Annotated in this window: 67 protein-coding genes (1 of these 67 running past the window's edge); 45 read left to right on the top strand and 22 right to left on the bottom strand. The window is 56.2% G+C overall.

Annotated elements, in window-relative coordinates:
• The first annotated feature begins 118 nt into the window (after positions 1-118).
• The 7 genes from FDY93_RS06610 (at position 119) to FDY93_RS06580 (ending at position 4,361) form a co-directional block, all read left to right on the top strand.
• Complete coding sequence (locus tag FDY93_RS06610; RefSeq protein WP_138234946.1) at positions 119-412, top strand: hypothetical protein; 294 nt, start codon at positions 119-121, stop codon at positions 410-412.
• Between the two features lie 157 nt (positions 413-569).
• Entirely contained in the window at positions 570-938 is a 369-nt protein-coding gene (locus FDY93_RS06605) for a nuclear transport factor 2-like protein (RefSeq protein ID WP_138234945.1), read from the top strand.
• Between the two features lie 116 nt (positions 939-1,054).
• Positions 1,055-1,477 carry a GFA family protein gene (locus tag FDY93_RS06600; protein WP_138234944.1) on the top strand — a complete coding sequence of 141 codons (423 nt, stop codon included), beginning with the start codon at positions 1,055-1,057 and terminating at the stop codon, positions 1,475-1,477.
• Positions 1,478-1,674: 197 nt separating this feature from the next.
• On the top strand, positions 1,675-1,947 hold the full coding sequence (locus tag FDY93_RS06595) for an antibiotic biosynthesis monooxygenase family protein (protein WP_138234943.1): 273 nt from the start codon (positions 1,675-1,677) through the stop codon (positions 1,945-1,947).
• Positions 1,948-2,747: 800 nt separating this feature from the next.
• Positions 2,748-3,071 carry a TfoX/Sxy family protein gene (locus FDY93_RS06590; RefSeq protein WP_138234942.1) on the top strand — a complete coding sequence of 108 codons (324 nt, stop codon included), beginning with the start codon at positions 2,748-2,750 and terminating at the stop codon, positions 3,069-3,071.
• Between the two features lie 190 nt (positions 3,072-3,261).
• Positions 3,262-3,900: a class I SAM-dependent methyltransferase gene (locus FDY93_RS06585; RefSeq protein ID WP_138234941.1), complete on the top strand. Its 639-nt coding sequence runs from the start codon at positions 3,262-3,264 to the stop codon at positions 3,898-3,900.
• Between the two features lie 110 nt (positions 3,901-4,010).
• Positions 4,011-4,361 (top strand): VOC family protein, encoded by a 351-nt coding sequence (locus FDY93_RS06580; protein ID WP_138234940.1) that lies wholly within the window; start codon positions 4,011-4,013, stop codon positions 4,359-4,361.
• 172 nt (positions 4,362-4,533) lie between these two features.
• Here the strand turns inward: FDY93_RS06580 and FDY93_RS06575 are convergent, their stop codons facing one another.
• Positions 4,534-6,135, bottom strand: coding sequence for a PQQ-dependent sugar dehydrogenase (locus FDY93_RS06575; protein ID WP_138234939.1), 1,602 nt, complete (start codon positions 6,133-6,135; stop codon positions 4,534-4,536).
• Positions 6,136-6,260: 125 nt separating this feature from the next.
• Between FDY93_RS06575 and FDY93_RS06570 the strand changes: the two genes are divergently transcribed.
• Entirely contained in the window at positions 6,261-7,400 is a 1,140-nt protein-coding gene (locus FDY93_RS06570) for a sterol desaturase family protein (protein WP_138234938.1), read from the top strand.
• Positions 7,401-7,403: 3 nt separating this feature from the next.
• On the opposite strand, the gene FDY93_RS06565 is transcribed toward FDY93_RS06570, so the two are convergent.
• Positions 7,404-8,396 (bottom strand): HAD family hydrolase, encoded by a 993-nt coding sequence (locus FDY93_RS06565; protein WP_138234937.1) that lies wholly within the window; start codon positions 8,394-8,396, stop codon positions 7,404-7,406.
• A 437-nt stretch (positions 8,397-8,833) separates the two neighbouring features.
• Here FDY93_RS06565 and FDY93_RS06560 point away from each other — a divergent pair, with 437 nt between their 5' ends.
• From FDY93_RS06560 to FDY93_RS06550, 3 genes are all read left to right on the top strand, one after another.
• Positions 8,834-10,600, top strand: a complete 1,767-nt coding sequence (locus FDY93_RS06560; protein ID WP_220446116.1) for an arylsulfatase — start codon at positions 8,834-8,836, stop codon at positions 10,598-10,600.
• Positions 10,601-10,773: 173 nt separating this feature from the next.
• The gene (locus FDY93_RS06555) at positions 10,774-13,152 is read left to right on the top strand and encodes a multiheme c-type cytochrome (protein WP_138234936.1); all 2,379 of its coding nucleotides are present in this window, start codon (positions 10,774-10,776) and stop codon (positions 13,150-13,152) included.
• Between the two features lie 51 nt (positions 13,153-13,203).
• Positions 13,204-14,661, top strand: coding sequence for a phospholipase D family protein (locus FDY93_RS06550; protein WP_246068486.1), 1,458 nt, complete (start codon positions 13,204-13,206; stop codon positions 14,659-14,661).
• Between the two features lie 69 nt (positions 14,662-14,730).
• Here FDY93_RS06550 and FDY93_RS06545 read toward each other — a convergent pair whose 3' ends face one another.
• The 8 genes from FDY93_RS06545 to FDY93_RS06510 form a co-directional block, all read right to left on the bottom strand.
• On the bottom strand, positions 14,731-16,719 hold the full coding sequence (locus FDY93_RS06545) for an alkyl/aryl-sulfatase (protein ID WP_138234935.1): 1,989 nt from the start codon (positions 16,717-16,719) through the stop codon (positions 14,731-14,733).
• Positions 16,720-16,773: 54 nt separating this feature from the next.
• On the bottom strand, positions 16,774-18,072 hold the full coding sequence (locus FDY93_RS06540; protein ID WP_138234934.1) for an OmpP1/FadL family transporter: 1,299 nt from the start codon (positions 18,070-18,072) through the stop codon (positions 16,774-16,776).
• A gap of 60 nt (positions 18,073-18,132) precedes the next feature.
• Positions 18,133-18,936, bottom strand: a complete 804-nt coding sequence (locus tag FDY93_RS06535) for a transporter (RefSeq protein WP_138234933.1) — start codon at positions 18,934-18,936, stop codon at positions 18,133-18,135.
• A 166-nt stretch (positions 18,937-19,102) separates the two neighbouring features.
• A complete protein-coding gene (locus FDY93_RS06530; RefSeq protein ID WP_138234932.1) occupies positions 19,103-19,993 on the bottom strand; it encodes a DegV family protein in 891 nt (296 codons plus the stop codon).
• Positions 19,994-20,172: 179 nt separating this feature from the next.
• Entirely contained in the window at positions 20,173-21,093 is a 921-nt protein-coding gene (locus FDY93_RS06525; RefSeq protein ID WP_138234931.1) for a DUF4380 domain-containing protein, read from the bottom strand.
• 3 nt (positions 21,094-21,096) lie between these two features.
• Positions 21,097-23,757 carry a glycoside hydrolase family 3 protein gene (locus FDY93_RS06520; protein ID WP_246068485.1) on the bottom strand — a complete coding sequence of 887 codons (2,661 nt, stop codon included), beginning with the start codon at positions 23,755-23,757 and terminating at the stop codon, positions 21,097-21,099.
• Positions 23,758-24,104: 347 nt separating this feature from the next.
• Positions 24,105-25,559 carry a sugar porter family MFS transporter gene (locus FDY93_RS06515; RefSeq protein ID WP_138234930.1) on the bottom strand — a complete coding sequence of 485 codons (1,455 nt, stop codon included), beginning with the start codon at positions 25,557-25,559 and terminating at the stop codon, positions 24,105-24,107.
• 313 nt (positions 25,560-25,872) lie between these two features.
• Complete coding sequence (locus tag FDY93_RS06510; protein ID WP_171018910.1) at positions 25,873-27,426, bottom strand: endo-1,4-beta-xylanase; 1,554 nt, start codon at positions 27,424-27,426, stop codon at positions 25,873-25,875.
• Positions 27,427-27,724: 298 nt separating this feature from the next.
• On the opposite strand from FDY93_RS06510, the gene tilS reads away from it, so the two are divergent.
• The 12 genes from tilS to rpoS all read left to right on the top strand — a co-directional run bounded on the left by tilS (position 27,725) and on the right by rpoS (position 40,020).
• A complete protein-coding gene (gene tilS / locus FDY93_RS06505; RefSeq protein ID WP_138234929.1) occupies positions 27,725-29,032 on the top strand; it encodes a tRNA lysidine(34) synthetase TilS in 1,308 nt (435 codons plus the stop codon).
• Between the two features lie 125 nt (positions 29,033-29,157).
• The gene (locus tag FDY93_RS06500; RefSeq protein ID WP_138234928.1) at positions 29,158-30,789 is read left to right on the top strand and encodes a CTP synthase; all 1,632 of its coding nucleotides are present in this window, start codon (positions 29,158-29,160) and stop codon (positions 30,787-30,789) included.
• A gap of 88 nt (positions 30,790-30,877) precedes the next feature.
• Positions 30,878-31,723, top strand: a complete 846-nt coding sequence (gene kdsA / locus FDY93_RS06495; protein ID WP_138234927.1) for a 3-deoxy-8-phosphooctulonate synthase — start codon at positions 30,878-30,880, stop codon at positions 31,721-31,723.
• Positions 31,724-31,841: 118 nt separating this feature from the next.
• Positions 31,842-33,128, top strand: a complete 1,287-nt coding sequence (eno, locus tag FDY93_RS06490) for a phosphopyruvate hydratase (RefSeq protein ID WP_138234926.1) — start codon at positions 31,842-31,844, stop codon at positions 33,126-33,128.
• Positions 33,129-33,353: 225 nt separating this feature from the next.
• On the top strand, positions 33,354-33,665 hold the full coding sequence (locus FDY93_RS06485; protein ID WP_138234925.1) for a septum formation initiator family protein: 312 nt from the start codon (positions 33,354-33,356) through the stop codon (positions 33,663-33,665).
• Positions 33,662-34,405, top strand: coding sequence for a 2-C-methyl-D-erythritol 4-phosphate cytidylyltransferase (ispD, locus tag FDY93_RS06480; protein WP_138234924.1), 744 nt, complete (start codon positions 33,662-33,664; stop codon positions 34,403-34,405). Before FDY93_RS06485 ends, ispD begins: the two co-directional genes overlap by 4 nt.
• Complete coding sequence (gene ispF / locus FDY93_RS06475; RefSeq protein ID WP_138234923.1) at positions 34,402-34,896, top strand: 2-C-methyl-D-erythritol 2,4-cyclodiphosphate synthase; 495 nt, start codon at positions 34,402-34,404, stop codon at positions 34,894-34,896. Before ispD ends, ispF begins: the two co-directional genes overlap by 4 nt.
• Positions 34,893-35,882 carry a tRNA pseudouridine(13) synthase TruD gene (truD, locus tag FDY93_RS06470; RefSeq protein ID WP_138234922.1) on the top strand — a complete coding sequence of 330 codons (990 nt, stop codon included), beginning with the start codon at positions 34,893-34,895 and terminating at the stop codon, positions 35,880-35,882. Before ispF ends, truD begins: the two co-directional genes overlap by 4 nt.
• Positions 35,883-36,005: 123 nt before the next feature.
• Entirely contained in the window at positions 36,006-36,677 is a 672-nt protein-coding gene (locus tag FDY93_RS06465; RefSeq protein WP_171018909.1) for a protein-L-isoaspartate(D-aspartate) O-methyltransferase, read from the top strand.
• Positions 36,677-37,636 carry a DUF368 domain-containing protein gene (locus FDY93_RS06460; protein WP_138234921.1) on the top strand — a complete coding sequence of 320 codons (960 nt, stop codon included), beginning with the start codon at positions 36,677-36,679 and terminating at the stop codon, positions 37,634-37,636. Before FDY93_RS06465 ends, FDY93_RS06460 begins: the two co-directional genes overlap by 1 nt.
• Before the next feature lie 750 nt (positions 37,637-38,386).
• Positions 38,387-38,689 (top strand): peptidoglycan DD-metalloendopeptidase family protein, encoded by a 303-nt coding sequence (locus FDY93_RS19715; protein ID WP_240914347.1) that lies wholly within the window; start codon positions 38,387-38,389, stop codon positions 38,687-38,689.
• A 230-nt stretch (positions 38,690-38,919) separates the two neighbouring features.
• Complete coding sequence (rpoS, locus tag FDY93_RS06450) at positions 38,920-40,020, top strand: RNA polymerase sigma factor RpoS (RefSeq protein WP_246068484.1); 1,101 nt, start codon at positions 38,920-38,922, stop codon at positions 40,018-40,020.
• A 95-nt stretch (positions 40,021-40,115) separates the two neighbouring features.
• Here the strand turns inward: rpoS and FDY93_RS06445 are convergent, their stop codons facing one another.
• From FDY93_RS06445 to FDY93_RS06435, 3 genes are all read right to left on the bottom strand, one after another.
• The gene (locus FDY93_RS06445) at positions 40,116-40,460 is read right to left on the bottom strand and encodes a YdbL family probable chaperone protein (protein WP_240914282.1); all 345 of its coding nucleotides are present in this window, start codon (positions 40,458-40,460) and stop codon (positions 40,116-40,118) included.
• Between the two features lie 52 nt (positions 40,461-40,512).
• Positions 40,513-40,725, bottom strand: a complete 213-nt coding sequence (locus FDY93_RS06440) for a YnbE family lipoprotein (RefSeq protein ID WP_240914281.1) — start codon at positions 40,723-40,725, stop codon at positions 40,513-40,515.
• Between the two features lie 182 nt (positions 40,726-40,907).
• On the bottom strand, positions 40,908-44,054 hold the full coding sequence (locus FDY93_RS06435) for an intermembrane phospholipid transport protein YdbH family protein (protein ID WP_138234919.1): 3,147 nt from the start codon (positions 44,052-44,054) through the stop codon (positions 40,908-40,910).
• Between the two features lie 132 nt (positions 44,055-44,186).
• Between FDY93_RS06435 and ggt the strand changes: the two genes are divergently transcribed.
• Positions 44,187-45,884 (top strand): gamma-glutamyltransferase, encoded by a 1,698-nt coding sequence (gene ggt / locus FDY93_RS06430; protein ID WP_138234918.1) that lies wholly within the window; start codon positions 44,187-44,189, stop codon positions 45,882-45,884.
• A 114-nt stretch (positions 45,885-45,998) separates the two neighbouring features.
• A complete protein-coding gene (pepN, locus tag FDY93_RS06425) occupies positions 45,999-48,644 on the top strand; it encodes an aminopeptidase N (RefSeq protein ID WP_138234917.1) in 2,646 nt (881 codons plus the stop codon).
• A gap of 86 nt (positions 48,645-48,730) precedes the next feature.
• Here pepN and FDY93_RS06420 read toward each other — a convergent pair whose 3' ends face one another.
• Both FDY93_RS06420 and FDY93_RS06415 read right to left on the bottom strand, forming a co-directional pair.
• Positions 48,731-49,321 carry a histidine phosphatase family protein gene (locus FDY93_RS06420; protein ID WP_166216567.1) on the bottom strand — a complete coding sequence of 197 codons (591 nt, stop codon included), beginning with the start codon at positions 49,319-49,321 and terminating at the stop codon, positions 48,731-48,733.
• A 100-nt stretch (positions 49,322-49,421) separates the two neighbouring features.
• Positions 49,422-51,032, bottom strand: coding sequence for a carboxylesterase/lipase family protein (locus FDY93_RS06415; RefSeq protein WP_138234915.1), 1,611 nt, complete (start codon positions 51,030-51,032; stop codon positions 49,422-49,424).
• Here FDY93_RS06415 and FDY93_RS19570 point away from each other — a divergent pair.
• From FDY93_RS19570 to FDY93_RS06375, 9 genes are all read left to right on the top strand, one after another.
• The gene (locus tag FDY93_RS19570; RefSeq protein ID WP_220446123.1) at positions 50,958-51,152 is read left to right on the top strand and encodes a hypothetical protein; all 195 of its coding nucleotides are present in this window, start codon (positions 50,958-50,960) and stop codon (positions 51,150-51,152) included. The genes FDY93_RS06415 and FDY93_RS19570 overlap by 75 nt on opposite strands.
• Positions 51,149-51,550 carry a hypothetical protein gene (locus FDY93_RS06410; RefSeq protein ID WP_138234914.1) on the top strand — a complete coding sequence of 134 codons (402 nt, stop codon included), beginning with the start codon at positions 51,149-51,151 and terminating at the stop codon, positions 51,548-51,550. Before FDY93_RS19570 ends, FDY93_RS06410 begins: the two co-directional genes overlap by 4 nt.
• Positions 51,551-51,659: 109 nt before the next feature.
• Entirely contained in the window at positions 51,660-52,922 is a 1,263-nt protein-coding gene (locus FDY93_RS06405) for an MDR family MFS transporter (RefSeq protein WP_138234913.1), read from the top strand.
• Positions 52,923-53,229: 307 nt separating this feature from the next.
• A complete protein-coding gene (locus FDY93_RS19850) occupies positions 53,230-55,185 on the top strand; it encodes a BapA/Bap/LapF family prefix-like domain-containing protein (RefSeq protein ID WP_138234912.1) in 1,956 nt (651 codons plus the stop codon).
• A 265-nt stretch (positions 55,186-55,450) separates the two neighbouring features.
• Complete coding sequence (locus FDY93_RS06395; protein WP_138234911.1) at positions 55,451-56,743, top strand: BapA/Bap/LapF family prefix-like domain-containing protein; 1,293 nt, start codon at positions 55,451-55,453, stop codon at positions 56,741-56,743.
• Between the two features lie 428 nt (positions 56,744-57,171).
• Complete coding sequence (locus tag FDY93_RS06390; RefSeq protein WP_246068483.1) at positions 57,172-58,398, top strand: TolC family outer membrane protein; 1,227 nt, start codon at positions 57,172-57,174, stop codon at positions 58,396-58,398.
• A gap of 32 nt (positions 58,399-58,430) precedes the next feature.
• On the top strand, positions 58,431-60,617 hold the full coding sequence (locus FDY93_RS06385) for a type I secretion system permease/ATPase (RefSeq protein WP_138234910.1): 2,187 nt from the start codon (positions 58,431-58,433) through the stop codon (positions 60,615-60,617).
• Positions 60,614-61,894: an HlyD family type I secretion periplasmic adaptor subunit gene (locus FDY93_RS06380; protein WP_138234909.1), complete on the top strand. Its 1,281-nt coding sequence runs from the start codon at positions 60,614-60,616 to the stop codon at positions 61,892-61,894. Before FDY93_RS06385 ends, FDY93_RS06380 begins: the two co-directional genes overlap by 4 nt.
• A 142-nt stretch (positions 61,895-62,036) precedes the next feature.
• Positions 62,037-64,025 carry an acylphosphatase gene (locus FDY93_RS06375; RefSeq protein ID WP_138234908.1) on the top strand — a complete coding sequence of 663 codons (1,989 nt, stop codon included), beginning with the start codon at positions 62,037-62,039 and terminating at the stop codon, positions 64,023-64,025.
• 180 nt (positions 64,026-64,205) lie between these two features.
• On the opposite strand, the gene FDY93_RS06370 is transcribed toward FDY93_RS06375, so the two are convergent.
• From FDY93_RS06370 to FDY93_RS06360, 3 genes are all read right to left on the bottom strand, one after another.
• Entirely contained in the window at positions 64,206-69,107 is a 4,902-nt protein-coding gene (locus tag FDY93_RS06370) for a CapA family protein (protein WP_138234907.1), read from the bottom strand.
• Positions 69,108-69,324: 217 nt separating this feature from the next.
• The gene (locus FDY93_RS06365) at positions 69,325-71,373 is read right to left on the bottom strand and encodes an NADPH-dependent 2,4-dienoyl-CoA reductase (RefSeq protein ID WP_281282508.1); all 2,049 of its coding nucleotides are present in this window, start codon (positions 71,371-71,373) and stop codon (positions 69,325-69,327) included.
• Between the two features lie 179 nt (positions 71,374-71,552).
• Entirely contained in the window at positions 71,553-72,443 is an 891-nt protein-coding gene (locus tag FDY93_RS06360) for a LysR family transcriptional regulator (protein ID WP_138234906.1), read from the bottom strand.
• 202 nt (positions 72,444-72,645) lie between these two features.
• On the opposite strand from FDY93_RS06360, the gene FDY93_RS06355 reads away from it, so the two are divergent.
• Genes FDY93_RS06355 through FDY93_RS06315 form a run of 9 tightly spaced genes read left to right on the top strand, consistent with a single transcriptional unit; the run spans position 72,646 to position 80,926 of the window.
• Positions 72,646-73,317, top strand: a complete 672-nt coding sequence (locus tag FDY93_RS06355) for a histidine phosphatase family protein (RefSeq protein WP_138234905.1) — start codon at positions 72,646-72,648, stop codon at positions 73,315-73,317.
• A 15-nt stretch (positions 73,318-73,332) separates the two neighbouring features.
• Positions 73,333-74,547 carry an acyl-CoA dehydrogenase family protein gene (locus FDY93_RS06350; protein WP_138234904.1) on the top strand — a complete coding sequence of 405 codons (1,215 nt, stop codon included), beginning with the start codon at positions 73,333-73,335 and terminating at the stop codon, positions 74,545-74,547.
• Positions 74,548-75,600 (top strand): phosphotransferase, encoded by a 1,053-nt coding sequence (locus FDY93_RS06345; protein WP_138234903.1) that lies wholly within the window; start codon positions 74,548-74,550, stop codon positions 75,598-75,600. It begins immediately after the preceding gene.
• Between the two features lie 33 nt (positions 75,601-75,633).
• Complete coding sequence (locus FDY93_RS06340; RefSeq protein WP_138234902.1) at positions 75,634-76,410, top strand: SDR family oxidoreductase; 777 nt, start codon at positions 75,634-75,636, stop codon at positions 76,408-76,410.
• Between the two features lie 2 nt (positions 76,411-76,412).
• Positions 76,413-77,222 carry an SDR family NAD(P)-dependent oxidoreductase gene (locus FDY93_RS06335; RefSeq protein WP_138234901.1) on the top strand — a complete coding sequence of 270 codons (810 nt, stop codon included), beginning with the start codon at positions 76,413-76,415 and terminating at the stop codon, positions 77,220-77,222.
• A gap of 50 nt (positions 77,223-77,272) precedes the next feature.
• Positions 77,273-77,731: a MaoC family dehydratase gene (locus FDY93_RS06330; RefSeq protein WP_138234900.1), complete on the top strand. Its 459-nt coding sequence runs from the start codon at positions 77,273-77,275 to the stop codon at positions 77,729-77,731.
• A gap of 41 nt (positions 77,732-77,772) precedes the next feature.
• Positions 77,773-78,699 carry an SDR family NAD(P)-dependent oxidoreductase gene (locus FDY93_RS06325; protein ID WP_138234899.1) on the top strand — a complete coding sequence of 309 codons (927 nt, stop codon included), beginning with the start codon at positions 77,773-77,775 and terminating at the stop codon, positions 78,697-78,699.
• 27 nt (positions 78,700-78,726) lie between these two features.
• Entirely contained in the window at positions 78,727-79,908 is a 1,182-nt protein-coding gene (locus FDY93_RS06320) for an acetyl-CoA C-acyltransferase (RefSeq protein WP_138234898.1), read from the top strand.
• A 28-nt stretch (positions 79,909-79,936) separates the two neighbouring features.
• Positions 79,937-80,926, top strand: coding sequence for an NADPH:quinone oxidoreductase family protein (locus FDY93_RS06315; RefSeq protein WP_138234897.1), 990 nt, complete (start codon positions 79,937-79,939; stop codon positions 80,924-80,926).
• A 41-nt stretch (positions 80,927-80,967) separates the two neighbouring features.
• Here the strand turns inward: FDY93_RS06315 and FDY93_RS06310 are convergent, their stop codons facing one another.
• The 4 genes from FDY93_RS06310 to dinB form a co-directional block, all read right to left on the bottom strand.
• Positions 80,968-81,435 carry a hypothetical protein gene (locus FDY93_RS06310; protein ID WP_220446115.1) on the bottom strand — a complete coding sequence of 156 codons (468 nt, stop codon included), beginning with the start codon at positions 81,433-81,435 and terminating at the stop codon, positions 80,968-80,970.
• On the bottom strand, positions 81,432-82,166 hold the full coding sequence (locus FDY93_RS06305; RefSeq protein ID WP_138234895.1) for an RNA polymerase sigma factor: 735 nt from the start codon (positions 82,164-82,166) through the stop codon (positions 81,432-81,434). Before FDY93_RS06305 ends, FDY93_RS06310 begins: the two co-directional genes overlap by 4 nt.
• A gap of 124 nt (positions 82,167-82,290) precedes the next feature.
• Positions 82,291-82,602 (bottom strand): DUF6116 family protein, encoded by a 312-nt coding sequence (locus FDY93_RS19565; RefSeq protein ID WP_246068482.1) that lies wholly within the window; start codon positions 82,600-82,602, stop codon positions 82,291-82,293.
• 230 nt (positions 82,603-82,832) lie between these two features.
• Positions 82,833-83,915, bottom strand: coding sequence for a DNA polymerase IV (gene dinB, locus FDY93_RS06295; RefSeq protein ID WP_138234894.1), 1,083 nt, complete (start codon positions 83,913-83,915; stop codon positions 82,833-82,835).
• Between the two features lie 94 nt (positions 83,916-84,009).
• Between dinB and FDY93_RS06290 the strand changes: the two genes are divergently transcribed.
• Together FDY93_RS06290 and FDY93_RS06285 are read left to right on the top strand one after the other, a co-directional pair.
• On the top strand, positions 84,010-84,555 hold the full coding sequence (locus FDY93_RS06290) for a carboxymuconolactone decarboxylase family protein (protein ID WP_138234893.1): 546 nt from the start codon (positions 84,010-84,012) through the stop codon (positions 84,553-84,555).
• 123 nt (positions 84,556-84,678) lie between these two features.
• A protein-coding gene (locus tag FDY93_RS06285; RefSeq protein WP_138234892.1) for a protein-disulfide reductase DsbD family protein crosses the window boundary here: on the top strand, positions 84,679-84,763 show its 5' portion. The gene runs 2,033 nt beyond the window's last position; the window shows 85 of its 2,118 coding nt (coding positions 1-85); the start codon lies at positions 84,679-84,681; its stop codon lies off the right edge, out of view.

The following is an 84,763-nucleotide window of genomic DNA, read 5'->3' as shown; positions in this document are numbered from 1 at the left end:
AGAGCCTTTGAGGGGCTTGAGCCGTATGCGAGGAAACCCGCACGTACGGTTCTTAGAGGGCCGGGAGTCGGTGACGGCTCCTGGCTACTCGGCGAGTTAAGAGGAGTTGGTAGCTTTCGTGGAGTTAATTGCAGAGGCAGTCATGGCATTGATTATGACTGTTGTTGAAGTGCTAGCGGCACTTATTACACCAGCGGCGGAAGTAGCGGCACCCTTCTTGATCCTATTAGTGGAAGCACTTGTATGGTTGGTTCTACTTCTTGTACAGCTAGTTTTAGCATTAATTTACTGGCGTAAACTAAACATACCAGGTAAGCCTCAATTCAATGGCTTGCGTGGTAAGCTAAAGTCATTTTCTATCCAATGGCGAAAAAGACGTGAAAATAAAAAGGCGCGGAAGCAAAGCTCATAACAAGACCGGGAAATTTACTCCGGACCTTTGGCCATCCGTGGGAAAGCTTAATTTGCTCACCTTTTGCGCGGTCGCTGCGTTCCCATTTTTCGTGCAAAAAGCACACAAGGTAAACTGCGTCTGATTGCGGCGCTAGTTGCAACCAGGAATCTAGAGCATGGTCGAAATTATAGGAAGTAAAGATTGCGGTAATTCTCCAAAAAATCAGTTTGTTGAGAAAATAACCGTTGCATTGGAAACTGGTGATTTGGAGTTTCTTGGTGAAGTTCTATCTGACGGCGCTGTCTGGGAACTCGCGGATAGAAGTGTAATGGAAGGAGATAGCCTTCGATCTCATATTCAACGGTGTGGAAAGGACGTTACTCTAGTAAAAATTGACCACGTAATTTCACATGGAAAATCCGGGGCAGCAAATGGGCATGTCCAAGATAAGAAAGGCAAGATACTTCACTTTTGCCACTTCATAGAATTTACAAGTGCAAAATGTGTAGTAATCAAGAGAGTGAGCAGCTACGGAAAATCCTAGCCGCGAAGCACTTAGTATCAAGTTTTAGCACTGTATACGCGGTCGCTGCGGTGCGCATAAAACGCCAACAATTGTCCGCGGCTGAACGCAGCGTTATACATCTTGAGGAGAAAGGTATGGGGTCTGAATCAGCGCTTAGGGGAAGCTGCCTTTGCGGTGTAGTCCGCATCTCAGCCAAGACAAAAAACAATAGTGTTGGTGCTTGTCACTGCTCGATGTGTCGAAAATGGGGCGGTGGTCCTCTTTTTGCAGCTGAGTGTGAAAGTGATGTGCATTTTGAGGGCGCTGAATACATATCTATCTTCAGTTCTTCGGAATGGGCCGAACGCGGATTTTGTCAAAAATGTGGCACCCATTTGTTTTACCGGCTAAAGCAGGAGAGACACTACGCTATTCCTGTTGGACTGTTTGACGGTGGTGATCAGTGGACATTCGCGGAGCAGATATTTATTGATCAGAAGCCTTCGTTTTATTCGTTTGCGGAAAAGACCAAGAATCTAACCGGGGCTGAGGTCTTTGCACAGTACTCCGCAGATTAGGGTGAAGTAACGGCGCCGCATAACAAATTGTTGGAGGAGGACGTTTGTTCTGCAGGTTGCCCCTGCCGGCGGTGTTTAGGCCGAATGACCAAGGATATACCGCTGACAGAATAGCAGCATCACCTCACCATCTTGGATTGTCTCGACTTATGCTCGCACCAGGACCTTTCACCAATGCCTCACCATAGAGAAGCGCAGTGATTGTCACCATCTCCAACGTTACAGACTTCGATCAATTCATGCGGACTTTTTCAAACGAGGGGGTCAAGAAGAGAAGGGAACACGGGTGCAAGGGTGCTTATGTCGTCCGGGACCCTGATGACGACCATCGGGTATGGGTGTTTTTCGACTGGGCACAAGAAGACTACGAGGGTTTTCTCGCGGATCCGGAGATTCCCGCAATAGCACGGAAGCTCGCTCTTCGAGAGCCACCAATAAAGGTTGAACCGGTCGCGCAGTACGATTCCTGACATCTTAGGAAGCTGTTTTTCGATGCCATTGGCTGGGTGGATTAATGTTTACTTCGGTATATCCCATCGGCCAAATCAGATCGTTGAACAAAGTCCTGCTTTTGGGAGAATTTATTGCTGTGCTATAAATTTTCCACTGAGCGTGAGGTTATATGTGGTAGGTTCAGAGCTGATATTCTGAGAATAGTTTTTCATAGTTTTAATTCTATTTTTTGTGGCCGGCTACATCTATTACTTAAACGATCAGCACAATAGAGCATGCCTCAAAGCACAGTTATTTTTGTAACGCTGCGCTACCAGAAAACAATCAACTACAAAGCTGCAATTAGTAGCGACTTTTTATACTGGTCTTACCCACGATAAGTTGACACCTGTATAGGTACGCTTGGATTTAGAGGCTGGTTGTATTTTGAGCAAGAGAATAGCTCCGCTAGTACGAAGGAGTTTCCATAACCGCTTCTAGCTGGTGGCGCGCAAATGTTCTTGAGGTGGTTTTTGTGGTGTCTTGTTTCAGTTAGGCGGGCAAATCTTGTATTCCTTGCTACACTTTAATCAATAACGGCAATAAATTTTTACGTATGGCAGCCATTTTACAATCACTGGCTGAGTACATCAGCCCACAGATCCCGCCGTGCAGTGCGCCTGCCGAGGCGCTGTTTCCCCTCTTTTACTTAGAATCGGTTCAGAAGAACTGGATTAACCCTCAGCCGTTTGGAGCGCGTTTTATTCCGCGCCTCGTGCTGTTATGAATAGTTTGCGACTAATTGAAAATCCAGGGATGAATTAAAAAGGAGAGCACCATGAGTTACAGCGAAGAGTTGGTGGAAAAGGTTCGCGACTTGCTACAGGAAAAAGAAGGCCTGACTGAAAAGCAGATGTTCGGCGGTCTAGCATTCATGCTGAATGGCAATATGGCCTGTGGCGTCGTCGGTGAAGAGTTGATGGTGCGTGTGGGTCCGGAAAACTACGACAATGCCCTGAGTGAGCGGTATACCCGTCCCATGGATTACACGGGCAGGCCGTTAAAGGGCATGGTGTATGTTGAAGAGGATGCTATCGCCGAAAACCTGGATGGCTGGGTAACCAAAGGCGCAGAGTTTGCCAATTCCCTGCCACCCAAATAAACGCCGCGGCGTCACCGAGTTCTGCGTTGAAAGAAGCTGGATGATAAAATCGCGGAAATCAGGATATGAGTGGCGCTATCATTCTTGGGGTCGCCAGGTTCAATCGCGCATTCAAGCTGCTCAGTAAAAACCGATTTTTAGAGTTGACGTGAATCGTAGCCCTCAAGAGTAATTTTGGAATGTATGAATCATGAAGGATTCAAAACAGTTTTGGGAAGAATCTGCTGAAAAATATATTAAAAGCCCCATTAAAAATGAAGCTACATATCAGCGGAAACTGGCCATTACTCAAGAGTTCCTGAGGTCGGATTGGAATGTGTTGGAGTTTGGCTGCGGCAGTGGCGCCACCGCGATTTTTCATGCTCCTCATGTGAAACATGTCCTTGCTACAGATATATCTGAAAACATGATAGACGCGGCACATAGAAAAGCGGTCGAAGCCGGAGTAAAGAACATTGTTTTTCAGCAGGGAACGCTCGACAGCTTGGCGTTAAGGAATGGAAGTTTTGACGCTGTTCTCGGGTTAAATGTGCTACATCTTCTGGAAGATGTAGACGGGGCGATTGATAAAATTCATGGGCTGCTAAAACATGATGGAGTATTTATATCAAGCACTTCGCTATTAGCGGAGATAAGTATTTTTTATCAATGGTTGGTCTCTGGCATGCAGCTTCTCCGTTTAGCACCTTATGTCAGTCGCTTATCAAAAAGTCAGCTTATTTCCAAGTTGCTGAATTCAGGTTTTACTATTGAGCGAGAATGGCAGGCTAGCCATGAATCGGTATTTATAGTCGCTAGAAAGGGCTGTCAAGAGGTTGGGTCAACCTAACTAGCAACGGCTATCTTCGCTGCGCAGGGAGCGCGGCTTTTCCGCGCCTCGCGGTACAACTTCGCCCTGTAGTTGGGCGTTAGAACACAAAGAATATCCTTGGGGGTACAGTGAAAGTTCGTCGGATTGTCACCAATATAGATAGCAAAGATCTGGAAAAGGCCGAAGCGTTTTATGGGAAGTTTCTCGGTCTTGATATCCTGATGGATCATGGCTGGATCAAAACCTTCGGCTCCAGTGAAAAAATGACGTTGCAAGTCAGCGTAGCGTCGGAAGGTGGCTCGGGCACGGCGGTTCCCGACTTATCCATCGAGGTCGATGATCTATCTGCTGCGCTCCGAAAGGCCAAGGAGCTTGGGATATCCGTAGAATATGGGCCGGAAAGCGAACCCTGGGGCGTGCGCCGCTTTTATGTTCGCGACCCATTTGGCAAACTCATCAATGTTCTTCAACACCATTAGTCATACTGGTGGTTTTGTGTTCTGACAGACCGCTCAAGTTCATTCGATATTCAATCCGCTTTGCGCACACCTCCAAGTCGGTTTGGTGGAGATGTGTGCAAAAGCCGATATAAAGTGGGTTGCGCCTGAGTGTGATGTTGGGCCTCTCCTGAGTTCAGCTGCGCTGGTGAATTCAGTCTGATTGGCTGAGCGCGCTCAGTATTGTGGTGATATCGCGCTTATCCAATCTGCCGGTCGGTGGCATGAATCCGCTTTCGCTGGTGAGCTTGTGTTCCAGCAGGGTTACACCGTCGGCCATTTGCAGCCAGCGGCCCTCCGGACTTAACAATGTACCGGGTGTATGCTGCAGTTCCTGGTGGCAGCCGGCGCAGTGTGTCAGCAGCACCCGCCGCGGCTCCTCTGCGAGCTGGACGTCATTCACACGGGGGATGGCATGTGCCGCAGCGGCCTGAATATTCTCCATTGCCATGTAGGGTTCACCGCGGGACAGTCGCAACACGGCCCTGTTTTTGTCGTCGACAATCAGTAAGGCGCCATCCTGCAGTTGCAATAACCCGACCGGAGCGCCTTCAGGACGCAGGTTTTCGACCTGATTCCACTGCCCAATGACTTCGGTATGCTGCGCATCGGCATGGGAGCCACCACGTGGCGCCATAGCATGGGATGTGAATTTCTGCGCGGGCGGGATGGGGTCGCGGTTGAAGGTGACGCTGGGCTGCAGCAGCGGCAGGCCTTCTGGAGAGGTGGGATAGCTGACGACCCGGTTACCCACTACACGGTAGCCGTGCCAGCTGACGAGCAGGTGACCTTTGAGTTTGGGCAACAGGTCGGCGCTGTAATAGATCATATCCAGGGGGGCCACATGGGGCGGCATCAGACTGTATGGTTGGATGTAATCCGGGCGGGTGCAGCCCGCCGCAACTTCTTTTGCGCTCAGTGTCCTGTTAAAGCAGAAAGGCCAGCCATAAAAACCGCCGGCCTGAATAACGTTGATTTCCTCGTATGGTTCCTCGGGATCATGAAAATCCGCACTGTTTTCCCCTTGCAGTATCGTGCCGCTGGGATGCACGACTAGCGCCATGGAATTGCGCAGGCCGGTGGCGTACATAGAGAACGCGCTTTCCCAGCGATTGCCTTCAGGGATATAGCGATAGTGACGGAGGCCGACGGAAGTGGCTTCTTCGCAGGCCTGCTTGTCTGCGCTGAGCTTACAATCGTCCGTTTTCGAGCCCGCGTTGACTAACAGATCCCCGTTTGGGAGGAAGACAAAACTGGTCAGGGGGTGCAGATGGTCCCCGGCCGAGTAGGGGAGCGATTCGACAGCCGTTTCCTGATCGGCTATTTCATCATCTCGCACACGGAATCGAGTGATGCGATGTGCCTCCCCCAGATAAATCAAGCCGTCTGGCCCGAGTTTGATGTCGTGTGGAAGATTGAGCCCGGTGGCGAGTTTGCGCGCGGTCAGTAACTGGCTGTAGCGGTCGTCGGCAAATTCCAGCAACCACAGGATTCCCCTGTGTGGGTTCCAGCCCCCCATGTCGGTGACCAGTATCTGCCGGTGCTGTGGAATCTCCAGAGCTTTTCGAGGTTTGACAAATGCCGCGCCAATACTGGCGTCCGCCACAAGGCCAAGGCAGGTTCCTGGCATGGTTCCCACCGGCAGCTTTGGTGGGCCGTCACAGGTGGTGGGCACTGGCTGATAACCGGTAGCAGTGGAGGAAGCGGTAAAAAGGCCGAGCAGCAGCCCGATTATCCATTTGCGGGTCAAATTCATGGCGCGGAAACTCACTCATTGCGAAAGCGAGGTGGACTATAGCCATTGGCGCTGGAAACACCAAGCCGGTTTTCGGTAGTATTGCGCGCTAAATTCAAGGGGCGTGGCACAAGGAGAGTCTGTCAGTGGAAACAGGGTACCAGTACCGCAAGCGCAGGGTGGCGCTGGATCGGAGCCGGGAATTTCGGCTCGGCGAGGGAAAAATCAGTGCCTATGCCAGCGTGGCATTGGGGCTCTTATGTTTGCTGGCTGTGCTCGCTTACCGTTATCCCGCCTATCTGACCACTATCGAATTGCGTCAGGCGTATGATGCTGAGTTTTTGCAACAGATCCTCAAATACGGCATGTACTTCTCACTGTTCCTTGGTGCGCTTACGTTTGTGCTTAATCGCCACAAGCGGCTTGGAGCCTGTGGTATCGGTCTTACTCTGACCGGCTTTGCCCTGGGAGGCTACGACATTCCCGTAGGACCGGTGGAGCCTGTGCGGATGTCACTTGGCGTGGACTGGCTGATTCTTGCGTTTCTCGGCTCGGTCGGTGTGTTCATGACATTGGAGAAGCTGTTCCCCAAATATCGCAATCAGGTGATATTGCGCAGCGAGTGGGGCCTGGATCTGTTTTACTTCTGCTTCAACCACCTGATGATATCGGCGATCCTGATTTACGCCAACTTTCATGCGAGTCATTTCCACTGGGCCCTCAGCGAATCGGTGCAGACGACAGTGCAGTCGATGCCTGTATGGTTGCAGGTGGTGCTGATTGTATTGTGCGCGGATTTTGTGCTGTATTGGGAGCACCGCCTGTATCACGAGGTACGCGGGTTGTGGCCGGTACATGCGGTGCATCACTCGGTGGAGCAGATGGACTGGTTGGCGGGCTCCCGCGGTCACTTTGTGCAGGTGTTTTCCGAACGCGCAATGGTGATGATCCCACTGTATTTGTTGGGGGCAGACAAAGCGGCACTGGATATTTACGTCACTTTTGCTGCGCTGCAGGCGGTACTCATCCACTCTAATGTGAACCTGCGCTTCGGGCCGCTGAAGTATCTCCTGGTTACACCTCAATTTCACCACTGGCACCACAGTTCCGAAAAGCCGGCAATTGACACCAACTATTCCGCGCACACGGTAATTTTTGATCGGCTTTTCAATACCTATCATATGCCGGATAAGCACTGGCCTGCGGAGTACGGTACAACGGTGCGTTTGCCGCGTGGTTTTGTCGGCCAGCTGTTCTATCCGCTCCGGAAGTGGCTACAGCCTTAGTACCTATCGCGGGGATGGGAAGACTACTTTCCAGTCGTTCTTCATGTCGACCACGGTCCAGCCTTTTTTAGCGGCGTCATCCAGGCCTTTGCTCAGTTGGCCGATGTGAGAATCGCGATCGTAGGCCCACTCCCGTTTGGCGTCGGTGTGGTGCAGTAACAGACCGAGGCGGGCGCCGGTTCCCGCTGTGGTCCATTCGAGCATCTGGTAATCCCCATCGGAATTGCCGAAGGCAAAACTGGGACGCTGTCCAATGTATTGATGAATGCCCACAGGCTTGCCCTCCTTGTCGTCGATCAGGTTGATCTCGGGCAGTTTGATGATCGCCGGTGTGCCATCGCGGACTTCGTATTTGGCTTTGATACTTGATCCAACCACCTGATCAGGTGGAATGCCATAGGTCTGCTCTGCGAAGACCCGCATAAAATCCACGCCACCACCGGAGACGATGAATGTCTTGAAACCATTGGCGCGCAGATAATCCAGTAGCTCTAGCATGGGCTGGTAGATCATCTCGTTGTAGGGCCGATTGGTTTTCGGGTGACGGGCGGTTTTAAGCCAGTCGCTGACGTTTGCGTGAAATTCTTCCGCGGTCATATTCGCGTGGGTGGCAGCGAGGATCTTCATTAATCCTTCCTTGCCACTCGCCATGACTTTTTGGGTGTCGCCCCTGAGTACGGAAGCGAATGGCTCCTGAGTTTTCCATTCCGGATGCTTCGGTGCCATCTTCTTAACCTGATCCAGGGCATAGATCAGCTGGAAATAGACCGGTTGTTCCGCCCACAGTGTGCCGTCGTTGTCAAAAGTCGCGATGCGCTGACTTTCTGGAATAAAGTCGGGTGAATCTTTGCGAGTGACTTTTTCCACAAAACGGATGATGGCCTTTTTGCTGTCACTGTCATTCCAGGAACTCAGTGGATCGGCGACGCTGAAAGCGGAGGTAAGTAGCAAGAGCCCGGCTGCGAGCAACAGGCGCAGCTTGTACCGAATATACATAAGATTCCCCTGAGTACTTTGGTGAGGTGCTTATCTGAATTTGACGCTACCTAAACTCTAGTTCGCAATGTTCATTTCAGTGAATTGTGGGTGTTAGTTTTCCAGAGGCTATGGGTAGCGGAATCTGAATCCCAGGTTTTGATCTTTACCGCATCTGGTGACGTGTCACTCCTTGCTGACTTCTCCAGAATATTGCCGCCGGCTAGCAGGGCGGCGCAAGACGCCTGTTTAACTCTCCGCGGCCCTGGATCCTACGGTGCGTACCGGCCGGTACCTTGAATGATCGTATCCAGAATGGCATGTATCTGCACTCATGCCTCCAAATTTTTACCTATGGTTGGCAAGCGGAGTTCTCCATATTTCCCGGTGTTGTTATTTTTTCCGCCTGTAAATGGGTGAATGGATCCGCAGTGATAAAACGCTGAAATGGGGTGTCTATGCGTATCTATGTAACTGTATTGACGTTATTACTGGTACTGGCAGGTTGCAGTGAGAAAGATGAGGAAGCCCAAGTACGGCTGCCAGGCGTCGAGCAGGCCGTTGCCAACACGCAACAGGATGGGGACATCAATCGCCCGCCAGTGACACCAACCATTCCCCCTCAGGCCACACTTTCGAAGCCGGCAGTGAACCCCGCCGGCACCAAACCCAATATCCTGCTGATCGTTTCCGACGACACCGGCTTTGGTGACCTCGGTCCCTACGGCGGTGGTGTCGGGCGCGGTATGCCCACACCGAATATTGACCGGATGGCGGCAGATGGCATGACCTTTTTCTCGTTCTACGCGCAACCCAGTTGTACTCCCGGCCGCGCGGCCATGCAGACCGGACGCATTCCCAATCGCAGCGGCATGACCACGGTGGCATTTCAGGGGCAAGGCGGTGGCCTGCCGAAGGAGGAATGGACTCTGGGGTCAGTGCTAAAAAAGGCGGGTTATAAAACCTATTTCACCGGCAAGTGGCACCTGGGCGAATCCGACTATGCACTGCCGAATGCCCAGGGTTACGATGTAATGGAACACGCGTTCCTGTATCACGCCAATGCGTACACCTATGGCGATCCCGAGTGGTTTCCGGATATGGATCCGAAGCTGCGCAAGATGTTCAACGATGTGACCAAAGGTTCCATGTCTGGGCTGGCCGGTGAAAAGCCGCGTGAAGATTGGAAGGTCAACGGTGAGTATGTCAACACCCCGGACAAAGGTGTTGTGGGTTTGCCTTTTTTGGACAGCTATATTGAGCGCTCTGGGATCAGATTTCTTGAGGAGGCGGCGAGAAACCCCGAGCAGCCTTTCTTTATCAATATCAACTTCATGAAGGTGCACCAGCCAAATCTGCCTGCACCGGAGTTTAAACATAAGTCGATGTCGAAAACCAAATACGCCGATTCGCTGGTGGAGCTGGACGCGCATATCGGCAATGTAATGAACAAGTTGCGCGAACTGGGCCTGGATAAAAACACTTTGGTATTTTATACCACCGACAACGGCGCTTGGCAGGATGTATACCCGGATGCTGGTTATACACCACTGCGTGGCACCAAAGGTACAGTACGTGAGGGGGGCAACCGCGTGCCGGCTATCGCCGTTTGGCCCGGTTACATTGCCCCAGGCATTCGCAATCACGATATTCTCGGTGGCCTGGACCTGATGGCTACCTTTGCGGCGTTGGCAGGTTTGGAATTGCCCAAAGAAGACCGCGGTGGCGCTCCGATCTATTTCGACAGTATCGACATGTCACCGGTGTTGTTCGGAAACGGAAAGAGTACACGCGACTCCTGGTTTTACTTCACCGAAGATGAGCTGACTCCCGGCGCCGCGCGGGTCGGCAATTACAAGGCCGTGTTTAATTTGCGAGGGGACGACGGTGCGCACACCGGCGGGCTGGCGGTTGATAGCAACCTCGGCTGGAAGGGGCCGCAAAAGTATGTGGCCACCGTGCCGCAGATCTTCGACTTGTGGCAGGACCCGCAGGAACGCTACGACGTATTCATGAATAACTATACCGAGCACACCTGGACCATGGTTGTATTCAACGATGCGATCAGTGCTCTGATGAAAACTTACGTGAAGTATCCGCCGCGAAAACTGCAGAGTGAGAGTTACAGTGGTCCGATCACCCTCACGCAGTATCAGCGCTTAAAATATGTCCGCGAAAACCTGGAAAAAAATGGTGTAAACCTTCCCTTGCCCTCTGGAAACTGATTGCCGATAGCCAGACACACTGAACCCCGCCGCGCGGTTATGGCGGCGGGCTTTTTCTCATTGCGCACGGCGCGTTACTGGGCTTTACTTTATGCACCTGGGCAACAACCAGGAATAATCTATAACTGCAGGCCGGTCCCTCATGCGGTTGGCGCCTGAGCGTTGGTGAGTCCATGCACCCGAGTTTACGTATCCTGCTGCTCTGCGTTTTAGTTGGCGTCTGCGACCGAAATGCTTCGCCAACAACTGGTGTTCCGGTTAGTTCCCCCTCTGCGATTAATACCGCGACATCTCCGGAACCCAATCGAGCTCAGGGCCAAGAAGAGCGTACGCACCGTCAGACAAGTAAGAGCGAATCACCGTCGGCGCACGTGGATGATGCCAATACCGGTTATGTAGGCGCGGAAACCTGTGCCAACTGTCATCAGCGTGCCTTTAAAAGTTGGCAGAAATCTCACCATGATCTGGCCATGAAAACGCCGGATTCGCAAAGCGTGGTGGGCAACTTCGAGAATGCAACGTTCAACTACTTCGGCACCGAGTCTACTTTTTACCGGCGCGACGGAAAATACTTCGTGCGCACCGATGGAGCCAACGGTGAGCTACAGGAGTTTCCCATTGCCTACACCTTTGGTATCTACCCCTTGCAGCAGTATCTTATTGCGTTTCCCGGTGGCCGCCTGCAGGCACTGAGCATCTCTTGGGATTCCCGCCCGAAAGAAGCGGGTGGGCAACGATGGTTCCATCTCTATCCAGATGAGGAAATCAAACCCGGAGATCCGCTGCACTGGACGGGTATCAATCAGAACTGGAACTTCCAGTGTGCCGACTGCCACTCCACGAATTTGCAAAAGAATTACGACATGGCTTCGGGGACCTTCGCTACCCGCTGGTCGGAGCTCAATGTGGGTTGTGAATCCTGTCACGGTCCTGGTTCGCAACATGTGAAGTGGGCCGGCTTGAGTGAGGAGAGGCGCAAGGCGGAACCCGACCGCGGCCTGGAGATTTCCAACGCTGAACGCCAGCAGACAGGCTGGCAAATGAATGCGGAAAATGGCATCGCATATCTCAAGGTCGGTTCCGCGAAGCAGACCCAGAAAGAAATTTCCATTTGTGCCCAGTGCCACTCCCGTCGCGGCACCCAGCATCCCGGCGTCAGGCCAAAAGACGACTTTCTCGATTTCTTTCACCCGGCGCTGCTGAGTGAAGATCTCTATTACGCGGATGGCCAGATTAAAGACGAAGTCTACGTGTGGGGCTCGTTTGCGCAGAGTAAAATGCACGACGCCGGCGTCACCTGCAGCAACTGCCACGACCCCCACAGCCTAAAACTACGTGCGGAGGGCAATGCTATCTGCGCCCAGTGCCACCTACCATCGAAATTCGATGCGACTGAGCATCATCTGCATTCTGCGGGTAGCGAGGGCGCCCAGTGCGTCAATTGCCATATGCCCGAGAAAGTTTATATGCAGGTGGATGCGCGCCGCGACCACAGTTTCCGCGTGCCTCGCCCAGATTTATCGGAGAAGATTGGCTCGCCCAATGCCTGCAATGGATGCCATACGGATCGCCCGAGTATCTGGGCGGCGGACATCCTTGAGAGAAAATTTGGCGCACCGGAGCCCCACTATGGTGAGGTAATCCACGCCGGACGCGCAGGTGTTCCCGGTGCCGATCAACCGCTACAGGCATTGATCATGGACGAGTCCCAGCCCGACATCGTGCGAGCCACCGCCATCTCGCTGCTGCCCCGTTATCTCTCCCGCCAGTCCGCACAGCTGCTGCAGATCATCGCGCAGGGAGACAATGCACTGCTGCATCTGGGGTTGGCGCAAGCTCTCGACCAGATTCCGCAACAGGTGCGTCCGGCGCTGGCCATTCCACTGCTGTATGAAGATGAGCGGGTCATTGCATCGCTCGCCGCGAATGCGATTGCCGGTGCACCGATGGATGCCTACCCGGAGTCGGTGGGGCAGCGCTTCGACAGGGCATTGGCGGATTATGTTGCCGCTGCCGAATTCAACGGTGACCGTCCGGAGAGCCTGTTGAATCTGGCAGGGCTGCGCGGGCGCGAAGGGAATATATCTGCCGCGGAGTCACTGCTCCACCTGGCAGTGCAACGCGCACCGTATTACACGCCTGCACTGGTCAACCTCGCCGACCTTTACCGCAGTAGCGGTCGTGAACAGCGGGGTGAAGAGCTATTGCGCAGTGCGCTGGAGGGGGCAATCGACAAGGCGCCGTTGCAGCACGCCCTGGGCCTTTCTCTGGTGCGCCAGCAACGAATGGCGGATGCACTGGAGTTTTTACGTCAGTCCGCGGACAGCCAGAGTACTTCGTCGCGCTATGCGTATGTGTATGGTGTTGCCCTCAATTCCGTCGGTCGGCCGGATGCGGCGATTGTGTATCAGCAGGCCGCCCTGAAGCGCTTTCCCGGCGATCCTGACATTCTGCAGTTGCTGATCTCTCTCAACCGTGAGCAGGGGAATATGCAAGAGGCCCAGTATTACGAGGCGCAACTGCGTGGCGGACAAAGGGCACATTTACGGTAAAAGATTCGCGTGCAATATCCATCCAGCTCCTCGAAATTTCCGGCGTCATATGTGCGGCCTTCACCGAAAAACAGTCCTCTTGCCCGCGCTGTGCAGCGCGAGCTGGAGAATCATCCGGCAGAAACCAGCGGTTTTTATTTGATGCAGGATGGTCTGTCGGCCTTTGTTGCCAGGACCGTGTTGATTGAAGCCGCCACTGTATCCCTGGATCTCCAGTATTACATTTACGAAGATGACAGTGCCGGGCGCATTCTCATGAGCCTCCTACTGAAGGCAGCAGATCGCGGTGTGCGGGTGCGCCTGCTGGTGGACGACCTGGGCACCCGCGTAGTCAATCCGCTGGTGCTGACTCTGGATGAGCATCCTCTGATCGAGATTCGTATATTCAATCCGGTAGAGGGGCGCTCCGGACTCCGCCGTGCCCTGGAACAGGCGGCAAACCTCGGCCGGATCAATCATCGCATGCACAACAAACTGCTTGTCGCCGATGGCTTGGTGATGATTACCGGTGGGCGGAATATCGCCGACGGTTACTTTTCCCGTTCGGATGTGGAATTTCTTGATGTGGATGTGATGGCCCTAGGTGGGGTACTACCGGATGCGGAACAGATTTTTGATGATTATTGGAACAATCCGGTGTCGGTGCCGGTCACCGAACTGTCGCTCGATAACCTGGAAGATCAGAGCCTGGATGACCTCCGCCGCAAGGTGAAGGCCTTCCTTGAGGATGAGGCGAAGTCTGAATTCACTGATGCTCTGAGGCAGTCGCAAATGGCTGGCGAAATCCTTGCGGGAGCGATTCCCTTTCAGTGGGGGCGAGGCACGCTGTTTGCCGATCCTCCGGAGAAAGCTCTCCACCGAGATCGCATCCCGGTCGAGAAATTTCCCGGGTATCAACTGGAGAAGGTCATCCGCAACAGCAGTGCTAATCTGAGGATCAGCGCTGCTTACTTCATTCCCGGTAATATAGGTACGACACTGTTCACTGGGTTGCAGCAGCGCGGAGTGAATGTGGACATTCTCACCAATTCACTGTCCAGCAATGATGTGGCGATCGTGCACGGCGCTTATGCGCGCTACCGAAAAAAGTTGTTGCGCAAGGGCGTGGATCTCTGGGAGCTGCGTAAGGCGTCGGGCGAAAAGCGGCGCAAACGCTGGTTTCAGGGTGAGTCCCGCGCGACGCTGCATGCGAAAACCTTTGTAGTAGACGATAGTCTTGGCTTCGTCGGTTCCATCAATCTCGATAGTCGATCGCTCTTGCAGAACACGGAAATCGGCCTGCTGATGGAAAATGAGTCCATCAATCAGGAGTTGAGTGCGTTTTTTGAAGACTGGGTAGCGGGTGATTCTGCCTGGCATCTTTCACTCAATGCACAGGGAAAGATACGCTGGCGCGCACGGGATGGCGACGGCAAAGCACTGGTTGAAACCAAAGATCCGGAAACGACCGTGTGGCAGCGTTGGCTTTCCTGGATTCTGTCCTGGTTACCGGTGGAGTCCCAGATATGATGGCAATTACTGAGAAAAAGGCCGGTGGGCTGTGCACACCGGCCGGATTAATCCATACGAAACTGAATATCACTCGGAAGGGGGTGGGTTCGGCGTGGAAACATTCCACCAGAAATCAAACGTATCGAGCATGCCAAGAAACTCTTTGAACTTGGCGCCGTCGCCACCAAGTTTTGCGGAGCCATCTTTTACCTTGTCGTCGATGCCTGCGGTGCCCATGATCACATCATCCAGTGATGTACGGTTGATGGTGACGGTGGCATCGGGCTTGTCCACCGGTGGACCGTAGTTCAATACGCCATTTTCCACTACCAGAGAGTAGTTGCCCTTGATATCCGGCAGTGAAACGTTGAACGCCATTTTTTTCCCAGCAGCCTTGGGACCATTGAGGCGGATACCCAGGTAGTCAAAGAACATTTCAATCGGCATATTGGCAATAGTGTCGGGGCTCGCGGTAACGGGCATCGCCAGTTTTTTTACCCCCTCACGCAGTTCTTTGGCTCCGCTCAGGAAGAAGTTTCGCCATGGGCCATTTTCTTGTTGGTAACCCATCTGTTCCAGAGCATCGGCCAGCAGGTTTTTCGCTTTCTGATTGTTTGGCTGCGCTGATACGAGGTTGTCCAGCACCTGTGCCACCCAGCGATAGTTTCCAGCATCATAATCTTTCTGGGCCTTCTGCAATACGCTGTCTGCTCCGCCCATGTATTCCACAAATTTCTTGCCGGCTTCTGTGGGAGGCAGCGGGTAGAGTCGCGCGGGGTTTCCATCGAAGAATCCGAGGTAGTAGTTCCACACGGCGCGGGTATCGTGATTGACACTGCCGTAGTAGCCGCGGTTGGCCCAGTATTGCGCCAACTCCGCAGGCAGTTCCATCATCTCCGCAGCTTCCACCATGTTGTAACCGTGATTGGCCATACGCAGGGTCTGGTCATTCAGGTACTTGTACAGATCGCGCTGCTTCTTCAGGTGGTCCACCACTTTTTCATTGCCCCAGGTGGGCCAGTGGTGCGGGGCATAGAGCACTTCCGCTTTATCGCCCCAGCGTTGCAGGGTTTCGTTCAGGTAATTCGCCCACGCTTTGGCATTGCGTACCTTGGCGCCGCGCAAGGTGTACAGATTATGCAGTGTATGGGTGGCATTTTCCGCTGCGGTTACGGCTTTCAGTTCGGGGATATAGAAGTGCATTTCCGCGGGAGCTTCGGTGCCCGGTGCCAATAGAAATTCAAAAGTGAGCCCGTCTACTTTAAGTTGCTGTCCGGTTTTGGTTATGGTGTCGGTCGGTGGAATGATGGTGATAGTTCCCGGGGAGGTGCCGAGACCGAGACCGGTGCCCAGCGTCCCCTTGGGATCTTTCGGCAGGAGGTTACCGTACATATAGGAGGCGCGACGCCCCATGGTATTGCCGGCAAACACGTTTTCGCTCACCGCTTCCTCAAGAAAACCTTCCGGGGCAATGATTTTCACCTTGCCGGATTGCACATCCTTTTCATCCACCACGCCGCGCACACCGCCGTAGTGGTCCACATGACTGTGGGTGTAAATCACAGCCACCACGGGTTTGTTGCCGCGGTGTTTGCGGTACAAATCCAGTGAGGCTTTGGCAGTTTCGGCAGAAATCAGCGGGTCCATAACGATGACGCCGCTATCTCCTTCGATAAACGTGATATTGGAAAGGTCTGCGCTGCGCACCTGGTAAATACGCGGTGTCACTTCATACAGGCCGCCTTCGGAAAGCAACTGCAGTTGCCGCCAAAGGCTCGGGTTTACCGTATCCGGCGCTTCTTTGCCCTGGGCGAAGCTATAGGCACCCAGATCCCACACTGTTTGGCCTTTTGCATTTTTAATGATGCCGTTGTCAGGCAGTGGAGCGATAAACCCTTTTTTAACGTCCTCAAAGTCTTGCGTATTACTAAACGGAAGTTCGGACTTGACTGCGGCATTATTGTTTTTGGTTGTGTTCGTTGCCGCATTCTGCGCGAGGGCCAGAGCAGATGAAAATGCAATAATGCCAACGGCGACCAGTGGCCGCATAACCACTTGAGAGAATCGTCGAATCATAATTTCCGTCCTTGAATACGTCTTCCTGAGTCCACGGCTACGGTTTTGTTTCGTTCAGAATTCGAACTGCACCGAGCCACCAATAAAATGCATTGCTGTGTCTTTGTAGGTGCCTTGCAGCCTCGGGTTGAATGGTGGGCGTCCCTGCTGATCGATATCGAGATTGCCAGACCAGAGGAAGGTGTAGCCTACATCCACTGTCACGCCGGGACATAAGGCTTTGCCGGCACCGAGGCCAAATCGATACGCCTTGCCGGTGGCCATGTTGGCGGTGAGGTCGGATTCATTTTGCATTGAACTGTCAAATGCGAAGCCTGTGGACAGGTTCCAGTCCTGCAGAGCGCCTTGCGAAAATCTGTGGCGGATGCCGAGGGCGAAATGGCCGGTATCCTGGTAACCTTGATCCACGAATATCGAAGTTTGATTTGGGTTATCTAGCGCCAGGGTCAGGCCGGCAAATTCCGACCAGTCTTGCCAGGCGAGATTTGCGTAGAGCGTGGTATAGGGGGTCAACTGCTGTTGCAGGCTGGCCGTCACTGTGGCCGGGACCGTCATGTCGATTTGGGTGCGGGTTCCGTTCAGGCGTGCGACGGCCGGCTCAAACAGAGGGCCGAAGTCGCTCAGCCGTAGATTGTCGCTGAAGGTCAAATCCACTTTTGAGGTGTAGGTAATGCCGAACGTGGTGCTGTCGACCGGGCGATAGATAATGCCCGCGTTGCCGCCGTAACCCACGTCAATATCCTCGTATTTAAGATGGGCATCTGCGGGAATCAGTCCCGCTCTGGGCGCGGAGACATACTCAAAAAAGGCACCCATCACATTCAGTCCAGCGCCGATGGAAAGGCAGTCGTTGATTTTCCAGCTCAGGGAGGGGATCAGGCTCATACCGATGAGATCTGCCTCCTGAACAAAGCGCCGCCCCGCCCAGTCGTCGTTGTAATCCAGTCCGAGACCGAAGTTGCCCGTCATCGCCACTCCCCAGCCAAATCTCTCGGAAAAAACACCCGCAGCGTGGGCGCCGCCACCGGGAAACCACCCAACCGGGTTGCCGCCGTCATTGCCGGGCACATTCGACTCGCCGCCGTTGGTGAAGCCCACGTCGCCATAGAGCATTTGCCCCGCGGCGCGCACCTGGGTATCACTGCGCCACACGGTTCCTGCGGGATTGGTAAAGGCCGTTGACGCGTCTTCCGGCATCGCCGCCCAACCGGCACTTGCGGTGCCGAGTGTGGGCGTGCCTATTTCCCACAGCATCACTCCACCAGCGTGGGCCATTGGTGCGATTAATCCAATGATGAATATGGCGAGAACATTTCTGACGGTCGGGTGAGGTCTGCCGAGTAGGCTCGTCATAAGCGGTTCCCTCTGGGGATGACGATAGTGGATCAGTTCGGTTGAATAGCATTCAAGGGGTTATTTGCTGGCACTGGGAAACAACATTACCCAGTTGAGCCGGAAGCCCCAGTCCTGGCTACCGTTTTCGGGACTTTCTGCGTAATAGCGCGGACCAGCTTGAATCTGATAGGTCTGCTTACCCACCTTGAACACCTTTGCTATCAGAAAATGTACGGGCACATTCCACTGCTCGGCTTCCCAGTCATAGGTAGATTCGGTTTGCAGTGTGAAGGTCCAGGCATTGGGTGTGTTGTAGGCCAGGAAAGGCTGCAGGAATGTGCTGTTCACATCGGCGCGATTGTCGCTGCCGGCGAAAGACCAGATGTGGTTGGCGAGCGCGCCGATGGTCCAGGGTCCGGTCTGTTTTAGCACGACGCCGGTAGGGCCTGTGCCCCATTTTTCCGTGCCGAGAAGTGGCTCTGTGCCAGTCGGGACGAGAAGTATTGGGCCGGCACCCCAGATTATCCCGCCTGCGGTTGGCTTCTTGGGGGAAAAGAACAGGCTTTGGGTGGTATCGCCAAGCCCGGTCTGATCGCCACTGCCGGGAAAAATGTCTTCCTGGTTCATTACCGGAAGAATAGTGCGACTGATGAGATTCCAGTTGTCGTTGATTGAAACCGGAATTACCGGCTGGATATTCAATGTGTATTTACGCCCCGCCTCCAGCGGACCGACGCGATTGTCCCAATTGCTTTGGAAGGGAACGCTGATGAGGTCTGAGACGGGATTGCTGAGTTGTTTGGCGAGGTCGGAATCTGCGCGCGCGCTGACACTGGACAGTGCGAAAATCAGCGCAAAAAAAACGGCGAAATTGCGGTACATCTTTTTCACCAGGCAGGAAAGGGCGTAAAGCGGTTTTTCTCAGTCTAGCGGTACCGGGAAGTGATTGTTCCTCTGCGTCGCGGTGCTCAACGCAGAATTGGTGTTTTCAGGTCGCACGGAGTAATCAGGCGACACCGGTGGGTGCGCCTGATCGGCAAGGAAGGAATTAACGGGCAGCGATTGCGAGGGCTACAGTACCGGGGCCGAGGTTGATACCACCGGACAGGCTCATTACCGAACGATAGATTTTTACCTTGTGCGCGGCGGCAATCTTTTCAAACGCTTTGAATCCGGGCACCTGATCCAAATCCTGAAGGGCGCCGGCAATGCTCACCACCACGGCCGGCATCAGCAATGCTTTGTCGGCGATTTTCTCTTCTGCCAGCTGAAACAGGCGCTCGCTACACGCGCTGTAGGTTTTTACCGTATCGGCTACCGCGGAACCTTGCCAGGTCATGGAGAGAATAGGGTGAAGGTCCAGCGACTTAGCCATAAAGGCCTTCAACCAGCTCACACTTTTTTCATTTTTCTGTCGTCCGCGTTCGCGCAGGTAGTACACATCTTTGATCGCGGCGTAGCCGACAATCTTACGCCCGAACTCTTCCGCGCGGGATTTGATCTGTGCGCCCGTGAGTCCTTTCTGCATCAGCGACAGGGTGAACAGTGCCAGCAGTCCCTGACCGGAGAACAGTGTGTGGGAGTCCACGGTGTGAATCCTGACAGAATCGCTGCTCAGCCTGCCGGCGACACTTTGCGCATTGGCATAGGTGGGGCTGTTAGCGGCATTGATGGTCTGGACGACAATGTCTTGCTGACCCTGTTGCACCAGCCTAGCCAGAATCTGCTCGATCTCGGGTTCACCGGCAGGGCCGGAGTTCACCTGACGGGAGCGATCTACCAGCGACAGAGAATAAAAGTGGTTCATCTGCGCAGGGTTGCGCTGATCGCCGAAGACCTCATTGCCCACACTCACGCGGTGAGGCAGGACGGGAATCTTGAATTTACGCAGGAACTCATCGGGAAGGTCACAGCCGGAGTCGACGACTAACTGAACCATGGGAGTACCTCTTATTGTTCGGTTCAATGTCGGAAGTAATTGCCGGCAAATTTAGCATTTCGTCACAATTTGGAACAGTTTCTATTGATGTTTTCCTGTCTGTGTGGTGACCGGTCGTTCACGGCTGTGTCAGAAAATAAAGAAGCCGCAGCCGGTGGCTGCGGCGCAAGTGCATGTTTTTAGGGAGTTCGGGTAGGCGATGCCAGTTTGATCTGTTCGCGCACGAAGGCTAGCAAGTCCGGCGACCCGCTGTGGATTTTGAGATCTTCGGGCAGAGGAAGCAGCAGCCATTCCACCGACCAATCCAACCCCTGGCCGCGCTGCAGACGACGGGCGGCGCTCTGTACTTCCAGCTCCAGAAACGGTAGTTCGCCGGAAAGGTACAGTTCAATATCCCCTTCACCGCTGGCCATTTCGCGCATGGCGACCTTTGGGTAGAGCTTGAGGTACAGCAGTCCATCTACCGCGTAGGCCAGCCAGCCCTCGGTGCCGTTGGCGACGACCTTTCCCTCCACCAGCGGTGCGTCCGCTTCCATCGGCAGCCACAGTGCGTCATTTTCCAGTTCATAGGCCATCCGGCCGCGCACGGTTTTAACACTGTCGGTTGTCACCGGGGCGAAGGCCAGGCCGCGGCTGGGTACCCGGGTGATTTCCCAGGCGGCGATTTCCGGGAAATCTTTGTCCGCGTCGATGCGGTAGTGCACGGTGGCGCTCTGCCCATTATTGACTGTAACCGTCTTGCTGATGCGAGCGCCGCCGCCATAGGCGCTGGTGACAGTGGCCGAATGCTTGTCTTTTGCAGTCACTGCGTAGGGCGCTGTGTCGTGCTCAGGGATCGGTGGCCAGTTCCACAGGGTCTGGGGGCTCAGCCAGAAGGTGGAGCCAAAGCTGTTTTCCCCGGGCTCCGGCACTGCCAACAGGTCGCGGTCGCCGTACCACAGCTCGGTGATACGGCCGCCATAATTGGGGTCCAGCGCGAGCTTCAGGGAATCTTTACTGAGGCGGATGGTGTCGTCTTCTGCGCTGCTGGCGGATGCCGCCAGCAGCGCAGAGAGCCCGAGAGCAATGGCCGATTTTTTCAGTGGACGTTCAAATAGCATGCCTTAGCTCCCGCAGCGAATTTGTGCCTGATCGCCAGCGCCGGGTACAAACTTGATATTTGCCACCGCCATCGCGAGTTTGCCTTCGCTGTGCAGCGACAGGCCCTGGGACACTCTGGTGAAATCCGTACCCGCGTCGGCAAAGCACTGGAGGTCGATGGACACCTGCGACCAGTCGCCCTTGGGTAGGGCGTTCAATGCATTCTGCAGGGGCAATTTGCCGTTGCACTCGGGACCCTCACAGGTGATCTGTGCGAACACGGCTGCCTCTGGTGCCTGATCCACGCGGATGTCCATAGTGAGGGCGGCACCCTCGTCCAGATAGCGGCTGAGATCCTGGGGTTTGCGGGTCTCTAGCACCACACTGCCGGCGCGAAGTCCTTTCCAGGTCAGCGCGCGGGCATCTTCCTGGGAAAGCATATCGATGGATGCGACGGTGATATTGTTGTCGTCGCTGCGTGCGAGATTGCCGCTGACCCAGAGAGGTTCCTGATCGCCGTCGGCGATAAACAGTTTCCAGGGAGCCTGCGGACGCGAAACCATCAGCCAGGCGTCTTCGAGATTGCCGTCGACATAGGACTCGCCATCTTCGTTCAGGTTGTTGGCCAGCTGGGCGTCGCTGCTGTAATCGAGCCCGTAGCCGTAGGCAAACAGCGGCTGGTAGTTGGCGTCATCGCGGTTGATCACCGTCTGGTGCACCAGCTCGGGCCAGCTGAACGACAGGCGCCCGGTGAAGTCGTAGCGCTTGTTGCCTTCGCTATCGGTCAACAGCACATCGGCAACTCCCGCGCCCTCGGAGCCCGGCAACCATGCGGCCACGAAGGCATCGGACAGGTTCAACTCTTTGTTCACCCACAGCGGGCGGCCGGAAAGAAACACGCTGACTACCGGAATATCCTGTGCCTGCAGTTTCTGCAGCAGTTCCTGATCTTCCTTGCTGCCCAGCTGGTATTCGATACTGGCGAGGTCTCCATGCCATTCTGCATAGGGGTCCTCGCCGTAGACCACAATGGCGACGTCCGGCTTTCCACCTTTGCCGAAGGCGTCTTGCGGTACTTCGCCGTTTTCGCTCAACACCACCGTGCCGCCGGCGGCGTCCACTGCCTGTTTGATGCCGGTATAGATAGATGTAGCGCCGGGGAAATCTTCCGCGGTGTTACCGGTGCCCTGCCAGGATATGGTCCAGCCGCCACTCTGCTTGGCGATACTGTCGGCGCCGTTACCTGTTACGAGAATATTTTTGCGCGCGTCTACTGGAAGCAGCTGATCATTGTTTTTCAGCAGTACCAGGGATTTGCGCACGGCCTCGCGGGCGATAGCACGGTGCTCTTCGCTGCCCATAATACCGGTCTTGCCCGCCAGTGGGCGGTCGCGCTCGAATAGACCCGCGCGAATTTTTACCCGCAGGATTCGGCTCACCGCGTCGTCGATGCGGCTCTCTGGAATTTCGCCGTTGCGTACCTGGGCAATGGTGTTTTTGAGCAGTGCTTTCCATTCGGAAGTGATCATAAACATGTCGAGGCCGGCATTGACCGCAGCCGCACAGCTGTCGACAGTACAACCTTCCACGAAGCGGTGGCCGTTCCAGTCACCCACCACGAAGCCATCGAAGCCCAGGCGGTTCTTCAGTACATCGGTAAGCAGGTATTTGTGCCCGTGCAGGCGCTTGCCATTCCAGCTGTTGAACGATGCCATTACTGACTGTACGCCGGATTCCAGGGCGGTGAAGTACCCGGCGGCGTGAATCTCGGCCAGCTCTTTTTCGCTTACCTCTGTGTCGCCGCGGTCGATGCCGCGCGTGGTGCCGCCGTCGCCGACGAAGTGCTTGGCGGCGGAAACCAGGTGGCGGCCATCGAGGAATTCTTCACTGTTCTTGTCGCCCTGGATGCCTTTGATCATTTCCCGGGCGTAGGCGGCGACAATATCCGGGTCTTCGGAGTAGCTTTCAAAGGTGCGACCCCAGCGGTCGTCACGCACCACGGCGATGGTGGGTGCGAAGGTCCAGTCGACGCCGGTCACCGCCACTTCGCGGGCGGTGGCCTCGCCGATGCGGCGGATCAGTTCCGGGTCCCGTGCGGCGCCCAGGCCGATATTGTGCGGGAACAGGGTTGCGCCGATGACATTGTTGTGGCCATGTACGGCATCACTGCCCCAGATAATGGGTATGGCTACGCCGCCATCGCTGGTGTCCATGGATGCGGCGAAGTAAGCGTCCGCCAACTTGCGCCAGTCGTCCGGGGTGGCGAATTTGTCGTTGTTGGGGAAGGTGCCGCCGCCGTTGAGGATGGAGCCAATGTGGTACTGCTTCACCTCTTCGGGGGTTATTGATTTGATCTCCGCCTGCATCATCTGCCCGACCTTTTCCTCCAGCGTCATACGCGAGAGCAGATCGGCAATACGGGCCTCCAGTTTTTCATCACGGGGTAATGCGGGCTTCAGCGCCGGCCAGTTTTCCAGTGAAAGGCCTTCCGCACTCTCGGCAACGGCTGCCGCCTGAACCGGTGCTGCAGTTTCTGACTTGGCGGCGGCTGTGTGATCGTTTCCGGATTTGCCACAGGCCGCCAGACCCATAGCGAGCGCGATACCGACAGCGAGGCGCTTGGCGTACAGCCCGGTAAGGGGCCTGGCATGTATTCCGGTCAGGTTACCGGTTGATTGAGTCATGGTCACTCCGGGTTGGAATTCTTGTTGGTCCAAAAAAAAGTGGGCGCTCCCGAGAAAGGGTGAGAACGAAAGCGCCCACAAGTTCAGGCCTTCCGGCCTTCAGGAAATGGTGAGTGAAGCGATAGCTGGCGCAATCTGGCTAGCGCATCACGTCCCCGCTGTTAAGACGTGCGAGGCGCCGGATCGGGCCCCGGAATGTCAGTCAATTCAGAAAAAAGTGCGTCCCTGCAAAGCGTTCGCCAATCCGCTGGCCGACAAGGTGTACCTGCGTCCGGGGTACCGGAGGGAATGGGGCGAGGGAGGAATGACTCCTCCCCCGGAGAGACAATTCAACGATCGGACGCGGATCAGCCGCGCATTTGCTCCAGCTCCAGCCCTTTGGTTTCGTGCACCATATAGATCACGAAGGCGATAGAGAGCAAGGCAAACAGAGTGTAGATGCCATAGGCACCCGCCAGGCCGATGCCGGTCAGCATGATCGGGAAGGTCATGGTGATGCCGAAATTGGCCACCCACTGCGCGAGGCCGGATACCGCCAGGCCGGAACCGCGGATCTGGTTGGGGAACATTTCCCCGAGCATGGTCCACATCGCCGGTCCCCAGGAGCCGTTGAAGAAGAACACGTAGGCATTGGCGGCGATCAGCGCAAGCAGGCCCATGCTCTGGGACAGCTGCAGCTTGCCATCTACCAGCGACGAATTGGCGAAGGCGAAGGCCACCAGGCCAAGGGTAACGGCCATGCCAATGGAGCCCACCAGCAGCAGCGGCTTGCGACCGATCCTGTCGATCAGCGCCATGGTGATCAGACAGGCGGCAATACTGACGGCACCGGAGATGATGTTGATCATCAGTGCATCTGCTTCGGAGAAGCCCACCGCCTGCCACAGCACTGCGCCGTAATAGAACACTACGTTGATGCCCACCAGTTGCTGGAACACGGCGAGGCCGATGCCCACCCATACGATTTTGCGTACCTTGCCCAGACGCTGGCCGGTGCCTTCCAGCAGATCCGACATGCGCGGGCGGTGATCGCCGGCCACGGATTCGCGGATGCTTTCCAGTTTTTGTGCGACCGCCGCCTCGCCGTACAGCTTGCGCAGAACTGCGGTGGCTCTGGATGTCTGTTTGGACAGCACCAGATAGCGCGGGCTTTCGGGGATCAGCAGCAGGGCGAGGAAGAAGAGGGTCGCCGGCGCAATCTCGATCCAGAACATCCAGCGCCAGGCGTTGTAGCCCATCCACCACTCGTTGACGGCGGAACCGGCTACATTGGCTAGCCAGTAGTTGCTGACAAATGCGGCAAACAGGCCGGAAATGATCGCGATCTGGTTAATTGTGATCAGGCGTCCGCGGATCGCTGCCGGGGCGATCTCACTGATATAGGCGGGTGACATCACGCTGGCCGCGCCCACCGCAAGACCGCCGAGGATGCGATAGAACACAAACTCCGGCGAACTGGTGGCGATACCCGAGCCCCAGGCGCTGATTACGAAAAGTACCGCGGAGATCAGCAGCAGGGTTTTGCGGCCCCACAGGTCCGCCAGCCGCCCGGCGAAAAAGGCGCCCACTGCGCAACCCAGCAGCATGGAGGCCACATTGAAACCGGTGCCGGCGGTATTGGAGTTGAACGCCTGCTGCAGGCCGGTAACGGTACCGTTGATCACGCCGCTGTCGAACCCGAACAGGAATCCGCCGATGGTGGCGACACCGCAAATCAGGACAATGAACGGGAGTGGTGGAGCGTCTTGACGGCTCTGGGCTGCGCCCTGGACACCGTCGATGGAGTTCTCAATCGCTTGCATGAGTGACTACCTGCTTTTTTATTGTGGGGAGGGCATGGACGCCCAGTCTTTCAGTTATTTGTTCTGCTTGTGCGTACAGATTCTGCACACGGACACCCGAATACATGGGTATCTCTATGGTGACGTTCGGAATGGGGAAAAGCGTCCTACTTTGGACAAAATGCTGAAGGTGGGCGCAGTTTCCGCAAGTGGGCAGTCCCAGTTTGGCTGGGATGATGGAAATATGTGGGACGGGTAAGGGGATATGGGGCGGCAAACGGGGGATGCCCGACTCGCGGGGAATCGGGCATCCGATTACACAGGGCCTGCTGAATTACTGTCCAAGCAGTGCTTCCGCGACCCCATCAAACGCGGCTTTTTCCTCATAGGGTCCATTGGCCGGACCGCCAAACAGCAGCGGCCAGTCGTCGACACCCTGGCGGTTGTCGAAATCCAGCAGCCAGCTGTCGCCATCCCACAGTCCCCACACGGTGATGCCGCCGCGCAGGTTTGGTGGCACCACGTCGAGGTACGCCTGCACGATGGATTTGTAGCGGGCCTTCTGCAGTGCTGCCACTTGCGGGGTATAACTGGTGTACTGCGGGAAGGGCGTGGAGGCGTAGGGGTTGTTCACCGGCACGTCCAGCTCGGTGATCTTCACCTTCAGGCCCCGGTCGACGATGGCCTGGAAGGCGCTGCGGATCTGCGACGTTGACGGCCAGTCGATCTGCACGTGCATCTGGAAGCCTACGCCGTCAATGGGCACATTGTTCGCCTGCAGGCCGTCCACGATCTGCAGCAGGCAATTCAGCTTGTTGCTGTTGCCGCCCTCGGTGTCGTAGTCGTTGTAGTAAAGGTCTGCAGCGGGATCGGCGGCATCGGCGGCGTTAAATGCGTTGGCAATGTAGCTGCTGCCGAGACGCTGATAGAACAACGAATTGCGATAACAGCTGGACTGATTCTCATCGATGGCCTCATTCACCACATCCCAGCTCTCGACCCGGCCGGCAAAGTGATCGGCGATGGTGCTGACGTGGTTGTTCAGCATTGTTTCGAAATCGCCGCTGTAGCTGTTCATCCACGATGGCACCTGGTAGTCGGAGTGCCAGATAAACGTGTGGCCGTGCACACCGATGCCGTTGGTTTGTGCCCAGTTCACCATCTGGTCGGCGTTGGCGAAATCGTAGGTGTTCTCTGCCGGGTGCAGATAGCTCATCTTCATGATGTTGCCGGCGGTAAGCTGGCTGAAGTGCTGCGTGATGCTCGCCTGCTTCTCGGGAATGCTGAGGAAGCTGCGGTTCTCATTGCCGGCAGACACCGCCACGCCAATGGGGAAGGGCGCCAGGCTGTAAAGATGATCGGTGGAGCCTCCGGACGATGAGGAGCTGCTGGACGAGCCTCCGGATGAGCTCGATGAGCTGCTGGAGCTGGAGGATGAGCTGCTCGAACCCGATGAACTGCTGGAGCTGGAGCCGCCTGATGATGAACTGCCACTGGCACACAGGGCGCCGGCCACTTGCGGGATCTCAGCGCCGGCCGCCGCGGTTCCCTGGAAACCGAATTCCGCGGTCTGCCCGGGTTGCAGGCTGCCGTTCCACGCCGCGTTGCTGGCCACATAGGGATTGTTGCCGCTGATGTCCGAGCTCCAATGGTTCACGATACGATTGTCGCCGCTGTACTGCCACTGCACCTGCCAGTTGCTCACCGGGCTGGCCGTGTTATTGGTGATGCGGACGCTGGCAACGAAGCCTGAACCCCAGTCGTTGTTCACGCTGTATTCGCAACTGGCAACGGCGGTGTGGGCGCCGCCGCCGAGCAGCATTGCAGTGAGGATGCCGGTCAGGCGCCGTCGCATAGCGGGTCGTGGGCCTTTTTCAATCTGTTTCATATTAACTTCCTGTTTCTCTCTTTATCTCGCTTATCGGGTGGCAGCGACCGGGCAGAAAAACAAGGTTGCCGTATCGCGGCCGTTAATAGTCTTAATGACTATTAATTGTATGGTATCTGAGCCGCAAGCCGCGGCAACAGACTGTGGGGTCAAAATGAATAAACTGTGAGCGAACTCCACCTCCTGTTGTGATGCTTCTTTTTATGTTGTCGCACATGTCTACGGAGCCGGCGGCGCTCGGATGGATTGCGGGGCGGGTATAATGGCCGTCTCGAAGCCTGCTAAGTCCCTAAGCCTGATGCCTGAAAGAAACGCTACATCCCAGCTCCCGCAGCGGTTGGCGAACTGCCTGCAGCGCCATCCCGCGCAGGGGTGTTTGTGGCTGGGTTATTCCGGAGGGCTGGATTCCACGGTGCTGTTGCATCTATTGGTGTGCGCGAAAGTGCCGTTTACTGCCCTTCACGTACACCATGGCCTGAGCGCGCACGCGGATGAGTGGCTGGCCCACTGCAAAGCAGTAGCGGGTGCGCTGGGGGTGCCATTGACCGTATGCCGGGTGCGGGTGGATCGCAGGGACGGCGGGCTGGAGCAGGCGGCGCGCAACGCGAGATATCGGGCGTTCGAGCAGCACATGGCGCCCGGCGATCAGATTCTGCTCGCCCATCATGCCGACGATCAGGTGGAAACGTTTTTACTGCGACTGGTTCGCGGCGCCGGAGTGCGTGGGCTTGCGGCCATGGCGGAGCGTCGGTCTCTGGGGGATCCGAGCGGTATGCGATCCCTGTTGCGCCCCTTGTTAGCGGCGAGCCGCGCGGAGCTGGAGCGGTATGCCCTTGAGCAAGGGCTCAGCTGGGTGGAAGACGACAGCAATGCGGACCTGGCATTGACACGCAACTATCTCCGCCGTCAGGTGATCCCCGCCCTGTCGGCGCGTTGGCCGATTGGCGAACGCGTGGCCCGGGCAGCGGACAATCTTGGCGAGGCCGCCGGGTTGCTTGGCGAACTGGCGGTGGAGGATCTGTCGCGCTGTGACTGCCGGCGGGAAACCTTTGGGGAAAGCATCGAGCTTGCGGCTTTCCTCTCGCTCTCAGAAGCGCGGCGCAGAAACCTGCTGCGGGGCTGGCTGGCGCGATTGGGGGCAAAAATGCCGGAAGCGGCACACCTGCAGCAGGCGCTGTGGCAGGCGCAGGCCACTGAGGATGCCGTACCGGAGGCCCCCCTGGGCGACCGCGTACTGCGCCGCTATCGCGATCGCCTTTATCTCACACCAGAATTGCATCCTCTGAACCGGGACAGTGAAGGTGAATGGCGGTGGAATGGGGTAAGCGAACTGCGTCTGCTCGGCGGCTGGACTCTGAGGCCTGGAAAGGACTGGCCCGTTGGCGACTACGTGGTTCGCTTTCGCGCCGGTGGAGAGCGGGCGAAACCGAGAGAGCGCCATCACTCCCAGACCCTGAAAAGGCTGCTGCAGGAGTACAGACTGGTGCCGTGGTTGCGGGATCGCGTACCGCTCATTTTCCAGGGCGGGGTTCTGGTGGCGGTTGGCGATCTTTTCGTCACCGCGGAGGGACCTGCCGGCCCCCCTCAATGGCGGTTTTCCGATTGAGCAGAAAACCGCTTTCTGGTAGTCTGGCGTCCCATCTCAATGGCACCAGGTTGCGCGAGGCTGCGCCCCCTGAGCCAGTCCCGCACGCCCGAACCCGTCGGGCATTCAACTGACCAAGGTTTTGCATGACGCGCTACATTTTTGTCACTGGCGGCGTGGTTTCCTCGTTGGGGAAAGGTATCGCCTCCGCCTCTCTGGCCGCTATTCTGGAGGCCCGTGGTCTCAAGGTCACGATCCTGAAGCTAGACCCCTACATCAACGTAGACCCGGGCACCATGAGCCCTTTCCAGCACGGTGAGGTTTACGTAACCGAAGATGGCGCCGAGACGGATCTGGATCTGGGCCACTACGAGCGCTTCATCCGCACTCGCATGTCCAAGCGCAACAACTTCACCACCGGCCGGGTGTACGAAACCGTGCTGCGCAAAGAGCGCCGCGGTGACTATCTGGGCGGCACAGTGCAGGTGATCCCGCACATTACCGACGAGATCAAGCGCCGTGTCATCGAAGGCGGCCGCGATATGGACGTGGCTATCGTCGAGATCGGCGGTACCGTGGGCGATATCGAATCCCAGCCGTTCCTGGAAGCCGTGCGCCAGCTGCGCGTGGAAATGGGCAGTAATCGCACCCTGCTGATGCACCTGAGCTATGTGCCCTATATCGCCACTGCCGGTGAAACCAAAACCAAGCCGACCCAGCACTCCGTAAAAGAGCTGCGCTCCATCGGTCTGCAGCCGGATATCCTGTTGTGCCGTTCCGAGCGCGCCATCGACGACGATTCCCGTCGCAAGATCGCGCTGTTCACCAACGTGGAAGAGCGCGCGGTGGTGCCGCTGCCCGATGCCAAAACCATTTACGGCGTGCCGCGTATGCTGCACGAATACGGTCTCGACGACATTGTTGTCGAAAAGCTGCAGCTGGAATGTCAGGCGCCGGACCTGTCCGAGTGGGACGCGGTGGTCGACGGCAAGCTGAACCCTGATCACGAAATCAAGATCGCCATGGTCGGCAAGTACATGGAACTGCTGGACGCGTACAAATCCCTGATTGAATCCCTGGTGCACGCGGGCATCAAGAATCGCACCCGGGTGAACATCGACTTCATCAATGCCGAAGACGTGGAAGCGGAAAATGGCCTCGACCTGATCAAGGGTGCCGACGCTATTCTGGTGCCCGGCGGCTTTGGCGAGCGCGGCCTGGAAGGCAAGCTGGAATCCGTGCGCTATGCCCGCGAGAACAATATTCCGTTCCTCGGCATCTGCCTCGGCCTTCAGTCCGTGGTAATCGAGTACGCGCGCAATGTGCTGGGCCTTGAAGGCGCCAACAGCACCGAATTCAATGTCAAAACCCCGCACCCGGTGATCGGCCTGATTACCGAGTGGATCGACAGCGACGGCAAGGTTGAGACACGGGATGAGAAGTCCGATCTCGGCGGTACCATGCGCCTCGGTGGCCAGGAGTGCCGGCTGGAGAAAGACTCTAAAGCCCGCGAGATTTACGGCCAGGATGTTATTGTCGAGCGCCACCGTCACCGCTACGAAGTGAACAACAACTACGTTGACCGCCTGCAGAAAGCCGGTCTCAAAATCGGTGGCTGGTCCGCGGATGATACCCTGGTGGAAATGGTCGAACTGCCGGAGCACGACTGGTTCGTCGCATGTCAGTTCCATCCGGAATTCACCTCTACGCCTCGCGACGGCCACCCGCTGTTCGAGAGTTTCGTGGCTGCGGCACTGAAGCACAGTCAGGCGAAATAAATTTCGCCGGGATGCATTCAGTCCGTCGGCGCTGAGAAATTGAATACCTGCGCCTCTCAAGGGAGGCGCGACAAGGATATTGAAAGCGATGAAAACCATCCAGGTGGGCAACCTGCAGGTTGCGAATGACAATCCGTTTACCCTTTTTGGCGGCATGAATGTGCTGGAATCCCGCGACATGGCCATGCGGGTGGCCGAGCACTATGTCACGGTGACGGACAAGCTCGGTATACCCTATGTATTCAAGGCATCGTTCGATAAGGCCAATCGCTCCTCCATTCACAGCTATCGCGGCCCCGGCATGGAAGAGGGGCTGAAGATTTTCGCTGAAATCAAAAAAACTTTCGGTATCCCCCTGATCACTGACGTCCATGAGCCGCACCAGGCGGCGCCCGTTGCGGAAGTCGTTGACGTGATCCAGCTGCCCGCATTTCTCGCCCGCCAGACCGATCTGGTCGCCGCGATGGCGGCTACCGGGGCCGTGATCAATGTGAAAAAGCCCCAGTTCATGAGCCCGCCACAAATGAAGAATGTGGTGGAGAAATTCGCCGAGGGCGGCAACGAAAAGATCATTCTGTGTGAGCGGGGTGCCTGCTTCGGCTACGACAATCTGGTGGTCGACATGCTCGGCTTCCGAACCATGATTGATGCCACCGGCGGCGCACCGTTGATTTTTGACGTAACCCATTCACTGCAGATGCGAGATCCCGGTGGTGCCGCTTCCGGTGGCCGTCGCAGCCAGGTTACCGAGCTCGCCCGCGCAGGTCTTGCGATCGGCATCGCGGGGCTGTTCCTGGAATCGCACCCGAATCCGGACAAGGCTCTGTGCGACGGTCCCAGTGCTTTGCCTCTGGAAAAGCTGGAACCCTTCCTGGCGCAGATGAAAGCCGTGGATGATGTGGTGAAGAGTTTCGAACACCTCGACACCAAGTAAAGCGGAAACCGAATAACGACAAAATGAGTGGCCCAGAAAATGTGCCACCAAATCCAAACCTCACAGACCTGTTTTCCCGATTAACCAATTCCCGAAAAACAAGGAGCCCGTTGTAAACATGAGCAAGATTGTTGCTGTAAAAGCATTTGAAGTATTGGATAGCCGCGGTAACCCCACCGTTAACGCCGATGTGATTCTCGAGTGCGGCGCGGTAGGTTCTGCCTGCGCACCGTCTGGCGCTTCCACCGGCTCCCGCGAAGCCCTTGAACTGCGCGACGGCGACAAGAGCCGTTACCTGGGCAAAGGCGTACTGCAAGCGGTTGAAAACATCAACGGCGAAATCGCCAAGCTGCTGGTGGGCATGGACGCAACCGATCAACGCGCCCTCGACCAGGCCATGATCGACGCCGACGGTACCGACAACAAATCCAAACTGGGTGCAAACGCCATCCTGGCTGTTTCCCTGGCCGCCGCCAAAGCCGCTGCAATTTCCAAGGGCATCCCCCTGTACCAGCACATCGCCGAGATCAATGGCACTCCGGGCCAGTACACCCTGCCGGTGCCGATGATGAACATCATCAACGGTGGTGAGCACGCCGACAACAACGTCGACATCCAGGAATTCATGATCCAGCCGGTTAAGGCCAAAACCTTCGCCGAAGCCCTGCGCCAGGGTGCCGAGATCTTCCACTCCCTGAAAAAAGTCCTGTCTGCCCAGGGCCTCAATACTGCCGTCGGCGACGAAGGTGGCTTTGCCCCCAACCTGCCGTCCAACGAAGGCGCCCTGAAAGTCATCGCCGAAGCCGTTGAAGCCGCCGGCTACAAACTGGGCGACGACATCACCCTCGCCCTCGACTGCGCCTCCTCCGAATTCTACAAAGGTGGTAAGTACGTACTCGCCGGCGAAGGCAAGGAATTCGACAGCGCCGGTTTCGCCGATTACCTGGCACAACTGTCAGAAACCTACCCGATCATCTCTATCGAAGACGGTATGGACGAAAGCGACTGGGACGGCTGGAAAGTGCTCACCGACAAAATCGGTAGCAAGGTACAGCTGGTGGGCGACGACCTGTTCGTCACCAACACCAAGATCCTGAAAGAAGGTATCGAAAAGGGTATCGGCAACTCCATCCTGATTAAGTTCAACCAGATCGGCTCCCTGAGCGAGACCCTGGACGCGATCAAAATGGCCAAAGACGCCGGCTACACCGCGGTCATCTCCCACCGCTCTGGTGAAACCGAAGACACCACCATTGCCGACCTCGCTGTTGCCACCGCCGCCGGCCAGATCAAAACCGGCTCCCTGTGCCGCTCCGATCGCGTTGCCAAGTACAACCGTCTGCTGCGTATCGAAGCCGAGCTGGAAGGCAAAGCGCCTTACCGCGGCATCGCTGAGTTCAAGTAATTCGGCAGGCCGAGTAAACTGGCTGAAACTCGCTTCGTAGCTAAGTCTCCGAAGCGAAGGCGCTGATACCGATGGCCCTTCCCGGGACCTTCTGCGACAGGGATGTCGCGGAAGAGCCCCCATGGAAGGGTTCACGGCGTGTCCCGGGAAGGGCCATCGGTAGCTGCGCCGCCACGGACCTCATTCCGTGCGCAGTACAAACAAAGGCCAGAGAGAACACACAAAATGAAATGGCTGCTGGCAATCCTCACCGCAATGCTGCTGGTTACCCAATACCGACTCTGGGTTGGCGAGGGCAGTTTCGCGGACGTGACCAGACTGGAACGGCAGCTTGATGATCAGCAGAAGAAAAACTCTGCACTCGAGCGCGAGAACCGCCAACTCCTGCGGGAAGTCCGCAGCCTCAAAGAAGGCACTGACGGCGTAGAAGCCAAAGCCCGCTACGACCTCGGCCTCATCAAAGAAGGCGAAACCCTGTTTATTTTTCTCGATCAGGACAAAAAAAATCCTGAGCAGTCACCGCGGGAAAAAGAATGACCACTGCAGTAAACCCGGTTGAAACCTCCTACTGGGTCATCGTCCCCGCCGCCGGCGCCGGCAAACGTATGGGCGCAGACAAACCCAAGCAGTATCTGCCGTTGAGCGGCAAACCCCTCATTGCCCACACCCTGGAAAACATACTCCACTGGCCCGGGCTTAAGGGCATCGTCGTTGCCATTGCCGCCGACGATACAGAATTTGCAACACTCCGCTGCGCGCAGGATGCCAGAATCCAGACCGTTACCGGCGGTGCCGAACGCGCAGACTCCGTACTCGCCGCCCTCGACTACCTGAGCGAGCGCGAAGCGCCGGAAACCTCCATTCTCGTCCACGACGCCGCCAGGCCTCTGGTCAGAGTCGCCGATATACGAAAACTGCTTGCCGCTGCACCTATGGCCCTGCTCGCCCAACCCGCGAGCGACACCGTCAAACTTTCTCAAACGCGCGGCGGTAAAACGGAAGTGCGGGAAACCCTGCCGAGAGACCAGATCTGGCTCGCGCAGACGCCACAGAAAGCACCGCTCGGCAAATTGCGTGAAACGCTGCTGCAGGGGCTCGCGGAAAATTCCACGGCCATCACCGATGAGGCCAGCGCCCTTGAACGAGCAGGCTTCCATCCTGAACTGGTAGCTGCCTGCCGCAGCAACTTCAAAATCACTCATCCCGCCGACCTACTGCTGGCGGAGGCCCTGCTGCAACACCGGGCCGTCGAATCTTCTTTGGAAAACAACCTATGAACCTCAGAATCGGCCAGGGCATTGATGTGCACGCCTTCGGCCCAGGCGATTGCGTCGTGCTCGGCGGCGTCACCATCCCCCACGAACAAGGCCTTGTCGCGCACTCCGATGGTGACGTGCTGCTGCACGCACTGGCAGATGCACTGCTTGGCGCCCTCGCGCTCGGGGATATCGGCCAGCACTTTCCCGACACCGACGATGCCTATTCCGGTGCCGACAGCCGCGTGCTGTTGCGCCATGTGATGGGGTTGATTCACCAGCGTGGTTACCGCCTGGTCAACGCCGACGCCACCCTGATCGCGCAGGCTCCCAAGATGGCACCGCACATCAACGCCATGCGCGCAAACATTGCTGCAGACTGCCAGGTGAGTACCGATGCCATCAGCGTCAAGGCGACTACTAGTGAAAAACTCGGCTTCACAGGTCGCAAAGAAGGGATTGCCGCACAAGCGGTGGTGCTGCTGGACCGAGCCGCAGGAAGTGCCCCGTGAGCGAACATGAGCCGACATGGAATCTCGATTGGCCCCGCGCGCTGGGTGGCACCGCTATTCGGGCGGACTTTCGCACCGAACCTGAAGACTTTGTGGTAGATGAACTCGCCGCGCCGCAGCAGGGAGATGGCGAACACGTTTATCTGCACATCCGCAAACGCGGCGCCAATACCGGCTTTGTCGCCCAGCAGCTGGCGCAGCTGGCTGGAGTGCACAGCAATGATGTAGGGTTTTTCGGGCTCAAGGACCGGCATGCTGTTACCACTCAGTGGTTCAGTGTGTGGTTGGCGCAGAAGCCGGAACCAGACTGGAAGCAGCTTGAAAATGCAGAAGTCCAGTTGCTGCAGCACTTCCGCGGCCAGCGCAAGCTGCGCCGCGGCGAACACCTGGGCAACCGTTTTCAGATTCGTCTTCGCAACGCGGAAGGGGACCGCGCCGCGGCAGAGGCGGTGTTGGGGCGGATTGCGGAGGGCGTGCCGAACTATTTCGGCGAACAGCGCTTTGGCCACAATGGCGGCAACCTGGATCTGGTAGAGGCGATGTTGGCAGAGCAGGGGGCGGGCAAGCGCAGGCGTACACCACGCAGTCAGAAGGCATTCGCCATGTCCGCTGCCCGCAGCTGGCTGTTCAATCAGGTTCTGGCGCGTAGGGTGGAGCAGGGCAACTGGCAGGTTCAGCTTGAAGGTGAACCGGAACCCGTCGCCAGCGGACCGCTGTGGGGGCGAGGCCGCAATCTGGCCGCTGGTACTCAGCTGGATCTGGAAAGTGCCGCGATGCAGCCCTGGCGGTCCTGGTGTGATTGGTTGGAACACTGCGGTCTCAGCCAGGAGCGTCGGTCTTTGGTGCTGCAGCCGCAGGGCTTCCAGTTCCAGTGGCAGGGGGATGACCTGACGTTGGCTTTTGCCCTGCCGCCAGGTACTTTCGCTACGGCGGTCCTGCGCGAGGTGGCTGAACTGGCCAATCGGTCCGACCGCGCAATAAAATAAACGACAACAAAGTGTGACCGGTGGCGCATCTGTGACTCCGGCCAGTCGCTGGATATCCTAGGGGTTTAGGTACCTTGGAAATAGCGCTCCGGCGAATTGCTTGCAGGGAGATAATGCGTCCTTATGGATCGTTTGAGACACGAAGGCCTGGGAATGACATCCCAGCGCACCCGCAACCGCCTGATTCAGCGTTTGCGGGAGGAAGGTATTCGCAGTGAGGAGGTGCTGGATGTCATGGCATCCACCCCCCGACATCTGTTTCTTGATGAGGCGCTGGCGCTGCGCGCCTATGAAGACACCGCGCTGCCCATCGGTTACGGTCAGACCATTTCCCAGCCTTATATCGTTGCCCGCATGACGGAATTGCTGATCAGCCGCGCGCGCTCCCGGGCTCGAGTGCTGGAAGTGGGTGCGGGGTCCGGGTACCAGACCGCGATTCTCGCCCGCCTGGTCGATAAGCTGTATTCCGTCGAGCGAATCGAGCCGCTGCTCACCAAGGCGCGGCAGCGGATGCGGGAACTGGGGATTTTCAACGTGGAGATGCGTTTGAGTAATGGCGGTTTCGGCTGGCCGGAGCAGGCTCCTTTTGATGCCATTCTATGTGCCGCCGCACCAGCCAGCGTGCCCGATGAACTCCGGGAGCAATTGGCTCCAGGAGGAGTTCTGGTCATTCCTGTGGGTAGCGACAGCCAGTTTCTTACCATCGTTACCCGCAGTGAAGACGGCAGCCGCTTTGATGTGGAAAAGGCGGAGCCGGTGCGCTTCGTTCCCCTGTTAAGCGGAGTCGTGCGTTGATGTCACAGATGTTTTTTCGCAGCCGATACTGGGGCGTGGCGGCGCGCGGTATCGCCATGGGTGCCGCAGATGTCGTGCCCGGTGTATCTGGCGGCACCATCGCATTTATTACGGGAATCTATCAGGAGCTGTTGGATTCATTGAGTCGTATCGGGCCACATACGTTCGCCATCCTTGTTAAAGACGGTATTGCTGCAGCCTGGCGTCAAATCAACGGCAATTTTTTACTGGCATTGTTTGCGGGCATTCTTACCAGTATTTTCAGTCTCGCCAAGTTAATCAGTTTTCTATTACATAACTACCCCATTGTGGTCTGGGCGTTTTTCTTTGGCTTGATTCTCGCGTCGGTAGTGCCTATTGCACGGCGTGTTAGCCGATGGACTTGGCAATGCTGGGGCGCGCTGATTCTGGGGGTTGCGCTCGCGATTCTCGTGAGTGAAATGCGCCCCACGGAAATTACCGCCACGCCGACCACCCTGTTTTTTTCCGGTGCTCTGGCGATCTGCGCCATGATCCTGCCCGGCATCTCGGGCTCCTTTATCTTGCTGATGATTGGCATCTATCCGCAAGTGATTGCGGCGGTACATCAATTCCAATTGAGCGCGCTTGTGTGGTTCGCCGCCGGTGCGGGAAGTGGTCTGTTGCTATTCAGCCGTCTGCTCTCCTGGTTGATGCATCGGTTCCCGTCGGTGACATTGTCATTTTTAGTGGGCATTTTGCTTGGCAGCCTGAAAATTGTCTGGCCGTGGAAGTTGGCAACCAGTGAAATGGTCGGGCTCGATGGAGATAAACTCGCGCCGATGATGTCCAACGTTCTACCTGCAGAATTTGCCAGTGCATCCGGCCATCCGTCCTATTTCCTGGGGGCCGTGGCCGCAATGATGGCAGCAGTGATTCTGGTGCTCGCTGTTGAGTGGCTGAGTTTGCGCCATGTAGGAAATGTCGTACAGGAAAAATAAGTTGGGGATTACAGCCGGGTGGGGCGGAAGACTACCGGATGATTTCTGACGTATTACGGGTGATTTGGGGGACTTGCGACAGCGGGGGGCCACGTTGAAGGGCGGTGTTGGCCAGCTGCGAATCAGACCGGTTTTTTTTGCCTCTCGGTGATGCGAAATCCACGATATTTTTTAGACACTTTTTCCATAAATGCACACCTTTGATGTAAAAAGAGAATAATGAAACGGCGCAATTATCGACAGTTCAGCAGCGTAAATTCTGAATTCGCAGAAGGTAAATTGTGCCAATTCTACTATTCCCTGCGCAGGGTTTTTTGGGTTCTCACACTCTGTGTGTGCGCCGCGTCCTGTTCCAGTAATCTGGCTCCCACCTCGACCCTCCAACAGCCACCCAGTCATAAAATCAAGCACCATACGGTCAGCCGAGGTGAAACCCTGTATTCCATTGCCTGGAGATATGGTAGAGATTTCAAAGAGTTAGCTGCGATCAATGGCATTCCTTCGCCCTATCGGATATTCCCTGGCCAACGTCTGCAGCTCGCCGGGCGTGCGCCCGCGCAAGTGGCCACTAAGGCGGTTGCGGTCGCAGAAAGACCACAACCCCCGGCCAAAAAGGCCGCAACCAGGGCTCGTAAACCCCCTCCGGCAACCACTAAAAAATCGTCAAATTCGGCCAGACACAAATCTGACATAAATTGGCAGTGGCCGGTACGTGGCAGGGTGCTGGCCACGTACCGGCACGGAGACCCCTTGCGAAAGGGAGTTGATATCGCGGGTAAAAAGGGGGAATCTGTTCTGGCAGCAGCGGATGGCACAGTGATTTACGCCGGAAGCGCACTGAGAGGTTACGGTAAGCTTCTGATCATCAAGCACAGTGAGGAATTTCTCAGTGCTTACGCCCACAACGACAAACTCCTTGTGGGCGAGGGTGCGAGGGTGAAGGCGGGGCAAAGGATAGCGGATCTGGGTTCGAGTGGTACCGACCGCGATATGCTCCACTTCGAAATTCGCCGCAATGGTCAGCCGGTAGACCCCATGGCCTACCTGCCTTAGCCGACGCAATGATCTGCGTGTCTTTACGCTGTTGCGCAATAAAAATGGACTTTTATTTTATAACCACTTGAGGTAGTCACCGGGATCGGCATTAACTGCCCTGCAGTGACACTGCTCGCCAATGAAGGCGGGTTGCCGGGAACGGAGGCTGTCGCATCTGACAGCGACCGGTTCAGCGATCGCGAACTGTCGAGGCGGCTGAAACAGGCAAAGTACAAGGAGTTGGGGAAATGGAAGCACAACGTCGTGAACATCTGGAATACGATGCCAGAGCCGATCTCTCAATCGACTCAATGGACAATGACGATTCCTATGATGACTCTCTGGAATTGGATGAAGACGATTCCTTATCAGAAGATGAAGAAGTAGAGACCAGCCGCCCACGGAGAAAGGCGGCCAAGAAAAGCTCCGAAACCATCTCACCTAGATCTACAACAAAAAGCACATCAACGAAAACCACCATCCGCCGGATGGATGATCCCCACGCAAACAAGAATCTTGACGCTACCCAGCTGTATCTCAACGAAATCGGTTTTTCTCCTCTGCTGACCGCGGAAGAAGAAGTTTACTACGCACGCAAGGCGCTGCGCGGTGACGTCGCCGCGCGCAAGCGTATGATCGAAAGTAACCTGCGTCTCGTAGTGAAAATCGCCCGACGTTATGTAAGTCGTGGCCTGGCGTTGCTGGATCTGATTGAGGAAGGCAACCTGGGTCTGATTCGAGCGGTAGAAAAGTTTGATCCGGAGCGCGGCTTCCGTTTCTCTACCTACGCCACCTGGTGGATCCGACAAACTATCGAACGGGCCATCATGAATCAGACGCGCACCATCCGTCTGCCTATTCATGTGGTCAAAGAACTCAATGTTTACCTTCGTGCTTCCCGCGAACTGGCACAGAAGCTCGATCACGAGCCGTCTGCGGAAGAAATTGCCAATCTGCTGGAAAAACCGGTGGAAGACGTTGAGCGTATGCTCGGCCTCAATGAGCGTATCACTTCGGTGGATACCCCCATCGGCCCATCGTCTGAAAAAACCCTGGTGGATACCATTCCCGATCAGCATGAATCCGATCCTGCGGAACTGTTGCAGGATGAGGATCTGTTCGAAAGTATCAACCGCTGGTTGGGTGAACTGCCGGACAAGCAGTGTGAAGTGGTGTCCCGCCGCTTTGGTCTGCGAGGATACGAGGCCAGCACTCTGGAAGAAGTCGGTCGTGAAATCGGTCTCACCCGTGAACGTGTGCGTCAGATACAGGTAGACGCGCTCAAGCGTCTGCGCGAAGTCATGGAGAGCCAGGGGCTTGACGGTATGTCACTCTTCGCCAATCTCTGATTCGTTCGCGGGAATGGATTGAAGGTCCTTTCTTGCGACAATCCCCCACCAGAACCCGCAACCTTTGTTGCGGGTTCTGTTTTTTGGGGAGGCAGTTATTTCTGCTGCCAGCGACCGAGGTTGTCCTGGTAAAACTCGCCTTTGCCGAGGCGGGATTCCAGTTTCTCCGCTGCGCGGGCAGCCACTTGGGCTATGTCGATGTTGTTGCGCTGAGCAATGGCCGCGTATTCCTGCTTGCGCTTGTTGTTCACTTCCGCCACCAGTTTTTCGAGTTCTGGTGTACTGCCTTGCACGACGGCGATATAACCGCTGTTTGCTTCGCCAACCAGTCCCTGAGAGCGTGCCTGGTCCAGAGTGATGGCGCTGGCCGGCAGGGCGATCAGCAGGGTCACTGCGAGCAGACCATTCAACAGTTTTTTCATGGATACGAATGCGGGCATAGTCTGTTTTCCTTTTCTCATTTGGGGTGAACGGTTCTGTTGCCGGTTGGCATCAGAAAATCCCCTCCTTGTCTTCAAACAGGTCATCGAGCTCCTTGTCGACTCTGACGCGGATTTCGTGTTCGATCTTGACGTTCAGGTTGACGGTGATCGGCTCACTGGGGGCCTGTACTGCTACCGTCGGGGTGCAGGCGGCCATCAAGGCGCACCCGCACAACAGTGCGAGGCATACCGCGGTCTGTTTGACAATTCCTGGCTGTTTCACTGAATACTCCTGTGTCTCTCAGGTTTACAGGTTTGTAAGTAGCAATGCGGCGGACGCCGCGTCACCTGGGAGCTATTGATGTTTACTATAGATCTTGTCCATTAACCGCAGCTGAATAGGGGCGTAACTGAACGGCAGCGGGCCGCCGTATAAACCGAGGTTAAAACGGAACTCAGGCCAGCTTACTGTACCTGGCGCTCCAGTACATCGGTAACATCTCTACTCGCCTGCAGGGATCGCAGCATGGACGGGATATTGTTTTCCAGATTCAGGTTGATGATCAGATCCCGGTTGGCATCAATGGCGGCACTGCGTCCGGTCAACTTCAGGTTCAGCTGCAGATCTCCGCTCAACGGGTAGCTCATGGTGCCAGAAATATCCCGGTAATTGTAATCTTCCAGAGCACCGGCAAGCAGCTTCAACTGGGGGTTACTGCCGAGCATACCGGGCGAAAAGGCCCCGTAGTAGCGCAACCTGCCCCCGGGCGGACGGGACTGCACGGTGCCGTTGTCCACAGTGACGCCCTGACGGTCGGTGGTGATGGGAATACTTGCGTCGATCAGGCCACTGGCGGCGAAGTTGGTGGACTCCATTTCCTTTGCCAGGGCGCCAAGCGAGAGGCCAGTGAACTGCAGGTGGGATTGCCGCTCCTCACCGCTTAGGTTCCAGTAGAGGTTTTCGGCGGTTAGCGCGCCTTCCAGAAGCTCGGCGGAGAAGTTCCGGAGGGTGAGGTCGCCATTTTCGGCCAGTGACAGTAAAAAATTCACATTGGTGACGGCAATCCCAGTGTCTACCGATTTTACGGAGACTGGGACTGGCTTTATTGTGACCCAGTTTTCATTGTGCTGCTGCAGGGCAATCTCGGTGTTGACGCCTACGGCGAAGCTGTCGTTGTACTGAAGGGCAGTGTCAATGAATCCCAGCTGGAACTGACTCGTCCCCGATTCCGGCCAGTGAATTCTGGCGTCCGCCTGCAGCTTGCCGCCGACAATATCCACAGGTAGCCCGCTTACAGCGCGGGTCAGGGGATTCGTGGGTGTAAATTCGACTTGCGGAAGGACGAGCGTCAGCGTGCCTTGTCCCGATTTCAGGCTGTGCTGCCATTTGGTGGCCAGTGCGAGCGGCCCACCTGAAATATCGCTGCTGCCGGTGATCTCCTGATTGGCAATCTGCCATTTCCCACGTGAGGAAAACCCGGCCTTATATTGCTTCAGTATGGAGACATTCAGGTTGTCAGCATGGAAGCTGGCAGCAGCTTGAAAATCTCCAGGTTTGTCGCCGGAATGGACAATGAGCAAGTCTTCGAGAAACACAACGCCACGCAATTGATTGTCGCCACTGCGCAGTGGGTCGAGATTGATGGCAAGGTGTGGGCTGCTGCAGGAAATCGCCGTATTCTGCCACCGGCATTTGGCCTGCTGCGTAAACACCTCCGGTTTACCTATACTGACTTCTCCCGAATGTCCCTGATCGGCGCTCAGGTTCAGGTCTTTCAGGGCTATGGAAAATGAGCCATCCTGCCCTGAGGCAAGGTGGGCTTCCGCGACGGTCAGGTTTAGGTTGCTAACACTGGTCGTTGTGTCCGGCAGCCTCAACTGTGGGGTTGCCATTTTCAGTTGCAGGGTGCAGTTGACCGCAGGTAATCCGGCGCAGCGCAGGTTGCCGACTTCTCCCCGGAGTTCGGGGCTTCCCTGTTTTTCATCTTGCAGTTTTCTTAGATCTTTGGCTGCCAGCTCAAGCTGTGGGAATTCCAGATCCATTTCACCGGGAAATTTCGCGGAAGAAAGTTTTATCGCTTGGCTGCCGCTCAGCGTTAGCCGCAGTTTCTGCCAGTCCAATGCTGCCAGCGGATTATTGTGGCTTGGAGGCTCCAGCAGGAACGTCGCGTTGTCATTGAGCCGGATTTCCGCGAAAAACTGATGGATCTTCGGTGCATCAGATCCGCTGAGTATTCCATTGAGTCCGGGAAGTGAGAAGGTTCCGGTAAATGTTTGAATGCCCCGCATATCTGTCACTGGAATCTGCTCGCGCACTTGTTGCCATCTCGCTGTATTCCAAAGGCGGGATGCTTCATCAAGGTGGGTCTCGCCGCGAAACAGGACTTGGGGAATGCCGTTTTGAGTCGACAATACAATATTGCTGTCTACTAGCGGCGGCACTGCTACGGGCATTTCCGATGCCGGTTGAATGGTTGTGCGAATCTGCAGCTCTCCTTCGATGGAAGCGACGGACAGGGGTACTGCAGAATGTATTTGCAGGTGGACCGGTTTTGTCGTCGTTACTTCCGCGGCCACTGGCAGGCCGGCGTGTCCCTCGGGCAATACCGCGGAAAACGCTCGGGTTTCAATCGCCGCGCTGATATCGCGCAGATCACCTGCATTCGAAAGTCGATCCGGGATCCCGCCTTTGAAGGTAAGCGACGCCTCCCCCTGCAGGGAGTGCGCTAGGTCGAGCCAGTCTCCGCGTTCACGGCTGGATAAACCGACTTGTTGGAACAGTGGAGGCAATTGACCGGCAGCAAGATTGAGACTGCCTTCCAACCGCCAGCGGCGTGAAGGACTTTCGCTATTGACCGGCCTTTGACGATATACGCGGGTGTCCAGTTGTCCCACGGTCACGGCACCGTTGTCGAGTTTTAGGGCAGACTTTGTCAGTGCCTCCTCGATATGCACTTTCAGCTCCAGGCGGCATGCTCTACAGCGGTCGCTGCGCAGCTCTCCCTCAATGGTGTGTCCGGGGAACTGGGTGGCGGAAAAGGAAAGTTCGCCATTTAATCTCTGCGGCCACTGGATTTTTTGGATCTGCAGTTTCCGAATTGGCAGATTGCGCAGGTTATCGAGTACTTCGTCTACGGAAATTTCAGTGGCTGCCTCCGTATCTTTCGCGAATACGTCAGCTCCGTGCGGTGCGCTCGACGCTGGATTTTCCGGCGGGAACTTCGGCAGAGCGTTTTCCTGAGCGTCGACCACTGGCTCGGGAGATTTGATCGCAAGGCGTTCGACCGATATTTCTGCTTCCGGCAAGACGCGCGTGTTCGAACTCAGTAGGGCGCGAATGAGGGCGGGAATCCGGCTGACGTGGATATCACTCACATCAATGAAGTACCCGCGCGAGGTGACAAGGCGCAGGTGGTCAAGATGTGCGCCCAGTCCGCGGTCCGAGCGGGAAAGGCTCAGCCCTTGGAATACCGTAACGCGCATCCCATCCAGCCGCCAGTTCAGTGCACCGGGTATCCATGAATGTCTCGCCATCCAGCCGGCGGCAGCAGCCAGTAGCAATAGCGCCAGGGCAACTGCAGCGATCTTCAGGGAGCGGGAGACAAAACGCACAAAAACCTCGGCTGACCGACTTGAGAATTCACCACCAAATGTAGAGACTTGTTTGTGAGAATAACGACAGGGGCAGAAATTGTGAAATTCGTGATGACAGTATTGTGCGGTAAAGCCAGTCAGGTGAGGAAAATGTTGGCAGTGACCGCGATTTCCCTGGCGGGGACCCTGTCGGTAGCTGTGGGAGTTCAAGCATATGACCGCATCAACGGTGAGGGGTTCGCCAGCCGTTCACCGGTACTGGCCACCGGGGGAATGGCCGCCACTAGCCAGCCGCTGGCGACCCAGGTGGCGCTGGATATCCTGAAGAAGGGCGGCAGCGCAGTAGATGCCGCTATTGCCGCCAATGCGGTGCAGGGGCTGATGGAACCGACTGGCAATGGCATTGGTGGTGATCTGTTTGCCATTGTGTGGAGTGCCGAAGACAAAAAGCTCCACGGCTTGAATGCTAGCGGGCGCTCGCCGAAATCACTGTTATTCCGTTATTTTGCCGACAATAATCTCGAGAAGATCCCCTCCCATGGTCCTCTGCCTGTATCCGTGCCGGGCGCGGTGGATGGCTGGTTCGAGCTGCATGGAAAGTTCGGCCGGCTGCCAATGAAAGACCTGTTGGCGCCGGCCATTCATTATGCCAACAGCGGTTTTCCGGTAACGCAGCTGGTGGCCTACTACTGGAACCGATCTGTACCGGTATTGGAAAAATACCCGGGCTTCCGCGAAACCTACATGCCTGACGGCCGCGCGCCCAGGGAAGGCGACATTTTTCGCAATCCCCGTCTGGCAAATACGCTACAGAAAATTGCGGATGACGGACGCGATGCCTTCTACAAAGGGGACATTGCACGGGAAATCGACCGCTATATGAATGCCAACGGAGGTTTTCTCTCCTATGACGACCTGGCCAGTCACAAATCTGAGTGGGTGGAACCGGTGTCGACCAATTACCGCGGCTACGACGTGTGGGAGCTGCCGCCCAATGGCCAGGGCATTGCAGCATTACAGATCCTCAATATTCTCGAGGACTATGATCTGGCTGAGCTGGGGCGCCTCAGCCCCGAATATATCCACCTGTTCACGGAGGCCAAGAAACTCGCGTTTGAAGACCGCGCCAAATACTATGCGGACCCAGAATTCAATACTCTGCCGGTCAAAGAGCTCATCTCGAAATCCTACGCCGACAAACGCCGCAAGCTTATCAACCCGGAACGGGCCGCTAAACGTTACGATGCCGGGACCGTGGCTCTGCGTCACGGCGATACCATCTACCTCACTACCGCCGATAAAGACGGCAATATGGTGTCGCTGATCCAAAGTAATTACCGGGGGATGGGCTCTGGCATGACTCCCGGAGAGCTGGGGTTTATTCTGCAGGACCGCGGGGAGATGTTCAGCCTCAGAGAAGGTCATTTCAATCAGTACCAGCCGGGGAAGCGTCCGTTCCACACCATCATCCCCGCCTTCGTGACCAAAGATGGCAAACCCTGGCTCAGCTTTGGCGTCATGGGCGGCGCGACCCAGCCGCAGATGCATGCGCAAGTTATCATCAACATGGTGGATTTCGGCATGAACGTGCAGGAAGCGGGCGATGCGCCGCGTATACTGCACACGGGTTCCAGCCAACCCACAGATGAACTGATGGAGGATGGGGGCTATCTCAGCCTGGAAGACGGCTTTCCCATGGAAACGCGGCGCAAGCTGGTGCAGATGGGCCATCAGATACGTTTTGAAAGTGGCCCTTATGGCGGTTACCAGGCCATCCTGAAAGACGCGAATGGTGTGTATCACGGTGCCTCTGAAAGCCGCAAAGACGGGCAGGCTGCCGGTTATTGACGGGCCCCACTTGAAACCTGTTGCGCGCCACCTGGTGAAGGAGGACCGCTCGCTACGATTTATACGGGGGCCCATAGAAAAAGGCCTGCCAATTTTTGAAAGAGACCTTAGTCAATGAAAGATTCCCAAGCGCGTACGATTTACCTGAAGGATTATCAGGCTCCGGATTATCTGGTGGATCGCACGGACCTCACCTTTGATCTCGATCCCCATGCCACCCTTGTGACGTCCCGTCTAAAGGTCCGGCGCAATCCGGCTGTGGCCCGCGCTGAGGAGACTCTGCCGCCGCTCTGGCTCGATGGATCAGATCTGGAGTTGCTTTCTGTATCGGTTGATGGCGAGCTTCTCCCGGCCCAGCGCTATCAGGAAAAACCCGGTGGACTGGCACTGAGCGTTGACCGAGCGGCGTTCGAATTGGAAGTGCAGACCCGCATTGCCCCGGAAGCCAATACCTCACTCGAGGGGCTGTATCTCTCCAATGGCATGTATTGCACCCAGTGCGAGGCCGAGGGCTTTCGGAAAATCACCTTTTATCCAGACCGGCCGGATGTGATGTCGATATTCACTACTACGATTGTCGCGCCCGCCACATACCCTGTCCTGCTGTCGAATGGCAACAGGATCGACAGCACGACCACCGAGGACGGTCGCTTGCGGGTGACCTGGGAAGATCCGTTTGCCAAGCCTTCTTACCTTTTTGCACTGGTGGCGGGGGATTTACAGCATGTGGAAGACCATTTCACAACCTGCAGTGGCCGCACGGTGAAACTGCAACTGTTTACCGAGGCGCGCAACATCGGCAAGTGTGCACACGCGATGGCGTCTCTCAAGCACGCTATGCGCTGGGATGAAGAGGTCTACGGCCGGGAATACGATCTGGATATTTTCATGATCGTCGCGGTAGATCATTTCAACATGGGGGCAATGGAAAACAAAGGGCTGAATATCTTCAATTCCGCCTGTGTCCTCGCCAGCCCGGAAACCGCGACCGACGCCGCTTTTCAGAGAATTGAGGCCATTGTTGCTCACGAGTACTTCCACAATTGGTCGGGGAACCGTGTCACCTGCCGTGACTGGTTCCAGCTCAGTCTGAAAGAGGGCTTTACGGTATTTCGTGATGCGGAGTTTTCTGCGGACATGAATTCCCGGGCGGTCAAGCGCATCGAAGACGTCATCCTGCTGCGCACCTCCCAGTTTGCCGAGGATGCCGGTCCCATGTCCCATCCGGTGCGGCCGGATTCCTATATGGAAATTTCCAATTTCTATACGCTCACAGTGTACGAGAAAGGGGCCGAAGTGGTGCGGATGATCCACACGCTTCTTGGAGAGGAAGCTTTCCGGCGTGGCAGCGATCTTTATTTTGAACGCCATGACGGCTGTGCCGTTACCTGTGAAGATTTTGTGGTGGCAATGGAAGATGCCAATAGTGCGGATCTGAAACAGTTTCGCCGTTGGTACAGCCAGGCAGGCACGCCGGTGCTTGAGGTGACAGATGCCTATAGCGAGGCGAATGGGGAGTATTCACTCACTATTCGCCAACACACTCCGGCAACGCCGGGGCAGAATGACAAGTTACCTCTGCATATTCCTGTGAAGATTGGACTTCTGGATGAAAGTGGCAGCCCGCTACCACTCGATACCTCGGGGCGGGAAGAAATGGTGTTGCATCTCACTGAAGCGGAGCAGACGTTTACCTTCAATGGTATTGCTTCGCGTCCATTGCCATCACTACTGCGAGGATTCTCCGCACCGGTAAAACTTCGCTATGGCTATTCGAGCGCACAGCTGCAATTCCTGATGCGGCATGATTCAGACCCGTTCAATCGCTGGGATGCCTGTCAGCGTTTGGCATTGGATAGCCTGTGCAAACTGCAGCAACAATATCGCGCAGGTGCGGCATTGGAGTCGCCGGGTACTTTGATAGAAGGTTTTGCCGCGGTGCTGGACGATGTAACACTAGACCCGGCGTTGGTCGCAAAGATGCTGTCGCTTCCCAGCGCGCAGGAACTGGCTGAGCAAGAGGGCGATATTGATGCGGCCGCCATCATCGCCGTGCGCGTCTTTGCCCGCGACGCTATTGCAAAGGCACTTGAAGCACGGTTCCTGGCCCGTTATCGCGCGCTGGATCGGCGCAAACCCTATACCCCCGCGGCGGAAGATATTGCCGAGCGTAGTCTGAAGAATACTTGCCTCACCTATCTGTGTGCCGCCGGAAATGCCGACTCCCTGACACTGGCGAAAACGCAGTTTGAGCGCGGAGAAAACATGACAGATACCGCCGCCGCACTTGCCGCCCTTGTGGAGTTCGGTCCGGAAGAGCAATCAGAAAACTTCCTGGAAGCGTTTTATCAGCAGTGGCAACAGGATACGCAGGTGGTGGAAACCTGGTTTGGGTTGCAAAGCGGCAGCGCGAAGTTCGGCACACTGGAACGAGTGCAGAAATTGATGTCGCACCCGGCTTTTGACGTGAAGAATCCCAATAAGGTGCGCGCCGTAGTCGCGGGGTTTGCGATGCGCAACTTCACCCAGTTCCATCGGGAAGACGGGAGTGGCTACAATTTTCTGGCGGATCAGGTCATCGCACTGGATAAGCTCAATCCGCAAATTGCGGCGCGGCTGGTCACACCTCTGACACGCTGGAGAAAATACCGGGCCGAGGAATCCGGGCAGATTCGGGCGGCACTGCAGCGTATTTCAGACAGTGGCAAACTGTCTTCTGATTTGTACGAAGTAGTCAGCAAAAGCCTCGGGCAGGACTGATCTCGGATACGGCCGCAGACGGGGCAATGAGGGATCACTATTTTCTTTTCAGACTAATCGAGCGGGCTCCCCCAGCCCGTTTCGCATTACTGAATCAGGTTGTCGATACTTTTTTCCTGCCCGAGTTCTGCAAGCGACAGTTTTCCTTGCTCGAGGAAAAGACGGGTCTGCGAGGTGTAGTCGGGGTGAAACTGCACCACCTGCAAGTCATTGCGGATGGTTGCCACTATAGAATTGATTACCATGAAGTGGCAGAAAATCAGAGTGGTGTGGAACTCTTCATTCTCCCCATGGGAGGATAACTGCAGGAGATAGTCGGTAATGCCCATTCTCCATTCTGTTTGCAAAGGGGTGAGGCTGTCCCAGTGGCTGTTGAGCAGCGTCCGAATCCATCCGCCGCGCTCCGCCAGTTTTACTCCCGCGGGCGATGGGATCTCAATGACCTTTGGCGATTTATCCAGGCGGCATTGCCAGCGCTGGACTAGTGGGGTTGCTGTCTGGATTGCGCGCGCTTTGGGGCTGCTGATCAGCCGTACGCCGCCGCCATCTGGAAACTGTCGGTCCAGATCATCTGCCAGTATCTCCGCTTGCCGCCGGCCGAGGTGTGTCAGGCCCGGGTCGTCATCGGTAGAGGACTTGGCGGCTTCGCCATGGCGAATCAACAAAATCTGATGCAAATCGTCAGCCTTTTTTAGAAGTTTGTGTGAGGTATTCCGGCTGGAAATCCTCAGCGGGATTTTAACGTTTTATTATGAATTTCGCGCGCAGTATTGATCTCTAAAGAAATCCGCCAAGTTTGCTGTCGTCCAGAATCTGCCACACCTGCTGCAGGATTCTTGTGTCTGTCTGTCTATCGTCCGTTTGCCCAAAGCAACGGCTATACCCCAATGCAAAGTCGGGCCAGTCGTCTCCCGGATCTCCGGATTCGGCAAAACTTAGCCATGCATTACGCATGGATTCGCTGAGAATATGCGGCTCCTGCTCACCTCCATAGAGGTGCTGGAGTTCCGGCGCGCCGTGGGTACCGAACACATAGCCAAGCTCCGAGGCGTGGCAGGCGCCGAGCATGGGCTGAGCGCGCAGCGGTTGCGCAAAGTGATAGTGAAAGCACTTACCCTGGTGGGCCTGTAGTAGGCGCAGCCCGGGTACCGTGAATGTCATATCGGTCAGTAACATGTTCCAGGCGCGGCTCCACAGCGGCCATGGATTGTCACCGAGGCATTCTGCCCGCTGCCGATAGTGCTCCAGCAATGGCTGGATCAGCTCGTCCGGCAACAGCGGCAGTAGGTGGTCGCGAATATCTTGATCGTTCAGTGTCAGGGTTTCCGGTCGCGCCGCACTGAACAGGTTCCATTCATCGCTGTTGCTCCCCACTAGCAGGGCCACGCCGGTACTGGCGCCACCGCGCAGAGCGTCTATGGGTGGGCAAGTAATCAGTTCACCATCAAGTACGGGTTTGAAGGGGAGGTGGCCCCAGTGGCGATCGGTTTCAGGATTATTCAGGAGTAACTCCTGGGCTTTGAGCAGCTCTTCGGTTGTGGGCGGAAACCTGATGGGCCTGCCACCCCGCAGGGCCGACAGAATTTCGCAGAATTTTTCCGCCATCGCCGTGGCTTTCTCCGGCTGACTGTAAACGGCGGGATTGCCGCTCTGGACTATCGCCTTATGAAAGAGCGTGCCGCCCAGAGGTATGTGGTTGGCATCCTGCGCCGCAAACAGGCTGGCGATACTCATGGCGCCGGCGGATTCCCCAAAGAGGGTGATGTTGTTCGGGTCACCGCCAAAGGCGGAAATATTGTTCTGTACCCAACGCAGCGCCGCAATCTGGTCCAGAATACCTTCATTACCGGTTGCAGGAATATCGCTCAGTTGTTTCAGCCGGAGGAATCCCAATGCGCCCAAGCGGTAGTTGAGTGTCACCACGATTGCGCGTCCGCTACCTGCGAGGTACTGCCCGTCATACAGGGCCTGACAACCGGACCCTAAATAAAATGAGCCGCCGTGAATCCATACCATTACCGGTAGTTTCCCGTGCGCAGGATAGAGCGGCGCATGGATATTCAGGTAGAGGCAATCTTCATTTTTCGGCTCTTGTCCTTCCGGTCCCCGGATATCAAACAAATGATTGGGGTTTTGCGGTGCGGGCATGGCGAAGCTGCTGGCATTCCGGACTCCGGTCCAGGGGGAAAGTGGCTGGGGCGGGTGCCAGCGTAGCGGGCCGACGGGAGGTTCCGCGTAGGGAATTCCCAAAAACTGTCTTACGGCGCCGGGCCCGTCGGGGCATTCCGGTATGACCCGCCCTTGGAGTATTCCATGGCTCGTTTCGATCAGGACGGCATTCTGATGAAGCTTATCGTCGGATGGGTTTATCTTTCTGGAGTGGGGCATGGCGTTCAGCATCCTTTTCAAAGGGTACACAGGAGCGAACCCTACAGAGGCGATCTCTTTCCGGATTCATCAGTCAGTATAGAAGCGGGTATCACAGGATCGGGTCGGCAGTTTTCATGACCATTTTGTTTCCGGAGAAAAAAATGCGAAAAATCCGCGAATTATCGGTTGCGCGAAATGGCGGGTCGGATATGATGGTTGCCTTCCTGTCAATCGCACAAATAGAGGCCGACGGCAGGCGAGTGGAAAATGTATCAGAAACCTCTCGGTGCAACCGGGTACGGAATCAAATGAACTCTCAGATCAAACGCGTGAACTTATCGGGTTATCGTTGGCAGCGAGCAGCGCTGGCACTGATGGCCCGCGTGCGTCTTTTCTCACTCCATACTTCCCTACCTGAAATGATGGCCGAATATACCCCTCGTGCGGAAATGCTGGTTAATATGCTGTGTAAACATCTGTCCGTTTCCGTGCTGGCCTCCGCAGTGGCTATTCGAGTGCGCGGTATGATCACCTGACAGATTACCAAAATGTGTGTTCTGGAGGGTTTCATCAAGACTCTCCAGGAAAAACCCGGATGGTCTTGGCCTCCGGGTTTTTTTTTGCCGTTAACATGGGAGGATCGGCATGGACAGGCAGTGGTGGCAATCACTCTATGGCTTACCGCCGTTGATATGGATAATTCTGATCGGAAGTTTTTTCGGGCGCGGCACTTATTTTATGGTGTGGCCATTTCTCGCGATTCTGCTGCATGAGAAATTTTCACTGGGACCGGCATATATCGGACTTATTCTCAGTGTATCGGCGATGGCGGCGACTCTGCTCGGGTTCTATATGGGTACCCTGTCTGACAGATATGGCAGGCGCACCATATTAATCCTGGGTACATTGATCAACACCTGTGCGTTTGCGCTACTCGCCGTGGCGGAGTCACTGTCTGCCTTTGTCGTGTCCATTACGCTTTGTTCCATTGGTCGCGCCATCTGGGAACCACCAGCAAGCGCATTGTTTGGTGATCTGATCAAGCAAAAGCAGGTTCGTGAGCTTGCACTGCAGTTTCGCTATTTTCTGATCAATGTGGGGGCTGCACTGGGACCGGTCGTGGGCGTTTGGGTCGGGATCAGTGCGCAGCAGTCCACGTTCGGGCTTACCGCGCTCAGCTACCTTTTTCTCTGTCTCGGCTTTGTATGGGCGTTCCGGTATACAACATCGGGAGTGGCAGCGAGACTGAAGCGGCATCCGCCGACGAGCTTCCGAGCGACCTTGACGGTACTGCGGCGTGACAAAGCTTTTTTGATCGTGGTGTTTGCCAACATTCTTACGCTGTTTATCTACGCGCATATGGATTCCAGCCTGGTGCAGTACCTTACACAAAGTAGTGCTCCCGACTTGATACAGCTGATCTCCAGCATGATTCTGGTGAATGCATCGACGATTATTCTGCTGCAGTTTCCATTGCTGAAATTGATGCGTGCATTGAGTATCAACCGCCGGATTGTGATGGGAATTTTTGTTCTCGCGGCAGGGCAGGTGTGGTTTGCGATCAATCCGGTCCACTGGTTCTATGGCTGGTTGGGTGCGACCTTCGTTGTGAGCGTAGCCGAAACAATTTTGTTCCCGACAATGAGTATCCAGGTAGACCGGATGGCTCCCGATCATCTCAGGGGTAGCTATTTTGGCGCGACGTCTTTTTACACACTTGGCTGGTCAAGTGCGCCGTTGGTTGGGGGTTTTGTAATCGAGAAGTGGAGTGGTTCGTCTCTCTACTGGGGAACCTTTCTTCTGTGCGGGCTGGTTTTGTTTCTGTATTTCCGAAGCGGTCGGATCACAGATACTTCACCAGCATCTGATCCGTCGCCAGTGTCTACGGAGCGTTCCGCAGCACTGTGAATTCAGGGCGGTTACTGCGTCGAACTATGATGAGAACACCTCGCATTTCCGACGCAGTAATTTGTTTTGTGGCGGAACTTTACACCTCTTGTTTGGCATTCAATTCCGATTCATGTGCTCAATTGGCAGCATGCCATTGCTCTGCTTGAAATAAGCGAATAACTCAGCCATACCGTTATATAAGTGGTCAAAAAATGATCACTTGGTGCGAAAACTGTTCTTGGGGGTCTTGGGGCGCCAAAGCACAAATTCGCCAAATCGAGTTGGGGCTCCGTCACGGGATGACGGATAAGCAAGGGTAGGCAGGATGCAAACACATGTAGTTGATAAATCCAGCGGCACCCTGAGTTCGTTTGATTCCGCCAACGTGGTTTTGAACGCTCCGGGGTACGTCAAGTTGGCACTGTCGCAGGATGACATTATTTCGTTTTCCAGATCCGGCGATGATCTGATCATACAGCTGGCGTCCGGGGAAATAATTACCATCGAGAATTTTTATCTCGCGGATTCGGGCGATATCGCTAGTGATCTCTTCTTGGAGGATCCTGAATCTGGCGAGATATTGCTTGCTCAGCAAGGAGCCGATGGTTCAATACTTTCGATGGCTCAGGCGAGCAGCAGTACGGGCTTCGCTGGCATCATTCCTCCTACGGGGGAAATTGTTTGCCCGTGGGTATGGGCGGGTTTAGCCGCGTTGGGCATCATCGCGATTGCTAATGCCGACGATGATGACTCCTCCGGACCTAGCTTCTCGCCATACGTCCCACCACCCCCGCCGCCACCCCCGCCCCCCGCGCCACCGCCCCCGGACGGGGATGCTGACGCGGACTCTGATGCGGATGCGGACGCAGATACAGACGCGGATGCCGATGCGGATGCTGATACCGATGCGGATGCCGATGCGGACGCCGATGCTGACGCCGATGCTGACGCCGATGCTGACGCCGATGCTGACGCCGATGCGGATGCCGATGCCGACGCGGATGCCGATGCCGACGCGGATGCTGACGCCGATGCGGATGCCGACGCGGATGCCGACGCGGATGCCGATGCGGATGCCGATGCCGACGCGGATGCCGACGCCGATGCGGATGCCGACGCGGATGCCGACGCCGATGCCGATGCGGATGCTGACGCCGATGCGGATGCCGACGCGGATGCCGATGCCGACGCGGATGCTGACGCCGATGCGGATGCCGACGCGGATGCCGATGCCGATGCCGATGCGGATGCCGATGCCGACGCGGATGCGGATGCCGACGCGGATGCCGATGCGGATGCCGATGCCGACGCGGATGCCGATGCGGATGCCGATGCGGATGCCGATGCCGACGCGGATGCCGACGCCGATGCTGACGCCGACGCCGACGCTGACGCTGACGCGGATGCCGACGCCGATGCGGATGCCGATGCCGATGCCGATGCGGATGCCGACGCCGATGCGGATGCCGATGCCGATGCGGATGCCGATGCCGATGCCGATGCCGATGCCGACGCCGATGCGGATGCGGATGCCGACGCCGACGCCGATGCCGATGCAGACGCCGACGCCGATTGCGACGAGCACTGCCACTGCGACATCAATGTGGATGTTGATATCGACATTGAGTGCGATGCCGACGCAGATTCAGACGCGGACGCGGATGCAGATTCCGACAGCGATTGGGTCTACAGCCATCAAATAAGCCTGCATGGGATTGATGTCGATGTTGAAATCGCGGTGGATATCGACAAAGGGTTTGGTCCACCTACCGACGGCTGTGATAAGGGCTGCTATATCGACATCTATGTAGATATCGACATCGGCATAGATTGCGACTTCGGACACTGCCCACCGGACTATGGGGTAGCGATGTCGCCCGATGGTGAGGAACCCAGTGGTGATTTCATGGCGGTGCCACTCTATGGACCGGATAACGGAGTCGCACTGATGGCATCTCAGTCAGAGTTTGGTGGCCAGGGAGCACTTGACGCCACGCTCGAAGAAGCGCTTGAGAAAGCCATAGAACTGGCTGAATACAGTGACGATCCTGGTAGTTCCGATTCAACACATCAGAGCGACACTGGAGCGTACGTCAGTCTCGAAGATCTGCTGGAAGACTTTGTCCAAAGTGATCTTCTTTCGACGGAAGCTCTGGGCAGTCTGTTGGGTGACGCGAGCTCAGCCCAGTCCGAGCCTGGACTTACTGCAGAGATCATGACGCCAGACATGAGCGACCCGACAGCGGATCTGTGGACGCAGAACGGGTACCACGAGCTGTAACATACTCGCTTTCATACGCCCCAGTTGATATGGGCGACTCAGACACCGGGCTAAAAACCCGGTGTCTTTTTTTTGCGCCCAGGAATTCCAGTACTGATGCCATCTGCTTGAAATCAACGAATAACTCAGCCATACCATATGTTCTTGATCAAAAAGAGGGCATGTTGTCCAAAAACTGTTCTTTAGGTTTTCGATGTCAGAGAAAACCTTCATCAATTGGATCTGGGCTTCATCATAGGATGATGAAAAAGTAAGGGTAGGCAGGATGCTAACGCAGGTAGTCGATAAACTGGACGGCACCTTGACATCATTTGATTCCACTAGAGTGGCTTTAAATTCTTCAGGGTTTGTCAAATTACCGTTGTCGCAGAGCGACATTATTTCGTGGAGCCGATCAGGCAGCGACCTGATCATTCAATTGGCTTCTGCAGAAGTCATCATGATCGCGAATTTCTTCGGTCCCGATACGGTGGAAACACCGACCGAACTTTTTCTGGAGAATCCCAACACGGGTGAAGTGCAGATTGCGCAGTATTCAGCGGATGGAACAGCATTATCGTTTGCCTCGGTAGAGGGCAGCTCCGCTTTATCCGGGAATACAGCCGGTAGTTTGCTAAATGTATCTTCGGGGTTGTGGGCGGGGCTATCGGCATTGGGTATTGCTGGCGTGGCATCGTCTGATGGTAACAATTCTTCCAGCGCGGGCTTCGCCGTTTCCCCGCCGCCTGCGCTATCACCCTCCCCGAGCATGCCTTCGCCGATTCCCCCGGATTCGGAGGACGACACCGATGCGGATGCAGACTCAGATGCCGACGCCGACGCCGACGCCGACGCCGATGCCGACGCCGATGCCGACGCCGATCCAGACACTGATACCGGCGAGGATGACAACACCGACGATGGCGATGACTGTGACGATCATTGTCATGATCTATGCGATATCAACGTGGATATTGATGTAGATATCAGTCTTGAATGCGATCCCCAAAATGATCCTGTGTCGGTCTCTAATGGGGACTGGGTCTACACCCATCAGGTAACTTTGCACGGGATTGACGTCTACGTTGATATTGCAATGGATATTGATAGCAACCTTCCGTTGACCGCTGTAAACGGCGACGGTGGCTGCTATATCGATATCGACATTGATGCCGATATCACCCTTAGTTGCGATATGAGCCAGTACACACCGATAGAGTCGCTGGTACCGGTGAGCGGGCAAGAGATATCGCCCGCCTTCCGCGATACGGTTGAGGCCAGGCTCGAAAATGCACTTGAAGAAGCAATACAGCTGGAAGGATTGCTTATTGGTGATGGTGCGGACTGTGGCTGTTCCGGCTCAACAAACCAGGAGGGCGGTGGGTCGTATGTCCAACTGCAAGATTTGTTGATTGATTTTTTCCATAGTGACTTCCTTTCGGCGGAAGAACTGGGCAATCTGCTTGCAAATGTCAGTGACATTCAGCCCGCTGCGGCCAATGATGCCGAGATACTGCCGCCGGATACGTATGATCCGATGGCCGGTCTCTGGTCACAGAATGGAGTCTACGAGCTTTAATCTTTTCACGCTCAATTATTCAGTTGATATTCACGCCTCAGACGCCGGACCCAGGTCCGGCGTCTTTATATTGAACTAGACTTAGCGCGGTACTAGGGAAATATCCGGCTGCGTTCTGCCAGCGTATTCGCATCAGACGTGGCATAAAAAAGTGAATAAAAGTGACCCAGGAATACGCGAAGCCAAGGCCAGGAAAAACTGCGCGCAGTGAACTCCACAAGGTCTTTCTGAAGAAGAAAATTCCACTTACAGTGATTTTCGCGACATTTCTCGTTGCTGCCGGGACTGTATATGCGGCGGATTCCGAGCTGGAATTTCAGGTGATCAGCCCAGCCCGGTTACATGGAGAAGTTGCCGAAAGTCCGCTCTATAGTGCGCGCCCTCTTAACCCGTCGCAGGCCGGAGGTTCCAGTGCCAGGCAGGTCGGTATGCGCGAAGCCGTCCTGAGTGCCGTTGAGTGGCATCCCGCGATTGGTGAATCCGTTGGCGAGTTACATCGCCAGCAACAGAATATCCGAGCCGCAAAGGCTGGCTATTATCCCCAGCTGAATGTCGGGATTGTTGGAGGCTATGACAGCGAGAATGACGGCAACGGCGATGGTCATGCTGTGCAGTTGTACCTGTCACAAGTCCTATACGACTTCGGAAAAATTTCCAGCAGCGTGGACGCTGCGACTGCCGGCGCCCAGGCTTCTCAGGCGCGGGTACTCCAACAAATCGATCAGGTAGCGCGGGATACCGCCCAAGCGGCGATCGAAGTACAGCGCTATCAAGCGCTGGTGAAGTCCGCCGAGGAGCAGGTTCAGGGAGTGTCGGCGATTTCCCGGCTGGTGAATCTGAGGAGTCAGCGTGGTGCGAGTTCGCGTTCCGATGTGCTTCAGGCGCAATCCCGCATTGAATCCGCAAAGGCCACGCGGCAGCAGCTTGAGGCACAATTGGCGCGCTGGCGCAGTGTTTTGCAAAACCTGATGGGGACGGAACAGCCGGTAGTGCTCACCGCGGGAATTCCTGAATCCGTTGTGCACGGGTGCCAGATTGATCCTATGCAGGCCAGCTACGCTCCAGCTGTACTGCTTGCCGAAGCCCAGCGCGCGGAAGCGATGGCACAGCTACGGGAAGCCAAAGCTCAATCCTGGCCCACACTCTCTCTTGATGGCAGTGTCAACAGCTATCTGGATCAGGAATACGTGGATACCAATGCTCTGAACGACCACGAAAGCGCCGTATTTCTAAACCTCTCCATGCCGATCTATCAGGGTGGCCGTATTTTTGCGAATCGGGATGCAGCGGGCTTTGCATTGCGTGCTGCGGAAGCGGCCAAGGACAACGCGCGGCTCGGTGTGGTTCGCGATCTGCGCATATCGCAAAGTCAGAGCGACGGACTGTCGAGAAGTGTCTCAATACTTGATGCACGCCTTCGCGCGATTGCGGAGACTCGGGATCTTTACCAGCAGCAATACTCAGCGCTGGGAACCAGAACACTGGTTGAACTGCTCAATTCGGAACAGGAGCTGTACCAGGCGCGTATAGAAAAAAATAACACCGAATACGACTTGAATAAGTTACAGGTGGATTGCCTCTATACCGTCGGCGAAATCCGAAATGCATTTGATCTTCAGGGGCGCCCTATCCAAGGTGTTGAGGTATTACCCTGATCCCCTTCGGTGGTATATCAGAAGAGCGTAAAATGGAAAGTCCCCAGAAAGTAATTGCGGATTATGTTCAATGGGTGGATGCCGTACTTTGTGTTGCCAGGCACTATCGGCTTGAATTTTCAGAAGAAAATATACGGATTGCGTCCCACTGGGGGAAGGAGGATCCTGTTGAAAACGTAGTGCGAAGTATGGCGCGGCAGGCTGGGCTGGTTGCCAGGTTTACCGAGTTTGATTCCAGCATGTTGAGCCCGTGGCGCCTTCCGCTGGTTGTTCAGCTGCGTAGTGGTCAGATAGGTGTCATTGAAACCATCGATGCGAACGGAAGTCTGTCGGTCGTGTTCAGCGGTGATAAGGGGGCGGCATCGGCGATTAAAGCTGACGCCATCGCTTCCCAAATCAGTGCCGTAGTGGTTCTGCGTCCTTCCCACAACGTGGCCGATGTTCGGGTGGATGACTACATCAAGCCCCAACAAAAACACTGGTTCAGGTCGATCATCCTGCGGGACCTTAAGCCCTACACTCATGTAATGATTGCCACTACGGTGGCTAATATTCTGGCGCTGTCCGGAATCCTCTTTTCCAAGCAGGTGTATGATCGGGTCATACCCGCGGAATCTATACCCACGCTCTATGTACTCTTCAGCGGTGTCATGATCGCCGTGTTCTTTGATTTTCTGATGCGGGTAAACCGCATTAAGGTTACCGATCTGTTGGGTAAGCGGGCGGATATTCGAGTGTCCGATCTCGTTTACGGTCACGCTGTGCGGTTGCGCAGCAGCGCCAGGCCCAAGTCGACCGGTGCGTTTATTTCCCAGATTCGGGAGCTGGAGAAGGTTCGGGAGATGGTAACGTCAACCACCATTCTCGCCATGGCGGATATGCCGTTCTTTTTCCTCTTTCTTGTGTTCATGTGGTATGTGGCCGGCCCTCTCGCGCTGATTCCCCTAGTGGCACTGGTGATGTTGATTGTGCCCGGCCTACTGGCGCAGGGAAAACTTGCCCAGCTGGCCGGAGAATCCATTCGGGAATCCTCGTTGCGCAATGCCATGCTGGTGGAAACTGTGCAGGGAATGGAAGATATCAAGGGGCTGCAGGCGGAACAGCGATTCCAACAGCAATGGAACCACTACAACGCGGTCACCGCCGAGTCGAATCTCCGGCTGAGAGGGCTGATTGGTAAACTGGTTACCTGGACCCACAATATCCAGTCGTCTGTATTTGCCGTTATTGTGCTCTTTGGCGCCCCCATGGTGATGTCGGGGGATATGACGGCCGGTTCGCTGGTAGCTGCCTCGATTCTGGGATCACGCATGATGGCGCCGATGGCGCAGATCACCCAGGTGCTGAGTCGTTGGCAGCAGGCAAAGTATGCATTGAAAGGTCTGGATCAGATAATGCAGTTGCCAGTGGACCACCCGGAGGGGAGTAAAAAGGTGCATCTCTCCTACGTTGCGGGGAATTACCAGTTGCGCCAGGCCGCGTTCAAATACGGCGACGATGCCAGTATCCCGGCATTGAGCGTGGCGTCGCTGCAGATCCGGGCCGGTGAACGCATCGGCATATTAGGACGCAACGGAGCGGGCAAATCCACGTTGTTGCAGGCCCTCTCTGGACTGCTGGAGCCGAGTGCCGGAGAAATTACTCTGGAGGGGGTCAGCTTTGGGCATATCGATCCGGCGGATACGCGTCGGGATATCGGTTTGTTGACCCAGAATGCCAACCTGTTTCACGGAACACTGCGTGAAAATATCACTCTCGGAGCACCCGGTGCATCCGACCGGGAAATTATTGCGGCATTGGACTTGTCGGGCGCTCTGGAATTTGTACGCAAGCTTCCCAAAGGCATGGATCACGTTGTACTTGAAGGTGGTCTTGGGCTTTCCGGCGGCCAGCGTCAATCACTGCTACTTGCCCGGCTATTTATCCGAAACCCGAATGTGGTACTGCTGGATGAACCGACGGCCTCTCTGGATGATGTCACGGAAAAACGATTCATCACAAAGCTGAAGCGCTGGGTAGAGGGGCGGACACTTGTCCTTGCCACTCACCGAAGCAGTACGTTGCAACTCGTAGACAGGATACTGGTAGTGGACAATGGGCAGGTGGTGCTTGATGCACCCAAGGCGGTCGCTTTACAGAAACTGGCTCAGGTTGCCACATCCGAGTCCAAATCCTCGGATACCAATGCCCAACAGGGACGTGAAAAGGTGAACGGATGACCAGCGTGCCCCCAGTTTCACAAAGCCCGGAATCCGCGATCAGCCGTGCTAATACAGCACCTCAGGAGGCTGCGAACATCGCGATTCTCGAGGCGGATTTTCACAATGCTGGTGCGCATTACTGCGAGGGCTCAGACGAAGCGCGACTCTCTCAGTCCCGCCGCGTCATTTGGGTGTTTTTCCTGTTGCTTGCCAGCTTCATTACCTGGTCTTACTTCGCCAAAGTGGATGAAGTCTCCAAGGGAGCGGGCAAAGTAATTCCGACCTCCAGAGCGCAGGTGATCCAGTCGCTTGAAGGAGGGATTCTCGCACGGCTCAATGTTGCCGAAGGCGATATTGTTGAGCAGGGTGAAGTACTCGCGCAACTGGACCCGACAAAAATCCGCTCCAATGTCGAAGAAAGTGAAGCCCGCTATCGGGCCGCGCTAGCCAATGCCGCCAGACTTAGTGCGGAGGTGAATGGTACGGAGCTCAAGTTCCCTGAGGCGTTATCAAATTATCAGGATTTGATTCTTAAAGAAAAGAGACTATATCAAACGCGGCAAAAAAGTCTTCAGGATTCCCTGTTCAGTCTTAAAGAGGCCCGCGACCTGATCCAGAGTGAGCTTTCAATAACCCGGGATCTGGTTAAGTCCGGCGCGGCGAGCAATGTCGAAGTGCTAAGGCTAAGTCGGCAGAAATCCGAACTGGACCTGAAAATCAAGGATGTTCAGTCGGAATATATGGTGCGCGCACGGGAAGAGTTGGCGAACGTCAGCGCGGAGGTTGAGGCCTTGTCCTCTATCATCGAGGGGCGCGCGGATTCCCTCACCAGGTTGACACTAAAATCGCCGGTGCGAGGTATCGTTAAGGATATTGAAGTGACCACTATTGGCGGTGTAATTCCTCCAAATGGCCGCTTGATGGAAATTGTTCCGCTAGATGACCGCCTGTTGATTGAGGCAAAAATATCACCCAGGGATATCGCGTTCATTCACCCAGGACAGGATGCCAAGGTCAAGATAACTGCATATGACTACAGCGTATATGGCGGGCTGGATGGGAAAGTTACCATGATATCTCCCGATACCATTCAGGATGAAACCAAACCCGGTGAATATTTTTATCACGTATTGATTCTAACGGATGCCGATGCGTTGATTAATCGGGATGGAAAGGAGTTTCCGATTGTGCCGGGTATGGTGGCGACCGTGGATGTTAAAACCGGATCAAAAACCATATATGACTATCTGGTAAAACCATTTAACCAGGCGGGAGAGGCGCTTCGCGAACGCTGATCTGGCTTTTGCAACTTTTTGGCTGTTTAGATAGTTGGGAAATCACATGCTTTGTATTTGATCCTGGCTATCCATGCTGTCGCTTTGCAGCCAATTTCCGCGGCGTAAGGCGACGATACAGGCCGTAGGGTAGATAAGTGCAATGTCTGAAATTTTCCCCGTAGAAAGTATTGTCCGGGAGTCAGTAGAGAACGACTACTCAAACTCACCCTTCCTCCACGTGCGTGACGACATTGGCATTTCGCTGCTGTGTCATGCGGCCAATGCAATGAATCTGGAAGTCCAGCGCCATCGAAAATTGATTTTTGAGGTGCGAGATGGACAGAGAAGTATCGTTTTTCGACAGAATTCCCCCGAAAACTCTGCAGTTTATGCATACTGCGCGCGTCAAAAACATATAGCCAAGAAACTAATGGCGGATGCAGGCGTCCCCGTGCCAGCAGGAGATGTGTTCGAGGATTATCCGTCGGCGCTGCGGTATTTTCTTGAGTTCGGTGGGGAAGTTGCTGTAAAACCCAGTGACGGATCATCCGGTGCTGGTGTCTCCTGCGGGATCGGCGGGGAAGACGAGTTCAACCGCGCCTGGAAACTGGCCCGGCACCACAGTGCACGGGTTATCGTTGAGCAGAATCTTACAGGTCAGGATATACGTGTCATCGTTATCGGAGGAAAGGCAGAGGCCGCCTATGTGCGCACGCCAGCACACGTGGTTGGTGATGGCATCCATTCCATTCGCGACTTAATGGAGCGCAAGAACCGGATTCGCAGGAACAATCCGAGTCTGCGGTATGACCCCCTTCGAAACGTTGATCTGCTAGAGCGCAGGAACATCTCGTTAGACACGATTCCCAGTACTGGAGAAAGAGTTCAACTGGCCTCGGTGGCGAACACTTCGGCGGGAGGGGAAACCGTAGAGGTTTTGGGCCTGTTGGATGCGGAGAGCCGAAGGATAGCTGAACGCGCTGCGCTGTGTTTCCCCGGCCTTGTGCAAGTGGGCGTGGATCTTATGTATTGCGGCGTGGTGCCGAGCGCCGCTCACTCGCCGGTCTATGTCATTGAGGTCAACTCCAATCCGGGAATCTGTGATGCGGTTTTTCCCTCGTATGGGCGTGCGGTCGACGTACCGGGAAAATTGCTCCGCCATGTACTTTCCACTACGACTGCGGCGAGCCCGCGCAGGTTGCAGGTGGCGCTGGCTCCTGTATATCGTTTCAGTCAATTCCCGCGTGCATTTTATCAGGGCGAACGACGACAGGCTGATCTGATCAAACAGGCGGCATTTGCGCACAATCTCGAAATAGAAACGCTTTCGGATACGGTGTTGAGATTGCGCCACGGAAAATTCAGCTGCCTGTTCCATGGTGCAATACCTGAGTGCGTGCGACTGGTGTCCCGCAAAATCACCAGGAACAACGACTGGATGGCAGAGGTGCTTCCGTGCAGTGAGCCCCATCAGCAGGCCGGAATGGGCGAGGGTGCCGGGGATGAGTCTGGGCGACGACTAAATCACTACCGGGTACTTGTCATCGGCAACAAGGTGGTGGCGGCGTTATATTCGCAGACAGCTCCCCAGGGGATGCAAACTCAAGTCTCGCGGATGGATGTCAGCGAGCTGATTCACCCTAGTGTGTTGTCGGTGCTTGAGCGAACTCTTCAGGTTATCTTCGATCCGTTTATTGCTGGCATCGACCTTCTTATGGAGGATATCAGCCGCGATGCCTGTTCACAGCGATGGCAAGTGGTGAACGCCGTGTGTAATCCTCATCTTGGGCGACATCATTTTCCCGACGAAGGTCTACCAAGAGACGTCGCCGCTGTACTGCTGCGAGAGCTGTTTCCCGAACTCCCAGACTCTGCAACACGTGTCGCCTGCCGCGTGCTGGTATGCGGGAAGGTGCAGCACGTCGGGTTCAGGCGCTGGCTTAAATTGATGGCAGTACGCCATGCAGTCTCCGGCTGGGTCAGAAATTTGGAGGATGGGCGAGTAGAGGCAGTGTTGGAAGGTACCGAGCGGGCCGTGGCGCAAATGGTAGAGCAGTGCAAAGTTGGCCCTTTATCGGCGGCCGTAACGCACACAGAGGTTGAATCCGCGCCGTGTTTCTCCCGTTGCAGCTTTTCGGTGCTGGGCTAGTGGTCCATGCGGAACGTTGCGTAACGGTTCACTTCGCCAAAGCGTCCAGCTCTGCGTTGAGAAAGCTTGAAATAGTTCCACTATTCCTGCGCTTTCTCGCCTTGATCTGAGCGCTTTGGCTTTGCTCCTTAGTTACCGAACTTTCCGCATGGACCATTAGCGTCGGAATAGCTGAGAATTTCAGTACGGGAACCAACAGTTGTCGGCTGGACGGTTGGCCGAAAGACGGCGTGCACTGCCAGTGCCGCACTCTGTACGAGTCGCTACTTCTGTTGGGGCATTTGTGGCCGCCAGCTCTTGCAGCAGCTTCGGTACTGCACCAAAATCTGAATCCCGCCGTGACCCCTTGACCAGTAACAGATCCTTATCCTGCAGGGCTCCGATCAGGTAGTAGGCCATGTCCTTCGCGGTGTTGAAGTGCGGACCGAGTATTTTTTCCGGGAGAATGGATCTGAGGAAGTGCATTTCTTCCCCGTGAGTAATAAGTTTTTCGATACCGCATTCAATTAATGGCCTGGCCAGGCTGCGGTGCAGTGCCGCTGCTTGGTCACCCAGCTCAACAATGCGTCCCAGCGCGGCAACTTTGCGCCCTCCCGATGGCATCGGGGTTTGCGCCAATACCGAAAAGGCATTGAGCATGGAGCTCACCGTGGCGTTCCAGCTGTCGTCTATGAGCATTGCGCTGCCTCGGGGCAAATTCAGTGGTATCTGGTCGAGATGCCCTTCGTCCAATGTCAGTTGCCCTAGAGCGCTGGCGGCGTTCGCCAGCGGTTTTCCCATGGCATACAGTACCGTCAGGGCGGCAACGGCATTGCGGGCCATACCCATACTGGGAACGGGCACGTAAATTTCTATGTCTTCTCGTGGCGTATGCAGGGCTAACCGGCTGCCGTATTGATCTGTTGTAATCTCCCGTATCTGTACCTCTGCGCGTTCGCTATTGCCGTAGGTCACTACACGTTTGGCGTGTTGGCGCGCCTTTCCCAGAATGTAATCGAAATGTGGCAGATGCTCGCCTATCACTGCGGTTGCGCGCCCACTCAGTCCATCGAAAATACGGGATTTCCATTTTGCGGTATCGCGGTCAGTTTTAACCCGGCTGGTAGTCTGGGAAACGCCAATTTCGGTAATCAATGCGATGGTGGGGGGCACCCGTTGCGTGATCGGCCCTTGCTTCATCCACAGGGCGCTCTGTGCTATTTCGACCACCGCGGCGTCGTGGTGTTGATTCAGACTGGCGAGCATGGAGGGTACACCCACGCGGGAATTGTAATTACCGAGGCTGGTGAGCACTTTATCCCGACCGCCCAGCAGGCAGCTGAGCATTTTCAGTGTGGATGACTTGCCGGAGGTACCGGTAATCGCAACGACTTCGCCACTGTAACGTTGCCGTGCCGCGAGCCCGAGCTCAATGATGGCCTGGATAGGATCTGCAACCTGCAGTACCGGAAGGTCCGGCGGCAATCCCTCTACCGGCCGCGCTACGATTACCCCACCAAGTAATTGCCCGGCGGTGCGGACAATTTCCGGTAGCCGGTCATGTAGGTCCCACCGGCTGTATTTCGTGATGGAACTGCGCTCGTGGTACGCACGGTCATGGCTTTTATGCGCAACGAACATGACCGGGGACTGGGACTGAGCGATGAAACCCTGGCCGGATACTACGCTGCACACAAACCAGTCCTCTGGCGGGGGGACCAGCCAGGTGCCGCCAGTGAGCATGGTAATCTGCTCCGCATCCCACGTCTTGCCCGGTGACTGGCGGAAGGTCACCGCAGGAAAGTCGCTGCGATAAACCGGCGGCTTGCTCCGCTCAACCACGCCGTTTGAATGGCTGTTGCGGGCGTTTGCACGCGCGTCGAGTTCGGGAATCTTCACCGTGATGATTCCCAGATCCAAAGGCTGCGGTGGTATGGTCAACGTTTTTCCGGAGAGACCAATCTCAAGGCGCAGGTTGATATTTTTCAGCTGCCCCGGTTGCGGTGGTCTGAGTCCGTAGTAATCCCGGTAGATGACACCGAGCTGCCAGCGGCTGGTTGGCACCTGCCAGTCACAGGGATCGTGATCCATGGATTTACCCCAGTGAGGCATATCCGTTGCTTCGGTCGGTACGGCGCGGATGTCGAGGCGCAAGTTGTCAGAGACCGGCTGCTCCAGCGTCCAGAATGATTCCACCCACAAGGGTTGGCGGTGTTCTATATGAGTAGGGGATACCCGGATACCGAGCAACCTGAGTGGACCAAGTGTCCGTGGTGCTATTTTCGCGTCCTCGGGCACTTCTCTCACATGCCAGTAGGGGTGTAGAGGAGGCTGGATACTGTCCAATAGCTTGGGGTTATAACGTGTGCGCGCTGCCGGTGCCGGGGGCGGCAGGGGCTTTGCCCGCTCAGGTGGTGCGAGTTGCAGTAACCCGCTTCCGTCTTCATGCAATTGCAGTTTTGCGCCGAGTGCTTCGCACTTGGCAATAAATCGTCTGGCCGCTGCGGTTGCCGCTTCTCCACTCAACTGACGACTGAAGCCAAATCCACTCCCCACCGGGATAAAGCGCACTTGTTCCACACCACGGTGGCTCAGGGAAAGCTGAAATATACCGCTGTCTTTCAGCGTTTTTCGCACCGCGTCGAACAGCAGATCTCCGGCGTCGTGGATAATTGGGCGGTCCTTATAGACTTCTATGCCCTGCAAAATATGCGCACTTGCACCGAGCACGGCGTCGGCACCGGCGTCAATAATACAGTGGCCCACCTTGATTTCTTCAGCGGAGGGTGTTTCTTCCAGATTGTTTCCCCAATGCACCGCGACGATCACCACATGCGCGGCTTTGCGGGCGGCGGCGATCCTCGGCTGCAAATACTGCATCCACGATTCCGGAGCGTATAGAGGAAGATAGGCACTTCCTGGTTTCCTTGACCCCGCGGCAAAGGTTTCCTGGGTGGCGTCCAGAGAAAAGATTGCCACATTGAGATTGCCGGCTGGACGAATCACCGGTGTTAGTGCGACGTCTATGTTTACACCGGAGCCGGTATGGCCGATGCCGATACAATCTAGCCAATAGCCTTGTTCCAGAAGTGCCTGGTTACCGTAGTCACCAACGTGGTTGTTGGCGGTGGTGACGACATCAATCTTCGCCTTACACAAGAGTCGCAGCATATCCGGGCGCGCCCGATAGTAATAGGGAGACCGCTCTCCTTTCTCGACTCCCTGCTCACCGGTGGTGGCGACCACGCACTCCAGATTGATCACGCTCAGATCGGCGTTGCTGAGTGCGGGAATTCTCCCAAACGCTTCTTCATGCCCGAGTTCCTCGGCGCGATAATGCTGGCGTCGCGCCAGATTGACATCGCCACCCCAAGCCAGCGTGGGATGACTGTGTTTCTCCGACTGTGGTATGGCAGGTATCTGTTCCGAGAGCTCTATCGGGCACCCCCCTCGCAGCAGATACTTTCTGAATGCGACAAATCCTGATAGATAGTGCTCCACATCGTCGATACGCACGCGGAAGGCGTGGTGGCGAATAAAGAAACTTCCGGTGATTTTCGCCGGATTGGCAAAGTACATGGCGTACTCCGGCCAGAAATACCCATTCAGCAAATACATGGCACGGCTGTGCAGTGCGCGGTAAAACTTATGCAGATCCATCTGCGCGAGCAGGTAGGAGAATTCCTCGTCCTTGCGCAACCGTGCGACCATACGCTCCGCGGCCATCATCAGTTCGAGCAGGGTCGGAAACGTGGTGATGCGCTCCAGAATAAAGTCCAGGTGACCGATTACGTTCTGGAGGCCGAACTGGTAATAACGGGCTTGGGGGCGGTACAGGGTAAGTTCGTTGACGCAGTAACTGAGCCAGTGATCGTGGGCTTGCCAGTGGTTATTGGCAATAAAGTACTCGAATGCCTTCTCAACAATATTCAGCCAGCGCTCATCCCGGGTATGTCCATATAGACGCATGAGGCCGAAAGCCGCTTCCCCATCGTAGTAGATGATACGGAACTCCTCCTTGAGGGTGAGTTCGGGGTATTGCAGTACATGCACAAATTTTCCACTGCCCTGGTCTTGCATAAAGCGAATGCCAAGGGCGAGCTTTTCCAGCAATTCTTCGTGCTCGCTGCTGCCGGTAAGTTCTGAGTATTTTACCAGTGCCAGAAGGCAGACGGCGTTGCCGCCCAGTTTGATTTCGCCATTGGCTTCCACGAGAAATGCGGCTTCTGTCCCGCAAGGCAGTTGAGCGGTTTTGATCAGATGCCCGGTGAGGTATGCGATTGCCCTGTCGATCGCACACCGGGTTTGCTCGTCGCCAGTGACTTCCCACCCTTCGGTCAGGGCGTAAGTGGAACTGGCATGACGCAGCGTATTGTAGGTATCAATGGGGCGGTCGAAACAGCAGTGCCAGCCATAGTCGAAACGCCCGTTCTTCCGCACCTGCGAGGCCAGGTAGCGACTGCTGGTGGTTATCAGATGATGGGCGATCGGCTCATCCAGAGTATCGACGACGCGACGGCCGGCGTTGCGGCCGGGTCCGTACAGTGACCGCGGCTCTGTCTTGCCATCGAGAAACAGGCCCTCGGTATGAAGGATGGTAACCGGGCGGTCGTCAGAAAATTCCAGCGGCGTATTGCGGCCGAAGCGGAAGTCGGTATAGGCGCGAAACTGGCTTTGATTGATCGCCACATGTGCGACCTTATTGCCGCCATACAGCATGGCATTGCCGTTTAGTTCCTGTTCAAGAAACGCCGTTTTCCAGTTGGCGTCCAGAGCCAGGCCGTAGCGGAAGTATCCGCGCTTGGTATTCTCGAACTGTTGCTGCAGTGCGCGCCAAGTCGTGGTTTCGCTGTCGGTTACCCAGTCGATTCGCAACCAGCGACCGTCCATTTTTTCGCTGGCGAGCAGCTTGCGAATCTGGGTGGCCAGCCGCAGCCATAATGCGTCGGTACTCTGGCCGCGACCATGGCATACCCGCGCTCGCCGTTTGCCATCGCTCGCAGAAAAAAACAGCGTATAGGGCGGCGTGAGTTTCGCCAACTGGCGCTCCACGACGGGCCGTGCGCGCGAAAGTAATTCGGAAAAGGAGCCGGATGTGGCCATAGCGCAGAAACCTTCCTGTCGGTTGTCGGCGTGACGGCAGGGAGGGCATAGATTTCTACGCTTGGCGGTGCGAGATAGGAGGACTGGCGCGCTTCCCTGGCAGATCAATCCGTTTCAGGAAGTATAGTAATCTGAGGGTAATGTGTGGGTGAGAAACGTTCCATTGCGGCGGTGGACAGGTCGTTTCAGCCTGCTTCACCGCCGCATGGGCCGATCACTAGATAGATGCGGCGAGGCGGGAGCCCTGGTCGATTGCACGTTTCGCGTCCAGCTCCGCGGCCTCGAATGCACCGCCAATCAGGTGGCTGGACTGGCCGCGCGCCTGCAGCTGGTCATGCAGGGCGCGCAGCGGCTCCTGGCCAGCGCACACGATTACGTTGTCCACTTCGAGGACTTTCTGCTCGTCGCCCAGGCGGATATGCAGTCCCTGGTCGTCGATTTTTTCATAGCTCACCCCGGCGAGACTTTGCACATTGCGGTGCTTGAGACTGGTTCGATGAATCCAGCCCGTAGTTTTACCCAGGCCGGCCCCCACTTTTGAAGCCTTGCGCTGCAGCAGGAAAATCTGCCGCGGGCTGGTGACCGGTTGCTGTGGTTTGAGGCCGGCGCGATGCTCCAGGGCAACGTCCACACCCCACTCATCGAAGAATTCCTGCTTGCTGCTGGCAATCAGTTCACTGGCGTGCTGCTCGCTGTGGCTGAGGTATTCCGCTACATCAAACCCGATGCCGCCTGCGCCGATGATGGCGACGGTTTTACCCACCGGCTTTTTGTGCTTCAGCACATCGAGATAGGTTAGAACCTTGGCGTGCTCGATGCCCTCAATGGGTGGGGTGCGCGGGGAAATACCTGTGGCGATGATCACCTCGTCGAACCCCTCGAGATTATCCGCTGTGGCCAAGGTATTGAGACGCAGGTCTACACCGGTAATCTCCAGTTTGCGCGTGAAGTAACGCAGCGTCTCTTCAAACTCTGCTTTGCCGGGAATCAGTTTGGCAATATTGAACTGGCCTCCCACCTTGTCGCCGGCTTCAAACAGGGTCACCTGGTGGCCGCGCTCTGCAGCTACTGTCGCTGCAGCGAGCCCCGCGGGGCCGGCACCCACCACGGCGATTTTCTTGGCGGAGCCGACCTGCAGATAATTCAATTCGGTTTCATGGCAGGCGCGGGGGTTGACCAGGCAGGAGGTGAGCTTCAGTTCGAAGGTGTGGTCCAGGCAGGCCTGATTACAACCGATGCAGGTGTTGATTTCGTCGGCGCGGTTTTCCGCGGCCTTGTTGACGAACTCGGCGTCGGCGAGGAAGGGGCGGGCCATAGAAATCAAATCCGCCTGTCCCGCGGCCAGAACATCTTCGCCAACTTGCGGCATGTTGATGCGGTTGCTGGTGACCACCGGTACGCTCAGGTGTTGTTTGACTTTGGCGGTGACATCGCTGAACGCGGCGCGGGGCACGCTGGTAGCAATGGTCGGCACGCGGGCCTCGTGCCAGCCAATCCCGGTATTGATGATGGTGGCACCGGCCTTTTCAATCGCCTGGCCAAGCGCTACTACCTCGTCGAAGTCACTGCCACCTTCCACCAGATCCAGCATGGACAGACGGTAGATGATGATGAAATCCTCACCCAGCGCGGCGCGAATACGCCGTACTATCTCGATCGGCAGGCGGATACGGTTTTCAAAGCTGCCACCCCAGCGATCGTCGCGGTGATTGGTGCGGGCGACGATAAACTGGTTAATAAAATAGCCTTCGGAACCCATCACTTCGACACCGTCGTAACCCGCCTCGCGGGCCAGCGTCGCGCAGCGCACATAGTCATCAATCTGCAGTTCCACCTCTTCATCGCTGAGTGCTTTCGGGGTAAATGGATTGATCGGCGCCTGGATGGCAGAGGGGGCTACCAGATTGGGGTTATAGGCGTAGCGTCCTGCATGCAATATCTGCATACAGATCTTGCCGCCTTCGCGGTGTACCGCATCGGTAATCGCGCGGTGTTCGGCCGCTTCTTCCGCCGTGGTCATCTTAGACGAGCCCTGGAAAACGCCACCTTCCTCATTGGGCGCAATACCTCCGGTCACGATCAGACCGACACCACCTCGGGCGCGCTCTCCGTAAAACGCCGCAAGACGTTCAAAACCGCCGGGATGCTCTTCCAGGTTGGTGTGCATGGAGCCCATAAGCACACGATTTTTCAGGGTGGTGAAGCCCAGATCCAGGGGGGCGAGCAGGTGTGGGTAGGGTTGCTGTGACATAGCGGTCATTCTCATTGTGTTCGACTCCGCTGGGTGAAGGCAGCGGAGCGTGTTGGGTTACACCGGGTTGGGTGATGCGACACAAAAGCAAGTTATGCAAAAAGTTGCATATTCAGCCTCAAGGATAGCAAGTGCAAAAAGGCCATGACACTGACCGATTCGCTCGAATCTTCTGACCTTGTACTCCTGCTGGGTTATCCAAACAGCGAAATAACCTGCTCTCGCAGCCACTGATGGGCGCTGTCTTCGTCCTGGCTGCGGTGCCACAGCAGGTGCCAGTCCATCTGCGGTATCTGGAATGGCAATTCGAAGCATCGGGACGGGTACTGGCGCGCGAGGCTGATGGGCACGGTGAGGGCGAGATCGGTTTTCAACACAACCAGCGGTGCCACGCGGTAGTGCTGCACGCGCAGCTTTATCTTGCGCCGGCGGCCCAGTTTATTGAGTGCGATATCCGCGATACCCGGGCCGCTCCGCCGGCTGGATACGTGGATATGCTCCAGTTCCAGATACTGCTCCAGTGTTAGCGTCGCCTCCGTGGCGAGCGGATGATCCGGCCGCACCATGCACTGGTAGCGGTCTGCCACCAGACGGCGCTGATTGAGCTGGGTGGCGGAAACCATCGGGATGTCGAGAGCGAAATCCAAGCTATTGGCCGCAAGCTCTTTGACCAGTTGGTCTCGCGGTACGTAATAGGATTCAACACTCACCCCTGGCGCCACCCGCTGCAGGTGCTCAAGCAGAGACGGCAACACCAGAGTCTCCGCCATATCGTTCATGGACAGGCGCAGGGTTTTCTGCGCGCTCGCCGGATCAAACTGATGCTGCTCCGTCACACTGCTACCTAACAGGGCCAGCGCCTGCTGTACCCGCGGCATGATGTTTTCTGTCAGCGGTGTAGGGCTCATGCCGTTCGGTGTGCGCATGAACAGTTGGTCATTCAAGGCCCGCCGCAGTCGCGCCAGCGCGTTGCTCACCGCCGGCTGGGTGATATGCAAGCGCTCCGCAGCGCGGGTGAGATTGCGCGTGGCGTAGATGGCATCCAGTACCGGAAACAGGTTCATATCGATCTGTTGCAACTGCATGGTCAGGGCTCTCCTCGAATCATCGCCACCGGTCCCCCTGGTTATCACTCTTGTGAATGTTTGGATATTTACATAATAAACTTTGATGATCTATGGGGAATCGCTAGCTTTATCCCCCAGTCACCCCGGGGAGTGAATAACCCGGGACGTAATTCGAAACCTCCAATTCATCGTTTACTGTGCGAATTATGGGAGAGCGGAAGTGCCGGAAATTTTTGTAGTGCGCCACGGTCAGGCGTCTTTTGGCAGTGACAACTACGACCAGCTATCGGAACTTGGCTGGCAGCAGGCGCGTTGGCTGGGGGAGCACTGGGCGGAAGACGGGCAGAAGTTCGATCACATCGTCAGTGGTGACCTGCAGCGGCACCGAGAAACGGCCCGCGGTATCTGCGAGGGCTTGGGGCTCGCGGGCCAACGCGTGGAAGAACTGCCGCAACTGAACGAGTTTGATTTCAAAAATGTGATGCATGCCTACAGTGAAAAAAATCCGCAGGCAATACCGGCGGCTGGAGCAGAGCGCGCGGACTATTACCGCTTTCTGAAACTGGCTATGCAAGCTTGGTCCGCTGGTGACATTGTCGGCGCGGAATCCTGGCAGCAGTTTGAACAGCGCATCGAAGAAGTGCTGGGCATTCTCGCCGCCGGCGCACGCGGCGGAAGAACGCTGGTGGTGAGTTCCGGCGGTGCTATTGCCATGATGGTGCGGCAGATTCTGGGAGCACCTTCCCATAGCGTGACGCAATTGAATATGCAGATAAAAAATACCGCGGTCAGCCACTTTTTTGCCGGCCGCAGCGGTGTGAGCCTGCACAGTTTCAATCACGTGCCCCATCTGGATACGCGCCAGCGCCGCGAATTCATTACTTACAGTTAACAAGGGAAAGCAATAATGAATTTTGAGTATTCCCCGAAAGTGCAGGAACTGCTCGGGCGCCTGAAGCAGTTTATGGCTGATGAAGTGATCCCCGTGGAAGCCCTGTATATGGAGCAGCTCGCGCAGGACCGCTGGGGCGAACCGCCCATTATGGAAGAACTGAAACGCAAGGCGCGGGATGCGGGCCTGTGGAACTTGTTTTTGCCGGGCGCCGAACACGGTGCGGGTCTGACCAACCTGGAATACGCGCCGCTGGCGGAAGAGATGGGGCGGGTGCTGTTTTCCTCGGAAATTTTCAATTGCAGCGCGCCGGATACCGGCAACATGGAAGTGCTCGCCCAGTATGGATCGGACGCGCAGAAAAAGCGCTGGCTCACGCCGCTGCTGGCAGGGGAAATCCGCTCCGCCTTTGCCATGACCGAGCCCAATGTGGCATCCAGCGATGCGACCAATATCGAAACCGCAATCGTGCGCGATGGGAATGACTACGTCATCAATGGCCGCAAGTTCTATATCAGCGGTGCCCTCAGTCGCCGCTGTGAAATTCTGATTGTGATGGGCAAGACCGCGCCGGAGAATGAGGACCGCTACCGCCAGCAGTCCCAGATTCTGGTGCCGATGAATACGCCCGGCGTAAAAGTGATACGTCCGATGACCGTGTTTGGTTACGACGACGCGCCGGAAGGGCACGCAGAAATCCTATTCGAGAACGTGCGGGTGCCGAAAGAAAATCTGATTCTTGGCGAAGGGCGTGGATTTGAAATCGCCCAGGGCCGCCTTGGCCCGGGGCGCATCCACCACTGCATGCGCCTTATCGGCCAGGCGCAGCGCGCGCTGGAGATGATGGCCACTCGAGCAGAGAATCGCGTGGTATTCGGCCGCCCGATGATCAAGCAGGGTTCCGTGCGGGAAGACATCGCAAAATCCGCCTGTGAAATCGAACAGGCGCGCTTACTGACCTTGAAGGCTGCCGACCAGATGGACCGCCATGGCAACAAAGCCGCGCGGGACCTGATAGCCATGATCAAGATCGTTGCGCCGCAGATGGCCTGCAACGTCATCGACCGCGCCATCCAGATTCACGGCGCTGCCGGTCTGGGCCAGGATTTTAATCTCGCGCGCGCATACAGCTACGCGCGCACCATCCGTCTTGCGGACGGCCCGGACCAGGTGCACATGATGCAGCTGGGGCGCAACCTGGCGGCACGCTACGCCGCGGAGGAGGGCTGAATGTCCGAGGTGAAAACGCCATCGGTGGTGGATCAGCTGGATACGGAAAAATTGTCGGCGTATCTGCGAGGCCGGGTAGCGGGTTTTGATGGGCCCGTACAAGCCAACAAGTTTTCCGGTGGCCAATCGAATCCCACATTTAAGGTCGAGACCGATGCCGGCACTTACGTACTGCGCCGGCAACCGCCGGGCAGACTACTGAAATCCGCGCACGCGGTGGATCGGGAGTTTCGGGTGATGCAGGCGCTGGCCAACAGCGATGTACCGGTGCCCCGGGTGCTGCACCTCTGTGAAGACCGTGAAGTGATCGGCTCCATGTTCTACTTGATGGAATATTGCGAGGGTCGGATTTTCTGGGACGCCGCGCTGCCAGAGCTGAACAACAGCGAACGCAGCGCCGTTTATGAGGAAATGAACCGGGTGCTGGCTGCGCTGCACAGTGTGGATATCGACGCTGTAGGCCTTACCGATTACGGTCGGCCGGGCAACTACTTCGAGCGCCAGTTTGAGCGCTGGCAGGGGCAGTACCGGGCATCGGAGTTGCAGACCATCGGCACCATGGACCAGCTGATCCAGTGGCTGGGTGCACATTTGCCCGAGGACGACGGTCGCGTGTCCCTGGTACACGGCGATTATCGCCTCGACAACATCATGTTCCATCCCAGCGAACCTCGAGCTATCGCCGTACTGGACTGGGAACTGTCAACCCTGGGACATCCGTTGGCGGACCTGGCCTACCAGTGTATGCAACTGCGTATGCCCGCGGATAGCGGGAACATCTCCGGCCTGATGGGAGTGGACCGGCGCGCAATTGGCATTCCGACTGAACGGGAGTACGTGAGCCAGTACTGCAAGCGCACGGGTATTGAGCGCATCGACAACTGGGCCTTTTATCTCGCATTCAGTTTTTTCCGCCTGGCGGCCATTATTCAGGGCGTGGTCAAGCGCGCGCACGACGGCAATGCCTCCAGCAAAGATGCGGCAAAACTTGGTGCCTTCATCGGCCCGCTGGCGGCGTTGGCATTGGATGTCATTGAAAAAGAAAGCGATTAAACAACAACAGTGAAAGATTGTCGGGAGAAATTCATGGCGACCAATTTATTTGATCTGAGCGGCAAGATTGCCCTGGTAACCGGAGCCAGTCGCGGTATCGGCGAGGCCATTGCCAAGTTACTGGCGGAGCAGGGCGCCCATGTATTGGTTTCCAGCCGCAAGATCGAGGGCTGCCAGGCGGTGGCGGATGCCATCAATGATGCTGGGGGCAAGGCTGATGCTCTGCCCTGCCACATCGGCAATATGGAGGATATCTCACAGGTATTTCGTCATATCCGGGATCAGTACGGCAAGCTGGATATCCTGGTAAACAATGCGGCCACCAATCCCTATTTTGGACACATTCTGGATACGGACATTGGCGCCTTCGAGAAAACCGTGGCGGTGAATATTCGCGGTTACTTTTTCATGTCGGTGGAAGCGGGCAAGCTGATGCGGGAGAACGGTGGTGGTTGCATCGTCAACACCGCTTCCATCAACGCACTGCAACCGGGCGTGGGGCAGGGCATTTACTCCATCACCAAGGCGGCAGTGGTGAATATGACCAAGGCCTTCGCCAAGGAGTGCGCGCAATTCAATATCCGCGTCAACGCGCTGCTGCCGGGGCTGACCAAAACCAAATTTGCCGGTGCACTCTTTTCCCACGAGGAAATCTACAAAACCGCCATCGGCCATATTCCCATGCACCGCCACGCGGAACCGGAAGAAATGGCTGGGACTGTGCTCTATCTGGTGTCTGATGCCGGCAGTTACACCAACGGTGAATGCGTGGTAGTCGACGGCGGCCTGACATCCTGTGGAGGGCTGTGATCATGGCGGAGTTCATTGTGGAGCCATCCCACCGGGACCCGATGCTGGATTTCACCGGCAAAGTCGCGCTCGTTACCGGTGCCGCCAGTGGTTTCGGTGCGTTGATCGCTGAAGAGCTGGGGCGTCGTGGCGCGCGTCTGGTGCTTGGGGACATCAACGAGGCCGGGCTGCAAACTGTGGTGGAAAAACTCACAGCACTCGATGTCGAGGTGCAGGCGATGGCTTGCGATGTGTCGTCCGAGACGGACTGTGCTGCCATGGTGGTACTGGCGCGGGAGAATTTCGGCGGGCTGGATATCGCCATCAACAACGCGGGTATCGCCCCGCCGCTGCAATATTTTGAAGAGGTGGACGAAGAGACCTTTGACCTGCAACACAGGGTCAACGTGAAAGGGGTTTTTTTCGGAATGAAGCACCAGCTCAAAGTGATGCGCACCCAGGGCAGCGGTGTCATCCTGAATGTGAGTTCCATGGCAGGGTTGGGAGGCGCACCCAAAGCGGTGCCTTACTCCGCGGCCAAGCACTCAGTGGTTGGCCTTACCCGTACTGCGGCGGTGGAATACGCTCGTCACAACGTGCGTGTCAATGCCATCTGTCCTTTTTATACGCTGACGCCAATGATCACTGACACGCAGGCGCCGGAGGGGGCTACGGTGGATCAGGTACACGCCATTTTCGCTTCCGGCTGCCCGATGAAACGCCTGGGTAAACCGGAAGAGGTGGTCAGCGCCATGCTGATGCTGTGTTCGCCGGCATTGACCTATGTTACCGGCCAGACCCTGGCCGTAGACGGCGGTGTATCTGCGTTCTGAATAATGACCCGATAATCATTTTCTATCCTTTTTAATGAGAGGGAGTTCCCATGCCAACCATTATTTCCCCAACCGATTACGGTCGTGCCATCGGCTGTGAAACCGCGGCCACCGACTGGTTTCAGATCGACCAGGACCGGATCAATGCGTTTGCGGATTGCACCCTGGATCACCAGTTCATTCATGTCGATCCCGCAGCCGCTGCCAAGTCAACTTTTGGCAGCACCATTGCGCATGGCTTCCTTTCACTGTCCATGCTTTCCTACTTTGCCGAGCAGCTCGAAGTAGTGATGGAGGGCGTAAAAATGGGGGTGAATTACGGCCTGGATAAGGTGCGGTTCATCAGCCCGGTAAAGGTCGATCAGCGCATACGTGCGCGGGCAAAAGTGCTGGATGTACTCGAAAAAAATCCGGGGCAGTTCCAACTCAAACTGGAAGTCACTGTGGAAATTGAAGACCAGGACAAGCCTGCGCTGATTGCTGAATGGCTGGTGATGCAGTTTATTTAAGTCGCAATATTTCCGAACAATAAGTATTGATGGAGAGAACCATGTCTATTTCTTTCAAAGGCCAGGTGGCGATTGTTACCGGCGCCGGCAATGGCCTCGGTCGTTCCCACGCACTGGAACTGGCCCGCCGCGGTGCCAGGGTAGTCGTCAATGACCTCGGTGGTGCCCGCGATGGCTCCGGTGGCTCGCTCACCGCGGCGGAAACCGTGGTACAGGAAATCATCGCCGCCGGCGGTGAAGCCATTGCCAACGGTGCCAATGTCACCGACTTCCAGCAAGTGCAGGAAATGGTTAAGGAAGCCGCTGAACGCTGGGGGCGCGTGGATATCCTGGTAAACAACGCCGGTATCCTGCGGGACAAGTCCTTTGCCAAGGCACCCATGGACGATTTCAAACTGGTGGTGGACGTCCACCTGATGGGCAGCGTCAACTGCACCAAAGCGGTGTGGGACATCATGCGCGAGCAACAGTACGGTCGTATCGTGATGACCACGTCTTCCTCCGGGTTGTACGGGAACTTTGGCCAGTCCAACTATGGCGCTGCTAAAACCGGTGTGGTCGGCCTGATGAATACACTCCATCTCGAGGGCGAGAAATACGGAATCAAGGTGAACTGCCTGTCGCCCACCGCCGCAACACGCATGACCGAAGACATCATTCCCGATCCGAAAGCTCTGGAACTGCTTACCCCGGAGTCCGTCACTGCGGGCCTGATCGCACTGGTGGCTGAGGACGCACCCAACCGATTTATCCTTTGCGCCGGCGCTGGTGCTTACGCCAGAGCACGGATTCTCGAAACCGAGGGCATCTACCTGCCGCCGGAACAGCAAACGGCGGAAAACGTGCTTGCCAATCTCGAGGCGATTGCCGATGAGAAGGGGCAGCGTGAACTGGTAGGCGGCCTGAATCAGACCGTGAAATTTATCCAGAAGGCGGCCCAGGGTATGGGCGTCAAACTGGACGGCTGATTAACAGAGACTCAGAGGGAATCCATCATGAAAGAAGCTGTGATTGTATCCACCGCACGCACGCCCATTGGCAAAGCGTATCGCGGTGCGTTTAATAACCTGGACGGCGCGAGTCTCGGTAGCCATGCGGTGCGTGCGGCAATTGCCCGTGCTGGCATTGAAGCGGGTGAAGCGGACGATTGTATTTTCGGTGTGGCGCTGCAACAGGGCACAACAGGTACCAATGTTGCGCGCCAGGTGGCCCTGCGAGCGGGGCTTTCCACCACCGTTGCCGGTATGACCATCGACCGCCAGTGTTCTTCCGGACTGATGGCGGTGGCCACGGCGGCCAAGCAGATAACCCAGGACGGATGCCCCATAGCCATTGCCGGGGGTATGGAGTCGATCTCTCTGGTACAGAACGAGCATATGAACAGTTTCCGCGTCGCCGATCCGGCATTGCTGGAGATGCACCCGGCTGTTTATATGCCAATGATCGACACCGCGGAAATTGTGGCACGACGTTACGGTATCCCTCGAGAACTGCAGGATGAGTATTCCCTGCAATCTCAGATGCGCACAGCTGCCGCGCAGGAAGCCGGTCTTTTTGACAGTGAAATCATACCGGTGACCACAAATAAGATTGTGGTGAACAGGGAGACCGGTGAGCAGTCACAAGAACAAGTAACCCTGTCGCTCGACGAAGGCAACCGTCCATCCACCACCATCGACGGCCTGCGCAGCCTGAATCCGGTACGGGAGAACGGCGTGATCACCGCGGGCAATGCTTCCCAGCTTTCCGACGGCGCCGCTGCCATGGTATTGATGGATGGAAAACTTGCGGAGCAACGCAACCTCAATCCGCTGGGGATTTATCGTGGCATGGCAGTGGCAGGCTGCGAGCCCGATGAAATGGGCATCGGCCCGGTATTTGCGATTCCCAAGCTGCTGCAGCGTACCGGTCTATCCATGGACGACATCGGTTTATGGGAATTGAACGAGGCATTTGCAGTGCAGGTGCTGTACTGCCGCGACAAGCTCGGGATCGACAACGAAAAGCTCAATGTCAACGGCGGCGCCATCGCCATCGGTCATCCTTATGGTATGAGCGGTGCGCGCATGGTGGGACACGCACTTTTGGAAGGCAAACGCCGTGGCGTGAAGTATGTAGTGGTGACAATGTGCGTGGGCGGCGGAATGGGTGCCGCCGGCCTGTTTGAAGTCGTCTGACAAACTGAATCAGTAAAGGAGCGCAATTATGCGAGCTCTGGTATGCGAGGCCTTTGGCCCGGTGGAAAACCTGAATATTCGGGAATGGGCCCTGCCGGCGCTGAAACCCCACGAGGTGCGGCTTGAGGTGCACGCCGCTGGGGTGAATTTCCCCGATGGTCTGATGGTGCAGGGGAAATACCAAGTGAAACCCGAACTGCCGTTTGTGCCTGGTGGCGAGTGCGCCGGTGTCATTCGCGAAATTGGTGAATCGGTCAAAGGGTTTAGCGTTGGCGACCGGGTCATCGCCATGCCCGGGCTTGCGGCGTTTGCCGACGCGGTCAATGTAGACCACAAGCTGTTGATGCCGATGCCGGCGGAGCTGGACTTCCAGCAGGCGGCAGGCTTCTGCATCACCTATGCCACTTCCTACTATGCGTTCAAACAGCGCGCACAGTTGAAAGAGGGCGAAACACTTGTGGTACTGGGGGCTGCCGGTGGTGTAGGGGTGACCGCAATCCAGCTGGGCAAACTGATGGGCGCACGGGTAATTGCGTGTGCATCAACTGATGAAAAGCTGGCATTTTGTCGCGATCTGGGTGCCGACGAAACCATCAACTACAGCAAGGAAAGTCTGAAGGACCGCATTCGCGAACTCACCGATGGAAAAGGCGCGGACGTGATTTACGATCCGGTGGGTGGCGAGTACACCGAGCAGGCCTACCGCGCCATTGCCTGGGGCGGACGCTATCTGGTGATCGGTTTTGCTGCTGGCGATATTCCCAGCTTGCCGCTCAACCTGCCTTTGCTCAAAGCCGGCGATATTCTCGGCATTTACTGGGGGGGCTGGGCGGCGCGTGACCCCCGGGGGAATATGCAGAACTTCAGTGAGTTACTGGGCTATGTACAGCAGGGACGTCTACAGCCATTGACGACCGAAGTATACGATCTCGGCGACTTTACCCGGGCGTTCGCGGCCATTGGTGAGCGCCGCGCGCGAGGCAAGGTGGTATTGACCATGGCTCACGATCCACATTGATAGCGGATAATGCCTGAAATATCGATGGCCAGGTTAGTAAATCAATGAAGAACCCGGCAGTGCTTGCGCGCTTCCGCGGCCAGATCGTCAGGGAGTGCGTCGGTGGTAGCCGCGCCTTGTTGGCGACGCCAGTGGGCGCACAGCTGCATGTAATTGCCAGCGTTCACTTCGAGGCGGAGTGGTTGCCAGCTGTCCGTTGCGGCTTTAACCGCAACGGATTTTTGGCGAAATCGTTCACCACGAGCGGCCTCGCTGATTTGCGGCGAAATCCGTTGATCGGGCGTTGCGCCAAGATACTGCGCCGGGTGCAGTAACACCACCGCAATGGCCACCGCAGTGAACCCGGAGGCCGTGCGGGAGAGCAGCCGGCTGGTTCTACGGTTGGAATTGGGAATAGGTTTCACTGCGCGCATACCAGCCAGGATTTTTGTTTCCAGCGGCTCGGGTGTGCGCAGTTGTTCCCTGGCCCGGCGGTAGGCCTGCTCCCAGTGATCGCGTTTCATGTTCATACCACCTCAACAGAACGGTCGGCGGGCGTGGCATGGGCCACAGCAATTTCCGGAGCAGTTTTCCAGGGGAATAACGTTGCTGGTTTTTTCGGCGTTGCCGGCCCCTGAGTTTCCTGCTTTGTTGCGCCCTGCTGCGCGGCGGCAAGTGCGGCGGCCTCCCTGGCCATAGTACTGGCGGATTTCCAGGGTTTGCGCGCGCTGCCGTGCACCGCGAGCTGGACTGCCTCGCGGCTCTGCCGCAGCAGAGCCCGGCATAGTACCAGCGGTAGCTTTTCGATGTCCGCAACCGTCGCCAGTGACAGCCCACACTCCGTAAACAACAGAAACACATTGCGCTCGCGGCGGGGCAGCTGTTGCACCGCTCGGAGAACCTCCGAATTCTCCAGCGCTGAGCACAGGGATTCGTCCTGCGCCTCCGCTGTCTGGAGCGACTCTTCTGAAGTCTGCAACAGTCGGTTGACGCGGATATACAGCCAGTTTTTCAAACGGCGGTCGTGCAATTGCGGTGGTGATTGTAGAAAGGCATTCCAAAACTGCTCCATCAGCAGGGCGCATCGACGCGGGGCCATCTGTGCGCAATAGCGGAACAAGGGATCCCCGTAGCGCCGGTAGATTTCCCGGAATACTTTCTGGCTGCGCGTATTTCCGTACTGAATGACCAAGTCTTCATCACTGAGACTGTACAACTTGTCCGCAAACATGGGATTTGCCTCCTTGGCTTTAATTCCCATTGCCACTTACCCGGTTGCACACCCCGAGGACATTTCCGTTCCGCAGGTAATTCGTTAAACGAGTAAACTGTTTGTTAACCTTATTCCGCTCGCGTTTCAGCGGTAGCGAATACCACTCTCTGACTCAGTGTTTTCCGTTTTCTGCCTGGTGTTCCGGCGTCTTGTTTGCGTCGGTAACTTCTTCCGTGTATCCGGTGACTATTTTCTCGTTCTGGCCGCTCCCCGGTCTGGCAGAATCCCGGGAGGCCGGACCTTCCTGTTCTACGCGAGAGTGTTTTTTCCACGCCGCGAGAAACAAGGTGACAAGCCCCAACAGCAGTTCGTCGACAAACGGCACCAGATCGGGAACGATCAGGTCGATCAAAAACAGTGCGCATATCCACTTGAACAGCTGGGGATGTTTTAGCCTGCGGGCGTAGTTTATAAACCAGCCCACCAGGGCACTTGGGAGTACGCGCTTCATTTAGTGCCAGTAAATGCTATCGGAAACTTGTGGTTGAAACTGCTTTCGAGACCGTGTTGGGAGTATAGCCCGGGCCCGCTGGACCTGAGTACGGCGGAAAGGTTCCATGTGTGAATAAGCGCAAAAGGTGGCGTGGAATTATCTGCTCGCACGGATGGATCTGATTGGGCCCGGCGCACGGGTAGACTGAAAAGTGAGCAGTTTCAGGCTGCCGGACCGGTCCTGTCACGCAGAGGGAGACGCAACTGTTCCGGTCCCAAATCGGCGCGTAAATCTTTGAGTTTCACGCCGACACCGAGCAGTCGGATTGGATCGCTGCGCTTATCCCAACACTGCTGCAGAAGTTGCTTGAACTCACTGATACGCGCGGCGCGGCTGGCGCGTTCCTGGGTAGACTGGGTGAAGTCGGAATACTTGACCTTGATAATGGCGGCACTAATTTCATAGCGGTCGCCGAGTTTTTCCAAACGCTCCTGCAGGCGGCCATACAACCCCGTCATTTCTTCCAACCACTCCGCGTGTTTGGCCAGGTCTTCGGTAAAGGTATGTTCAACGCTGACACTTTTACGCGATCCGTCGCCGGCCACCGGGCGGTCGTCCTGGCCGCGGCAGAGCTGGTACAGCCGGTTGCCGAATTTACCGTATTTTTGCACCAGCTCCACCAGCGAGTAGCGCCGCAGGTCGCTGCAGGTATGAATACCCTCGCGGTGCATTTTATCTGCGGTGACCCGGCCCACGCCGTGAATTTTCTTGACTGGGAGTCGCAGCACAAAATCCTCCACTGCCTCCGGTCGAATAACCGTGAGCCCATCGGGCTTTTGCCAGTCGCTGGCAATTTTGGCGAGGAACTTATTTGGCGCGACCCCGGCGGAAATGGTGATTCCGAGGTCTTTGAAAACCCGTGCGCGAATCTCGCGTGCGATCAGAGTTGCACTGCCATTGCAGTGAGCGCTATCAGTAACATCAAGAAAAGCCTCATCGAGAGATAAAGGTTCAATCGCATCGGTGTAGCTGAGGAAAATTTCCCGTATCTGAGCACTCACTTCTCGATATTTTTTCATGTTGCCCGGCACTACAATCAGGTCAGGGCAAAGCTTCTTGGCCTGGGATGTGGGCATCGCTGAGCGCACACCGAAGCTGCGGGCCTCATAATTGCAGGTTGAAATCACGCCGCGGCGGTCGCTTGCACCACCCACGGCGATAGGGCGCCCCCTGAGATTGGGGTCGTCTCGCATTTCTACCGAAGCGTAGAAGCAGTCGCAGTCGCAGTGGATGATCTTTCTCATGCTGGGATTATATCCAGTATTAGGGCGCGGCCAACTGAATTTGGTTTTGTGCGGATTCGGCGCTGAGGGCGGTGACGGTTTAAGGAGGTGAAAAATGAGCAGGGTCCCATTGACATATCGTGAAACTGATCGGGAAACCGGTCAGCGCGTAGCCGACGTGTTCGACGAAGTCCGCGCTCAACTGGGGTTTATCCCCTCGGTGTTCAGAGCGTATGCCAATAACCCAACGCTGTTGACGGAACTCTGGGGGCGATATCAACACACTATGCTGACCGGGAATCTGCCCCGCAGGCTAAAAGAAGAGATTGCCCTTATGGTCGCTTCCGACGAGCACAGTGACTATGGCATCACCCTGCACAGCAGCGCACTCAAGCAGCTGGGGGTGGAGTCCCATGAAATCCTGCGTTTCCGCACCGATCCGGACCACACGCATCTTGGGCCTCGCGAGCACGCGCTGTTGGAAATCGCCCGTCACGGCAATATGTCGCCTCACGATCACGGTGAACGATATATTGACCATGCGAGAGAGACTGGGGTGGCGGATGCGGACATTCTGGAAGCACTGGCGGTTGCCAGCCTGGCGGCGGAGATCAGCCATGTGTCGACCATGCTGGATATTCCTGTTGATATACGGCCCTGACGTAGAAGCGAGGACATGGCGCGAAGAGCGCTCAAATCCGCCATCTTGAAAATAAGAATTACTCGCAATTTTTGGTTTGCATAACAATTGCATCGCTTGCAGCCGCAGGTGGAATCCATTTGAATGATTGCCGGGATTCGCAATCTCAACCCAGACTGGGGCCAAGGCGAGGATCGCGTGCTGATACGGAACTTATCCAACACGATTG

The sequence above is a fragment of the Microbulbifer harenosus genome (assembly GCF_005771435.1).
In the GTDB taxonomy this organism is placed as follows: Bacteria; Pseudomonadota; Gammaproteobacteria; order Pseudomonadales; family Cellvibrionaceae; genus Microbulbifer; species Microbulbifer harenosus.
Note: the sequence above shows the minus strand (reverse complement) of the source record. Positions and strands in the feature narration are given on the sequence as shown.

Excerpts from the sequence above, each read along its gene's own strand:
- FDY93_RS06605 (WP_138234945.1), top strand. The coding sequence starts at position 570 with ATGGTCGAAATTATAGGAAGTAAAGATTGCGGTAATTCTCCAAAAAAT.
- FDY93_RS06600 (WP_138234944.1), top strand. The coding sequence starts at position 1,055 with ATGGGGTCTGAATCAGCGCTTAGGGGAAGCTGCCTTTGCGGTGTAGTC.
- FDY93_RS06590 (WP_138234942.1), top strand. The coding sequence starts at position 2,748 with ATGAGTTACAGCGAAGAGTTGGTGGAAAAGGTTCGCGACTTGCTACAG.
- FDY93_RS06585 (WP_138234941.1), top strand. The coding sequence starts at position 3,262 with ATGAAGGATTCAAAACAGTTTTGGGAAGAATCTGCTGAAAAATATATT.
- FDY93_RS06575 (WP_138234939.1), bottom strand. The coding sequence starts at position 6,135 with ATGAATTTGACCCGCAAATGGATAATCGGGCTGCTGCTCGGCCTTTTT.
- FDY93_RS06565 (WP_138234937.1), bottom strand. The coding sequence starts at position 8,396 with ATGTATATTCGGTACAAGCTGCGCCTGTTGCTCGCAGCCGGGCTCTTG.
- FDY93_RS06560 (WP_220446116.1), top strand. The coding sequence starts at position 8,834 with ATGCGTATCTATGTAACTGTATTGACGTTATTACTGGTACTGGCAGGT.
- FDY93_RS06555 (WP_138234936.1), top strand. The coding sequence starts at position 10,774 with ATGCACCCGAGTTTACGTATCCTGCTGCTCTGCGTTTTAGTTGGCGTC.
- FDY93_RS06545 (WP_138234935.1), bottom strand. The coding sequence starts at position 16,719 with ATGATTCGACGATTCTCTCAAGTGGTTATGCGGCCACTGGTCGCCGTT.
- FDY93_RS06540 (WP_138234934.1), bottom strand. The coding sequence starts at position 18,072 with ATGACGAGCCTACTCGGCAGACCTCACCCGACCGTCAGAAATGTTCTC.
- FDY93_RS06535 (WP_138234933.1), bottom strand. The coding sequence starts at position 18,936 with ATGTACCGCAATTTCGCCGTTTTTTTTGCGCTGATTTTCGCACTGTCC.
- FDY93_RS06530 (WP_138234932.1), bottom strand. The coding sequence starts at position 19,993 with ATGGTTCAGTTAGTCGTCGACTCCGGCTGTGACCTTCCCGATGAGTTC.
- FDY93_RS06525 (WP_138234931.1), bottom strand. The coding sequence starts at position 21,093 with ATGCTATTTGAACGTCCACTGAAAAAATCGGCCATTGCTCTCGGGCTC.
- FDY93_RS06520 (WP_246068485.1), bottom strand. The coding sequence starts at position 23,757 with ATGACTCAATCAACCGGTAACCTGACCGGAATACATGCCAGGCCCCTT.
- FDY93_RS06515 (WP_138234930.1), bottom strand. The coding sequence starts at position 25,559 with ATGCAAGCGATTGAGAACTCCATCGACGGTGTCCAGGGCGCAGCCCAG.
- FDY93_RS06510 (WP_171018910.1), bottom strand. The coding sequence starts at position 27,426 with ATGAAACAGATTGAAAAAGGCCCACGACCCGCTATGCGACGGCGCCTG.
- tilS (WP_138234929.1), top strand. The coding sequence starts at position 27,725 with ATGCCTGAAAGAAACGCTACATCCCAGCTCCCGCAGCGGTTGGCGAAC.
- FDY93_RS06500 (WP_138234928.1), top strand. The coding sequence starts at position 29,158 with ATGACGCGCTACATTTTTGTCACTGGCGGCGTGGTTTCCTCGTTGGGG.
- kdsA (WP_138234927.1), top strand. The coding sequence starts at position 30,878 with ATGAAAACCATCCAGGTGGGCAACCTGCAGGTTGCGAATGACAATCCG.
- eno (WP_138234926.1), top strand. The coding sequence starts at position 31,842 with ATGAGCAAGATTGTTGCTGTAAAAGCATTTGAAGTATTGGATAGCCGC.
- FDY93_RS06485 (WP_138234925.1), top strand. The coding sequence starts at position 33,354 with ATGAAATGGCTGCTGGCAATCCTCACCGCAATGCTGCTGGTTACCCAA.
- ispD (WP_138234924.1), top strand. The coding sequence starts at position 33,662 with ATGACCACTGCAGTAAACCCGGTTGAAACCTCCTACTGGGTCATCGTC.
- ispF (WP_138234923.1), top strand. The coding sequence starts at position 34,402 with ATGAACCTCAGAATCGGCCAGGGCATTGATGTGCACGCCTTCGGCCCA.
- FDY93_RS06465 (WP_171018909.1), top strand. The coding sequence starts at position 36,006 with ATGGATCGTTTGAGACACGAAGGCCTGGGAATGACATCCCAGCGCACC.
- FDY93_RS06460 (WP_138234921.1), top strand. The coding sequence starts at position 36,677 with ATGTCACAGATGTTTTTTCGCAGCCGATACTGGGGCGTGGCGGCGCGC.
- rpoS (WP_246068484.1), top strand. The coding sequence starts at position 38,920 with ATGGAAGCACAACGTCGTGAACATCTGGAATACGATGCCAGAGCCGAT.
- FDY93_RS06445 (WP_240914282.1), bottom strand. The coding sequence starts at position 40,460 with ATGCCCGCATTCGTATCCATGAAAAAACTGTTGAATGGTCTGCTCGCA.
- ggt (WP_138234918.1), top strand. The coding sequence starts at position 44,187 with ATGTTGGCAGTGACCGCGATTTCCCTGGCGGGGACCCTGTCGGTAGCT.
- pepN (WP_138234917.1), top strand. The coding sequence starts at position 45,999 with ATGAAAGATTCCCAAGCGCGTACGATTTACCTGAAGGATTATCAGGCT.
- FDY93_RS19570 (WP_220446123.1), top strand. The coding sequence starts at position 50,958 with ATGGCTCGTTTCGATCAGGACGGCATTCTGATGAAGCTTATCGTCGGA.
- FDY93_RS06415 (WP_138234915.1), bottom strand. The coding sequence starts at position 51,032 with ATGCCCCACTCCAGAAAGATAAACCCATCCGACGATAAGCTTCATCAG.
- FDY93_RS06410 (WP_138234914.1), top strand. The coding sequence starts at position 51,149 with ATGACCATTTTGTTTCCGGAGAAAAAAATGCGAAAAATCCGCGAATTA.
- FDY93_RS06405 (WP_138234913.1), top strand. The coding sequence starts at position 51,660 with ATGGACAGGCAGTGGTGGCAATCACTCTATGGCTTACCGCCGTTGATA.
- FDY93_RS19850 (WP_138234912.1), top strand. The coding sequence starts at position 53,230 with ATGCAAACACATGTAGTTGATAAATCCAGCGGCACCCTGAGTTCGTTT.
- FDY93_RS06395 (WP_138234911.1), top strand. The coding sequence starts at position 55,451 with ATGCTAACGCAGGTAGTCGATAAACTGGACGGCACCTTGACATCATTT.
- FDY93_RS06390 (WP_246068483.1), top strand. The coding sequence starts at position 57,172 with ATGCGCGAAGCCGTCCTGAGTGCCGTTGAGTGGCATCCCGCGATTGGT.
- FDY93_RS06385 (WP_138234910.1), top strand. The coding sequence starts at position 58,431 with ATGGAAAGTCCCCAGAAAGTAATTGCGGATTATGTTCAATGGGTGGAT.
- FDY93_RS06380 (WP_138234909.1), top strand. The coding sequence starts at position 60,614 with ATGACCAGCGTGCCCCCAGTTTCACAAAGCCCGGAATCCGCGATCAGC.
- FDY93_RS06375 (WP_138234908.1), top strand. The coding sequence starts at position 62,037 with ATGTCTGAAATTTTCCCCGTAGAAAGTATTGTCCGGGAGTCAGTAGAG.
- FDY93_RS06370 (WP_138234907.1), bottom strand. The coding sequence starts at position 69,107 with ATGGCCACATCCGGCTCCTTTTCCGAATTACTTTCGCGCGCACGGCCC.
- FDY93_RS06365 (WP_281282508.1), bottom strand. The coding sequence starts at position 71,373 with ATGAGAATGACCGCTATGTCACAGCAACCCTACCCACACCTGCTCGCC.
- FDY93_RS06360 (WP_138234906.1), bottom strand. The coding sequence starts at position 72,443 with ATGCAGTTGCAACAGATCGATATGAACCTGTTTCCGGTACTGGATGCC.
- FDY93_RS06350 (WP_138234904.1), top strand. The coding sequence starts at position 73,333 with ATGAATTTTGAGTATTCCCCGAAAGTGCAGGAACTGCTCGGGCGCCTG.
- FDY93_RS06345 (WP_138234903.1), top strand. The coding sequence starts at position 74,548 with ATGTCCGAGGTGAAAACGCCATCGGTGGTGGATCAGCTGGATACGGAA.
- FDY93_RS06340 (WP_138234902.1), top strand. The coding sequence starts at position 75,634 with ATGGCGACCAATTTATTTGATCTGAGCGGCAAGATTGCCCTGGTAACC.
- FDY93_RS06335 (WP_138234901.1), top strand. The coding sequence starts at position 76,413 with ATGGCGGAGTTCATTGTGGAGCCATCCCACCGGGACCCGATGCTGGAT.
- FDY93_RS06330 (WP_138234900.1), top strand. The coding sequence starts at position 77,273 with ATGCCAACCATTATTTCCCCAACCGATTACGGTCGTGCCATCGGCTGT.
- FDY93_RS06325 (WP_138234899.1), top strand. The coding sequence starts at position 77,773 with ATGTCTATTTCTTTCAAAGGCCAGGTGGCGATTGTTACCGGCGCCGGC.
- FDY93_RS06320 (WP_138234898.1), top strand. The coding sequence starts at position 78,727 with ATGAAAGAAGCTGTGATTGTATCCACCGCACGCACGCCCATTGGCAAA.
- FDY93_RS06315 (WP_138234897.1), top strand. The coding sequence starts at position 79,937 with ATGCGAGCTCTGGTATGCGAGGCCTTTGGCCCGGTGGAAAACCTGAAT.
- FDY93_RS06310 (WP_220446115.1), bottom strand. The coding sequence starts at position 81,435 with ATGAACATGAAACGCGATCACTGGGAGCAGGCCTACCGCCGGGCCAGG.
- FDY93_RS06305 (WP_138234895.1), bottom strand. The coding sequence starts at position 82,166 with ATGGGAATTAAAGCCAAGGAGGCAAATCCCATGTTTGCGGACAAGTTG.
- dinB (WP_138234894.1), bottom strand. The coding sequence starts at position 83,915 with ATGAGAAAGATCATCCACTGCGACTGCGACTGCTTCTACGCTTCGGTA.
- FDY93_RS06290 (WP_138234893.1), top strand. The coding sequence starts at position 84,010 with ATGAGCAGGGTCCCATTGACATATCGTGAAACTGATCGGGAAACCGGT.